This window comes from Streptomyces sp. NPDC058092 (assembly GCF_042884935.1).
Taxonomy (GTDB): domain Bacteria; phylum Actinomycetota; class Actinomycetes; order Streptomycetales; family Streptomycetaceae; genus Streptomyces.
Genome location: NZ_JBHVSY010000011.1, coordinates 115,344 through 229,805 on the forward strand (window position 1 = coordinate 115,344; position 114,462 = coordinate 229,805).

Annotated in this window: 100 protein-coding genes, 2 tRNA genes and 2 pseudogenes (2 of these 104 running past the window's edge); 33 read left to right on the plus strand and 71 right to left on the minus strand. The window is 69.8% G+C overall.

The features are described from left to right. The 3 genes from nadD to ACFVV1_RS19940 form a co-directional block, all read right to left on the minus strand. Nucleotides 1–137 carry the 5' portion of a nicotinate-nucleotide adenylyltransferase gene (gene nadD / locus ACFVV1_RS19930; protein WP_389990670.1) on the minus strand. Its footprint begins 481 nt before the window's first position, so the window shows 137 of its 618 coding nt (coding positions 1–137); it begins with the start codon at nt 135–137; the stop codon falls past the left edge of the window. Between the two features lie 38 nt (nt 138–175). Continuing rightward, the gene (locus ACFVV1_RS19935; protein ID WP_389990672.1) at nt 176–340 is read right to left on the minus strand and encodes a hypothetical protein; all 165 of its coding nucleotides are present in this window, start codon (nt 338–340) and stop codon (nt 176–178) included. Nucleotides 341–424: 84 nt separating this feature from the next. Next, nucleotides 425–577, minus strand: coding sequence for a hypothetical protein (locus ACFVV1_RS19940; RefSeq protein WP_389990674.1), 153 nt, complete (start codon nt 575–577; stop codon nt 425–427). Nucleotides 578–687: 110 nt separating this feature from the next. Here ACFVV1_RS19940 and ACFVV1_RS19945 point away from each other — a divergent pair, with 110 nt between their 5' ends. Continuing rightward, nucleotides 688–1,833, plus strand: coding sequence for a M48 family metallopeptidase (locus ACFVV1_RS19945; RefSeq protein WP_389990676.1), 1,146 nt, complete (start codon nt 688–690; stop codon nt 1,831–1,833). On the opposite strand, the gene ACFVV1_RS19950 is transcribed toward ACFVV1_RS19945, so the two are convergent. From ACFVV1_RS19950 to proB, 5 genes are all read right to left on the minus strand, one after another. Beyond that, nucleotides 1,745–2,887 carry a hypothetical protein gene (locus tag ACFVV1_RS19950; protein WP_389990678.1) on the minus strand — a complete coding sequence of 381 codons (1,143 nt, stop codon included), beginning with the start codon at nt 2,885–2,887 and terminating at the stop codon, nt 1,745–1,747. The genes ACFVV1_RS19945 and ACFVV1_RS19950 overlap by 89 nt on opposite strands. 464 nt (nt 2,888–3,351) lie before the next feature. Beyond that, nucleotides 3,352–3,954 carry a hypothetical protein gene (locus ACFVV1_RS19955; RefSeq protein WP_389990680.1) on the minus strand — a complete coding sequence of 201 codons (603 nt, stop codon included), beginning with the start codon at nt 3,952–3,954 and terminating at the stop codon, nt 3,352–3,354. 67 nt (nt 3,955–4,021) lie between these two features. Further along, on the minus strand, nt 4,022–5,305 hold the full coding sequence (locus tag ACFVV1_RS19960) for a glutamate-5-semialdehyde dehydrogenase (protein ID WP_389990682.1): 1,284 nt from the start codon (nt 5,303–5,305) through the stop codon (nt 4,022–4,024). Nucleotides 5,306–5,494: 189 nt separating this feature from the next. Continuing rightward, nucleotides 5,495–6,010 (minus strand): hypothetical protein, encoded by a 516-nt coding sequence (locus ACFVV1_RS19965; protein ID WP_389990683.1) that lies wholly within the window; start codon nt 6,008–6,010, stop codon nt 5,495–5,497. A gap of 133 nt (nt 6,011–6,143) precedes the next feature. Next, a complete protein-coding gene (gene proB / locus ACFVV1_RS19970; protein ID WP_389990684.1) occupies nt 6,144–7,289 on the minus strand; it encodes a glutamate 5-kinase in 1,146 nt (381 codons plus the stop codon). A gap of 412 nt (nt 7,290–7,701) precedes the next feature. Here proB and ACFVV1_RS19975 point away from each other — a divergent pair, with 412 nt between their 5' ends. Together ACFVV1_RS19975 and ACFVV1_RS19980 are read left to right on the plus strand one after the other, a co-directional pair. Continuing rightward, nucleotides 7,702–9,741: a glycosyltransferase family 2 protein gene (locus ACFVV1_RS19975; RefSeq protein WP_389990686.1), complete on the plus strand. Its 2,040-nt coding sequence runs from the start codon at nt 7,702–7,704 to the stop codon at nt 9,739–9,741. A gap of 88 nt (nt 9,742–9,829) precedes the next feature. After that, on the plus strand, nt 9,830–10,429 hold the full coding sequence (locus ACFVV1_RS19980; protein WP_389990687.1) for a dTDP-4-dehydrorhamnose 3,5-epimerase family protein: 600 nt from the start codon (nt 9,830–9,832) through the stop codon (nt 10,427–10,429). A gap of 115 nt (nt 10,430–10,544) precedes the next feature. On the opposite strand, the gene ACFVV1_RS19985 is transcribed toward ACFVV1_RS19980, so the two are convergent. The 10 genes from ACFVV1_RS19985 to rplU form a co-directional block, all read right to left on the minus strand. After that, the gene (locus ACFVV1_RS19985; protein ID WP_389990689.1) at nt 10,545–11,339 is read right to left on the minus strand and encodes a class I SAM-dependent methyltransferase; all 795 of its coding nucleotides are present in this window, start codon (nt 11,337–11,339) and stop codon (nt 10,545–10,547) included. A gap of 156 nt (nt 11,340–11,495) precedes the next feature. Continuing rightward, nucleotides 11,496–12,380, minus strand: a complete 885-nt coding sequence (gene rfbD, locus ACFVV1_RS19990) for a dTDP-4-dehydrorhamnose reductase (protein ID WP_389990691.1) — start codon at nt 12,378–12,380, stop codon at nt 11,496–11,498. Continuing rightward, nucleotides 12,377–13,363: a dTDP-glucose 4,6-dehydratase gene (gene rfbB / locus ACFVV1_RS19995; protein WP_389990693.1), complete on the minus strand. Its 987-nt coding sequence runs from the start codon at nt 13,361–13,363 to the stop codon at nt 12,377–12,379. The genes rfbD and rfbB overlap by 4 nt, the downstream gene beginning before the upstream one ends. Beyond that, nucleotides 13,360–14,430, minus strand: a complete 1,071-nt coding sequence (locus ACFVV1_RS20000; RefSeq protein WP_389990695.1) for a glucose-1-phosphate thymidylyltransferase — start codon at nt 14,428–14,430, stop codon at nt 13,360–13,362. The genes rfbB and ACFVV1_RS20000 overlap by 4 nt, the downstream gene beginning before the upstream one ends. 148 nt (nt 14,431–14,578) lie before the next feature. Further along, on the minus strand, nt 14,579–15,805 hold the full coding sequence (locus ACFVV1_RS20005; protein WP_389990697.1) for a glycosyltransferase family 2 protein: 1,227 nt from the start codon (nt 15,803–15,805) through the stop codon (nt 14,579–14,581). Between the two features lie 141 nt (nt 15,806–15,946). Then, a complete protein-coding gene (locus tag ACFVV1_RS20010; protein ID WP_389990699.1) occupies nt 15,947–17,971 on the minus strand; it encodes a hypothetical protein in 2,025 nt (674 codons plus the stop codon). A gap of 154 nt (nt 17,972–18,125) precedes the next feature. Then, on the minus strand, nt 18,126–19,625 hold the full coding sequence (locus ACFVV1_RS20015; protein WP_389990701.1) for a D-ribitol-5-phosphate cytidylyltransferase: 1,500 nt from the start codon (nt 19,623–19,625) through the stop codon (nt 18,126–18,128). A gap of 320 nt (nt 19,626–19,945) precedes the next feature. Continuing rightward, nucleotides 19,946–21,382 carry a GTPase ObgE gene (gene obgE, locus ACFVV1_RS20020; RefSeq protein WP_389990703.1) on the minus strand — a complete coding sequence of 479 codons (1,437 nt, stop codon included), beginning with the start codon at nt 21,380–21,382 and terminating at the stop codon, nt 19,946–19,948. A 158-nt stretch (nt 21,383–21,540) separates the two neighbouring features. After that, complete coding sequence (rpmA, locus tag ACFVV1_RS20025; RefSeq protein ID WP_018103204.1) at nt 21,541–21,798, minus strand: 50S ribosomal protein L27; 258 nt, start codon at nt 21,796–21,798, stop codon at nt 21,541–21,543. A gap of 14 nt (nt 21,799–21,812) precedes the next feature. Next, complete coding sequence (rplU, locus tag ACFVV1_RS20030) at nt 21,813–22,133, minus strand: 50S ribosomal protein L21 (protein WP_030921216.1); 321 nt, start codon at nt 22,131–22,133, stop codon at nt 21,813–21,815. Between the two features lie 450 nt (nt 22,134–22,583). Between rplU and ACFVV1_RS20035 the strand changes: the two genes are divergently transcribed. After that, entirely contained in the window at nt 22,584–23,186 is a 603-nt protein-coding gene (locus ACFVV1_RS20035; protein ID WP_389990705.1) for an acyltransferase, read from the plus strand. A 14-nt stretch (nt 23,187–23,200) separates the two neighbouring features. Here the strand turns inward: ACFVV1_RS20035 and ACFVV1_RS20040 are convergent. Both ACFVV1_RS20040 and ACFVV1_RS20045 read right to left on the minus strand, forming a co-directional pair. Beyond that, nucleotides 23,201–23,476: pseudogene (locus ACFVV1_RS20040) on the minus strand (ISAzo13 family transposase); the annotation flags it as partial. A 60-nt stretch (nt 23,477–23,536) separates the two neighbouring features. Continuing rightward, a pseudogene (locus tag ACFVV1_RS20045) lies at nt 23,537–24,375 on the minus strand (N,N-dimethylformamidase beta subunit family domain-containing protein); the annotation flags it as partial. Nucleotides 24,376–24,854: 479 nt separating this feature from the next. Between ACFVV1_RS20045 and ACFVV1_RS20050 the strand changes: the two are divergent. Next, nucleotides 24,855–26,060 (plus strand): acyltransferase family protein, encoded by a 1,206-nt coding sequence (locus ACFVV1_RS20050; RefSeq protein ID WP_389990707.1) that lies wholly within the window; start codon nt 24,855–24,857, stop codon nt 26,058–26,060. Next, nucleotides 26,057–27,154, plus strand: a complete 1,098-nt coding sequence (gene wecB, locus ACFVV1_RS20055; RefSeq protein ID WP_389990709.1) for a non-hydrolyzing UDP-N-acetylglucosamine 2-epimerase — start codon at nt 26,057–26,059, stop codon at nt 27,152–27,154. Before ACFVV1_RS20050 ends, wecB begins: the two co-directional genes overlap by 4 nt. A 111-nt stretch (nt 27,155–27,265) precedes the next feature. On the opposite strand, the gene ACFVV1_RS20060 is transcribed toward wecB, so the two are convergent. From ACFVV1_RS20060 to ACFVV1_RS20160, 21 genes are all read right to left on the minus strand, one after another. Continuing rightward, entirely contained in the window at nt 27,266–28,594 is a 1,329-nt protein-coding gene (locus tag ACFVV1_RS20060) for a glycosyltransferase family 4 protein (protein ID WP_389990711.1), read from the minus strand. Between the two features lie 253 nt (nt 28,595–28,847). Then, nucleotides 28,848–30,131, minus strand: a complete 1,284-nt coding sequence (locus ACFVV1_RS20065; protein ID WP_389990713.1) for a nucleotide sugar dehydrogenase — start codon at nt 30,129–30,131, stop codon at nt 28,848–28,850. 2 nt (nt 30,132–30,133) lie between these two features. Next, nucleotides 30,134–31,786: a glycosyltransferase family 2 protein gene (locus ACFVV1_RS20070; protein ID WP_389990715.1), complete on the minus strand. Its 1,653-nt coding sequence runs from the start codon at nt 31,784–31,786 to the stop codon at nt 30,134–30,136. Beyond that, the gene (locus ACFVV1_RS20075; RefSeq protein WP_389990717.1) at nt 31,783–32,031 is read right to left on the minus strand and encodes a hypothetical protein; all 249 of its coding nucleotides are present in this window, start codon (nt 32,029–32,031) and stop codon (nt 31,783–31,785) included. Before ACFVV1_RS20075 ends, ACFVV1_RS20070 begins: the two co-directional genes overlap by 4 nt. Beyond that, the gene (locus ACFVV1_RS20080; RefSeq protein WP_389990719.1) at nt 32,021–33,040 is read right to left on the minus strand and encodes a Gfo/Idh/MocA family protein; all 1,020 of its coding nucleotides are present in this window, start codon (nt 33,038–33,040) and stop codon (nt 32,021–32,023) included. Before ACFVV1_RS20080 ends, ACFVV1_RS20075 begins: the two co-directional genes overlap by 11 nt. Continuing rightward, the gene (locus tag ACFVV1_RS20085) at nt 33,037–34,155 is read right to left on the minus strand and encodes a DegT/DnrJ/EryC1/StrS family aminotransferase (protein ID WP_389990721.1); all 1,119 of its coding nucleotides are present in this window, start codon (nt 34,153–34,155) and stop codon (nt 33,037–33,039) included. Before ACFVV1_RS20085 ends, ACFVV1_RS20080 begins: the two co-directional genes overlap by 4 nt. A 390-nt stretch (nt 34,156–34,545) precedes the next feature. After that, entirely contained in the window at nt 34,546–38,655 is a 4,110-nt protein-coding gene (locus ACFVV1_RS20090) for a ribonuclease E/G (RefSeq protein WP_389990723.1), read from the minus strand. A gap of 232 nt (nt 38,656–38,887) precedes the next feature. Beyond that, a complete protein-coding gene (locus tag ACFVV1_RS20095; RefSeq protein ID WP_389990725.1) occupies nt 38,888–39,670 on the minus strand; it encodes a TIGR03936 family radical SAM-associated protein in 783 nt (260 codons plus the stop codon). A 122-nt stretch (nt 39,671–39,792) separates the two neighbouring features. Then, nucleotides 39,793–40,983, minus strand: coding sequence for a hypothetical protein (locus ACFVV1_RS20100; RefSeq protein ID WP_389990727.1), 1,191 nt, complete (start codon nt 40,981–40,983; stop codon nt 39,793–39,795). Between the two features lie 89 nt (nt 40,984–41,072). Beyond that, complete coding sequence (locus ACFVV1_RS20105) at nt 41,073–42,998, minus strand: TIGR03960 family B12-binding radical SAM protein (protein WP_389990729.1); 1,926 nt, start codon at nt 42,996–42,998, stop codon at nt 41,073–41,075. Between the two features lie 50 nt (nt 42,999–43,048). Next, complete coding sequence (locus tag ACFVV1_RS20110) at nt 43,049–44,569, minus strand: CHAD domain-containing protein (protein ID WP_389990731.1); 1,521 nt, start codon at nt 44,567–44,569, stop codon at nt 43,049–43,051. 288 nt (nt 44,570–44,857) lie between these two features. Beyond that, nucleotides 44,858–46,048, minus strand: coding sequence for a rod shape-determining protein RodA (rodA, locus tag ACFVV1_RS20115; RefSeq protein ID WP_389990733.1), 1,191 nt, complete (start codon nt 46,046–46,048; stop codon nt 44,858–44,860). Then, nucleotides 46,048–48,222: a penicillin-binding protein 2 gene (mrdA, locus tag ACFVV1_RS20120; protein ID WP_389990735.1), complete on the minus strand. Its 2,175-nt coding sequence runs from the start codon at nt 48,220–48,222 to the stop codon at nt 46,048–46,050. Before mrdA ends, rodA begins: the two co-directional genes overlap by 1 nt. 61 nt (nt 48,223–48,283) lie before the next feature. After that, entirely contained in the window at nt 48,284–48,943 is a 660-nt protein-coding gene (gene mreD / locus ACFVV1_RS20125; RefSeq protein ID WP_389990737.1) for a rod shape-determining protein MreD, read from the minus strand. An 11-nt stretch (nt 48,944–48,954) separates the two neighbouring features. Further along, nucleotides 48,955–50,007: a rod shape-determining protein MreC gene (mreC, locus tag ACFVV1_RS20130; RefSeq protein WP_389990739.1), complete on the minus strand. Its 1,053-nt coding sequence runs from the start codon at nt 50,005–50,007 to the stop codon at nt 48,955–48,957. Nucleotides 50,008–50,130: 123 nt separating this feature from the next. Further along, on the minus strand, nt 50,131–51,150 hold the full coding sequence (locus ACFVV1_RS20135; RefSeq protein ID WP_383756200.1) for a rod shape-determining protein: 1,020 nt from the start codon (nt 51,148–51,150) through the stop codon (nt 50,131–50,133). A 290-nt stretch (nt 51,151–51,440) separates the two neighbouring features. Then, the gene (ndk, locus tag ACFVV1_RS20140) at nt 51,441–51,854 is read right to left on the minus strand and encodes a nucleoside-diphosphate kinase (RefSeq protein WP_389990741.1); all 414 of its coding nucleotides are present in this window, start codon (nt 51,852–51,854) and stop codon (nt 51,441–51,443) included. 96 nt (nt 51,855–51,950) lie between these two features. Continuing rightward, nucleotides 51,951–52,310 carry a DUF4233 domain-containing protein gene (locus ACFVV1_RS20145; RefSeq protein WP_389990743.1) on the minus strand — a complete coding sequence of 120 codons (360 nt, stop codon included), beginning with the start codon at nt 52,308–52,310 and terminating at the stop codon, nt 51,951–51,953. 5 nt (nt 52,311–52,315) lie between these two features. Next, nucleotides 52,316–53,839, minus strand: coding sequence for a bifunctional folylpolyglutamate synthase/dihydrofolate synthase (locus ACFVV1_RS20150; RefSeq protein WP_389990745.1), 1,524 nt, complete (start codon nt 53,837–53,839; stop codon nt 52,316–52,318). A 135-nt stretch (nt 53,840–53,974) separates the two neighbouring features. After that, on the minus strand, nt 53,975–56,596 hold the full coding sequence (locus ACFVV1_RS20155) for a valine--tRNA ligase (RefSeq protein WP_389990747.1): 2,622 nt from the start codon (nt 56,594–56,596) through the stop codon (nt 53,975–53,977). A gap of 131 nt (nt 56,597–56,727) precedes the next feature. Next, nucleotides 56,728–57,903 (minus strand): RNA-guided endonuclease InsQ/TnpB family protein, encoded by a 1,176-nt coding sequence (locus ACFVV1_RS20160; protein ID WP_389990749.1) that lies wholly within the window; start codon nt 57,901–57,903, stop codon nt 56,728–56,730. Nucleotides 57,904–58,377: 474 nt separating this feature from the next. Here ACFVV1_RS20160 and ACFVV1_RS20165 point away from each other — a divergent pair, with 474 nt between their 5' ends. Continuing rightward, nucleotides 58,378–59,388, plus strand: a complete 1,011-nt coding sequence (locus ACFVV1_RS20165; RefSeq protein WP_389990932.1) for a hypothetical protein — start codon at nt 58,378–58,380, stop codon at nt 59,386–59,388. A gap of 76 nt (nt 59,389–59,464) precedes the next feature. On the opposite strand, the gene clpX is transcribed toward ACFVV1_RS20165, so the two are convergent. The 5 genes from clpX to ACFVV1_RS20190 form a co-directional block, all read right to left on the minus strand. Beyond that, complete coding sequence (gene clpX / locus ACFVV1_RS20170) at nt 59,465–60,763, minus strand: ATP-dependent Clp protease ATP-binding subunit ClpX (RefSeq protein WP_389990751.1); 1,299 nt, start codon at nt 60,761–60,763, stop codon at nt 59,465–59,467. 157 nt (nt 60,764–60,920) lie between these two features. Then, a complete protein-coding gene (locus ACFVV1_RS20175; protein WP_383756184.1) occupies nt 60,921–61,601 on the minus strand; it encodes an ATP-dependent Clp protease proteolytic subunit in 681 nt (226 codons plus the stop codon). 80 nt (nt 61,602–61,681) lie between these two features. Next, a complete protein-coding gene (locus ACFVV1_RS20180) occupies nt 61,682–62,287 on the minus strand; it encodes an ATP-dependent Clp protease proteolytic subunit (RefSeq protein ID WP_389990934.1) in 606 nt (201 codons plus the stop codon). A 263-nt stretch (nt 62,288–62,550) separates the two neighbouring features. Further along, entirely contained in the window at nt 62,551–63,966 is a 1,416-nt protein-coding gene (gene tig / locus ACFVV1_RS20185) for a trigger factor (protein WP_389990754.1), read from the minus strand. A 150-nt stretch (nt 63,967–64,116) separates the two neighbouring features. After that, nucleotides 64,117–64,193 (minus strand) — tRNA-Pro (locus ACFVV1_RS20190). 166 nt (nt 64,194–64,359) lie between these two features. Here ACFVV1_RS20190 and ACFVV1_RS20195 point away from each other — a divergent pair. Then, nucleotides 64,360–64,433: transfer RNA gene (locus ACFVV1_RS20195), tRNA-Gly, on the plus strand. A 118-nt stretch (nt 64,434–64,551) separates the two neighbouring features. Here the strand turns inward: ACFVV1_RS20195 and ACFVV1_RS20200 are convergent. Beyond that, the gene (locus tag ACFVV1_RS20200) at nt 64,552–64,746 is read right to left on the minus strand and encodes a hypothetical protein (RefSeq protein ID WP_389990756.1); all 195 of its coding nucleotides are present in this window, start codon (nt 64,744–64,746) and stop codon (nt 64,552–64,554) included. A gap of 480 nt (nt 64,747–65,226) precedes the next feature. Here ACFVV1_RS20200 and ACFVV1_RS20205 point away from each other — a divergent pair, with 480 nt between their 5' ends. Next, nucleotides 65,227–66,381: an acyltransferase family protein gene (locus ACFVV1_RS20205; protein ID WP_389990758.1), complete on the plus strand. Its 1,155-nt coding sequence runs from the start codon at nt 65,227–65,229 to the stop codon at nt 66,379–66,381. Between the two features lie 10 nt (nt 66,382–66,391). On the opposite strand, the gene ACFVV1_RS20210 is transcribed toward ACFVV1_RS20205, so the two are convergent. The 3 genes from ACFVV1_RS20210 to ACFVV1_RS20220 are packed head-to-tail and all read right to left on the minus strand — an operon-like array spanning nt 66,392 to nt 70,278. Next, nucleotides 66,392–66,898, minus strand: coding sequence for an HD domain-containing protein (locus ACFVV1_RS20210; protein ID WP_389990760.1), 507 nt, complete (start codon nt 66,896–66,898; stop codon nt 66,392–66,394). A gap of 9 nt (nt 66,899–66,907) precedes the next feature. Continuing rightward, on the minus strand, nt 66,908–69,388 hold the full coding sequence (locus ACFVV1_RS20215) for an ABC transporter permease (protein ID WP_389990762.1): 2,481 nt from the start codon (nt 69,386–69,388) through the stop codon (nt 66,908–66,910). Further along, the gene (locus ACFVV1_RS20220) at nt 69,388–70,278 is read right to left on the minus strand and encodes an ABC transporter ATP-binding protein (RefSeq protein ID WP_389990764.1); all 891 of its coding nucleotides are present in this window, start codon (nt 70,276–70,278) and stop codon (nt 69,388–69,390) included. The genes ACFVV1_RS20215 and ACFVV1_RS20220 overlap by 1 nt, the downstream gene beginning before the upstream one ends. A 245-nt stretch (nt 70,279–70,523) precedes the next feature. Here ACFVV1_RS20220 and ACFVV1_RS20225 point away from each other — a divergent pair, with 245 nt between their 5' ends. Continuing rightward, nucleotides 70,524–71,720, plus strand: coding sequence for a cation:proton antiporter (locus ACFVV1_RS20225; protein ID WP_389990766.1), 1,197 nt, complete (start codon nt 70,524–70,526; stop codon nt 71,718–71,720). Between the two features lie 133 nt (nt 71,721–71,853). Here the strand turns inward: ACFVV1_RS20225 and ACFVV1_RS20230 are convergent, their stop codons facing one another. Continuing rightward, nucleotides 71,854–72,999, minus strand: a complete 1,146-nt coding sequence (locus ACFVV1_RS20230) for a PP2C family protein-serine/threonine phosphatase (protein ID WP_389990768.1) — start codon at nt 72,997–72,999, stop codon at nt 71,854–71,856. A gap of 104 nt (nt 73,000–73,103) precedes the next feature. On the opposite strand from ACFVV1_RS20230, the gene ACFVV1_RS20235 reads away from it, so the two are divergent. Further along, on the plus strand, nt 73,104–74,336 hold the full coding sequence (locus tag ACFVV1_RS20235; RefSeq protein WP_389990770.1) for a GNAT family N-acetyltransferase: 1,233 nt from the start codon (nt 73,104–73,106) through the stop codon (nt 74,334–74,336). A gap of 95 nt (nt 74,337–74,431) precedes the next feature. On the opposite strand, the gene ACFVV1_RS20240 is transcribed toward ACFVV1_RS20235, so the two are convergent. Further along, a complete protein-coding gene (locus ACFVV1_RS20240; RefSeq protein WP_389990772.1) occupies nt 74,432–75,241 on the minus strand; it encodes an Fpg/Nei family DNA glycosylase in 810 nt (269 codons plus the stop codon). 106 nt (nt 75,242–75,347) lie between these two features. Beyond that, a complete protein-coding gene (locus tag ACFVV1_RS20245; protein ID WP_389990774.1) occupies nt 75,348–75,836 on the minus strand; it encodes a ribose-5-phosphate isomerase in 489 nt (162 codons plus the stop codon). 270 nt (nt 75,837–76,106) lie between these two features. Here ACFVV1_RS20245 and ACFVV1_RS20250 point away from each other — a divergent pair, with 270 nt between their 5' ends. Beyond that, on the plus strand, nt 76,107–77,558 hold the full coding sequence (locus ACFVV1_RS20250; protein ID WP_389990776.1) for an amino acid permease: 1,452 nt from the start codon (nt 76,107–76,109) through the stop codon (nt 77,556–77,558). Nucleotides 77,559–77,659: 101 nt separating this feature from the next. Here the strand turns inward: ACFVV1_RS20250 and ACFVV1_RS20255 are convergent, their stop codons facing one another. After that, nucleotides 77,660–78,256 (minus strand): biotin transporter BioY, encoded by a 597-nt coding sequence (locus ACFVV1_RS20255; RefSeq protein ID WP_266746198.1) that lies wholly within the window; start codon nt 78,254–78,256, stop codon nt 77,660–77,662. A gap of 444 nt (nt 78,257–78,700) precedes the next feature. Between ACFVV1_RS20255 and ACFVV1_RS20260 the strand changes: the two genes are divergently transcribed. Beyond that, complete coding sequence (locus ACFVV1_RS20260; RefSeq protein ID WP_389990779.1) at nt 78,701–80,128, plus strand: amino acid permease; 1,428 nt, start codon at nt 78,701–78,703, stop codon at nt 80,126–80,128. Nucleotides 80,129–80,212: 84 nt separating this feature from the next. Here ACFVV1_RS20260 and ACFVV1_RS20265 read toward each other — a convergent pair whose 3' ends face one another. After that, on the minus strand, nt 80,213–80,830 hold the full coding sequence (locus ACFVV1_RS20265; protein WP_389990781.1) for a histidine phosphatase family protein: 618 nt from the start codon (nt 80,828–80,830) through the stop codon (nt 80,213–80,215). 34 nt (nt 80,831–80,864) lie between these two features. Further along, nucleotides 80,865–82,292: an FGGY-family carbohydrate kinase gene (locus tag ACFVV1_RS20270; RefSeq protein WP_389990937.1), complete on the minus strand. Its 1,428-nt coding sequence runs from the start codon at nt 82,290–82,292 to the stop codon at nt 80,865–80,867. Between the two features lie 157 nt (nt 82,293–82,449). Here ACFVV1_RS20270 and ACFVV1_RS20275 point away from each other — a divergent pair, with 157 nt between their 5' ends. The 8 genes from ACFVV1_RS20275 to ACFVV1_RS20310 are packed head-to-tail and all read left to right on the plus strand — an operon-like array spanning nt 82,450 to nt 91,334. Beyond that, nucleotides 82,450–83,877: an ABC transporter substrate-binding protein gene (locus ACFVV1_RS20275; protein WP_389990783.1), complete on the plus strand. Its 1,428-nt coding sequence runs from the start codon at nt 82,450–82,452 to the stop codon at nt 83,875–83,877. A gap of 3 nt (nt 83,878–83,880) precedes the next feature. Beyond that, nucleotides 83,881–84,852 (plus strand): carbohydrate ABC transporter permease, encoded by a 972-nt coding sequence (locus tag ACFVV1_RS20280; protein ID WP_389990785.1) that lies wholly within the window; start codon nt 83,881–83,883, stop codon nt 84,850–84,852. Between the two features lie 50 nt (nt 84,853–84,902). Continuing rightward, nucleotides 84,903–85,760: a carbohydrate ABC transporter permease gene (locus ACFVV1_RS20285; protein WP_389990787.1), complete on the plus strand. Its 858-nt coding sequence runs from the start codon at nt 84,903–84,905 to the stop codon at nt 85,758–85,760. 2 nt (nt 85,761–85,762) lie between these two features. Continuing rightward, on the plus strand, nt 85,763–86,944 hold the full coding sequence (locus tag ACFVV1_RS20290; RefSeq protein WP_389990789.1) for an ABC transporter ATP-binding protein: 1,182 nt from the start codon (nt 85,763–85,765) through the stop codon (nt 86,942–86,944). Continuing rightward, nucleotides 86,941–87,777, plus strand: coding sequence for a DeoR/GlpR family DNA-binding transcription regulator (locus ACFVV1_RS20295; protein ID WP_389990791.1), 837 nt, complete (start codon nt 86,941–86,943; stop codon nt 87,775–87,777). The genes ACFVV1_RS20290 and ACFVV1_RS20295 overlap by 4 nt, the downstream gene beginning before the upstream one ends. 19 nt (nt 87,778–87,796) lie before the next feature. Continuing rightward, nucleotides 87,797–88,873, plus strand: a complete 1,077-nt coding sequence (locus ACFVV1_RS20300) for an ABC transporter ATP-binding protein (protein ID WP_389990793.1) — start codon at nt 87,797–87,799, stop codon at nt 88,871–88,873. Then, nucleotides 88,870–89,916: an NAD(P)-dependent oxidoreductase gene (locus ACFVV1_RS20305; RefSeq protein ID WP_389990795.1), complete on the plus strand. Its 1,047-nt coding sequence runs from the start codon at nt 88,870–88,872 to the stop codon at nt 89,914–89,916. Before ACFVV1_RS20300 ends, ACFVV1_RS20305 begins: the two co-directional genes overlap by 4 nt. A gap of 14 nt (nt 89,917–89,930) precedes the next feature. Beyond that, nucleotides 89,931–91,334 carry an FGGY family carbohydrate kinase gene (locus tag ACFVV1_RS20310; RefSeq protein ID WP_389990797.1) on the plus strand — a complete coding sequence of 468 codons (1,404 nt, stop codon included), beginning with the start codon at nt 89,931–89,933 and terminating at the stop codon, nt 91,332–91,334. A 50-nt stretch (nt 91,335–91,384) separates the two neighbouring features. On the opposite strand, the gene ACFVV1_RS20315 is transcribed toward ACFVV1_RS20310, so the two are convergent. Together ACFVV1_RS20315 and ACFVV1_RS20320 are read right to left on the minus strand one after the other, a co-directional pair. Further along, the gene (locus ACFVV1_RS20315) at nt 91,385–92,089 is read right to left on the minus strand and encodes an anti-sigma factor family protein (RefSeq protein ID WP_389990799.1); all 705 of its coding nucleotides are present in this window, start codon (nt 92,087–92,089) and stop codon (nt 91,385–91,387) included. Continuing rightward, nucleotides 92,082–92,663 carry an RNA polymerase sigma factor gene (locus ACFVV1_RS20320; RefSeq protein WP_389990801.1) on the minus strand — a complete coding sequence of 194 codons (582 nt, stop codon included), beginning with the start codon at nt 92,661–92,663 and terminating at the stop codon, nt 92,082–92,084. Before ACFVV1_RS20320 ends, ACFVV1_RS20315 begins: the two co-directional genes overlap by 8 nt. 433 nt (nt 92,664–93,096) lie before the next feature. Between ACFVV1_RS20320 and ACFVV1_RS20325 the strand changes: the two genes are divergently transcribed. The 3 genes from ACFVV1_RS20325 (at nt 93,097) to ACFVV1_RS20335 (ending at nt 96,610) form a co-directional block, all read left to right on the plus strand. Beyond that, nucleotides 93,097–94,959, plus strand: coding sequence for an ABC transporter ATP-binding protein (locus ACFVV1_RS20325; protein WP_389990803.1), 1,863 nt, complete (start codon nt 93,097–93,099; stop codon nt 94,957–94,959). After that, on the plus strand, nt 94,956–95,870 hold the full coding sequence (locus ACFVV1_RS20330) for a serine/threonine-protein kinase (protein WP_389990805.1): 915 nt from the start codon (nt 94,956–94,958) through the stop codon (nt 95,868–95,870). The genes ACFVV1_RS20325 and ACFVV1_RS20330 overlap by 4 nt, the downstream gene beginning before the upstream one ends. Nucleotides 95,871–95,968: 98 nt before the next feature. After that, a complete protein-coding gene (locus ACFVV1_RS20335; RefSeq protein WP_389990807.1) occupies nt 95,969–96,610 on the plus strand; it encodes a superoxide dismutase in 642 nt (213 codons plus the stop codon). A 294-nt stretch (nt 96,611–96,904) separates the two neighbouring features. Here the strand turns inward: ACFVV1_RS20335 and ACFVV1_RS20340 are convergent, their stop codons facing one another. After that, nucleotides 96,905–97,162, minus strand: a complete 258-nt coding sequence (locus ACFVV1_RS20340; RefSeq protein ID WP_389990809.1) for a hypothetical protein — start codon at nt 97,160–97,162, stop codon at nt 96,905–96,907. 100 nt (nt 97,163–97,262) lie between these two features. Between ACFVV1_RS20340 and ACFVV1_RS20345 the strand changes: the two genes are divergently transcribed. Continuing rightward, nucleotides 97,263–97,535 carry a hypothetical protein gene (locus ACFVV1_RS20345; protein WP_389990811.1) on the plus strand — a complete coding sequence of 91 codons (273 nt, stop codon included), beginning with the start codon at nt 97,263–97,265 and terminating at the stop codon, nt 97,533–97,535. Between the two features lie 633 nt (nt 97,536–98,168). Here ACFVV1_RS20345 and ACFVV1_RS20350 read toward each other — a convergent pair. Then, nucleotides 98,169–98,297, minus strand: a complete 129-nt coding sequence (locus ACFVV1_RS20350; RefSeq protein ID WP_389990812.1) for a hypothetical protein — start codon at nt 98,295–98,297, stop codon at nt 98,169–98,171. 190 nt (nt 98,298–98,487) lie between these two features. After that, entirely contained in the window at nt 98,488–99,156 is a 669-nt protein-coding gene (locus ACFVV1_RS20355; RefSeq protein WP_389990814.1) for an O-methyltransferase, read from the minus strand. An 82-nt stretch (nt 99,157–99,238) separates the two neighbouring features. Here ACFVV1_RS20355 and ACFVV1_RS20360 point away from each other — a divergent pair, with 82 nt between their 5' ends. Next, nucleotides 99,239–99,889 carry a CatB-related O-acetyltransferase gene (locus ACFVV1_RS20360; protein WP_389990816.1) on the plus strand — a complete coding sequence of 217 codons (651 nt, stop codon included), beginning with the start codon at nt 99,239–99,241 and terminating at the stop codon, nt 99,887–99,889. After that, nucleotides 99,886–100,725 (plus strand): MOSC domain-containing protein, encoded by an 840-nt coding sequence (locus tag ACFVV1_RS20365; RefSeq protein ID WP_389990818.1) that lies wholly within the window; start codon nt 99,886–99,888, stop codon nt 100,723–100,725. Before ACFVV1_RS20360 ends, ACFVV1_RS20365 begins: the two co-directional genes overlap by 4 nt. Here the strand turns inward: ACFVV1_RS20365 and ACFVV1_RS20370 are convergent. Together ACFVV1_RS20370 and ACFVV1_RS20375 are read right to left on the minus strand one after the other, a co-directional pair. Next, nucleotides 100,715–100,921 (minus strand): DUF397 domain-containing protein, encoded by a 207-nt coding sequence (locus ACFVV1_RS20370; RefSeq protein WP_389990820.1) that lies wholly within the window; start codon nt 100,919–100,921, stop codon nt 100,715–100,717. The genes ACFVV1_RS20365 and ACFVV1_RS20370 overlap by 11 nt on opposite strands. Beyond that, a complete protein-coding gene (locus ACFVV1_RS20375; protein ID WP_389990822.1) occupies nt 100,921–101,772 on the minus strand; it encodes a helix-turn-helix domain-containing protein in 852 nt (283 codons plus the stop codon). The genes ACFVV1_RS20370 and ACFVV1_RS20375 overlap by 1 nt, the downstream gene beginning before the upstream one ends. Nucleotides 101,773–102,007: 235 nt before the next feature. Between ACFVV1_RS20375 and ACFVV1_RS20380 the strand changes: the two genes are divergently transcribed. Together ACFVV1_RS20380 and ACFVV1_RS20385 are read left to right on the plus strand one after the other, a co-directional pair. Further along, a complete protein-coding gene (locus ACFVV1_RS20380) occupies nt 102,008–102,412 on the plus strand; it encodes an ATP-binding protein (protein WP_389990824.1) in 405 nt (134 codons plus the stop codon). Continuing rightward, a complete protein-coding gene (locus tag ACFVV1_RS20385) occupies nt 102,409–102,753 on the plus strand; it encodes a hypothetical protein (RefSeq protein WP_389990826.1) in 345 nt (114 codons plus the stop codon). Before ACFVV1_RS20380 ends, ACFVV1_RS20385 begins: the two co-directional genes overlap by 4 nt. 88 nt (nt 102,754–102,841) lie before the next feature. Here ACFVV1_RS20385 and ACFVV1_RS20390 read toward each other — a convergent pair whose 3' ends face one another. Continuing rightward, on the minus strand, nt 102,842–103,819 hold the full coding sequence (locus ACFVV1_RS20390; RefSeq protein ID WP_389990828.1) for an ArsR/SmtB family transcription factor: 978 nt from the start codon (nt 103,817–103,819) through the stop codon (nt 102,842–102,844). A gap of 61 nt (nt 103,820–103,880) precedes the next feature. Between ACFVV1_RS20390 and ACFVV1_RS20395 the strand changes: the two genes are divergently transcribed. After that, complete coding sequence (locus ACFVV1_RS20395) at nt 103,881–105,095, plus strand: MFS transporter (protein WP_389990830.1); 1,215 nt, start codon at nt 103,881–103,883, stop codon at nt 105,093–105,095. Between the two features lie 74 nt (nt 105,096–105,169). Further along, entirely contained in the window at nt 105,170–106,096 is a 927-nt protein-coding gene (locus ACFVV1_RS20400; protein WP_389990832.1) for an NADP-dependent oxidoreductase, read from the plus strand. Between the two features lie 49 nt (nt 106,097–106,145). Here ACFVV1_RS20400 and ACFVV1_RS20405 read toward each other — a convergent pair whose 3' ends face one another. The 6 genes from ACFVV1_RS20405 to ACFVV1_RS20430 all read right to left on the minus strand — a co-directional run bounded on the left by ACFVV1_RS20405 (nt 106,146) and on the right by ACFVV1_RS20430 (nt 111,265). Then, a complete protein-coding gene (locus ACFVV1_RS20405) occupies nt 106,146–106,631 on the minus strand; it encodes a GNAT family N-acetyltransferase (protein ID WP_389990834.1) in 486 nt (161 codons plus the stop codon). Continuing rightward, nucleotides 106,619–107,308, minus strand: a complete 690-nt coding sequence (locus tag ACFVV1_RS20410) for a hypothetical protein (protein ID WP_389990836.1) — start codon at nt 107,306–107,308, stop codon at nt 106,619–106,621. The genes ACFVV1_RS20405 and ACFVV1_RS20410 overlap by 13 nt, the downstream gene beginning before the upstream one ends. A gap of 84 nt (nt 107,309–107,392) precedes the next feature. After that, nucleotides 107,393–108,877, minus strand: a complete 1,485-nt coding sequence (locus tag ACFVV1_RS20415; RefSeq protein ID WP_389990838.1) for a hypothetical protein — start codon at nt 108,875–108,877, stop codon at nt 107,393–107,395. Beyond that, the gene (locus ACFVV1_RS20420) at nt 108,874–109,749 is read right to left on the minus strand and encodes an ATP-binding cassette domain-containing protein (protein WP_389990940.1); all 876 of its coding nucleotides are present in this window, start codon (nt 109,747–109,749) and stop codon (nt 108,874–108,876) included. Before ACFVV1_RS20420 ends, ACFVV1_RS20415 begins: the two co-directional genes overlap by 4 nt. Further along, on the minus strand, nt 109,749–110,591 hold the full coding sequence (locus tag ACFVV1_RS20425; protein WP_389990840.1) for a zf-HC2 domain-containing protein: 843 nt from the start codon (nt 110,589–110,591) through the stop codon (nt 109,749–109,751). Before ACFVV1_RS20425 ends, ACFVV1_RS20420 begins: the two co-directional genes overlap by 1 nt. Continuing rightward, nucleotides 110,588–111,265: an RNA polymerase sigma factor gene (locus ACFVV1_RS20430; RefSeq protein ID WP_389990842.1), complete on the minus strand. Its 678-nt coding sequence runs from the start codon at nt 111,263–111,265 to the stop codon at nt 110,588–110,590. Before ACFVV1_RS20430 ends, ACFVV1_RS20425 begins: the two co-directional genes overlap by 4 nt. Nucleotides 111,266–111,348: 83 nt before the next feature. Between ACFVV1_RS20430 and ACFVV1_RS20435 the strand changes: the two genes are divergently transcribed. Continuing rightward, nucleotides 111,349–111,882, plus strand: coding sequence for a DUF4240 domain-containing protein (locus ACFVV1_RS20435; RefSeq protein ID WP_389990844.1), 534 nt, complete (start codon nt 111,349–111,351; stop codon nt 111,880–111,882). A gap of 181 nt (nt 111,883–112,063) precedes the next feature. Here ACFVV1_RS20435 and ACFVV1_RS20440 read toward each other — a convergent pair whose 3' ends face one another. Continuing rightward, on the minus strand, nt 112,064–112,714 hold the full coding sequence (locus ACFVV1_RS20440; protein WP_389990846.1) for a DsbA family protein: 651 nt from the start codon (nt 112,712–112,714) through the stop codon (nt 112,064–112,066). Nucleotides 112,715–112,846: 132 nt separating this feature from the next. On the opposite strand from ACFVV1_RS20440, the gene pepN reads away from it, so the two are divergent. Further along, nucleotides 112,847–114,462 carry the 5' portion of an aminopeptidase N gene (pepN, locus tag ACFVV1_RS20445; RefSeq protein ID WP_389990848.1) on the plus strand. 994 nt of this gene lie beyond the right edge of the window, so 1,616 of the gene's 2,610 nt are visible here — the first part of the coding sequence; the start codon lies at nt 112,847–112,849; its stop codon lies off the right edge, out of view.

Below are 114,462 nucleotides of genomic sequence, written 5' to 3' on the forward strand. Positions count from 1 at the left end.
ATCACCTCGTCGAGGTGGAACTGGGCGGCCACTTCACTGGCCGCCACCAGGTGTCCATGATGAATCGGGTCAAATGTCCCGCCCATCACGCCGATTCGGCGCTTTCTGTGGCCGGTAGGCACTTCCTGCTCTCCCATGCGTGCAGAGCCTACTGGCACAGCTGTACGCCTCCGCCTCAGCGGTCGCGGTTGAAACGAGTGGTGATCCACAGCAGGAGCAGCAGCACGACGAACGCACCGCCTCCGGTGAGATACGGGGTGAGGCTTTCGTGGTTGCCACCGTGTTCGCCGCCCTCGGCGGCAAGGGTGACCAGCTGGTGCGCGGTGCTCGTGAGGCTCATCTTCGGCAGGACCTATCGATCGGAAGTCGGAAGGAAGACGTCGCGCACATCGTATGCGGGTGCCCCGGGCACGCTCACGCCGACTCAGTCGTTGTTGTTGTCGTTGCGGTATCCGCGGAGCAGGAACCAGGCGAGCAGGCCGGCTCCGACGAGCGAGGCGAGCAGCACGATGCGGAGCGTGTTGCCGGGCCCCTGATCCTCGGATGCGGCGGCGAGCAGAGCAACGGTTTGCGGCATGTCGGGCGTCTCCTCAGTTATCCACAGCCCCCCGCACACCGTAGCCCCAGCACCTACGCTGGGATTTGTCAGGGGGCGAGCGACGTCTCGTACGAACAGGGGGCCCATTCATGACCGAAAGTAGCCACGAGAGCCGCGAGAACGTGCCGAGCAGACAGCGCAGGCGCTTCGCAGGGATCTCGTCCCGGGCCTACGAACACCCGGCGGACCGCTCGGCTCTGGTAGCCCTGCGCAAGCTGAGCGGTTTCGACACCGTCTTCAAGACACTGAGCGGTCTGCTGCCCGAGCGGAGCCTGCGACTGCTCTTCCTCTCCGACTCCGTCCGGGTGAGCGACGCGCAGTTCGTCCATCTCAACGAGATGCTGCGGGACGCCTGTTACATCCTTGACCTGGAGAAGGTCCCGCCGATGTACGTCAATCAGGATCCGCAGCCCAATGCCATGTGCATCGGTCTCGACGAGCCGATCATCGTGGTGACGACGGGGCTGGTGGAGCTGCTCGACGAGGAGGAGATGCGGGCCGTCATCGGCCACGAGGTGGGACACGCCCTCTCCGGCCACGCCGTGTACCGCACGATCCTGCTGTTCCTCACCAATATCGCACTGAAGGTCGCCTGGATCCCGCTCGGCAATGTCGCGATCATGGCGATCGTTACGGCGCTGCGAGAGTGGTTCCGCAAGTCGGAGCTGTCGGCCGACCGGGCGGGGCTGCTCGTCGGCCAGGATCTGCAGGCTTCGATGCGCGGTCTGATGAAGATCGCGGGCGGCAATCATCTGCACGAGATGAATGTGGACGCCTTCCTCGCCCAGGCCGACGAGTACGAGAAGGGCGGCGATCTGCGCGACTCGGTGCTCAAGATCCTCAATCTGCTGCCCCGTTCGCACCCCTTCACCACGGTGCGCGCGGCCGAGCTCAAGAAGTGGTCCGAGACCCGCGACTACCAGCGGATCATGGACGGCCACTACCCGCGGCGCGACGAGGACAAGGACACCTCGGTGACGGATTCGTTCCGGGAGTCCGCGACGCATTACGCGGACGCGGTGCGCAGCAGCAAGGACCCGCTGATGAAGCTGGTCGGCGACATAGCGGGCGGTGCCGGAGACCTGGGCGGCAAGCTCCGTGACAAGTTCACCGGCCAGGGCGGGGGCGCGGCCGGCAAGGACGGCGCTACGGACGGCTCGGCGGGCTCTGCGAGGCCGGAGGAGCCGGGGGACCCTGATGGGCCGGGGACTGCGCCGGGGCCTGCGGGGAGCTGACCTCCAGCGTTCCGCACAGTGCCGCCGTGGGACGGCCCGTGGAGTACGGGTCGCTGCCCGCAGGGCCGTGGGAGACGGCGCGCTGCCCGGCGAGCAGCGGCCGCAGCGTACCGGTGGTGTCCGTCGGGCACGCCTGCGGTCCGGCCTGGACATAGCTGGTGCGAACCTCCAGCCGGTGCAGCCGCAGGTCTTCGCGGTCGAAGCGGAAGACCAACTCGCGCCGTACGGTGAAGAGCGAGGCACCGTCCGCCCGTTGGGGCCCCGAGGCGGCCGGGCGGAGCGTGTAGGTGAAGGTGTGGTCCGACCCCACTTCCAGGGTGTCGGACCCCGCCTCGGTGTAGCTCAGAGTGCCCCGGACCCGGATGTCCGGACCGGCCAGCGCCACCTTCGCCGGGTCGAACCGCACCAGCCAGCCGGTCGGGGCATGCTGTCCGTCGTCGTCCGGCCGGTTCATACTGCGGGCGAACTGGGCCGTCTGGTCGGGGTCGAGCAGCTGTTCCACCGGCCGCACCGCATGGCCGGTGAGGACGGCGGGGTCGAGCGAGGACGCCACCAGGTAGTCCTTGACCGTGGTCAGGGCCGCCGCCACCTGGCTGTCCGAGAAGTTGTCCGTCGCCCGGATCGCCGGCAGGTTGATGCCTGCGGCACCTTTTGCGAACTGCGCTGCGGCACTCTTCGCAAGGAGATCTGCGGGTGTTCCGCCAGGCACGGCGGACCGGGGGGCCAGGGGTACGACGGTCGATCTGAGGGTCTCGGCCCTTCTGCCGACGGGCGCCTGGTAGGGATGGCGGAAGCCCATGTACACGGCCGTCGCGAAGGCCAGGGCGATCAGGAGGACCAGGGCGATGGCCGCTCTGGAGCCGGCTCGGAGGCTCCGGGACGGGAGGCTGCGTACGGCGCGGGCGTGGTCCCCCATGCGTTCCTTGGCGGAGAATTCCTTCAGCCGTGCAGCACGTACGAACGACTCGTCGAAAACGAGTGACCGGTACTCGTCCTCACCGCCGCCCGGTGCGTTCTCGGGCGGATTTTCTGGTGGTTCTCCACGGTCTGCCATGACTTCTCCCGACTCCACGTCACCGACCGGGGCCGAAACGCTTCGCTCTGCTTCGGCCGAGTGGCTTCGGACAGGTCCTGCCCGTCATGTGTTCGCGTGACGTCGCATGACTGCGCATGTACGGACGAGTGAGAAGCCCCCTCGTAGAGAGGGGTCACACCTTCAGGGTAGGTCGATTACGACCGAGGTAAACGCCGAGCGCTGGAGAACCACCGGGGAGTTGCCCGTGAGCCCGGAGAACCGCCCTCAGGACGGGCGCGGGACGTCCCCAGGGCCTGCGCGGGACGAGCTGAGGACCCGCGTGGGACGCTCCCAGGACGTACGCGGAAGCTCCCGGGACATGCGCGGGACGCCCTCGGAACGGGGCGGGGACGCCCTCGGAACCGGGCGGGGGACGCGGGGACAGCAGGCGGCGCACGCGGGGCGGGACACGGCGTACGCGGGGCGCTGTCGGTCCGGTGGCTTCAGCCGGTGTGGGGGACCGCAGAGACCGTGGGGCGGAGGTAACCGGCCGAGGCCGGAGGGATGGCGCTGGGGGCGGGTCCCGGGGCGCTGTCCACGCCCGTGGTGGCGGGCGGTGGGGCAGGATCCTGGCGGTTGGCCGAGCTGTTGCGGTAGACGGCGCTGAAGGCCAGCGCGACCATTCCGATGCCCATCAGCACGGCCAGCAGCCAGGCCACCGGCCGGTGCCAGCGTGCCGCACCCCGGTAGGGGCGCAGGGCGCCGCCGTGGCGCCCGTAGGGGCCGGTGCCGTACGCGTCGTCATCAGGGTCCAGCGGGTCGTCGTAGGCGCTCGCGCGGCCGTATGCGCCGCCCGGCCCGTATCCCTCGTCAGAGAGATCGTCGTCCGGCGGGCCGCCGCCCGCCCGCGCCCGGGACGCCTCGGCCTCGGCGCGCGCCTGCGCAGCGGCCAGCAGCCGCTCGACCGCGGTGGGTTCATGGATCTCGGCGGCCCGTACGAAGTCCTCGTCGAACACCACGGAGGCGAAGTCCTCGTCCGCGCCCCCGCGGTCGTCGTCGGGCTCCCAGCCGTCCGGGAACGGCCTGCCCCCCACGTCGTCCGACACCACTCCAGACTAGACCCGCCGGGTCGTTCTGGGCAGGGAGCCGGCAACATTCACCGGACGTGGACGGTCACCGCACGTGGCCGTCGCCCGTGACGATGTACTTCGTCGAGGTGAGCTCCGGCAGCCCCATCGGACCCCTGGCGTGCAGCTTCTGGGTGGAGATGCCGATCTCGGCTCCGAAGCCGAACTGGCCGCCGTCGGTGAAACGCGTGGACGCGTTCACGGCCACCGTCGTGGAGTCCACCAACTGGGTGAAGCGGCGGGCCGCGGCCTGGGAGGTGGTCACGATCGCCTCGGTGTGGCCGGAGGACCAGAGCCGGATGTGCGCGACGGCCGCGTCCAGCGACTCCACGACGGCCGCGGCGATGTCGTACGAGAGGTACTCGGTCTCCCAGTCCTCCGGCGTCGCCGCCACCACGGTGGCCTTGGACCCTTCGGCGTATTCGAGGACCCGCTCGTCACCGTGCACGGTCACCCCGGCGTCGGCCAGCGCCTCCAGGGCGCGCGGCAGGAAGTCCGCGGCGACGTCCTTGTGGACCAGGAGCGTCTCTGCGGCGTTGCAGACGCTGGGACGCTGCGCCTTGGAGTTGATCAGGATGTCGACGGCCATGTCGAGGTCGGTCTGCGCGTCCACATACACATGGCAGTTGCCGGTGCCGGTCTCGATGACCGGAACGGTGGACTCCTCGACCACCGTGCGGATCAGCGAGGCGCCGCCGCGCGGAATGAGGACGTCGACGAGGCCGCGGGCCCGCATCAGTTCCCGCACCGAGTCGCGGTTCTCGCCCGGCACCAACTGCACCGCGTCGGCCGGAAGACCGGAGCCTCCGACGGCGTCCCGGAGCACCCGCACCAGCGCGACATTCGAGGCGTACGCGGAGGACGAGCCACGCAGCAGGACTGCGTTGCCCGACTTCAGGCAGAGGGCCGCGGCGTCGACCGTCACATTGGGCCGGGCCTCGTAGATGATCCCGACGACGCCGAGCGGCACCCGGACCTGCCGGAGATCGATGCCGTTGGGCAGGGTCGAGCCGCGGACGACCTCGCCGACCGGGTCGGGCAGCGCCGCCACGTCCCGCACGTCGGCGGCGATGGCGCGGATCCGCTCCGGGGTGAGGGTGAGCCGGTCGACGATCGACTCGCTGGTCCCGGCCTCGCGGGCACGGGCGACGTCCTCGGCGTTGGCCGCGACGATCTCGCTCGTCCGCACCTCCAGCGCGTCCGCGATCGCCAGCAGCGCATCGTCCTTCGCCGCGCGCGGCAGCGGCGCGAGGTCGGCGGCGGCGGAGCGTGCCCGGTAGGCGGCCTGGGCGACCGGGGACATGTTGTCGTACGGCGAGAACGTGGTCATGCCCGCAGAGTAGTGCGCACACTGCGGGCATCCCTCACGTATCCCGTGATGCGAGACAACTGCCCCGAGGCCGTTTCCGAGATGCGGGACAGCCGCCCCGGAACCGCCCCCGGGACTGCTCCGCGGCACGGGACGACCACCCTCAAGACAACCACCCCGGAGACGACCGCCCCGGAGACGTCGCCGTGCTCAGTAGGGGTGGACGCCGACCGGGGCGGCCGGGGGCGGTCCGTATCCCTCGGCGACGCGCTGGTGGTACGTCTCGCGGTCGATGACCTCCAGGCCGACGATCTCCCAGGGCGGAAGCCTGGCGGTGGACCGGTGCTCTCCCCAGAGCCGCAGTGCGACGGCCGCCGCGTCGTGCAGATCGCGGGCCTCTTCCCAGTAGCGGATCTCCGCGTGGTCGTTGGCGTACCGGCTGGTCAGCAGGAAGGGATGGTCGTGCGCGAGCTGTTCGAGCCCGCGTCTGACCTCCGTCAGCGGGATCGCGGCGCCCGAGACACTGAGCGTGATGTGCCAGAGTCTCGACGGAGTGCGTTCCTCCTCCGCCCCGGCCGGCTCGGACCGCGTGGTCCGGTCGTCCGCACGGTCCGGGGACCGTCTCTCGTCGGACCGTCTCTCGTCGAAACCGACACCTGCTCCGACACTGGTCAGGGCCCGGCCACCCGTTCCTCGGGGCGGCGCCCCCGGGCGCGCTCGTCTCACCGGCGGCCTCCTGTGAATGCGTTTGCTGTGCTGTACCCCGCTGTGCCCCCCGTGACAAAGTTGACCAGTCCGCGGCCGAGGATGGGGCGGTTTTCACGAAGGTCCCCGCCCTGAGGCTGGACTTTCAGCCGTTTCAGGGTGTCTGTCGGGGGTGCAGGACGACGAGATCGTCCCTGTGTACGACCTCGCGCTCATATGCCGGACCGAGTTCGCGCGCCAGGTCGCGGGTGGAGCGGCCGAGCAGCTGCGGGATCTCCTTGGCGTCGAAGTTGACGAGTCCGCGGGCCACGGGGCGGCCTTCGAGGTCGCGCAGTTCCACCGGGTCGCCCGCGGTGAACTCGCCCTCGACCGCGGCGATTCCGGCGGGCAGCAGCGAGCTGTGCCGTTCGACGACCGCCTCTACGGCCCCGTTGTCGAGGGTCAGCGAGCCCTGCGGAGTGGAAGCGTGGGCGAGCCAGAGCAGCCGGTCCGCCGACCGTCGTCCGGTGCGGTGGAAGTACGTACCGGTGTCTCGTCCGGCCAGGGCGTCGGCGGCCCGGCTCGCCGAGGTGAGGACGACGGGGACTCCGGCGGCCGTGGCGATCCGGGCGGCCTCGACCTTGGTGACCATGCCGCCGGTGCCGACACCCGCCTTCCCCGCGCTGCCGATGGTGACACCCGCGAGGTCCTCGGGCCCGGCCACTTCGGCGACCCGTGAGCTGCCCGGGGTGCTCGGGTCGCCGTCGTACAGCCCGTCCACGTCCGAGAGGAGGACCAGGAGATCGGCACGGACGAGATGGGCGACGAGCGCGGCGAGCCGGTCGTTGTCGCCGAACCGGATCTCGTCGGTGGCGACGGTGTCGTTCTCGTTGACGATCGGGAGCGCGCCCATGTCCAGGAGCTGGTCGAGGGTGCGGTAGGCGTTGCGGTAGTGGGCGCGGCGGCTGGTGTCGTTGCTGGTGAGCAGCACCTGGCCGACGCGCACGCCGTACCGGGCGAAGGAGGCGGTGTAACGGGCGACGAGCAGCCCCTGGCCGACGCTGGCCGCGGCCTGCTGCCTGGCCAGGTCCTTGGGCCGGCGGAGCAGCCCGAGCGGGGCGAGCCCGGCCGCGATGGCGCCGCTGGAGACGAGCACGATCTCGCGCTCCCCACCGCTCCTCACCCTGGCGAGCACGTCGACGAGCGCGTCGACGCGATCCGCGTCGAGGCCGCCGGCCGCGGTGGTGAGAGATGAGGAACCGACCTTGACCACGATCCTGCGGGCCTCTGCGACGCCCTGCCTTGCCCCTGACACGTACATCCCCAATGATTCGGCCTCCGCCCGGTCCCCGCAATCTACGCGAGCGGCGGGACGGGCGCCTGTGCGTTCCGCCCCGTGGACGCGAGCCTCCGGGCCCGAGCCGCCGGGCCCGAGCCACCGGAGCCGCTCCTTCCGACTCCGCGCCTCGGGATCAAGGCACTCGGCTCTTTGCGCGACCACCCGTTGTGCGACCACCCGCATCTATCGAGGCAACCCTGCGGATCTCCCGACGGCATCCGCTCACTGTCGGCAGAATCACTGTGCCCGCACCGGAGGAACCATCGAGGCGTCTCGGTCATCTAACAGCCGATAGGGTGCACGGCGGGCGGCTTCCTATGCCCCCTTTTCAGCAGCGCAGGCCCCACACCCGCCGCCGGCCAGAAGGACCTCTACCAGACATGGGACAGCAGAGATGCCAGTCAAAGTAAGTGTCGTCATTCCTGTATACAACCCAGGCAAGTACATCGACCCCTGCATCGACTCGCTGCTGCGACAGACCCTCCCTGCAGGGGAGTTCGAAGTTCTCTTCGTCAACGATGGCTCGACTGACGACACTCGCGAACGGCTCGAAGAGCTGGCCGTGGAACACTCGCATTTCCGTGTCATCACCATCCCGAATTCCGGCTGGCCCGGAAAGCCCCGCAACATCGGTGTGGACGAGGCGAAGGGCGAGTACGTCCAGTTCGTCGACCAGGACGACCATCTCGCCTCCGACGCCCTGCGCCGGCTGTACGAGATGGGGCACCGCAACGGCTCCGACATCGTCATCGGCAAGGTGGCCAGCAACTTCCGCGGTGTCCCGCACGGCGTGTTCAAGAAGAACCGCGAGAAGTGCAACCTGCGCGACGCGCCCCTGTACGACAGCCTCACCCCGCACAAGATGTTCCGTACGGAGTTCCTCCGCGAGAACGGCATCGCCTACCCCGAGGGCAAGCGCCGCCTCGAGGACCAGCTCTACATGATGCAGGCGTACTTCCCCGCCGAGGTCGTCTCGATCCTCGGCACCTACACCTGCTACTTCTACTCCCGGCGCGACGACGGCAAGAACGCGGGATCCACCAGGATCGTCCCCGCCCAGTACTACGGGAACCTCCGCGAAGTCCTGGACGTCGTGATGGACAACACCGAGCCGGGCGAGTTCCGGGATCTGCTGCTCCGCCGCTTCTACCGCGTCGAGATGCTGAGCCGGCTCAGCGAGCCCGCGGTGGTGAAGTACCAGCCCGAGTTCTTCCAGGAGATGTGCGACGCGATCAGGCCGCTGGCCATCGACTTCATGGGCGACGGGGTGCACGACGGCCTCGGCCCGCTGCTGCGGATCCGCTCCACGCTCCTGCGCAGGGATGACCGGGAGGGTCTGCTCCGGATCGCCCGGTTCGCCGGGTCCGTCAAGGCGTCGGCCCGTCTGGAGGAGTTCGCCTGGCAGCCGGACGGCCGCGTCGCTCTCACCGTGTCCGCCCGGCTGGTCCAGGGCGACGACGAGGAGCCGGTGAAGCTGCTGCGCCGGGACGGCCGGTACTTCCTGCACCCGGACACCGGTGGCGGGCTGCTGGCGGCGGACGAACTCCTGGACGTCACCGACGACATCGACGGGTTCTCCGCCGAACTGTCGCTGCGCAATCGCGAGACGGCCGTCGAGTGGCCCTGTCCCGCGAAGTTCACCGCACAGACCGATGACCTCGGCGACGGAGCCTGCGAGATCGTCCTGCGCGGCAGCGGTCATGTGTCCTCGGAGGCGGTCAAGGGCCGCAGCCGGGTCTCCCGCGGCTTCTGGGACGTCTGGGTGCCGCTGCGCGGCCTGGGCCTGGTCCGCAAGGCGAGGCTGGGCGCCGACCGCGCCCCCGAGGTGGACACCGCCTGCCTGCCCGCGTCACTCGGCTCGCCGGCCCGTGGCGTCATCCCGTACTTCACCGAACCGCACGGCAACCTCACGCTCGATGTGGCCCGCCGCAGCAAGAAGCTCGCCACCTACCTGGACGGCCGTCCCGTGTTGCGGACGGCGGGCCGTCGGCCGGAACTCCGGCTGGACCTGTTCACGTCCACCACCACCGTCGCATCCGACGCCCAGCTGGACCTGAGCCCGGCCGAGGGAACCGGCTCGGCCGGGCACACGGTGCGTACCGTGCTGTACCCGGTGGCGGGCCGGGCCCATCTCAAGGTGCCGAGCCGCGCCCCCGGCGTCACAGCGGGCGCCTGGAAGCTCTCCGTCCGGCTGGACGGCGAGAAGGGCCCCGCGCTGAGCCTCTGCGACGTCACCGTCGGCAGGCGTGGCCGGATCCAGCTGGATCCGACGCTGCCGGAGGCCGCGGGCACGATCACGGCCGGCATGGTCGCGCAACGCCGTAAGGCGACTCTGCGCCGGGCGCTGCGCACCGTCGGCGGGCCCATCGTGCGCAGGCTCCCCGCGCAGGGCCGTAAGCGGGCGCGCCGCCTCGCCGGCCGGCTCACCGGCTGATCCACACCCGCAAGATCCACCGTCTCCACCGACGAGACGGCCCACCAACAACACCAGCACCAAACACACCGAACAAGGACGTGATCGCATGCGGCAGCTCTCCATCGCGGGCGCCTGGGTGCATGAGCCCAAGGTCTTCCCGGACAGCCGCGGCAGCTTCCACGAGTGGTTCAAGGCGTCCGAGCTCAGCGACGCCGTCGGACACACGCTGCAGCTCGCGCAGGCCAACTTCTCCATCTCCAGCCGGGGAACCCTGCGCGGTGTCCATTTCGCCGATGTGCCGCCGAGCCAGGCCAAGTACGTCAAGTGCGTACGCGGCGCGGTGCTCGACGTCATCGTGGACATCCGGGTGGGCTCCCCCACGTACAAGCGGTGGGAGGCCGTCCGGCTCGACGACGTGGACCATCACGCCGTCTATCTCGCCGAGGGTCTGGGCCACGCCTTCATGGCCCTGACGGACGACGCGTCGGTCGTCTACCTGTGCTCCGAGGGCTACGCGCCCGGCCGCGAGCACGGCATCGACCCGCTCGACCCCGGGCTGGGCATCGAGTGGCCGGAGGGGATCACCCCGCTGCTGTCCGACAAGGACGCCGCGGCCCCCTCGCTGGCCGAGGCCGAGGAGCAGGGCCTGCTGCCGTCGTACGAGGCCTGCCAGGCGTACTACGCCGAGCTGCGCGCCCGCGGCTGAGCCCGGGCGGGAACGCCGAAGCCCCCGTGGTCCGTTACGGACCACGGGGGCTTCTTGCTGGTCCGGGACGGTCGGGCTCGTCCCGGACCGTCGATCGAGCCCGGCCGCGGAAAAGTCAGCCCGTCACGGCCTCGACGCGCCGCCGCAGGGGCGCGAACGCCGAGCGCGGACGGCGCAGGTTGCGGGCGCGGGCAAGGGCCGGCCAGAAGTCGGCGCCGAGCAGTGCCTCCGGCTGGACGGCGTGCTTCCGCACCAGCACCTCGTCGGGCACATCCTGCGGATCGGGTACGACGTACTCCTCGATGATCTCGTCGTACGCGTTCTTCAGGATGTTGCTCTCCGGGTTGGCTCCGAACACGGCGACCACACCGGTCGGTTCCGTGTCCACCTCGACGACCACCAGGTCGGGACGGTAGCGGCGCAGCACCTGCACCACCTTGTACACGTCACCGGTCCAGAACTTGGTGTGCCGGTCGCGGGCCGCTTCGTCGACATCGCGCGGCAGCATGTCGTCCAGCACGATCACGCTCGACCAGCGGGCGTGCTTCTCGACGTTCATGAAGTCGCGCAGGGCGTACTCGAAGAGGTGCATGCCGTCGATGAAGGCGAGCTCCAGCTTCGGGTCCCCGCCGATCACGTTGAGCGGATCACGGCGGGCCAGGGCGCGGAACGGGTTGCGGCCGTTGCGCAGGTGCAGCAGCGGGTCCTTGCGGGCGAAGAAGGCGTCGCTCGTCGCCCTGACCAGGTGGACGTCGCAGCTGATGTCCGTCACGACGCGGAAGGCGGGGTCGACGGCGACGGACGGCACTCGTGAGAGGGCCAGGCTCCTGCCGTCGTTGACCCCGATCTCCAGATAGTTCCGAGGACGGTAGACGCGGTGCAAATGACGCAGAAAGTCATGGCGGTTCACGTGGAGCAGCCCTTCGGAGGAAACCAACTGGTCTGGTCCCCGGCGAAGTTACCTCATGACCGCACTGTGATGTAAGCGTTCTCCGCCAGGTAAACCTTTGTTGTTCGGAACTTTTGAATTCGACGAGATTTGGCCATCGATACGATCATTTGGTGATCACGGCCGCTCTGCTGCGAGAAGTGCCGGAAATGCCTCGTCCAGCGCCGCCCGCCAGTCCTGGATCGGTTCGATCCCGGCCGCCGCCCAGCGATCGTGCCCGAGCACGCTGAAGGCGGGCCGGGGAGCCGGCCGTACGAAGGCCTCGCTGGTCGTGGGGCGGACGCGTGCCGGGTCGGTGCCGAGCAGCCGGAAGATCTCCCGGGTGAGGCCGAACCAGGTCGTCTCGCCGCCGCTGGTGCCGTGGTAGACGCCCGCGGGGGCGGTGCCCGCGAGGGCGGCCTGTCCGAGCCGGACGAGGCGGTCCGCCAGATCGACGGTCCAGGTGGGCTGTCCGCGCTGGTCGTCCACCACGTCGAGGGTGTCCTTGACGCCCTCCAGCTTGATCATCGTACGGACGAAGTTTCCGCCGCCCGCGCCGTACAGCCAGGCGGTGCGGACCACGTAGCCCGTGTCCGGCAGGGCGTCCAGCACGGCCCGCTCGCCGGCCAGTTTGGTGCGGCCGTAGGCGCCGCGCGGTCCGGTGGGGCCGTCCTCGGCGTAGGGCTTCTCGCCGTCCCCGGCGAAGACGTAGTCGGTGGAGACCTGGAGGAGGACGGCACCGTGTTCGCGGCAGGCCGCGGCGAGGACCCCGGGGCCCGTGCCGTTGACCCGCAGCGCGGCCTCCTCCTGGGACTCGGCGTCGTCGACGGCGGTCCAGGCGGCGCAGTTCACCACGACGGCGGGGCGGTGCTCGTCGAAGCCGGCGCGCACCGAATCGGGGTCCGCGATGTCCATGGCCGCGCGGTCCGCGGCGACCACGGTGACGTCCTCACCGGCGAGCCGGGCCAGGACGTCCCGGCCCAGCATCCCGGCGGCTCCGGTGACCAGCCAGACGGCGCTCACAGGGCGGCCCGGTCCTTCAGCGGCTCCCACCAGGCGCGGTTGTCGCGGTACCACTGCACGGTCTCGGCGAGGCCGGTGCGGAAGTCCTTGCGGGGCTCGTAGCCGAGCTCCTCGCGGATCTTGGTGCAGTCGACGGAGTAGCGGCGGTCGTGGCCCTTGCGGTCCTCGACGTAGGTGACGCTGGTGTCCCAGTCGGCTCCGCAGGCGTCCAGCAGCAGGCCGGTGAGCTCCTTGTTGGAGAGCTCGGTGCCGCCGCCGATGTTGTAGACCTCGCCGGCCCGGCCCTTCGTACGGACGAGTTCGATGCCCTGGACGTGGTCGTCGATGTGGAGCCAGTCGCGGACGTTGGCGCCGTCGCCGTACAGCGGGACGGTCTTGCCGTCCAGCAGGTTGGTGACGAAGAGCGGGATGACCTTCTCGGGGAAGTGGTGGTGCCCGTAGTTGTTGGAGCAGCGGGTCACCCGCACGTCGAGGCCGTGGGTGCGGTGGTACGAGAGCGCGATCAGGTCGCTGGACGCCTTGGCCGCGGAGTACGGCGAGTTGGGCGCGAGCGGGTCGGTCTCGGGCCAGGAGCCCTCGTCGACGGAGCCGTAGACCTCGTCGGTGGAGATGTGCACGAAGGTCTTGATGCCGGCCAGGTGCGCGGCGTGGATCAGGGTGTGGGTGCCCACGACGTTCGTACGGACGAATTCGGCGCCGCCGTCGATGGAGCGGTCCACATGGGACTCGGCAGCAAAGTGCACCACTTGGTCGTGCTCGGCCAACAGCTGGGCGACCAGCTCGGTGTCGCAGATGTCGCCCTGCACGAACGCGAAGCCGGGGTGGTCGCGCACCTCGTCGAGGTTGGCCGGGTTCCCCGCGTAGGTGAGCTTGTCGAGCACGGTGACGGCGATGTCACCGGGGCCCTCGGGGCCGAGCACCGTGCGGACGTAGTGCGAGCCGATGAAGCCGGCGCCGCCGGTCACCAGAATGTTCGTGGTCATGAAGAGATCTGCACCTTGCTGTGGTCGCCGAGCACGAGTCGGTGGGCGGACGGGGAACGGGGTGCGGGGGTCACTTCGACGTCACGGCCGATGAGCGACGCCTCCACGCGGCGGACACCGGCGACGGAGGCTCCCCTCAGGACGATGGAGTACTCGATCTCGCTGTCCTCGATCCGGCAGTCCTCCGAGACCGAGGTGAACGGGCCGACGTACGCGCCGCTGATCACCGAACGGGCGCCGATGATCACGGGTCCGACGATGCGGCTGCCGCTGACCTTGGCGCCCGCCTCGATCCGCACCCGGCCGATGATCTCGCTCTCCTCGTCGACGTCGGCCTCCTCGTGGGACGGCTCGATGGTCTCCAGGACGGTCCGGTTGACCTCCAGCATGTCGGTGACATTGCCGGTGTCCTTCCAGTACCCGCGGATCGTGGTGGAGCGCACGTCGCGCTTCTGGTCGATCAGCCACTGGATGGCGTGGGTGATCTCCAGCTCGCCGCGCCAGGAGGGCTCGATCGAGCGGACGGCCTCGTGGATGGCCGGGGTGAAGAGATAGACACCGACGAGCGCCAGATCGCTCTTGGGCTCCTTCGGCTTCTCCTCCAGCGCGGCCACCCGGCCGTCGGCGTCGAGCTCCGCGACACCGAAGGAGGTGGGGTTGGGCACCTGGGTCAGCAGGATCTGCGCATCGGGCCTGTCCGTGCGGAACTCCTCCACCAGACCGGTGATCCCACCGACGATGAAGTTGTCGCCGAGGTACATGACGAAGTCGTCGTCCCCCAGGAAGTCACGGGCGATCAGTACCGCGTGGGCGAGGCCGAGCGGCTCGTCCTGCGGGATGTAGGTGACCTCGATGCCGAGCCCGGAGCCGTCGCCGACGGCCTCGCGGATCTCCGGGGCGGTGTCGCCCACGATGATGCCGACCTCGGTGATCCCCGCTTCCGCGATGGCTTCCAGCCCGTAGAACAGCACGGGCTTGTTCGCCACGGGCACCAGTTGCTTGGCCGAAGTGTGTGTGATGGGACGCAGGCGGGTGCCGGCCCCTCCGGATAGTACGAGAGCCTTCACGTGACCAGTCCTCATGGGGGGGAGATGTCGGTCTTGTCGCAGCTGCGACTGTTGCCGATTTTACTGAGAATTGCTGTGCGATTCGCCGCGCGTCAACTCTGTGACCGAGAGGGGGACACACGTCGGGAGCCGGGCCGGACGGGCCCGCTCAGCCTGTGATGAGCCGTGCCCTCCAGCGCCGTACGTCCCGCCGTATGCGCCGGGCGGCGCGCCGCGACAGTGACGCCCTGCGGGCCGCCGCCGCGGGTTGCTCGATGCGCTTGCCGTCGTGCCAGTCGGGCACGGTGACCTCGAAATCGGAGTCCGAGAGGCCGCTCGACCGGTCCCGGAAGTGCGGGTACGCGAGGAAGAGCTGGTCGCCCTTGCGCGAACTGACCACATCCGGAACGGACTTCTTCCGTAAATACGTCAGCACGTCCACCAGCACGTCGGACCGGCCCCGCGCGACAGCAGCGAGCCGCAGCCTCTCGGCGACCTTGATCAGGCGTGCCACGCCGTCGTTCCAGTACACGTCCATGAGCGGCGCCGCGAGCTCCATCTTGTGGCGCCGGACCTCTTCCGCGTCACGGAGGAAGACGGGCCCGAACTGCTGGAGCATCCCGACCGTGAAGGGCCGGACCATCAGGAAGTCCCGCTTCGGCCCGGCCGGTTCGAGCCGGTGAATGAGCGCCATCATGGCCCGCATGGAATCGAAGCGCCATTCATAGGTGCCGCTCTTGGTCACATGCTTTCCGTCGTCGCGGCCGACCAGGTGATAGCAGGCGTAATTGGATATGACGGAGACTCCGGCGCCCCGCAGGTACGCCTCCATGGTGAAGAGCGCGTCCTCACCGGTCTTGAGTCCCTCGTCGAATCTCAGACCGATGCGCTCCAGCAGGTCACGTCGGAAGAGTTTCTGCGCACTCAGCGTGTAAATGACCTTGGAATTGTATACATTGACCCGTTCCTTGGTGGCTGTCCACATCGACATGGGCGCCCCGCGATTGACCCCGACCACCTTGCCGAGCACCACATCGGTGTGCGCCCGGTCGGCCATCGCGACCATCCGCTCCAGGGCCTCGTCACCGAAATAGTCGTCCGCGTCGAGGAAGAAGACATAGCGACCCCGGGCCAGACCGAGACCCACATTGCGCGGTCCGCTGGGGCCACCGGAATTCGCCTGCCTGATCACCCGGGTCGGGACCGCGGACCGGGCCGCGAACTCCTCCAGGTACTCGCCGGTTCCATCGGTCGAACCGTCGTCGACTGCCACGATCTCGATCCGGTCGGCACCGATGGTCTGCGCCTCCACCGATTCAAGACAACGGATCAGATAGGGCATTGCCTCGTATGCACCGATGATCACGGTTACGTCAGGAATTGGCTTCTCGTTCATATCAACAGAAGACAGTCGACCTCGAGCGTTGGTTGCCCGACACCACGCGCCTGAAGTGTGACCCTTATCACAAAGGCCCGGCGCAACCCTTTTAGGGCTATGCCGGGCCTGATGGATTGTGTTAACGAACCAGCCGAATTCTCAGCCGCCCACGCGTTCGGCGAGGCTTCGCGCCAGGCCCGCGTTCCGGGCCTCCGACTTGACCGCGAGAGCCTTCACCGCCGTGTCGAACTGCACGATCGAGGTGGGCTCGTCCGGTCCGAGGAGGTACTCCTTCAGCTCGCGCCGGCCGGCCGCCAAGGTGTCCGCCGCGCGGTCCACCACCGCCGCGAGCAGGGCGTCCAGCTCGGTCGCTGCATTGGACAGGATGACCGCGGCACGGACCGCGGTGTTCTGCCGGCGGAATTCGTCCTCGCCCAGCGCCGCCGAATCGGTGACCGCGTACGGCTTGCCGCTCGCGATGAAGTCCGACACCACGCTGGAAATGTCCGAGACCATGGCGTCCGACTCGTTGAAGCAGTCGTACAGCCGCATCCGGGCGCCCGTGACGACCTTGTGCTCCCACCAGCCGAGCGCCCGCCACGAGGCTGCGTTCCACTCGTCCTTGAGCCGCGCGGTCTCGGCCTCGCGCGCCGGGTCGGCCAGCGAGTCGCGGGACATCTCGGCCTCGTCCCCTGCGACGTGGCCACCGCTCGACAGTGCCGTGAGCCGCGCCTCGATACGGGCCAGTTCGGCTCGTGCCTCGGCCTGCACCGCCTGGAGCGCCGTCGATTCCTTCGCCCAGCGGGGGTCGGTGGCGCGCTCGACGGCGGCCTTCTCGATCAACGCGGTGATCCGCTGGTGCACGGCCTTGGCCTGGACGCTGCGGGTTCCCGTGAAGGGGTGCGGCTTGTAGAGCAGCCGGACCGGCTCCTCCGCGTTCAGCAGCCGCTTGACGATGTTCTCGCCGGCCAGCAGGAGCGAGGTGTTGCCGGGGTTGTCGTCCCAGCCTTCCCAGGTGGGGGCGTACAGCACGGTCGGGATCGGGTTCTTCGGCGCACCGGACCACTGCTGGATGGCAGCCAACTGCGGGCGGCCCACCTCGACGATGTCCTCGTCGCGCACGCCGACGTCGGCCAGCGCGTAACGGTCCCGGCCGGCCCGGCCCGCGGTCCACACCTCGTCGTAGGCCTTGCTGTACGGGTTGACGCTGGCGAGCTTGTCGCTGTCGCCGTGACCGATGAAGACATGCTTCATCGTCGGCACCCGGAGCAGGTGGATGTTCTTGCCGACGTTGGCCGCGTACAGCGCGACCCGTACCGACGAGAGGTTCATATTCATCAGGTGCACGCCGCCGGGCACGCAGAGCACCGGCACCGACGTCGTGTTCAGCTGAGGCAGTATCGCGCGCTCACGCAACAGGATCAGCGGGCGGCCGTCGAGCTGCGCCATGGTCTCCAGCCACATGTTGACCTGGTAGGCCGAATCCTTGGAGCCGGAGAAGTAGAGAACCACGTTCGGCTTGTACTCGCCCAGCCAGGTGTCCACGGCGCTCAGCACCTTGGACTCGGGCCCCACCAGTCGGCTCGGACGGATGTACGGGAGGAGCGCCGCCACGTAGCAGAGCGCGAGCACCAGCGTGATGGCCAGGCCCGCGTAGGCGAAGCCGGTCACCTCGGTCTCGATCGCGACCAGCACACCCACCATCGCGAAGATGTCCAGATGGAGCATCTTCTCCGCGGGGCGGTTCACCAGCAGCGACGGCGGGGCGTCCGGGATCCGCACCTGCTCCAGGTCGATGTTGCGCGTGACCACCGGGAGCTTGCGCCGGAGCTTGATGAGGGTGACCGCCGCGCTCTGCGGTGCCTGGAGACCGTAGAAAGCCAGCAGGCAGGCGACCGTCACGTAGAACAGCGTCTGCTCTCCGTACCCCATGCGGGAGAGCAGCAGGATCAGCAGCAGCTGGCGGACCAGGAAGCGGATCGAGAGCCCTGCGCGGACCGCGGCGAGCCGGTTGACCAGATAGCTGCCGCAGTGATGCAGATACTGGTCGGCCAGATAGGTCACCGCGGCGGCGCCGGCGAAGAACCAGAGATTGGGGATTATCGCCGCGAGCATGACGCACGGGAACCCCAGGGCCATGAGGAGAGCGGCGGCCAGCTCCGAACCACTGCCCACACGAGCCATGCGAATGGCTTTCGAAATCACGAAGTACCGCTCCCGAGGATGCCGACTGATTACCTTGCGAGGGAAATGTGAAGCCGGAACTTCACGAATTCGGACCCCTGCAGTTCGCTCGCGGGCGTCTACAGGGGTCCGAATAGTCGATTGTCAAGCAGTATTACACATCTGCCTGTCGGTCCAGGACAGCGGCCAGGGCCTGTTCGAACCCCGACGCCTCGGAAGCACCACGGGTCGGGTCCTGCTGGCGTACGTCGATGACATGGCCGGTCATCTCGGAGAGCAGGACGTCGAGGGAGGTCCTGGCGACCGCCTCGGAGGACAGCAGCGTACCCGCGGGCTCGTCCCCGAACGCTTTGGTGCGCATCGGCGTGGCGGTGCGCTCCGGGTTCACGCAGTTCACCCGCACGCCGTCGCCCGCCCACTCGTCCGAGAGCGCCTGGGTGAGATTGACCATGGCGGCCTTGGTCGACGAGTAGAGGCTGTACTCCGCGCGGCCCCGGGTGTAGCTGCTGGAGGTGTAGAGCAGCAGCTGGCCCTTGGTCTCGGCGAGGTACTTGTACGAGGCACGGGCGATCTGCACGGGCGCCAGGTAGTTGACGTTCAGCGCTTCCTGGATGGTCGTGTTGTCCGTCTCGGCCAGCTTGCCGATGCGGAGCACGCCCGCGGTGTTGATCACGTAGTCGACGCGGCCGGTGTCCGCGTACGCCTTGGAGAGCGCTTCGTCGACGTGCTCCGGGTTCTCCACGTGCGTACCGGTGGTGGAGCGGCCCAGGGCGTAGACGGTGGCGCCGTAGGACTCGGCGAGGGTCGCGATGTCCGCGCCGATGCCGTACGAGCCGCCGAAGACGACGAGGGTCTTGCCGGTGAGCAGTTCGCGGTAGGCGGCGTCGCCGGTCGGCTGCGGGACGGCCGTGGAGGCCAGCTGGAAGAGCTTGTCCGCGATGAAGACGTCGACGGGCTGAGTGACCTTCATGTTGTACTCGTCGCCCGCGACGACGTAGATCGGCACGTCGGGGAGGTACTTCAGGACGACCGAGCAGTCGTCGGTGGCCTGGAAGTTCGGGTCGCCCGCGGCGACCTCGTACGCCCGGCGGATCGTGGAGAGCTTGAAGGCCTGCGGCGTCTGGCCGCGGCGCAGCCGCGAGCGGTCGGGCACATCGGTGATGAACTCGCCGTCGCCGCCGTGGGTGCGGGTCACGATGATCGTGTCCGCGGACGGGATGGCGACGTCGACCGCCTGGTAGCGGTCCAGGGCGTCGACGCAGTCCTTGATGACGCGCTGCGACAGCAGCGGGCGCACGGCGTCGTGGAACAGGACGTTGCGGTCCTCGCCCTCGGCCAGGCCCTCACCGAGGGCCGCGATGGCGCGCTCGGTGGTCTCGTTACGGGTGGAGCCGCCCTCGATCACCCTGGTGACCTTGGTGAGTCCGGCCTTGGCGACGATCTTCTCCACGTCGGGCACGTAACCCGGAGCCATCAGCACGATGATGTCGTCGATGGAGTCGGCCTGCTGGAAGATCGACAGCGTGTGCTCGATGACAGCCTTACCTGCGATCTTCAGCAGCTGCTTGGGGATCGACAGTCCCACGCGCTGGCCGGTACCGCCGGCCAGCACGACTGCTGTGGTTCGGGCTTTGGCTATGTGCTGAGCAGACACAGACGACCTACCTTGCGGGGGCTGGGAGATACAGCGATGGTTGCACTCTCCGTTACCGTCTCGCAAGGTGGACGTCGGCCGCAGCATGCCGTATGGACACCTCGCGTTGCCCTGCGATCAGGGCGAATACCGGAATTGACACCTCCCGGACGGGTGACCGACGCCACACGGTTGAGCGGCATGAATCACCCTTGAGCGGGTTCTGCTCCGCCGATCGAGTGACGCCGGGAGCAGGCCGGGCCGCCGGACGGGACGACGGAACAGACCCGTCCGGCGGTATCGCCTTGACTGAAAGTGCAGTTGCGGCTGCGGCGCACGTCCTAGAACGGGTTGAAGTCGTCGAACTCGCGCTGTGCGTCGTCGCGTTCCGACTCGCGGTCGCGGCGGCGCATCGCCGCCGGGCGCGGCGCTTCGAGACGATGGTCCTCGCCACGTCGGCCGAGCATCTCCGCGCCCGCCGCCATGGTCGGCTCCCAGTCGAAGACGACCGCGTTGTCCTCGGCGCCGATGGCCACGCCGTCGCCCGCCCGGGCACCGGCCTTCATCAGCGCGTCCTCGACCCCGAGACGGTTGAGACGGTCGGCGAGATAGCCGACTGCCTCGTCGTTGCTGAAGTCGGTCTGGCGGACCCAGCGCTCCGGCTTCTCGCCGCGCACCCGGTAGATGCCGTCCTCCTCCAGCGTGACGGTGAAGCCCGCGTCGTCCACGGCCTTCGGGCGGATGACGATACGGGTCGCCTCCTCCACCGGCTTGGCGGCGCGCGCCTCGGCGATGACACCCGCGAGCGCGAAGGAGAGTTCCTTCAGGCCGGTGCGGGCGACGGCGGACGCCTCGAAGACGCGGTAGCCGCGCGCCTCCAGATCCGGGCGGATCATGTCGGCGAGGTCCTGGCCGTCCGGGATGTCGATCTTGTTGAGAACGACGATGCGGGGCCGGTCCTCCAGCCCGCCGTACTGCTTCAGCTCCTCCTCGATCATGTCGAGGTCGGAGACCGGGTCGCGGTCGGACTCCAGCGTCGCGGTGTCCAGTACGTGCACGAGCACCGAGCAGCGCTCCACGTGCCGCAGGAACTCCAGGCCGAGGCCCCGGCCCTGGCTGGCGCCCGGGATGAGGCCCGGGACGTCGGCGATGGTGTAGACGGTGCTGCCCGCGGTGACCACGCCGAGGTTCGGGACGAGGGTCGTGAACGGGTAGTCGGCGATCTTCGGCTTGGCCGCCGACAGTACGGAGATGAGCGAGGACTTTCCGGCGCTCGGGTAGCCCACCAGCGCGACGTCGGCGACGGTCTTGAGCTCCAGGACGATGTCGCGGGCCCCACCGGGCTCGCCGAGCAGCGCGAAGCCGGGGGCCTTACGGCGGGCAGAGGCCAGTGCAGCGTTGCCGAGGCCGCCGCGGCCGCCCTGTCCGGCGACGAACGTGGTGCCCTGGCCGACCATGTCGGCCAGCACGTTGCCGTTCCGGTCGAGCACGACCGTACCGTCGGGCACCGGCAGGACCAGGTCCTGCCCGTCCTTGCCGGAGCGGTGGTCGCCCGCGCCGGGCTGCCCGTTGGTGGCCTTGCGGTGGGGGCTGTGGTGGTAGTCGAGGAGCGTGGTGACGGCCTGGTCGACGACCAGGGTCACATCGCCGCCTCGGCCGCCGTTGCCGCCGTCCGGACCGCCGAGCGGTTTGAACTTCTCACGGTGTACGGAGGCGCAGCCGTGGCCCCCGTTACCCGCGGCGACATGCAGCTCGACGCGGTCCACGAAGGTGGTCATGGTTGGAACCTCCAGTTACATACGTGCAGAAATGTCTCACTCGTGCCGTCCCGCATAGGAGAAAGCCGTCTCTCATGGGAGAAACACGCGAAAGGCGGACCCGCTTCCCGTACGGGAAGTGAGGTCCGCCTCCGCAGAAACCGCTCGAGCGCCGTAAATCAGCCGGCGATCGGAACGATGTTCACGACCTTGCGGCCACGGTGCGTGCCGAACTCGACCGCACCGGCGGCGAGTGCGAACAGCGTGTCGTCGCCACCACGGCCGACGCCCGTGCCCGGGTGGAAGTGGGTGCCACGCTGGCGGACCAGGATCTCACCGGCGTTGACGGCCTGACCGCCGAAGCGCTTCACGCCGAGCCGCTGAGCATTGGAATCGCGCCCGTTCCGGGTGGACGATGCGCCCTTCTTGTGTGCCATGTCTCCTCAGTCCCTTACTTCGCAGCCGCGGGGATACCGGTGACCTTGATCGCCGTGTACTGCTGACGGTGACCCTGGCGACGGCGGTAGCCGGTCTTGTTCTTGTAGCGAAGGATGTCGATCTTCGCGCCCTTGTGGTGGTCCACGACCTCGGCCTGGACCTTGATCCCGGCCAGCACCCACGGGTCGCTGGTCACGGCGTCGCCGTCGACCACGAGCAGGGTCGAGAGCTCGACCGTGTCGCCAACCTGGGCAGTGGAAATCTTGTCAACCTCAACGATGTCACCGACAGCAACCTTGTGCTGGCGGCCACCGCTGCGCACGATGGCGTACACGCGGATCTCTACTCTCGCTCGGAACGGATCCCCTGATGCCAGCCGCTCACGCACGCCGAAGCCTGCAGCAATCCGGAATGGGCGAGCGGCCTCTCCCGGTGGACCGGGAGGGATGTGCTCAGAGGGAGGCATACGTATGCCGACGGTCAAGGCTACGGGGCCCGGAGGTAAGGGTCAAACCGGGTCTGCCGCTTCGCTCCTCCGGATCGACGCACCAGACCCGCTCCCACCCGCGTGTGCGAGCGTCCCGGCGGAAGCCGCCCGGATCGGTTCACCCCGTGGTCCAGGAGGACGGTCGGCCGGGTGGTTGATGCGTATTCCTGCCACCTCGGGGATTCCCGCCCTCCGGCGGGCCGCTCGTCGTCGGGGTCCGCCCGGCCGCCTGCCGCTCGGCAGCGGTCACGACGTAGGCTCACCGGTCGACGAGGCACTCGGAAAGGCAGACGTTCAGTGAATTACAGGGTTCAGCCCACCGCCCAGGTCGACGAATCCGCCCGGATCGGCGCGGGAAGCAGCGTCTGGGAGCTCGCCCAGATCCGCGAGGGGGCCCGCCTGGGCGAAGGCTGCGTCGTCGGCCGCGGCGCCTACGTAGGCACCGGGGTGCAGATCGGCAACAACGTCAAGCTCCAGAACTACGCCCTCGTGTACGAGCCCGCCGAACTCGCGGACGGCGTATTCGTCGGGCCGGCGGCGGTCTTCACCAACGACCACAACCCGCGCTCCGTCGACCCCGACGGCAAGCAGAAGCGCGGTGGCGACTGGGAGGCCGTCGGCGTCAAGGTCGCCGAGGGCGCCTCGATCGGCGCCCGATCCGTGTGCGTCGCCCCGGTCCGCATCGGCCGCTGGGCGATGGTCGCCGCCGGCGCCGTGGTCACCCGCGACGTACCTGACTTCGCCCTGGTGGTCGGTGTCCCCGCCCGCCAGGTCGGCTGGGTCGGCCGAGCCGGCGTGAAGCTCGTGGAACGCGAGGGCGAGCCAGGTCTCTGGGAGTGCCCGGAGACGGGGGCCGTGTACGAGGAGAAGGCCGGGGTGCTGACCGAGCACGCCGCGTAAGGGCTTGCAGATCATTAACACGTCGTCTTGATCTTGTCGTGGGGCTCGGCGGTTTGGGCGAGAACCCTGGCCTGGAGGGCCGCGAGGACGTCGGGTGGTGTCATCGCGGGTGGGATGACGATGCCGTGTGAGTCGAGCAGTTTCCTGTTCTTCAGGAGAGTGCGGTGCATCGCGGTCCGGCTGCTGCCGAGCAGTACGGCGAGAGGTTCTGCGGCCAGGGCGACCCGCAGATGGAGCACGGTAGCCAGGACCCGGTCGGTGCAGGCGAGCCGGGGCGGTCGGCCGCGCCGGGCAGCAAGAAAAGCTAGATGCGTGCCGACCGTCACAGCTTTCTCGGCACAGTCACGCATTTCCTGGGACCAGTACTCGTCATGCCCCGAGAAAATTACGGCTGTGTACTTCGAGGGATCCAAGCGCCCCTCGTGGAGATCAATGCTGCTGGCGTAAGTGATGTCGTATCCCAGGCTTCCGCCCAGCTGGCGGCACTGGTGTCCATATCGAACCAGCGCGCCATGCCGGATTCCGCGGAGGGCCGGCCGAAGGAGACCCGGAACGCGCGTTCTTCATTGCCGCCCAGCACCCCCTCGGCCGCGTACCCCTCGTAGAGGTTCTTCCCCGTACGCCCGTCGAGCGGCCAGATGTTGTAGGCCTGGTACGTGGCGAAGGGAACGATCAGAAGAATGTCGGACCCGCGCTCCGGGTCGCGTACGACGAAGGGCGTGTAGCTGCGGAATCCATCACGGGACGTGAAAACGGCCAGGAAGATCCCCGACACCCACGCGTCCGGGACATCCAGAGTCCAGGACACCGGCCAGGCGCAGGCGATGAGCCCGGTCTCCGGGTCCGGCCTCGGCGTGCTGTGCGGTTCCACCGGGACTTCGTCGCTGGTCACCAGCAGGCGTGCCCCGACTCCCCCGTAGTGCCCCGCACGGTAGACGGCGACCGTACAGGTCTGCACACGGTGCGATGCCAGATGGAAGTCGACGGACTCGCCCGGGGACACGGACGTCTTCGACGCATAGCCCTGGATCTGCGCGCCCTCGTCGTTCACGCCCGATGTGCCGCCATGACCCACGACCCACGCGTCCGAACCGGCAGCGCGGTTCTCGTCAACCACAGGGTTGTCGCCCGTTCTGGGGGCAGGCCGGGCGATCGGCGCGGACTCCGCCTCACCACGCAGCGGGGCCATAGCGCTGGGCCTCGTGCCTCACGCTTCACAGACGCGGCGCGTCACGATGAACCCTGGATGCTCTGCTCCCTGCCCCGCCCACGTCGCCTCATCGTAAAGGCCTCTCGCACACATCGTGCAGGCATTGTGTATCCGTGTTCAACCACACTTTGCCGTACGCGAGTTGGCGCGTCCGCCGAGTGCGGGAACCGTGGCCCACCCCTCCCGCGCGGCCTCCCGCGACGGAGACCATATGCTCGGCGGGCAGATTCGCCCCCAGGAAGGCGCAGCACGTGAACCACAGGGCCCAGCCCACCGCCCAGGCCGACAGGATCGCCGGGACAGGTGACGGTGGCAGTGTCCGGGAGCTCGCTCGGAGCCGCGAAGGGACGGGCAGGGACGGTGTCCCATCGAGCGCGCGCTAAGCCCGTAAACGCCCGAACGCCGGTGCCGTACAGGTCTTCTTCCCACCCACAGTCCTCCAACAGATGGTGACGCGCGTGTCGATACATCCGCCCTCGGGAGCCACCGGGCGTGACCGGTTGGCCTCGCTCACGGGGCTGCGTTTCTGGGCAGCTCTGATGGTGGTCCTCTACCACCTCTCGCGGCAGGCGGGAGAGCTCCCCTGGATCAGCGACGTCACCTGGTACGGGCGCAGCGGTGTCACGTTCTTCTTCGTCTTGTCAGGTTTTGTGCTCGCCTGGACATATGACGGCAAGGTCGTGCCCGCGAACGTATTTCTCTGGCGGAGGTTCGCCAGAATCTGGCCACTTCTAGCCGTTTCCACTCTTTGCTCTGTCGCGGTATGGCGTGCGCTGGGGACTGAGTTCTCGCTCCGGGGTGTGGTCGCCACGCTGGGGCTCGTCAATTCCTGGGTGCCCGAACGCCCGTACCTCGTGGGAGGCAACCCTGCCGCCTGGTCGCTCAGTGACGAAGCATGGTTCTACTTGCTCTTCCCGGTGCTGCTGACGCTCCCCCTGATGAGAACGGCCCGGGGTCGCACGTGGATCGCCGTGGTTGTGTGTGCCGCCTCGATCGCCGTCTGGGGGGCCGGAGCCCTGATCACGGATTCCCCCCTCCGCCTCTGGGCTCTCGACTACTTCCCGCCGACGCGGACTCTGCAGTTCGTCCTGGGCGTGGCCGCGGGTCTGGCCGTCAAACGGGGATGGCGGCCACCGCTCGGACTGCCCATCGCCGTCGCGCTGGTCGCCGCCTGGCATGTGGCGCTCGTCCCCTGGTCCCGAGCTGTCCCCGACAGCCTCTGGTACAGCCCGTACAGCGCCTCCCAACTGCTGTCGGCCCCGCTCTTCGCACTGTTGGTAGCGACCGCGGCGACGGCCGACCTCGAAGGGCGCCGGACCGGCCTCGGCGGCCCCTGGATGATCCGGCTCGGACAGTGGTCATTTGCCTGGTACCTGTTCCACGAGACCGTGATCAGGAGTCTGCTGGGCGGGCTCGGCCGGCCGACAACACAGCTCGGAACGGTGGGGATCTGGCTACTCACCCTGGTGCTGAGTCTGGCGCTGGCAGCGGTTGCTTACCATTGCGTGGAACATCCGCTCGAACGCCTGCTTCGCCGTAACGGCCCTGGCGGTGCCGCTCGCAAGTCCTCCGCCCGCCAGGCGAAGACACAGCGCCCAGGGGGCTCCGACTCAAGCACGGCAAGCTCTCCGTACCACATGACCGAGAAGAAGAGTGTCCAATGAAAGTCATCAGCATCGTCGGTGCCCGCCCTCAACTGGTGAAGCTCGCGGCTGTGGCAGCAGCGTTCGCCCAGACCGACCACCAACACGTCATCGTCCACACCGGACAGCACTACGACGCGGATCTTTCCGATGTCTTCTTCTCCGGTCTCGGCATCCCCGACCCCGACGTGCACCTGGGCGTCGGTTCCGGTAGCCACGGTGTACAGACCGGATCCGTGCTCTCCGCCCTCGACCCGGTACTCGAGGCCGAGCAGCCCGACTGGGTCCTGGTGTACGGCGACACCAACTCCACAATTGCCGGGGCGCTTTCGGCGGTCAAGCAGCATCTGCCTGTCGCCCACCTCGAAGCCGGTCTGCGGTCCTTCAACCGCCGAATGCCCGAGGAGCACAACCGGGTACTCACCGACCATTGTGCCGACCTTCTGCTCGCCCCCACCGAGGAGGCCATGCGTCATCTGGCCAACGAGGGTCTCGAACAGCGGGCTGCGCTGGCCGGCGATGTGATGGTCGACATCTGTCTGCGGATCCGTGATGCCGTGCTGGCCGGCGAGCACCCGGCTCCCGCGCTGCCCGAGGGCATCGACCCCACGAAGCCGTTTCTGCTGGCCACCTTGCACCGCCCCGACAACACAGACGATCCCGACCGGTTGTCCGCCATCATCGGGGCACTTGCCGCACTGCCGCTGCCGGTGGCACTGCTGGCCCATCCCCGGCTGACCGCGCGGGCCGATCACCACGGCATCGACCTGGCTCAGGGCTCGGTCCGTGTGGGCCGTCCTCTTCCGTACGCCGGACTCGTCGCCGCCGTGCTGGCGTCCTCCGGGGTGGTGACCGACTCCGGAGGGCTCCAAAAGGAGGCGTTCCTGCTGGACCGTGCCTGCACCACCATCCGCCCCGAGACGGAATGGATCGAGACTCTCGTGGACGGCTGGAATCACCTGGTTCCCGACCCGCACGAGATGGCGCCGGCCGAATGGGCTGCCCTGGCCACCCGCCCGGCCCCCGAGGCTCCGCACGGGGCGCCGTACGGCGACGGCACTGCCGCGCGGCGTGTCGTCGAACTGATGGAGCAGGCGACCCGCGCCAAGAGCTGACCACGTCCGCACACGGAGAAGGGCTCACCGGCATGTTCTGCGGGTGAGCCCTTCGTCGTCATCGGGGCGGCGTCACCGTCCAGGCGCCTTCGCCGGGCCGGAATCCTGCGCTCAGACGAGATCCTTCAGCAGTCGCTCGTACAGAACGACATACTTCTCCGCCTGGGCTTCCCAGCTCCACTCGTCGAGCATGCCGGGACGTTCATAGGCCGCGGTGTAACGGTCCCGGTCGTTCAAGACCATCCCCACTGCCCTGGCCAGGTCCTTGCTGTCCTCCGAGCGGAAGACCTCGCCGTTGCCGACCCGGGTGACTTCGTCCGACATGGCCTTGACATCACTGACCACCACGGGCAGCCGGGCCTGCATGAACTCGAAAAACTTCGTGCTGAGAGCGACCTCGTGGTTGACCGGTCCCTTGCGCAGCGGGTGAATACCCACATCCGCGGTCGACAGGAACTGCACCAGGGCGTCGTAGGGCACGTACGGCATGAGGTGGATCCGGTCGAAGACTCCCAGGTCCTCGGCGAGCGCCCGCAGGGAGTTCACGTAATCGCCGTCAAGGTTATTGATCATGAAGGCGGCATGGATGTCCGGGGCGTACTGCAACGACTCCACGATGGTGTGCAGACAACGCTGCGGCGCGGCTCCGCCGCAGTACACCGCCAACGGGGTGTCCGGGCCCAAGCCGCACGCCTCACGCACGTCCCGCGCCCCCTCGGGCGTGCTCCAGCCCGTCCCGTTGTCCTCGCCCGGCACCAGCTTCGGCGGGGCGTTGAGCGTGACGATCGGCCGCTCGACAAGACCGTGCGCGGTTTCCAGCATCTCTGCCAGCGCGGGGGAAACGGTCACGATCGCGTCAACATAACCGATGTGTTCGCGCTCGTAAGCGACCTGCGAGGCCAGCCACTTCTTCGACCGGTTGGCCTGCGCGAGGCCGGGCACGAACTCGTGTGCGTCGTAGATTACGCGCACATTTCGACCCGCTCTGCGGGCCCGTACCGCGGCTCGGGCCGCCACACCGATCATGCGGAAGTCATGCGCGTGGATCAGATCGGGCTGGAGTTCCTCGATCTTGTCCCGGTAGCTCAGCTCGTAACGGAGCGGCAGCGGGTCAAGGCGCCGCCAGGCCCGGTCCCCCATGGTGGTGCTCCAGAATCGACGCTCCACCTCTTCCCAGGTGCCGTCCTTGTCTCCCCAGTTTTTGGCGCGCGCCTTCGTCTGCCGTGTCCGGGCCTTGATCGTGGTGCGCTGGAGTTTGCCCACCGTTCGCTGTGCGAGCAGCGGCAGCTGTGTGGTCCGCGGCTCTTTGGAGATACCGGTGCGGGCGCCCGCGCCCGCACCGTTCATCTCCAACTCGGCCCAGATGACCTTGATGCTGCGGGACTTGAGGAGCGCCTCGTCCTGGCTCTGGTAGGACAGCGGATACCGGAGCTTGGTCATCCGTCTCCGGAGAGTCTTCCGGGGAGGCAGTCGCCTCAGCGTCAGGCGGTGGATCTGGGCCTCACCGATTTGGTAGGTATCCGGGCCGGACGAAGGGGCTCGGCCGATGAGGTGGACCTCCCACCCTGCTTCGGCCATGGCCCGGGCGCTCTTCTGAACTCGTGAGTCACCGTCGATGGTGTTGTCGACAAGCATCACGACTCGTCCGGGGCGGCTTTCTCGCATGTTTTCCATTCCCTCTACGAATCGGTGTTCAGCCACCGATGACCACGCGGCGTACGCCCGCCCAGTTGGCCGGGTCCGTCGTACGGCGGCCGTCGACCAGGACGCGGACGTCCGGGAGGTCGGCGGCGGCCAGCTCGCGGTACTCGGCGTGGTCGGCCTGGAGGATCGCGGCGGTGACGGTCTGGCCCTCGTGCGGGACGAGACCGTGCGCGGCCAGCTCCTCGGCCGTGTACATCGGGTCCGAGACGAACGGCACCGCGCCGCGCGCCTTCAGGGCCTCGACGGTCGGGAAGACGCCGGAGAAGGCCGTCTCCTTCACGCCGCCGCGGTAGGCCGCGCCCAGCACCAGCACGCCCACCCCGTCCAGGTCGCCGTAGGCGGCGGCGAGCAGGTCGACCGCGTACTCGGGCATGGCCGCGTTGGCCTCGCGCGCCGAACGCACCACGGTCGCCGAGGGGTCGTTCCAGAGGTACATCCGCGGGTAGATCGGGATGCAGTGGCCGCCGACGGCGATGCCCGGCTGGTGGATGTGGCTGTACGGCTGGGAGTTGCAGGCCTCGATGACCTTGAGGACGTCGATGTTCTGCTGGTCGGCGAAGCGGGCGAACTGGTTCGCCAGACCGATGTTGACGTCCCGGTAGGTCGTCTCGGCGAGCTTGGCCAGCTCGGATGCCTCCGAAGTGCCCAGGTCCCAGACGCCGTTGGGGCGCGGCAGATCCGTACGCTCGTCGAAGTCCAGGACCGACTCGTAGAACGACACACCGTGCGCTGCCGAGGCCTCGTCGATCCCGCCGACCAGCTTCGGGTAGCGGCGCAGGTCCGCGAAGACCCGGCCGGTGAGCACCCGCTCCGGCGAGAACACCAGGTGGAAGTCCTCGCCGGCCTTGAGGCCTGAGCCCTCTTCGAGCATCGGCGCCCAGCGGGTACGCGTGGTCCCGACCGGCAGCGTGGTCTCGTAGCTGACGAGGGTGCCCGGCTTGAGACCGGCAGCGATCGCCCTGGTCGCGGAGTCCATCCAGCCGAAGTCGGGCGTGCCCTCGGCGTCCACGAAGAGGGGGACGACGACCACGACGGCCTCGGACCTGGCGACGGCGGACGCGGTGTCCGTCGTCGCGGTCAGCAGCCCCGCCTCGACGGTCTCCTTGAGCTTGACGTCGAGGTCGTGCTCGCCGGGGAAGGGTTCGACGCCGGCGTTGACCAGCTCGACGACCTTCTCGTTGACGTCGGCGCCGATCACCCGGTGGCCCTTGGCGGCGAACTGCACGGCGAGCGGCAGACCGATCTTGCCCAGGGCGACTACACAGATGTTCATGGTTACTTCCTCTTGGAGCGCTTGGCGCCGGTCAACAGGGATCGCAGCCGCGATCCCAGCGGTTTCTTGGGCGGATGGAGCGGGCCGGTTCCGATCACCATGCGGCCCTTGGTGTTGAGGCGCGCCGCGGCCCGGTACGGGTCCGTCTCGCTGTGCCATCTACGGGCCAACGGCATGGGCCGGCCGTCGCCCCGTACCGGGATCTCGTACGTTCCGCCGGCCACGTCCACGAAGACCCGCACGCCTCGCTTGGCCGTACGGGGTTCGAGCGGGATCCGGGCCCGCAGCACGGTGGCGTTGCCGTCGTCCGTGAGTTCCCGGGTGAACTCCCCCTGCGCCGGGGGCAGATCGTGCCCGTCCGGCAGGCGGCGGGCGCGCGCCTTGTCGGCGCTCTTGGGCATGGCGCCCTCGACGAGACGGACGACCGCGGAGCCGGTGTCGCCGACGACACCTATCCGTATCGCCAGCGCCAGCGCCATCTCCTCGCCGGTCTGCACCCAGTCCGCCTCGACCAGCTCGGTCTTGTTGGCGAGCCGTCCGGGGACGATCTCCCCGACCAGTTCGAAGCAGCGGTCGGGGAGTTCGAGCCCCGTGTCACGGAAGCCGGGGTAGCGGGCGAAGGCCCGGCCGTCCTCCAGGTGGAAGGAGGGCGCACCCTGCTCGGCCTCTTCGCTGATGGCACGGCAGAGTTCGTCGACGGCGCCGCGCTGCGCGAGCCGGAGCCTCGCCCGCAGCTTGACCGGGAGCGAATCGCTGAGCGGGTCCGTCAGATAGGAGTCGGCGAGCCGGGTGATACCGGCGCAGATCTCACGCTTCGTCTCGCCGTCGAGGTCCACGAAGTCGCCCTGGATGAGCTTGGAGAGCTCCCAGGTGAAATGGCGCTTGAAGACGGCGTCCCGGTTCGGCCCGGCCTCGATCAGCCCGGCCGCATGGTCCATGATCACGGCCGTGCAGCGCAGCCGTGCCAGATGGTTGGCACGGTAGGTGATGTTGCTGGCGTCCCCGCGCTTCACCGCGTAGTAGCAGGTGTAGTCGGCCACCACGGATATCTTGCGCGCGTGGACGCACGCCTCGATGGTGAAGGGCTGGTCGCTGCCGACCGGCACGTCCTCGGGGAAGCGCAGTTGATGCTTCTCCACGAGGTCGCGGCGGAAGAGCTTGGTGTTGGCCAGCGCGAACGGCAGTTCGGGCCCGTAGAGACTGACATCGGGGTCATTGGCCTTGTAGAGCGACTGCCGCACGTACCGCCCGTTGGTGCCGACCATCTTGCCTATGACGACGTCGGAGCCATGAGTGTCGGCGCAGGTCACCATCCGCTCCAACGCCTCTTCGCCGAGGTAGTCGTCGGAGCCGATGAAGTAGACGTACCTGCCGGTGGCGAGCTCCAGTGCCCGGTTGCTCGGCATCGCCGGGCCACCGGAGTTGGCCTGGTGGACGACCTTGACCGTGTCCGGGTAGCGCTCGGCGAAGCGGTCGAGCTCGGCGGCGCTGTCGTCCGTCGAACCGTCGTCGACCGCGACGACCTCCAGCCGGTCCAGCCCGATGGTCTGCCCCACGAGGGAGTTCAGGCACTCCGTCAGATAGGGCATGGTGTTGTACACGGCCACGACGACCGTGACGTCAGGAACAGCGAGGGCATCGGGTATACCGGTCACACGGTCACCTCGGTGGGTCTCTCGACGGATGCACGCGTACGTCCGGGAAGCGGCCTCGTGTCCACACTGTCGAGCGCCGTCACCCGGGTTTCCCGGGTCCACTGGTCGAGCAGTCCGGGCTTGTCGTGGACATCCCGGTACTTCGCCTGATCCACCAGGGCCGTCCTGACCGCGCGGACGTGGTCCGCGCCTGCGGTCCGGCTGCGGCTGTCGGGCCGCAACCCCGTTCTGCTCTCAGGTTCCATGTGTGGCCGGCTCCTCCACGGAGGTCGTGACAGTGCGCCCTGTCTTCGCCGATTCCAGGACCGCTGCGGCCACTTCCACGGTGCGCAGCCCCTCGCGCAGCGTGCAGATGTCCTTCTCGCCGCCGCGCACCGCGTCCCGGAAGAGCTCGTGCTCGACCAGCAGCGGCTCGCGCTTGGGAATGGCGTACCGGATCATGTCGCCTTCGGAGACACCGCGGAAGGCCTGGAGCGCCTCCCACTCGGTGGCCACCGCGGCGTTCGAGTGGAAGGTGAGGTCGGCGGTGAGGGTGTCGGCGATGAAGGTGCCACGCTCACCGGTGACGGAGGTGAAACGTTCCTTTAGCGGGCTCAGCCAGTTGACCAGGTGGTTCACCATGGTTCCGTCGGAGAGCTGCCCCACGGCGGAGACCATGTCCTCGTGCGGACGGCCGGACTTCGACACGGTGTGGGCGGAGATCGATGTGTAGGTCTGACCCGTCACCCAGCCGGTCAGATCGATGTCGTGGGTGGCGAGGTCCTTGACCACGCCGACATCGGCGATGCGGTGCGGAAACGGGCCCTGCCGGCGGGTGACCACCTGGAACACCTCTCCCAGCTCCCCCGCCTCCAGCCGGGAGCGCAGCGACCGCAGCGCCGGGTTGCACCGCTCGATGTGACCGACACCCGCCACCAGGCCGCGCGACTCGAAGGCATCGACCAGCCGCCGGGCGCCTTCCACGGTGTCGGCGACGGGCTTTTCGACCAGCGCGCAGACACCGGCGTCGGCAAGCTGAAGGCCGACTTCCTCGTGCAGCGCGGTGGGGCAGGCCACGACCGCGTAATCGACACCGAGGCCGATCAATTCATCGACCGTGGACAGCACAGGGGCGCCCTGCGCCCAGCCGTTCTTGTCCCCCATCGGGTCGACGACGCCGACCAGTTGCACGCCTTCCAGGCCGGCCAGCACGCGGGCGTGGTGGCGCCCCATCGAGCCGAGGCCTATCAGTCCGGCTCTCAGTCCTGCGGTCACTGTATTTCTCCCAGCGAGTTCACGGCGCCGACGATGCGGTCCAGGTCGTCCGGCGTCAGCGAAGGATGCACGGGCAGCGAGACGACCTCGGCGGCGGCCCGCTCGGTCTCCGGCAGGTCCCAGATCCGGCCCGCCTTCTGGTCGGGCTCCCAGTACGGCTTCAGCCGGTGGATCGGAGTCGGGTAGTACACGGCGTTGCCGATGCCCGCCTCGCTCAGCCTGGCCATGGCGGCGTCACGGTCACCCTGCACCCGAATGGTGTACTGGTGGTAAACGTGGCGTGCACCCTTGGCGACGGGCGGGACGGTGACGCCTGGCGCGGTGATGTGCTCGTCGAGGTACGCGGCATTGGCGCGGCGTTGCTCGGTCCAGCCACCGACCTTGGTCAGCTGTACGCGGCCGACGGCGGCGGACACGTCCGTCATGCGCATGTTGGCGCCGACGATCTCGTTGGCGTACCGCTGCTCCATGCCCTGGTTGCGCAGTAGCCGGAGGGTACGCGCGACCTCGGCGTCGGCGGTGGTGACCATGCCGCCCTCAAGGGAGTGCATGTTCTTGGTGGGGTAGAAGCTGAACGTTCCACCGGAGCCGAAGGCGCCGACCGGAGTGCCGTTCAATGCCGCGGTGTGCGCCTGGCAGGCGTCCTCGACCACAGCGACTTTGTGCTTGTCGGCGATGGGCATGAGCTTGTCCATCGCTGCCGGGTGACCGTACAGGTGCACCGGCATGATCGCAGCGGTGCGCGGCGTGACGGCCGCCTCGACCGCGGCCGGGTCCAGGCCGAAGCTGCCCGGCTCGATGTCCGCGAAGACGACGTCGGCACCGGTCAGGCGGACGGCGTTGGCGGAGGCCGCGAAGGAGAAGGAGGGCACGATGACCTCGTCGCCGGGGCCGATCCCGAGGGCGAGCAGCAGCAGATGCAGGGCCGAGGTGCCGGAGTTGACCGCGACGCAGTGGCGTCCGTCGACCAGCTCCGAGAAGCCCTCCTCGAAGGCCGCGACCTCCGGGCCCTGCACCACACGACCGCTGCGCAGTACGCGTACCACGGCCTCGATCTCGTCGTCACCGATCACGGGTCGGGCAGCAGGGATCGCTTCCCTGTTGTCGCTCGACATGGACATCCTCCTTGAACACCGCAAGAGCTGTGACCGACGACGGCTCCAAGGGCATGCGAATGCCGGCATGAGGCTCCGCCGCCCCGGCGCATGGCCGATTCTGTACCAATATATTGCGCGCAAATCACCCTTTTCCCCGGGGGCAGTGCACCGAGGCGTAAAGGATGGTCTGTCCTGCCTGAAGCGGGCCGACACGCTGATGAGCATTCTCGAGAAATGACGTATCCAGAGCGTCAGCCGCGTCACATTATCAGGCTTTTCACAGCGGGTTTCCTTGAGGTTACGGCTGACGAGACATGGCCCACATGCTCCGCGCCTGCGTCCCGCACGCGAAAGAGGTGCGGCTCCCAGGAGGGAACCGCACCTCTCTCACCGCTCTGTGACTGTTTGTCAGCTCTCCGTGCCGGCCGAGACGGACGTCTGCGGCGACTGCTCCGCGGCGACCGTCTTCTTCGCCGCCGCCTTCTTGGCCGTCGTCTTCTTCGCGGCGGTCTTCTTGGCAGCCGTCTTCTTGGTGGCTGCCTTCTTGGCGGTGGCCTTCTTGGCCGTCTTGCGGGCCGTCTTCTTGGCCGGGGCCTCCGCTTCGGCGGTCTCGGCCGGCTCGGTGTCGGGCTTCGGCTCCGGGGAGCCGGTCACCACGACGACCTCTGCCGCGTCCGCGCCTGCGGGCGAGCCCGCGGGGGCGGTGACCTTGCGGGTCACCCGGCGGCGGGCACGCGGCGGAGCGGCCGCGGGGACCGCCTCTTCGGGTGCTGCCTCGGGCTGCGGAGCCTCGATGACGACCGGGGCCTCAATGACGACCGGGGCTTCGACGACGACCGGGGCCTCGGCGACCGGGGCCTCGGCAGCAACCGGGGTCTCGACGGCCGGGGCTTCCTCGGCGGCCGGAGCCGGGGTGCCGGCCGGGGCGGTCGCCTTCCGGGTCGCCCGGCGGCGCGTACGGCCCCGGGGGGCCTCGGCGACCGGTTCCGGCTCCACCACCGGCTCGGGCTCCGCGGCCACGACCGGCTCCGGCTCGACGACCGGCTCCGGGGCAGGGGCCGCTGCGGCCTTCGGGGCGCCGGCCGGAGCCGTGGCCTTACGGGTCGCGCGGCGCCGGCCGCGGCCACGCAAGGCTGCTGCCTCGGCCTCGGCCGCGCTGCTGTACAGCTCCTCGTCCGGGACGAACTCCGGCTCGGGCAGCGCCACCGGGGCGGCCACCTCGGCGGCCACCTCGGCCTCGGTCTCGACCTCGGTGACGTGCTCGTGCTCGGGTTCCTGGCCCACGCCGACCCGGCCGCGCTTCTTGGCACGCTTACCGCCGCCACCGACCGACGTCGGCTGCTCCATGTGCACGATCACGCCGCGCCCGTTGCAGTGGACGCAGGTCTCGGAGAAGGACTCCAGCAGACCCTGGCCCACCCGCTTACGGGTCATCTGGACCAGGCCCAGCGACGTGACCTCGGCGACCTGGTGCTTCGTACGGTCACGGCCCAGGCACTCCAGCAGACGCCGCAGCACCAGGTCCCGGTTGGACTCCAGCACCATGTCGATGAAGTCGACGACGACGATGCCACCGAGGTCGCGCAGCCGCAGCTGACGCACGATCTCCTCGGCCGCCTCCAGGTTGTTCTTGGTGACGGTCTCTTCGAGGTTGCCGCCCTGGCCGGTGAACTTGCCGGTGTTGACGTCGACGACGACCATCGCCTCGGTCTTGTCGATCACCAGCGAGCCGCCGCTCGGCAGATAGACCTTCCGGTCCAGCGCCTTCATGAGCTGCTCGTCGATCCGGTACGTCGCGAAGATGTCGACCTCGGAGGTCCAGCGCGACAGGCGGTCCGTCAGGTCGGGCGCCACCTGCGAGACGTAGCCGTGGATGGTCTCCCACGCGTCGTCGCCGCTGACGATGACCTTGGAGAAGTCCTCGTTGAAGATGTCGCGGACGACCCGGACGGTCATGTCCGGCTCGCCGTAGAGCAGCGTCGGCGCGTTGGAACTGCCGGTGCTCTTCGCCTTCTTCTGGATGTCCTCCCACTGCTGCTGCAGCCGCTCGACATCGCGGCTCAGCTCGTCCTCGCTGGCACCCTCCGCCGCGGTGCGGACGATGACGCCCGCGTCCTCGGGGACGATCTTCTTGAGGATGGTCTTCAGCCGGGCCCGCTCGGTGTCGGGCAGCTTGCGGCTGATGCCGGTCATCGAGCCCTCGGGCACATAGACCAGGTAGCGGCCGGGCAGCGAGACCTGGCTGGTCAGTCGGGCACCCTTGTGACCGATCGGGTCCTTGGTCACCTGGACGAGGACGGACTGGCCGGACTTGAGCGCGGTCTCGATACGGCGCGGCCCGTGGGCCATGCCGAGCGCCTCGAAGTTCACCTCACCGGCGTACAGGACCGCGTTGCGGCCCTTGCCGATGTCGACGAAGGCGGCCTCCATGGACGGCAGTACGTTCTGCACCTTGCCCAGGTAGACGTTGCCGACGTAGCTGTTGGCCTCCTCCTTGTTGACGTAGTGCTCGACGAGCACGTTGTCCTCGAGGACACCGATCTGGGTGCGCTCGCCGTTCTGGCGGACGACCATGACCCGCTCGACGGCCTCGCGGCGCGCCAGGAACTCGGCCTCGGTGATGATCGGAACGCGACGGCGGCCCTGCTCACGGCCCTCGCGGCGGCGCTGCTTCTTCGCCTCCATACGGGTCGAGCCCTTGATGGACTGGACCTCGTCGAAGCCGGTGCCGGGCTCCCGCTCTTCCTTCTTACGGGGCTCGCGGACCTTGACGACCGTACGCTCCGGGTCGTCGATGCCGTTGTCGGCTTCGGACGGGACGTCCCCGCTGCGACGACGGCGACGACGACGGCGACGGCTGCTGCTGGATCCGGCGGCGGACGCCTCGTGCTCCTCGTCCTCCTCCTCTTCGGACTCCTGAGCGCGCTCCTGGTCCCCCTCGGCGTGCTCGGCGGCGGCCTCGTCGCCGAACTGCTCCGCGGTCTCGTCACCCTCGTTGCTCTCGCCACGACGGCGGCGACGGCCTCCGCGACGGCGACGGCGTGAGGGCCGCTCCCCGTACTCGTCCGTCTCCTCGCCCTCGCCCTCGTGCCCGGCTTCGCTCTCGCCCTCCGGCTCGTGCTCCTCCTCGACGTACTCCTCCACCTCGGCGGCGGGAGCGGCGGCCTGCTCGGGCTCGGCGGCCTCACCGCGACGGCGGCGACGGCGGCGCGAACCGGCCTGCGGCGCGGCCTCGGCGGCCGGTGCCTCGATGGTGGCGGTCGGCTCCTCGACCGTCTCCGGCTCTTCCTCGACCTCTTCGTGACGCGAAGCGGCAGCGGCGGCAGCCGCGGTCTCCGGCGTCTGGAACATCGGCTCGGCGAAGACCGGCGCCTGGAACACGGCCACGGCGGGGCGCGTCGCACGACGGCTCTTGCGTACGGGCTCCTCCTCCGTGGCGGTGAACTCGGGCCGGCCCGCGGCTGCGGTGGCGCGGCGCCGGGTGCGGCCGCGCGGTGCGGCCTCCTCGGCGGGCTCGGCGGCCGGCTCCTCGGGGGCGGCGGCCTCGGGGGCGGCGGCCTCGGGGGCGGCGGCCTCGGGGGCGGCGGCCTCGGGGGCGGCGGCCTCGGGGGCGGCGGCCTCGGGCAGGCTCTCGCCGGTGTCCTCGGTGGCCTGCGGCGCACCGGCCGGAGCGGTCGCCTTGCGGACCGCACGACGACGCGTACGCGGGGCCTCGACGGCCTCTTCCTCCGCTTCTGCGGGCGCGGCGGGCTCGGCCACAGCCTCGGCGGGCTGCGGTGCACCGGCCGGAGCCGATGCCCTGCGCCGGGTACGGCCGCGCGGCGCGGCGGCCACGGGCTCGGCGGCTGCCTCGGCCGGCTCGGGCTCGGCACCCACCACGGCCGTCGCTTCCTCGACGATCTCGACGGCCTCGGCGGCCTGCGGCGCACCCGCCGGAGCGGTCGCCTTACGGACCGCACGACGACGCGTACGCGCCGGCGGCGCCTCCACGGCCTCAACCTCGGCTTCGGCTTCGACGGCGGGCTCGGCCTCGGGCTCGGTAACGGCCTCGGCGGCCTGCGGCGCACCCGCCGGAGCGGTCGCCTTGCGAACGGCACGACGACGCGTACGCGCCGGCGGCGCCTCCACGACCTCGGCCTCGACCTCTGCCTCGGCTTCGACGACGGGCCCGGTGGTCTCGGCGCTCGCGGCGGGTTCCACGATCTCGACGGCCTCGGCGGCCTGCGGCGCACCCGCCGGAGCGGTCGCCTTGCGGACCGCGCGACGACGCGTACGGGCCGGCGGCGCGGCTTCTGCGGCTTCTGCCGCCGGGGCACTCTCGGCTTCGGTGGTGGTGCTGTCGGACACTGCGGCGTCAACGGCCGGTATGGCCGGAGCGGCGGTGCCGGGTGCGTCCGCCACCGGCGGGCCGGCGGGGCGGGACGCGGCGCGGCGCCTGCGGCGCGGCGGCAGCTTGTCGCCGGGTGCGTTGTTCTCTTCGACGTTCCCGGTCGTGCCGGGTTCGTTGGACTGGGGCATGCGGGCGGTTCTCCCGTCAGGCTCCCGGGCGCCGCGTCTGGTTCCGGTCCAACACGGTCCGCGTGATGTACGCGGGACCGGCGTCCGGGGCGCGGGCGCCGCACGGGAGCTCAATGTCTGGCTCGCCGGTTCCGTACGCGAGGTGCGTACGGCCTGGCGAAAGTCTTATGGGTCATCGCGCGGCCCGGCCCAGGTGGCTCCCGAGCCGGAGAGCTGCGCTGCAACGACCGCCTTACGCGGAACCTGCACCTTCCGGCGCCGTCGCGACGGCGGTCCCGGTGGCCGTGGATGGAACGGCCGGGGCTGCCTCGCGGTCGGGCGCGAGCGGGTCGGTCACCGTGCCGGACTCCTCGTCGAAGAGCCCCTGCGCCAGCCTGGTCACCGCTGCGGGGACCGGCGGCGCCAGGTCGGCCACAACGCGGAGACCGGACAGGACGTCGTCAGGTCGCACGGCAGGTGTCACGTGCCGAACAACCAGCCGCAGTATCGCACAGGGCCTGTCCTCGGGCCTATCAGGCTGTGGATCAAGGGCCTCCAGGCCGACCACGGCGGCGCGGGCGTCGAAGGTCCGCATGCCGTTCTTCGCCCGGCGCTGGACCTCGACAATCTCCGCCTCGTTGAAGGCGGCCACGGCCTTCGCGGCCTCCTCGACGGGGACTCCGTCGAGACGCAGTTCCCAGATGGAGGCGGTCAGCCGGTCGGCGAGACCCGAGGTGCGGGCCTCCACGGCGTCGGTGACGTCGAGACCGTCCGGCAGCGAGGCGTTGAGCAGCTCGCGAAGGACTGCGGGATCCCGGGCCTCGGTGAGGGCGATCTCCAGGAACTCGGCCTCACTGCCCGTGCCGGTGGGTGCGGCATTGGCGTACGAGACCTTCGGGTGCGGGGTGAAGCCCGCCGAGTAGGCCATGGGCACCTCGGAGCGGCGCAGTGCCCGCTCGAAGGCACGCTGGAAGTCGCGGTGGCTGGTGAACCGGAGGCGGCCGCGCTTGGTGTAGCGCAGTCGGATGCGCTGCACTGCCGGTGCGGGCGGCGGGCCTTCGGGCTGTCGCTTGCCCAGTGGTTCTTCTCCTCGGTGCGGGACGGACGCGGTGGCACGCCGCCCTCGAAATGCGGGTGGCCCGGGGTGTCCGGTCCGGCTCACCCCCGCTCGGCGTTTTTCTCTCCGAGCAGGGAGATCTCTGGTTCGGGCGCCGCGCTGGGCACAGTCGTTGTACTACCCAGAGTACGCGCAAGGGGGCTCCCCGGTTCCCGGGGCTCGGGCGCCCCCGGCCCGCCGACCAGTGCCCGCCAGGCGTCACGGCGTGCCCGCGCCACGGTCTCGCGTGCCGCGCGCAGCGCCGACCGGGCCGCGCGTCCGGTCTCGACGGCGGCCCGCTTGGTGGGGGCCCAGACGGCGTCACGTACGAAATGCCCCACCGGCGTGCACACCGCGCGGTAGACCCAGGTCACCGGCGCCCCGACCAGATGCCACGCCAGCCAGGCGATGGCCCGGCCGACAGCCCGCGAGATGTAACCCGCGATGCGCCAGGCGACACCGAACGCGGCGGCGATCTCCCGGCCGACCGGGGTGAGGACCCGCCGGTACAGCAGGCCGAGCGGCGCGACGAGCAGCGTCAGGACCAGCCACTCCACCGCTGCCCACAGCCCGCTCCCGGCGGCCGCGATCCCGCGCGCCAGCAGGTCGAGCAGCCAGGTGATGCCGTGGCCGAGCGGGGTGAGCAGTTCGCGGTACGTCCAGGCCAGCGCCCGTACGACCAGGTACTCCACCAGCCATGAGGCGGCGAGCGCGAGGGGCACCAGGACGTACCGCCACAGGGCGGCCACCGGCCGGACGAACAAGGCGGTGAGCACCCAGCCGACCGCGGCGGCGATCCCCCGCCCGGCAGGGGCGAGCAACGCGCGGTACACCCGGCCCAGCCCGTGCCCGATCGGGGTGAGCACCGCCTCGTACAGCCACACCACCGGCACCACGAGCCCGTAGCGCCCCGCCGGCACCAGCACGTACCGCCAGAGCGCGACCCACGGCCACACGAAGACCGCCGCGGCCAGCCACCGCAGCGCGTGGCCCAGCGGGGTGAGCACCCATGCGTACAACCAGACCGCAGGGGCCACCACCAGCGTCGCGAACAGCCAGGACAGGGCCCGGCCCAGGGGGCGCAACAGGATGCGGTCGGCGGCACGGGCGGCGACCACCAGGACGTCCCAGACCATGCGTACGGGCAGGACGATCACCAGCACCACGATCCGTACCGGAATCCTGATGAGGGTGGTCAGACAGCCCTCACCGGCTTCGTAGCGCGCGGGAGCCTGGTGCTTGCCGTAGTCCATGCCGTACATGACGCGAAGGCCCGCTCCGGGGTTTCCCGGACCGGGCCTTCGTCACCGAGCTGTCACCCGGACGGACGTACCCGAGGCGGCTACCTCACGACCGACAGCGGCAGCAGCTTCTTGCCGGTCGGGCCGATCTGGATGCTGGTGTCCATCTGCGGGCAGACGCCGCAGTCGAAGCACGGGGTCCAGCGGCAGTCCTCGACCTCGGTCTCGTCGAGCGAGTCCTGCCAGTCCTCCCAGAGCCACTCCTTGTCGAGACCGGAGTCCAGGTGGTCCCAGGGCAGGACCTCCTCGTAGGTCCGCTCCCGGGTCGTGTACCAGTCGACGTCCACGCCGTACTCGGGCAGCGTCTTCCGGGCGGCGGTCATCCAGCGGTCGTAGCTGAAGTGCTCGCGCCAGCCGTCGAAACGGCCGCCGGACTCGTAGACCGCGCGGATGACGGAGCCGACGCGGCGGTCGCCGCGCGAGAGCAGGCCCTCGACGATGCCGGGCTTGCCGTCGTGGTAGCGGAAGCCGATGGAGCGGCCGTACTTCTTGTCGCCGCGGATCTTGTCGCGGAGCTTGGCCAGCCGGGCGTCCGTCTCCTCGGCGCCGAGCTGCGGGGCCCACTGGAACGGCGTGTGCGGCTTGGGCACGAAGCCGCCGATGGAGACGGTGCAGCGGATGTCGCTCTGGCCGGAGACCTCGCGGCCCTTGGCGATCACGTTGACCGCCATGTCACCGATCTGGAGGACGTCCTCGTCCGTCTCGGTGGGCAGACCGCACATGAAGTACAGCTTCACCTGGCGCCAGCCGTTGCCGTACGCGGTGGCGACGGTACGGATGAGGTCCTCTTCCGAGACCATCTTGTTGATGACCTTGCGCATCCGCTCGGAGCCGCCCTCGGGGGCGAAGGTGAGTCCGGAGCGGCGGCCGTTGCGGGTCAGCTCGTTGGCCAGGTCCACGTTGAACGCGTCGACGCGGGTGGAGGGCAGCGAGAGGCCGATCTTGTCCTCGGTGTACCGGTCGGCGAGGCCCTTGGCGATGTCGCCGATCTCGGAGTGGTCCGCGGAGGAGAGCGAGAGCAGTCCGACCTCTTCGAAGCCGGTCGCCTTGAGGCCCTTCTCGACCATCTCGCCGATGCCGGTGATGCTTCGCTCCCGCACGGGGCGCGTGATCATGCCGGCCTGGCAGAAACGGCAGCCGCGGGTGCAGCCGCGGAAGATCTCGACGGACATCCGCTCGTGGACGGTCTCGGCGAGGGGCACGAGGGGCTGCTTCGGGTACGGCCACTCGTCGAGGTCCATCACGGTGTGCTTGGACACCCGCCACGGCACGCCCGACCTGTTGGGTACGACACGGCCGATGCGCCCGTCCGGGAGGTACTCGACGTCGTAGAAGCCCGGGACGTAGACGCCGCCGGTCCTCGCGAGCCGGAACAGCACCTCTTCGCGGCCGCCGGGGCGGCCCTCGGCCTTCCAGGCGCGGATGATCTCGGTGATCTCCAGGACGGCCTGCTCGCCGTCGCCGATGACCGCGCAGTCGATGAACTCCGCGATGGGCTCGGGGTTGAACGCGGCGTGGCCGCCCGCCAGCACGATCGGGTCGTCGACGGTGCGGTCCGCGGCGTTCAGCGGGATGCCCGCGAGGTCCAGGGCGGTGAGCATGTTGGTGTAGCCGAGCTCGGTGGAGAAGCTCAGCCCGAAGACGTCGAAGGCGCGGACGGGGCGGTGGCTGTCCACGGTGAACTGCGGGACCTTGTGCTCGCGCATCAGCTCTTCGAGGTCCGGCCACACGCTGTAGGTGCGCTCGGCGAGGACGCCCTGGCGCTCGTTGAGCACCTCGTAGAGAATCATGACGCCCTGGTTGGGGAGTCCGACCTCGTACGCGTCCGGGTACATCAGCGCCCAGCGGACATCGCATTCGTCCCACGGCTTGACGGTGGAGTTCAGCTCACCGCCGACGTACTGGATGGGCTTCTGCACATGCGGGAGCAGAGCTTCGAGCTGTGGGAAGACCGAATCGACAGACATCGCGAACTTTCGAGAGCCGGCAAGGGTGACCATCAAGCCTACCCCGGCACTCAGCGTTCCAGCGCCGACCGCACCCGTGGCCGCGACGCCCGCTCCCACACCCCGGGCAGCTCCCGTTCCCCGGCGGCGGCGGTCGCCTCCTCCCGCCCGTACAGCAGTCCCCAGGTGAATCCCGGCTCCCCCGCCGCGTGTGCCTGGACGGCCAGGGTACGCAGGGCGTCGCGCGCCACGACGCTGTCCTGGTGGTCGCCGAGGAGGGTCTGGAGGGCCTTCATCCGCCGGGCGAACCGCTTGGCCGGCTTCCCGAGCGCGGGCCCGGCCGCCTCCGCCGCGTAGCGGGCGCGCTTGGCCGCCTTGCGGGCGTCGTGCATGGCGAGATCCCGGTCCTCGCCGGGCGGGAGCTCCAGGGCGTGGCCGACGCGGGTCGCGAGGCGCTCGTACTCCTTCAGTACGGCACGGGGCAGTGCCCGCTCGGGGGCGCTGGATGCGGCGGGCAGCAGGGGCGGGGCGGCGAGCAGGGCGTCGAGGCTGTCCAGGAGTGCCAGGTACCGCGTTCCGTCGAGTACGCCGACGGTCCGGCGCCGGGAGCCGCCCCGGCGGGCCACCGACCAGATCCCGAGCCTGCTCCGGACGGGGCCGAGGATCAGGGTGCGGGACAGGCCGTCGAGACGGGCGCACAGCCGGGCGTCGAGGACCTCCTGGTCGCGGTCGATACCGAGCTCGGCGGCCAGCCACTTCAGCTCGTCGCCGACCGGGTCGGTGACGCCGCGGTCGAGGATCTTCCCGTAGGTCCGCAGCGCGCTGCGGAGCCTGCGGGTGGCGACCCGCATCTGGTGCACGGAGTCGGGGAGGTCACGGCGTACGGCGGGGTCGAGGGCGACGATCGCCTCGGTCTGGTGGCGGATGTACGTGAGGACGTGGTCGCCCGCGGTGGGGTGCGCCCGCTTCCGGCCGGGGGTCTTCTTCGGCTTCGGGGCGGTCTCGGCGAGCGCCCGTGCCAGCTTCGATGTCGCCGGCGACGGGGTGATGCCTGCCTTGCGGAGACGTTTCTCCACAGCGTCCAGCAGCATGGGGTCGGCGTCGTCCGCCAACTCCACCTCGATCTCGGTCCACGCAGCCGTACCCCCGTCCGATGTCACGCGCTCCGCCCGTACGGAGTCGACGGACAGCTCGGCGAGCAGCTCGCCCTGGTCATCGACGAGGTGGCGGACATCGCGCTTGGAGACGAGGCGGACGACGGGTACGACGCCGGTGCCGCGCGTACGGGAGCGGACAAGACCGGAGAGCGTGCGTGGCAGGGTGTCGGCGAGGGGCTCGCGGATCTCGTCGCGGATTCCGGCGGAGACCGGGAACTTCAGGTGCCAGCCTTCGTCACCGCCGCCCGTACGCCGCCGCAGTGTGATCCCGTCGGCGACGAGGCGCAATTCTGCGGTGTCGTAGTAGACGGCGTCCAGCTCCGCGACGCCCCGGGCGACGACATCCGCGATCCCGGACACGCCGGTCAGGTCCGGCACCTCGGCCCCGCTGGCGGCCTCGTACTTCCGCTCGATCTCTCGCTTGGTCTGAACCATCGGACCTCCATTCGAGTGAACGGTCGGCTTCGCCCGCTGGAGCGGCGCTGATGTGTCCTACGTTGTGATCCTGCCCTCGGGCAGCGGTCAGGGCTTGGCCGTCATGAGGTTCGACCGAGCCGAGTGAGAAGCCGCCCGCCCGCCGGGTGGAGGAGTCACGAACCGAATCCAGACGCGATCGATCTGACGCGATCGATTATTCAGCGATTCCGTTCCCCGCGACAGCCCTCTGCCGGGGCCAGGCCCACGCCGGGCCCCGGCAGAGGGCTGTCGCGCACGAAGACACCCCTACGCCGATATCGGCCGCTGCACCCTGATCGACTGGAGCAGCCCGACGGCCACCCAGACGGCGAACATCGAGGACCCTCCGTACGACACGAACGGCAGCGGCAGCCCGGCGACCGGCATGATGCCGAGCGTCATCCCGATGTTCTCGAAGGCCTGGAAGGCGAACCAGGCGATGATTCCGGCGGCGACGATCGTGCCGTACAGCTCGGTCGTCTCGCGGGCGATCCGGCAGGCGCGCCACAGGACGATGCCGAGCAGGACGAGGATCAGCCCGGCGCCGAGGAAGCCGAGCTCCTCGCCCGCGACGGTGAAGACGAAGTCGGTCTGCTGCTCGGGGACGAACTGGCCGGTGGTCTGGGTGCCCTGGAAGAGGCCCGTTCCGGTCAGGCCGCCGGAGCCGATCGCGATGCGGGCCTGGTTGGTGTTGTAGCCGACGCCCGCCGGGTCGAGCGCGGGGTTGGCGAAGGCGGCGAAGCGGGCGATCTGGTACTCGTCGAGCAGGCCGAGCTGCCAGATCGCGATCGCGCCGGCCACGCCCGCGCCGAGCAGGCCGAAGATCCAGCGGTTCGACGCGCCGGAGGCGAGGAGCACGCCGAGCACGATGACGACCATGACCATCACGGAGCCGAGGTCCGGCATCCCCATGACGACCGCCATCGGCACGGCCGCCAGGCCCAGCGCCTTGGCGACGGTCCGGTGGTCGGGGTGGAGCTGGTCGCCCGCGTCGACGCGCTCGGCGAGCAGCATCGCCATGATCAGGATGATGGTGATCTTGGTGAACTCGGACGGCTGGAGCGAGAAGCCGCCGCCGATGATGATCCAGGCGTGGGCGCCGTTGACGGTCGCGCCGAGCGGGGTGAGGACCGCCAGTACGAGGATCACCGAGAGGCCGTAGAGGATCGGGACGGCGCCGCGCAGGGTGCGGTGGCCGAGCCAGATCGTGCCGATCATCAGGGCGAAGCCGATGCCGGTGTTGAGGGCGTGCCGGAAGAGGAAGTAGTACGGGTCGCCGTGGGTGAGCGAGTCGCGGCCCCGGGTCGCCGAGTAGACCAGCAGCGAGCCGATGAAGGAGAGCGCGATCGCGGACCCGAGCAGCGGCCAGTCGAGTTTGCGTACGACGGAGTCGCGGGCGATGAGTTTGCCCCAGGCGGAGCGCTCGGGGGCGTAGCGCGAGACGGAAAAGCCGGCCATCAGTCGCGCCTCCCCAGGACCGCGGCGAGGGTCTGTTCCTCCGGGGTCTTCTGCGAGTCGGGGTTGTACGGCTTGATCTCCGGGGCGTCGATCGTGCCGTCCCGCTGGATCTTCGGCAGGGACTTCTGCGGGGTGGGCAGCAGCGCCTTCTTCAGATCCTGCTTGCCGGAGTCGTCGAGGCCGTAGAGGGCGTCGTAGATGTTGCGCACGGCGGGCCCGGACGCACCGGAACCCGTACCGCCCTGAGAGATCGTCATGACGATCGAGTAGTCCTTGGTGTACGTGGCGAACCAGGAGGTCGTCTGCTTTCCGTAGACCTCGGCCGTACCCGTCTTGGCGTGCATCGGGATCTTGTCCTGCGGCCAGCCGCCGAATCGCCAGGCGGCGGTACCGCGGGTCGCGACGCCCGCCAGCGCCCCCTCCATCTGCTTCAGGGTCTGGGCGCTGGCCGGCAGCTTGCCGTGCGAATGGGGCTCGATCACGCGGACGTGCTTGCTGTCGGGGCTGACGATCGCCTTGCCGACGGTCGGGTCGTAGAGCGTGCCGCCATTGCTGATCGCGGCGTAGATGGTCGCCATCTGGATCGGGGTGACGAGGGTATCGCCCTGGCCGATGGAGTAGTTGATCGCGTCATAGGCGTGCAGCTTCATGCCCTCGAGGCAGTTCTCGTGGGCGAGCACGGTGCCGAAGTCCTTCTTCTTGGGCCATTTCTTGCCCTGCTCGCACCAGGCGTCCTTGTTGGCCTTCCAGAAGTCCTTCTTCCACTGGCGGTCGGGGACACGGCCGGTGACCTCGCTGGGGAGGTCGATACCGGTCTCCTTGCCGAGGCCGAACTGGTGGGCGGTCTTGAAGAACCAGTCCTTGGCGTTCTTCTTGGACTTCAGCCCGCCGTCCTTCTGCCACTGCTGGTGGCCGAGTGCGTAGAAGACGGTGTCGCAGGAGACCTCGAGCGCCTGGCCCAGGGTGATCGAGCCGTGGCCCTGCGATTCGAAGTTCTTGTAGACCTGGCCGTCGGCGCTGTAGGAGCTGGGGCAGGGGTAGTGGCCGTCGAACGCGTAGCCCGCCTGGACGGAGGCCGCGGTCGAGACGACCTTGAAGATCGAGCCCGGTGCGGCCTGGCCCTGGATGGCGCGGTTGAGCAGCGGATAGTTGGACTTCTTGCTGGTCATCCGGGCGTAGTCCTTGGCGGAGATGCCGCCGACCCAGGCGTTGGGGTCGTAGTTCGGCAGGGAGGCCATCGCGACGACCCGGCCGGTCTTGGCCTCCATGACGACGACGGCGCCGGAGTCGGCCTTGTAGTTCTCGCCGGTGTTCTTGTCGAACGACTGACGGGCCGTCTTCATGGCCTCGTTGAGCTCGTACTCGGCGACGGCCTGGACCCGGGCGTCGATGGAGGTGACGACGCTGGAGCCGGGCTCCGCCTTGTCGTTCTTCGCCTCGCCGATGACCCGGCCGAGGTTGTCGACCTCGTAGCGGGTGACACCGGCCTTGCCGCGCAGTTCCTTGTCGTAGGTGCGCTCCAGGCCGGAGCGGCCGACCTGGTCGGAGCGGAGGTACGGCGAGTCGGTGTCCTGGGCCTTGGTGATCTCCTCGTCGGTGACGGGCGAGAGATAGCCGAGGACCTGGGCGGTGTTGGCCTTGCCGGGTGCGGCGTAGCGGCGTACGGCGGTGGGTTCGGCGGTGATGCCGGGGAAGTCCTCGGCGCGTTCGCGGATCTGGAGGGCCTGCTGGGTGGTGGCCTCGTCGGTGACCGGGATCGGCTGGTACGGCGAACCGTTCCAGCAGGGCTGCGGGGTCTTCGCGTCGCAGAGCCGGATCTTGTCGAGGACTTCCTTGGGCTGCATGCCGAGGACATCGGCGAGCCGGGTCAGGACGCTCTTGCCGTCGTCCGCCATCTTCATCAGTTCGGTGCGGCTGGCGGAGACGACCAGACGGGTCTCGTTGTCGGCGAGGGGCACGCCGCGCGCGTCGAGGATGGAGCCGCGGACGGCGGGCTGGACGACCTGCTGGACGTGGTTGTTCTTCGCCTCGTCGCTGTACTCCTTGCCGTTGCGGATCTGGAGGTACCAGAGACGCCCGCCGAGGGTGAGCAGCAGGGAGAAGACGAGGACCTGGATGACGACGAGACGGATCTGGACCCGCTGGGTCCGGCCGGTCTCGGGGATGTTGCTCACGGGGCGCCCCCGGTGGTGGTCGGGCCGGAGGTACGGGGGGTGTCCCCGCTGTGGTGCGGCCTCACAGTCGCTTGACTCCCTTGATCCGTCCGGCGCGTGCCGCGCGGTTGCGGGCGACCTTGACGCGCAGTCCGCCGCGCTGGCCGCCGATCCGCAGTCCGGTGCCGGAGGCCAGCCAGCCCGCGGCGACATCGCCGCCGGACGCGTCGGCGAGCGGATCGTTCACCGTGCGTCTGGCGATCGCCATGATCAGCGGCACGACGAACGGCGCGAGGAGCAGGTCGTAGACAGCGGCCGTGAACAGCAGGCTGCCCAGGCCCACATGACGGGCCGCCGTGTCCCCGACGAGCGCGCCGACGAGCGCGTACAGCAGGGTCGAGCCGATCGCCGCGGCGACGACCCCGACCATCGGGACGGCCGCCGACTTGAGCTGCCCGTTCTCCGGCTTGGCCAGTCCGGCGAGATACCCGATGACACAGAGGACCAGCGCGTAGCGCCCGGCGGCGTGGTCGGCGGGCGGTGCCAGGTCGGCGAGGAGTCCCGCGCCGAAGCCGATGAGGGCGCCGCTGACGTGCCCGTAGACGAAGGCGAGAGCGAGGACGACGAGGAGGAGCAGGTCGGGCACGGCGCCGGGGAGCTGGAGCCGGGCGAGGACGGAGATCTGGACGACGAGGGCGACGACGACCAGGAAGACGGAGAGCAGAGTCCGGTTCAAGCGCATGGGGATCAGCTCTACCTCTGCTCGTTTGCCGCGGTGCCGGTGTTCGGTGTGGCGTTCGAACTGCTGCTGGGGACCGGGGATCCGCTCGGGTCCGGGCTCTCGTGGATGTTCCCGACGACGTTTCCTTCGGTGTCGACGATGTCGCCGTTGGGCGAGATCGTCACGGTGACGGTCGGGGTGGGCTTGGGCTTGGCGGATTTGGCGGGCGCCTTGGGCAGGACCATGTCGCGGGGGTCCTCCCGCGGGGCCTGCACGACGATGCCGACGATGTCGAGCTTGGTGAACCCGACGTACGGACGGACGTAGACGGTACGGGTCAGGCCGCCGCCGGACGGGTCGACGCGAACGACCTCGCCCACCGGGACACCCGGCACGAACGGCTTGTCCTTGCTGGAACCGAAGGTGACCAGGCGGTCGCCCTTCTTCACCTTGGCCTTGCCGTTGAGGAACTGGACGGACAGCGGTCGGGAGCCCTGGCCGGTGGCGAAGCCCAGTTCGTCGGTCTTCTCCATACGGGTACCGACGGTGAAGTCGGGGTCGTTGGCCAGGAGCACCGTGGCGGTGTCCGGGCCGACGGTGGTGACCCGGCCGACGAGTCCGTCGCCGTTGATGACGGTCATGTCGCGCTTGATGCCGTCGTGGGAGCCGGCGTCGATGGTGACCGTCCAGGAGAAGCCCTGGGCCGCTCCTATGGCGACGACCTCGGCGGCCTTGATGCCGTACTGTCCGGCGGCCGACTTCTTCAGCATCCGGTCCAGTTCGCGGACCCGGTTGCGGTTCTGGTCGTCGCTGCCGAGCTTCGTCTTCAGCGCGGCGTTCTGCTGCTCCAGTTCAGCGATCCGGTTGTGCCGGGTGCCGGAGTCGCGTACCGCTCCTATGGCGTTGCCCACCGGGTCGACGGCCGCCGCCACGCCGTTCTCGACCGGTCCGAAGACCGTGGCGGCGGCCTGCCGGGCACCGTCCACCGGTGACTCCTCGCCGCCCCGGATGTCCACCGTGATCAATGCGAATGCGATGGCGATCAGCAGCACCAGGAGCAGCCGGCTCTCTCGTGTGTCCCTCACGTGCGGCGGCCGTGCCTTCCTCGTCGGAATGTTCGTGCCTGTATATCAACGATCGGCCGTACGGAGCGGCAGCGGTCCGCGCAGCAGACCACTGTGTTGTCCGTCCGCGGACCGGCCCGCCGTCTACCGGCGGGGCTGGGCGTCCAGCACCTGCTGGAGTGCCTCGAACTCCTCGACGCACTTGCCGGATCCGAGCGCCACCGAGTCCAGCGGGTCCTCGGCGATGTGGATCGGCATGCCGGTCTCGCGGCGCAGCCGCTCGTCCAGCCCGCGCAGCAGCGCGCCGCCGCCGGTGAGGACGATGCCGCGGTCCATGACGTCGCCGGAGAGCTCCGGCGGGCACTTGTCGAGCGTGGTCTTCACGGCGTCGACGATCGCGTTGACCGGCTCCTCGATGGCCTTGCGGACCTCGTCGGCCGAGATGACCACGGTCTTGGGCAGCCCGGAGACCAGGTCACGGCCGCGGATCTCGGTGTGCTCGTCCTTGTCCAGGTCGTACGCCGAGCCGATCGTGATCTTGATCTGTTCGGCGGAGCGCTCACCGAGAAGGAGCGAGTACTCCTTCTTGATGTGCTGGATGATCGCGTTGTCCAGTTCGTCACCGGCGACCCGGATCGACTGGGCAGTGACGATTCCGCCGAGCGAGATGACCGCGACCTCGGTGGTGCCGCCGCCAATGTCGACGACCATGTTGCCGGTGGCCTCGTGGACCGGCAGCCCGGAGCCGATGGCCGCCGCCATCGGCTCCTCGATGATGTGCACCTGGCGCGCGCCGGCCTGCGTCGACGCCTCGATGACGGCGCGTCGCTCGACGCCGGTGATGCCGGAGGGCACGCAGACGACGACGCGCGGGCGGGCCAGGTAGCGGCGCTTGTGGATCTTCAGGATGAAGTAGCGGAGCATCCGCTCGGTGATCTCGAAGTCGGCGATCACGCCGTCCTTCAGGGGCCGTACGGCAACGATGTTGCCCGGTGTACGCCCGATCATCTTCTTGGCCTCGGAGCCGACCGCCAGGATGCCGCCGGTGTTGGTGTTGATGGCCACGACGGACGGCTCGTTCAGAACGATGCCGCGCCCCCTGACGTACACCAGCGTGTTGGCAGTCCCGAGGTCGATAGCCATGTCACGGCCGATGAACGACATTGAGTTCCCCTTGTTCCCCATGAGGATGCGTCGGGCCTTCCGAGAAAGCGATGTTGGCTTGTTCTGGTCGGCGAGATGAGCGCTGCGGGCGTGGAAGATTCCATCGTAGTGCCGTATGCACGGACACCGCGCGAGGGTCCTTCGCCTTTGTAGGCGGAACGGGTGGCCGTTCCACTCATGGTGACGTTACGTCGGGGTGATGCGTTCCCGCGATCCGGGACCCTATGCCGAAGGGCGACCGAATTAATTCGGTCGCCCCAGGTCATGAGCGCTGTTCGGCTGATCCGGAGTCAGGAGAGTCCCGGAAAGAAAAGCTTCAGTTCTCGCTCTGCGGACTCCTCGGAGTCCGAGGCGTGGATGAGGTTCTCGCGGGTGATCGTGCCGAAGTCACCACGGATGGAGCCGGGCGCGGCGGCGATCGGGTCGGTAGGACCGGCCAGCGTACGGATGCCCTCGATGACCCGCTCGCCCTCGGCGACCAGCACCACGACCGGGCCGGACTGCATGAACTCGACGAGCGGCTCGTAGAACGGGCGGCCGACGTGCTCGGCGTAGTGCTGCTCCAGCGTGGCGCGGTCGAGGGTGCGCAGCTCCAGCGCGGTGATCCGCCAGTCGGCCTTGCGCTCGATCCGCCCGACGATCTCGCCGACCAGTCCGCGCCGGACCGCGTCGGGCTTGAGCAGGACGAGGGTGCGCTGGGTCATGGTGTGCGGCTCCTTGCAGGCATGCGGGTGCGGTGAAGCGAGGCTACAGGGGTACGGGAACGGGCCTGCGGCCGGGTTTGGCCGCGGGGCACGGGATCAGCCACCGGCCGGGGCCTCGGCGGCCTCCTCCGCGGCCGCCCAGCGGGCCTTCGCCTCGTCGATCCTGCGGCCGTAGTGCACCGAGGCCCACCACAGGGCGCCGAAGATCAGGCCGAGGATGAACATCATCGGGACGACGAAGCCGCTCAGCACCAGGGCGATCTGCAGCGCCCAGCCGAGCTGTATCCCGCCGGGGCGGGTGATGATCCCGCAGAGCAGTACGGAGAGCAGCATGCCGATGCCGCACACCGTCCAGACCGTGGTGTTCGAGAGGTCGTCGGACTTCATCGCGACGAGTCCGGCGAAGCCGATCACGAAGAACTCGCCGATCAGTGTCGATGCACAGAGCGTACGCACGTCGGTCAGTGCCTTCCCAGGAGCAGTCGGGCCTCGCCGACCGTGATCACGGAACCGGTCACCAGGACGCCGGCGCCCGCATACTCGTCCTCTTCCTCGGCGAGGGTGATCGCCGCCTCCAGCGCGTCGTCGAGGCGGGGCTCGACCTGGACGCGGTCGCTGCCGAAGACCTCGACCGCGACGGCGGCCAGCTCGTCGGCGTCCATCGCGCGGCCGCTGGAGTTCTGGGTGATGACGACCTCGGCGAAGATCGGCTCGAAGGCTTCGAGGAGCCCCCTGACGTCCTTGTCGCCACTCGCGCCGACCACACCGATCAGCCGGGAGAAGCCGAACGCCTCGGAGAGCCCGTCGGCGCAGGCACGGGCGCCCGCCGGGTTGTGGGCCGCGTCCAGGACGACGGTCGGGCTGGAGCGGACGACTTCGAGACGGCCCGGCGAGATCACCGAGGCGAAGGCCTGGCGGACCGTGTCGATGTCGAGTGCGCCGGACTGCTCGGCGCCGATCCCGAAGAACGCCTCCACGGCGCTGAGCGCCACCGCCGCGTTGTGCGCCTGGTGGGCGCCGTACAGCGGGAGGAAGACCTCCGTGTACTCGCCGCCGAGGCCGCGCAGCGTCAGCAGCTGGCCGCCGACGGCGATCTCGCGGGAGACGACGCCGAACTCCATGCCTTCGCGGGCGACCGTGGCGTCGACCTCGACGGCCTTCTTCAGCATGACCTGCGCGGCGTCGACGGGCTGCTGCGCCAGGATGACCGTGGCGTCCTGCTTGATGATCCCGGCCTTCTCACCGGCGATCTCGGCGGGCGTGGCGCCGAGCCGGTCGGTGTGGTCCAGCGAGATGGGGGTGACGACGGCGACCGAGGCGTCGATGACGTTCGTCGCGTCCCAGCTGCCGCCCATGCCGACCTCCACGACGGCGACGTCGACCGGCGCGTCGGCGAACGCCGCGTACGCCATGCCCGTCAGCACCTCGAAGAAGGAGAGCCGGTACGGCTGCTGGGCGTCGACCATTTCCACGTACGGCTTGATGTCCTGGTACGCCTCGATGAACCGCTCGGGGTCCATCGGCGAGCCGTCCAGGCTGATCCGCTCGGTGATCGACTGGACGTGCGGCGAGGTGTAGCGGCCGGTACGCAGGTCGAAGGCGCCGAGCAGGGACTCGATCATGCGGGCCGTGCTCGTCTTGCCGTTGGTCCCGGTGATGTGGATCGAGGGGTAGGCGCGCTGCGGCTCGCCGAGCACGTCCATCAGCGCGGCGATGCGCGTGATGGACGGCTCCAGCTTCGTCTCACCCCAGCGCCCGGCGAGCTCCTGCTCCACGGCGCGCAGCGCCTTGTCCACCTCGGGGTCGGCGGGGCGGGCGGGGACGTCCTGGCCCTGCGGCGGCCCCGAGCGGGTGCGCAGCGTACGGCTCCCGGCCTCGATCACCGCCAGGTCGGGGTCGCGCTGGGTCGCTTCGTCGACGATCCCCGCGAAGGTCTCGTCGGGATCGGAGGCGTTGTGCCGGTCGGAAGGGCGGGGCTCACTCACGAGGCCAGTCTACGGATGGGCACGGACATCGTGCGCAGCGGCCGGTGACGCCGGAGTCCGGCCGGGCGCGGGACGGGCGAAGCCCCCGTATCTCCCGGCAGCGGGAGTACGGGGGCTTCGCCGTCAGCGGGTGATTCAGCCCTGCGGCAGGTTCGCCAGCTGGTTGGTGATCCGCTCGATGTCCGCCTCGGCCTTGGCGAGCCGGCCGCGGATCTTGTCGACCACGTTGTCCGGGGCCTTGCCGAGGAACGCCTCGTTGGAGAGCTTGGCGCCCGCCTGGGCCTTCTCCTTCTCGGCGGCGCCCAGGTCCTTCGTCAGGCGCTTACGCTCGGCCGCGACGTCGATCGTGCCGGACAGGTCGAGAGCGACCGTGGCCCCGGCGACCGGCAGCGACGCGGTGGCGTGGAAGCCGTCGCCGGCCGGCTGCAGGCGCAGCACCTGGCGGATGGCCGCCTCGTGCGGGGCGAGCGCGGTGCCGGTCAGGCCGAGCTCGGCCGGGACCTTCTGGCCGGGCTGCAGGCCCTGGTCGGAGCGGAACCGGCGGACCTCGGTGACGACCTGCTGGACGAGCGCGATCTCCTGCTCGGCGGCGTCGTCGCGGAAGCCGCTGTCGGCCGGCCAGTCGGCGATGACGACGGACTCCTTGCCGGTGAGCGTGGTCCAGAGCGTCTCGGTGACGAACGGGACGACCGGGTGCAGCAGACGCAGCATCACATCGAGGACCTCGCCGAGGACCCGGCCGGAGACCTTGGCGCCCTCGCCGCCCGCGAAGAAGGTCGTCTTCGACAGCTCGACGTACCAGTCGAAGACCTCGTCCCACGCGAAGTGGTAGAGGGTGTCGGAGAGCTTCGCGAACTGGAAGTCGTCGTAGAACGCGTCGACTTCGGCGACCGTCTTGTTCAGCCGCGACAGGATCCACCGGTCGGTCGCCGACAGCTGCTCGACGGACGGCAGCTCGCCCTCCACGGTCGCGCCGTTCATCAGCGCGAAGCGGGTGGCGTTCCAGATCTTGTTGGCGAAGTTGCGGGAGGCCTTGACCCAGTCCTCGCCGATCGGCACGTCCGCGCCCGGGTTGGCACCCGTGGCGAGCGTGAACCTCACGGCGTCCGAGCCGTACGCGTCCATCCAGTCGATCGGGTCCACCGCGTTCGGGTTGGACTTCGACATCTTCTTGCCGAACTCGTCCCGGACCAGACCGGTAAGCGCGACGGTCTTGAAGGGGACCTCACCGTCCATCGCGTACAGACCGAACATCATCATCCGGACGACCCAGAAGAAGATGATGTCGTGCCCGGTGACCAGGACGTCGGTCGAGTAGAACTTCTCGAGGTCCGGAGTCTCCTCCGGCCAGCCGAGCGTCGAGAACGGCCAGAGACCGGACGAGAACCAGGTGTCGAGGACGTCCTCGTCCTGGACCCAGCCCTCGCCGGTGGGCGCGTCGTCGTCGGGGCCGACGCAGACCATTTCGCCGTTCGGCCCGTACCAGACGGGAATCCGGTGGCCCCACCACAACTGCCGTGAGATGCACCAGTCGTTGAGGTTGTCGACCCAGTCGAAGTACCGCTTCTCCATGTCCTTCGGGTGGAGCGCGACCCGGCCGTCGCGGACCGCGTCGCCCGCAGCCTTGGCGAGCGTCTCGACCTTGACCCACCACTGGAGGGAAAGGCGGGGCTCGACGGTCGTCTTGCAGCGCGAGCAGTGCCCGACGGAGTGGACGTACGGGCGCTTCTCGGCGACGACGCGGCCCTGCTCGCGCATGGCGGCAACGATCGCGGAGCGCGCCTCGAAGCGGTCGAGTCCCTGGAAGGGGCCGTGCACGGTGATGACACCGCGCTCGTCCATGATCGTCATGAACTCGAGGTCGTGGCGCCGGCCGATCGCGAAGTCGTTCGGGTCGTGAGCGGGCGTCACCTTGACGGCACCCGTGCCGAACTCGGGGTCGACGTGGGTGTCGGCGACGACCGGGATCGTCCGGCCGGTCAGCGGCAGCTTGATCCGCTTGCCGACGAGGTGCGCGTACCGCTCGTCGTCGGGGTGAACTGCGACGGCCGTGTCACCGAGCATGGTCTCGACCCGGGTGGTGGCCACGACGACGGTCTCGTCGCCCTCGCCGTACTTCAGCGAGACGAGCTCGCCGTCGTCGTCCTGGTAGTCGACCTCGATGTCGGAGATCGCGGTCAGACAGCGCGGGCACCAGTTGATGATGCGCTCGGCGCGGTAGATCAACTCGTCGTCGTAGAGCTTCTTGAAGATCGTCTGGACGGCCTTGGAGAGCCCCTCGTCCATGGTGAACCGCTCACGCGACCAGTCAAGCCCTGCGCCGAGGCGCTTCAGCTGGCCCAGGATCCGGCCGCCGTACTCGTCCTTCCACTGCCAGACTCGCTCGGTGAACGCCTCGCGGCCGAGATCCTGCCGCGACTTGCCTTCCTCGGCGAGCTGCTGTTCGACCTTGTTCTGGGTGGCGATGCCCGCGTGGTCCATGCCCGGCAGCCACAGTGTCTCGAAGCCCTGCATGCGCTTGCGCCGCGTGAGGGCGTCCATGAGCGTGACCTGGAAGGCATGGCCCAGGTGGAGCGCGCCGGTGACGTTCGGCGGCGGAATGACGATGGTGTACGGAGGCTTGTCGCTCTTCGCGTCGGCGGTGAAGTAACCCCGTTCTACCCAGCGCTCATACAGCTTCCCCTCTACCTCGGCCGGTGCGTACTGGGTCGGCAGTTCGGGGTTGCTGGCTGGCTGCTGCGCTGCGTTCTCGGTCACGCCCGACAGTTTAGACCGAACGGAAATTGGGGCCGTCACAGTCGTGCAGTCAACTTGACCCGGTCCCGCAAGGACCGGGCTTGGAGGTAGAGCCCGGCTGGCTGCTGGGTCGTCTCCTCCGTCCGGGCCACCTATGGGGTGGCTGGGACGCGTGACTCACGCCCCGCTGTCCACACGGCTTCGCCCTTGCGGTCGATGTTGTGGGACGCGTTGTCGTCCGCGTGCAGGATGAGGCCGCAGGCGCGGCACGCGAACGTTGCTTGATCGACCCGGTTCTTCCGGTCGGTGTACCCGCACTCGGAGCATTGCTGGCTGGTGTACGCCGGATAGACGTACACCAGCGGCACCCCTGCCCGGCGTGCCTTGTACTCGATGAAGGAGCCGAGCTGGCGGAAGCCCCATGTGTGCAGTTGTGTCCGCTGGTCCTTGCGGAGCCGTACCCGGTCGCGGATGCCCGTGAGGTCTTCCAGGGCGATACCGCGACCGGTGCGTTCAGCGGTGGTGACGATCTTCTTCGAGATGATGTGGTTGATGTTCGCGGCGTGCCGCGCTTCCTTGCGGGCGCGCTGCTTCAGTCGGCGTTTGGCGGACTTGGTGCCCTTGGCCTGGAGCTTGCGGCGCAGTTTGGTCTGCCGCTTGCGGTGCCGGTTCAGGCCGCGCCCGGCGGCTCGGTAGCCGGTGGATGTGGTGGCGATGTTGACGATGCCGAGGTCCACGCCGATGAACCCGGACGGGTTCTCGTTGACAGGGGCCTCCGGGACCTCGCACACCGCGACCAGGTAGAACACGCCGTCGCGCTCGACCAGGTCCGACTCGCCTCTGCGGTACTCGCGGAGCATCTTGAGTGCTTCGGCGGAGCAGGCGAAGCGCACGGTTTTGAGCCGCCCCGCCATCGACCAGATGCTGACGGTCTGCGCGTCGTACTGCCAGGACAGGCACCGGTCGTCAAACGGGTGCGCGGCCTCGGGACGGAAGGTGATCGGCTTGGACTCTGCCTTGGTCCGGCGTTTCGATCCGGGTCTGCCCAGATTCCCTGCCCGGATGTTGGCCCACAGCGTGGTGTAGGCGTCACGGACCCTCTTGATCGTGTGCTGAGCCGCCTGCGCCCCGAGACCGGCCGCCTTCAGTTCGGCGTAGGTGTGCTTCCGCAGTTCGTACTCACGCGGCACACCATGCTCGAACGCCACAGCCGAGACCCAGTTCGCCCGGTCGTTCACCGCGTGCAGCGTCGCACCGATAGCCGATGCCTGCACGGCATCCGGCAGCAGCTTCACCTGCACGACAACTTTCACGCAGGTCACGCTCATGCAGTTCGCCTATGTCACCGCAATGGGAACCGGACTCGAACATTCGCGTGGGTCGCGCGGTCGTCCGCCCCCTGTATCCCCCTTTTGGTTTCGCCCCTGAGCACTCGTGGGCTCACTTCAAGGGGGTCTCCGCCCGCAGACTCGGCCAGTAGTACCTCGACAGCATCCGCACATGCCTGTGGGGCACGCGCTTCTGGTTACCCTCGCACTTCACGGCTTCCTGTGGCGGCCGACGTTGCCCGTCATCAAGGAGTGCGTCGAACAGCAGAATCGTCCGACGTACCTGAGCCCGGAGCAACCTGGAGAAGAGATTCCTCCGGGGCCGAAGCCGCGGGGCCCCACGCTGGATCACGCTGAAACCGGTTTGTTCGGTAACGGTGTGCCTCCCGGTGCCCCACGCCCGGGGGCCTTCCGTCAGGATGTTCGGAACGCATAAGCATTCCGATGAGCACTTCCGAACAGGGGACACCGCAGATGAGCTACAACCAGCCGGGCCCGTACGGCGGACAGCCGCCGCAGGGCCAGCCCGGTCCGTACGGTGGCCAGCCGCCGCAGGGCCAGCCCGGCCCGTACGGCCAGCAGCCGGGCCCGTACGGCCAGCAGCCGCCGCAGGGCCAGCCCGGTTACGGGCACCCGCAGCAGGCCCCTCAGGGTGTCCCGCCCCAGCAGCAGCCCCAGCCGGGCTACGGCTACCCCCAGGCCCAGCAGCCCGGCCCGTACGGTCAGCAGCCCCCCACTCCCCCGTACGGCGGCCAGCAGGCCTACGGCACGCCTCCCGAGGCCCCGAAGAAGAAGACCGGCCTGATCATCGGCGGCGCCGTCGTGGCGTTGGCGGTCATCGCGGGTGGGGTGTACTTCCTGACGTCGGGCGGGGGTGCGAGCAACAGCGATGTCGCGGACTCCACCAAGGGTTACAAGCTGACGCCTGCGGCTTCGGTGGACGACTACAAGAAGGCGTCGACGGGATCGGCTGCTTCGGCGCCGTTGACCGGCACCGAGAAGGCGAAGGCCGAGGAGATGGGAATCAAGAACCCCCAGCAGACAGCGGCCAGCTACAAGTCCGGTTCGGAGGACAACCCGCTCGCGGTGAAGGGCCTCACGCTCTCCGGCATCTGGGGTGATGTCACCGACCCCGCGAAGGTCATCGACAGCTCTTTCGTGAATGCCGAGAACAACATGAAGAAGGGCGACGAGGACATGGAGTACTCACTCGTCGGCAGCTCCAAGGCCGTCACTCCACCTGGGTTCAAGGGCGCGCTGATGAAGTGCCAGGACCTGAAGATGGTCAACAAGAAGGGCGATGGCACCGCGAAGAACGGCCCGAAGGAGATCGTGGCACCCATTTGCGTGTGGGCCGACTACAGCACGGTCGGCGTGGTCACCGGAGTCGACGTCGCGCTCTCCATGTCCGGCAGGGGCATGCCCCAGGAGGACGTGGCCGCCCTGGCCGCCAAGCTCTACAACACGTCCCGCACCAAGATCTGATCGCGTCACGACGTCGGAAGGGGCGCCCCGCCAGTCCAACTGGCCGGGCGCCCCTTCCGTTTGCGTTCACATGCCGCTACGCGGACTTCTCGTGCCGCCCGCCGTCGCCCTTGCCGATCGTGCGCGGTTCGCGCGGGACCAGCGTCGGGTTCACGTTGTTGCGGACGACGTCCGCCGTGATGACGACGCGGGCGACGTCCTTGCGGGACGGCACCTCGTACATCACGGACTGGAGGACCTCTTCCATGATGGCCCGCAGGCCACGCGCCCCGGTGCCGCGCAGGATCGCCTGGTCGGCGATGGCCTCCAGGGCCGGGCGGTCGAAGTCCAGCTCGACACCGTCGAGTTCGAACAGTCGTTGATACTGCTTCACCAGCGCGTTGCGCGGCTCGACGAGGATCTGCAGCAGTGCCTCGCGGTCCAGGTTGTGGACCGAGGTGAGGACGGGCAGCCGGCCGATGAACTCCGGGATCATCCCGAACTTCACCAGGTCCTCCGGCATGACCTCCTGGAACTGGTCGCTCGCCTCGATCTCGCGCTTGGAACGGATCGTCGCGCCGAAGCCGATGCCCTTGGCACCCGCCCGCGACTCGATGATCCTCTCCAGCCCGGAGAAGGCACCGCCCACGATGAACAGCACGTTCGTCGTGTCGATCTGGATGAACTCCTGGTGCGGGTGCTTCCGGCCGCCCTGCGGCGGTACGGAGGCGGTGGTGCCCTCCAGGATCTTCAACAGGGCCTGCTGGACGCCCTCGCCGGAGACATCGCGGGTGATCGACGGGTTCTCGCTCTTGCGGGCGACCTTGTCGATCTCGTCGATGTAGATGATCCCGGTCTCGGCCTTCTTGACGTCGTAGTCCGCGGCCTGGATCAGCTTCAGCAGGATGTTCTCGACGTCCTCGCCGACATAGCCGGCCTCCGTCAGCGCCGTCGCATCGGCGATGGCGAACGGGACGTTGAGCATACGGGCCAGGGTCTGCGCGAGAAGCGTCTTGCCGGAGCCCGTGGGGCCCAGCAGCAGGATGTTGGACTTGGCCAGTTCGATGCCGTCGTCCCGGCCCTGGGCGCCGCTGTTCTCGCCCGCCTGGACCCGCTTGTAGTGGTTGTACACAGCGACCGAGAGGGCCTTCTTCGCGGGCTCCTGCCCGACGACGTACCCCTCGAGGAACTCGTAGATCTCGCGCGGCTTGGGAAGTTCCTCCCACCGCACCTCGGAGGTCTCCGCGAGCTCCTCCTCGATGATCTCGTTGCAGAGATCGATGCACTCGTCGCAGATGTACACACCGGGTCCCGCGATGAGCTTCTTCACCTGCTTCTGGCTCTTTCCGCAGAACGAGCACTTGAGCAGATCGCCGCCATCACCGATGCGTGCCACGAGGTGCTTCCCCTTCGCCTGGGAGCAGCTTGGTTCAGCGGCTCCTGGTGCCTCTATCCGACGGTACCTTGCCTAGCCCCCCGTTCGGGCCCCCCTTGGCACGGTTCACACGGCCGAGACCGGGCGAACCCATCGCGCCAAGGGGCGAAGGCCGATGTCAGGCGGCCGTGGCCGCGCTCTTGCGGGTCGACACGATCTGGTCGACGAGACCGTAGGCGAGGGCTTCCTCGGCGGTCAGGATCTTGTCGCGCTCGATGTCGTCGCGGATCTTCTCCAGCGGCGTGGTGGAGTGCTTGGCCAGCATCTCCTCCAGCTGGGTGCGCATCCGCAGGATCTCGTTGGCCGCGATCTCCAGGTCGGAGAGCTGCTCCCGGCCGGTCTGCGAGGACGGCTGGTGGATCAGTACACGGGCGTTGGGCAGCGCCATCCGCTTGCCGGGCGTACCCGCGGCGAGCAGCACGGCCGCGGCGGAGGCCGCCTGGCCCATGCAGACCGTCTGGATGTCCGGCTTCACGAACTGCATCGTGTCGTAGATCGCCGTGAGCGCGGTGAACGAGCCGCCGGGGCTGTTGATGTAGATCGAGATGTCCCGGTCCGGGTCCATCGACTCCAGGCACAGCAGCTGCGCCATGACGTCGTTGGCGGAGGCGTCGTCGATCTGCACGCCGAGGAAGATCACGCGCTCCTCGAAGAGCTTCGCGTACGGGTCGTACTCACGCACGCCCTGCGAGGTGCGCTCCACGAAGCGCGGCACGATGTATCGGTTGTCCACCTGCGGGCCGGTGTAGAGGCCGCTCGCGGAGGCGCCGGGGAAGTTGTTCATGTGGGTGTTCACCATCCTGGTGGCGTTCTGTGGCTGGGTGTCTCGGCGTACGAGAGGTGCGCGGGGCGGTGGAGCCGATCCGGTGGGTGACCGGATCAGGCGCCGGTGCCGCCGCCGCCCGGAACGCCCGATGCGGCCGTGATGATCTCGTCGATGAGGCCGTACGCCTTGGCCTCCTCCGCGGTGTACCAGCGGTCGCGGTCGCCGTCGCGGATGATCGTCTCGACCGTCTGGCCGGAGTGGCGGGCGGTGATCTCGGCCATCCGCTGCTTGGTGCGCAGCAGGTACTGGGCCTGGATCTTGATGTCCGAGGCCGTACCGCCGATGCCGGCCGAGCCCTGGTGCATGAGGATGTCGGTGTTCGGGAGCGCGAAGCGCTTGCCCGGGGTGCCGCCGGTGAGCAGGAACTGACCCATCGAGGCCGCCATGCCCATGCCGATGGTGACCACGTCGTTCGGGATGTACTGCATGGTGTCGTAGACCGCCATGCCGGCCGTCACCGAGCCGCCGGGGCTGTTGATGTAGAGGTAGATGTCCTTGTCCGGATCAGCGGCAAGGAGAAGCATCTGCGCCGTGATCTTGTTGGCGATCTCATCGTCGACCTGCTGACCGAGGAAGATGATGCGCTCACCGAGCAGTCGGCTGTAGACCTGGTCACCGAGGCCTCCACCGAGGGGCGGCTCTCCGGCGGCGTAGGGCATCAGATTCGTCACGTATCCACCTGCTCGTCTCTGACGGCTCCGGCCGTCTCAGCGTCTTCGTACCGGTGGGCGGGGGCTCCCCTGCCCTTCCTACTCATGGACCCTAACGCGCAGGTAGGACAACGCCATCCCGCTTCCGCAACTGTTCGCTGGGAGCGCAAGGTCCGCAGTCCGCACAAGGGTTGTGGGGCACCGTACGCCATACGCCGACGGGCTCCGGACGCACAGCGTCCGGAGCCCGTCGTACGGGTTCAGCGCGAGGCTCAGGCCTCGGTCTTCTCCTCGGCGGCCTTGGCGGCCTCTTCGGCGGCGTCGGCAACGGCCTCGGCGGAGCCGTCGGCGGCCTCGACCGTCTCGATGGCCTCCTCGTCGTCCTCCAGCTCGACGGGCTCACCGTTGGTGTCGACGACCTTGGCGGCCTCGACGACCACGGCCAGCGCCTTGCCGCGGGCGACCTCGCCGACGAGCATCGGCACCTGGCCGCCCTCGACGACGGCCTGGGCGAACTGGTCCGGGCTCATGCCGGAGGAAGCGGCACGCCGCATGAGGTGCTCGGTGAGCTCCTCCTGGTTGACGTTCAGCTTCTCCTTGTTGACGATCTCGTCCAGGAGGAACTGGGTCTTGATGCCCTTGACCGCCTGCTCGGAGGTCTCGGCCTCGAACTCCTCGGCCGTCTTGCCCTGGATCTCCAGGTACTTGTCGAGGGTCAGACCCATCTGGCCGAGCTGGTGGTGCTCCAGGTTGTGCTTGCGGGTCTGGACCTCGTCCGCGAGCAGCTTCTCCGGGATCGGGACCTCGGCCAGCTTCAGCAGCTCGTCCAGGACGCGCTCCTGGGCCTGGGTGGCCTGCTCGTACTGCTTGGTGTCCTCAAGGCGCTTGCGGCTGTCCGCCTTCAGCTCGTCGAGGGTGTCGAACTCGCTCGCCATCTGGGCGAACTCGTCGTCCAGCTCGGGGAGCTCACGGGCGGCGACGGCGGTGACCTTGACGGTGACCTCGGCCTCCTTGCCCTCGGCCGAGCCGCCCTTCAGCTCGGAGGTGAAGGTGGCCTCGCCACCCGCCTCCAGGCCGGTGACCGCGGCGTCGATGCCGTCGAGGAGCTCGCCGGAACCGATGGTGTACGAGACACCCTCGGCCACGCCGTCCTCCAGCACCTCGCCGTCGACCTCGGCCTGCAGGTCGATCGTCACGACGTCGCCCTCGGCGGCGGCGCGCTCGACCGGGTTGGTGGAGGCGAAGCGCTCGCGGAGCTGCTCCACGGCCTTCTCGACGTCCTCGTCGCTGACCTCGAGGGCGTCCACGGTGACCTCGATGCCGGAGTAGTCCGGAATCTCGATCTCGGGGCGTACGTCAACCTCGGCAGTGAAGGCCAGCATTTCGCCGTCCTTCAGCTCGGTGATGTCGACCTCGGGCTGGCCGAGGACGTTGAGCTCACCCTCGTTGACAGCCTCGGTGTAGAACTTCGGGAGCGCTTCGTTGACGGCCTCCTCCAGCACCGCACCGCGGCCGAACCGCTGGTCGATGACCCGGGCGGGGATCTTGCCCTTGCGGAAGCCCTTCACCGTGACCTGCTGGTTGATCTTCTTGTACGCCGCGTCGAGGCTGTCCTTGAGCTCCTCGAAGGGCACCTCGACAGTGAGCCGAACCCGGGTCGGGTTCAGGGTCTCCACGGCGCTCTTCACGGTTCGGTCTCCTTGTGGCTGACTTCTTGGGGTTCTGCTCCGCCGCACGGTTGGCGACTTCGCGGACCGAGCCCGGCAGATCAGACACACGGGCACGCAATTTGCATAGTAACGGCAAGGAGACGGACTCCCACAATGCGATCTTGCCGATGGTCGGGGTGGCCGGATTCGAACCGACGACCTTCCGCTCCCAAAGCGGACGCGCTACCAAGCTGCGCCACACCCCGTCGGTGCGACACGTAGGGTACATGCAGACAGGCAGTACATCCGCCGCTTCGCGCAGGCCGCACCGAACGCGACACCGGGTGACCGCAATCGGGTGTGCGCACAGCGCCCGCGACCCGCTACGATGCTTCTCGTGCCGCCGGTCCCCGGACCTGCGGTGCAGTGCTTGCGGGCGTAGCTCAATGGTAGAGCCCTAGTCTTCCAAACTAGCTACGCGGGTTCGATTCCCGTCGCCCGCTCCATGCTTGGGCCCGGTCCGACGAATTGCTCGTCGGACCGGGCCTTTTGCGTTCCACTCGCGCCTCCTGTCCTGCCGCGCGCCGGAGCGCATGGCAGGGGAGGAACCGGACCGGGACCGGATCAGAACGTGATCTGGTTGATGCTCTCCGCTATGGAGTTCATGAACTTGTTGATCGACGGCGCCATGCCGGTCGATGCCAGGAAGAAGCCGAAGAGCACCGCGACGATCGCGGGTCCTGCCTTGATGGAGCCGCCTCGGATCAGGACCACCAGGATGATCGCCAACAGAAGCACCACAGACAGTGAAATGGCCACGACTGATCACACCCTTGGTCGGTCCGCCTTGCCGGCCCGGAGATGTGCGGCCGAGCACTTCTCCGTTCCGTCCATCGTGCCACCAACTCCCCCGTGCCGGCTGCCAGGTGACGGACCGAAGTGACGGGATCGCGCCATCCTTGCGCCCCGCGTGCGCCTGGGGCGCACGGCCGCACGGGAGGGGCGTCACCGGTCCCGCCCTTGCTCCGCGCACCTGTGAGTGATCTGTGAATAAAACAATCACAACGGCGTGCGACTGTGACGGTTTCCATACCCACACACTTCATTCACATGCAATTCCAAGGCCTCTGTGCGATGAAATTAATACCCCCCCAATCGCCTGCCGATATGCCCCAATTAATGGGGATGAATCTAGGCGTAACGGTCAGTTCATGGCGAATTCGCTTTTGATTGAACGCGAACACGCGATATCCGTGCGCGGTTTTACGCATGGCAATCGAGGCGTCTAGGGTGCTTTAGATGTTCCACGCTCCGAACGTATTTCAGAGGGCCCCGCTCCCATCGGCGACCCGGGAGTCGGAGCCCAGACGCCGAGGGACGACGACCGCCACCGCGGCGCCCCCCGCACCGGTGGCGAACAAGCCTCCGGCGGGTGCGCCGGCGAAGAAGCGTGACGCCTACTTCGACAACGTCAAATATCTGGCCATCGTGCTCGTCGCGGTGGCGCACGCGTGGGAACCGGTGATGGACGGCAGCCGGACCGCCCGTGCGCTGTACATGGTGGCGTACACCTTTCACATGCCGGCGTTCGTCATCATCTCCGGCTATTTCTCCCGCTCGTTCGATCTGTCCGCCGCCAAGGTGAAACGCCTGGTCACCGGCGTCGCCGTGCCCTATGTGGTGTTCGAGACGGCGTATTCGCTGTTCAAGCGGTACGCGGACGGCTCGCCGGATCAGCCGATCAGCGTGCTCGACCCCTGGTATCTCACCTGGTTCCTGGCCGCGCTGTTCATCTGGCGGATCACCACACCGCTGTGGCAGGCCCTGCGCCATCCGCTGCCGGTGGCACTCGTCATCGCCGTACTCGCCTCGTTCTCCCCGACGATCGGCAACGATCTCGATCTCCAGCGGGTTCTGCAGTTCCTGCCGTTCTTCGTGCTGGGACTCCAGCTGAAGCCCGAGCATTTCCAGCTGATCCGCCGGCGTGAGGTGCGGATGCTCGCGCTGCCGCTGTTCGCCGGGGCCCTGGTCTTCGCGTACTGGGCGGCGCCGCGGATGCAGCTGGGCTGGTTCTACCGCAGCAACAGCGCGCAGGAGATGGGCGCCCCGTGGTGGTCCGGTGCCGTGATGACGATGGCGATGTTCGGCTGCGCGCTGCTGCTCGCCATCGGGTTCCTGTCCTGGGTGCCGCGCCGCCACATGTGGTTCACCGTGCTCGGCGCCGGGACGATCTGCGGCTATCTGCTGCACGGATTCCTGATCAAGGGCGCCGGATACGCCGGGGTGTTCGACGTCTACGACTGGCTCTCGGCGCCCGCCGGTCTGGTCCTCGTCTCACTGGTCGCGGCCGGTGCGGTGACACTGATGTGTACGCCACCGGTACGGAGAGTGCTGCGCGTGGTGACCGAGCCGGAGATGAACTGGGCGTTCCGGCGGGACGCGGCCGGACGCTGACCCGGGTGGTTCAGTCCGTCGCCGTGTTGGCTTGAACCGATTGCTCGGCGGGCGATTCACCTGGGGTGAGCCCGAGCAACCTCCGTACCTGCGCATACTTCTCGGCCAGTCGGGTACGGGTCGCCGGTTCGAGTACGGCGAGGCGGGCCGGATCGGCGTTGTGTGCCAGGTCGGACTCCTTGATCAGCAGGGCGCCCGGGGTGTCGAGGATGCGCCGGGTGTACGAACCGAGGTCCTCGCCGTCACGTCTGGTGACGGCGAGGACCATGTCCTTGACCTGCTGGGGCAGTGCGGCGTCGGCCAGCCACCGTGCGGACAGCGCGTCGTCCTCGACGGCGTCGTGCAGCCAGGCCGCGGCGATCTGTTCGTCGCTGCCGCCCCTGGTCCGTACGCCTTCGGCGACGGCGGCGAGGTGCTCGGTGTACGGGCGTCCCGCCTTGTCCCGCTGGTCGGCGTGGGCCTCGCGGGCGATCGCCTCTACTTCGGCCAGGGTCAGCTGTGCGTGTGGAGTGGGCATGGCCCGACTCTACGGACGGGCGGTCGTCCGGCGCAGGGCCGCGCGGGCCGGGACCGTCGCGGCGGCGAGGCCGAGCCCGATGGTGGCGGCGACGAAAGAGCCGTACAACGCCGGTGGGATGTACGGCGATTCGCCTGTCAGTCCCTTCGCCATCGGGACGATTGTGGCCAGTGCGATGGCGGTGCCGAGCGCGGCCCCGGTCACCGTGACGAGAAGTGCCTCCCAGCGGATCATGTCCATGACCTGGCGGCGGGTGGAGCCGATGAGGCGGAGCATGGTCAGTTCCCGGCGGCGGTCGAGGACGGTCATCACCAGGGTGTTGACGGCGGCGACAGCGGCGAATCCGCCGAGGACCGCGGCCATGACGGTGTTGGCCCAGGCGTTGATCTCGCGGTCCTGGTCCTGCGCGGCGGCGTAGCCGGAGCGGTCGGTGACGGTGCCGAGCGCGGTGAGCTTCTGTGCGGCGGCGGGGGTGGCCCGTACCAGCACGTCGGAGGCGTACGGGGACGTGACATGGGTCTTCAGGTCGGTGGCGGGCAGGGTGACGAGGCTGGTGCCCAGGCCGCGGCCGTAGACGGCGACGATCCTCGGTGACGCCTCGGTGCCGTCCGGGAGGCGCAGGGCCAGCCGGTCGCCGGTGGTGCGCTTCGTGGAGCCGGCGAGGGTGGTGTCGATGGCGACGGTACCGGGCCGCAGGCCGGTGAGCGATCCGCTCCGCACGTCGAGGTCCTGGACCCTGACGAGGTCGCCGCCGGAGCCGACGACCCCCTGGGCGGAGGTGTTCTGGAGTATCCGGTCGCCGCCCGATCCGGTGGGCACCAGGACGGAGCCGCGGAGCAGGCCGACCGCGGTGGAGACGCCGGGGGTGGCCGCCGCCCGTGCGGTGGCGTCGGAGGCGAGGCCCGCCGGGGCGGAGACGATGTGGTCGGCGGTGATGGCGTCGCGCTGCTGGTGTGCGATCACCCGTTCCTCGCTGGTGTGCATGAAGACGAGCGTGGAGGAGAAGGCCATGGCGAGCACGATCGGGGTGATCGCGGAGGCCAGCCGGCGGGAGTTCGTACGGGAGTTGGCGGCGGCCAGCGAACCGGACGCGCCTGCCGCGCGCAGCGGGAGGCCGATGACGGCGGCACAGATCCGGGCGATCAGCGGGCCGAGGAGGCCGACCGCGATCATGAAGAACATGACGACGCCGAGTGCGGCGTTCGCCGCGTCCTCGCCGCTCGTGGAGGCGGCGACGCCCGCGAAAGCTACGCCGCCGACGAGGGCGGCGATGCCTAGCGGGGTGCGGATCCAGCCGAACGGGGGGCCTTCCACCGCGGACTGCGCGAGAGCCAGCCCCGGCTTGATCTTCGACGGCCTGCGGGCGGCGAAGTATCCGGCGCCCAGCGCGGTGAGCATCGTGGTGGCCGTGGCGACGGTCAGCGGCAGCCAGGACACGTGCAGATCGATCGGCCCGGGGATGGCTCCCTTGTCCTGGAGCTGCCCGAACCACCAGCGGGCCAGGGCGATTCCGGGCAGACAGCCGAGCGCTCCGGCGAGCGGGGCGATGAGCAGGGACTCGGTGGCGATGGTGCGGCGCAGCTGGCGCGGGGTGGCGCCGATGGCGCGCAGCAGGGCGAATTCGCGGCTGCGCTGGCCGACGGAGAGGGCTACCGTACCGGCGGCGGTGAAGACGGCGACCATGGTGGCGACGCCGCCGAAGGAGCCGCCGAGGCCGGCGAGGAGTTCCTGGGCGCCCGCGAGGCCCGCGTCCTCGACGCCGCCCCGGCCGTCACCGGTGTGGACCTGGGTGTGGGCGGTGTGGCCGACGGCCTTGCGCACCTGGTCGGCGAGGGCGTCGGTGGCGGTGCCCGGGGTGGCGAGCACGGCGATGGCGTCGACCCGGCCGGGGTGACCGGAGAGCTGTACGGCCTGCCGGTCGGCGAACCAGACGGTGGCGTCGGCGGCGGTGGTGCCCGCGACGCGGAACTCCCGTACGCCGACGGGTGTGTCGAGGGTGATGTTCTCGCCGGTGCGGTGCCCGGCGCCCGCGGGGACGACGACTTCGCCGGCCCGGGGCGCCTCTCCGGTGAGCAGTCGCGTGCCGGTGAGGGCGGTGGAGCCCCAGCCGTGCGCGGTGAGGGGGGTGGAGTCCTGCCGTACGGGGTAGCTGACGTCCCCGATCGCGGCTGCGGCGCCGGGGGCCGAGGCGGCCTTGTCCACCAGGGATTCGGGGAGCCGCGCGGTGTCCGGTACGGGGGTGGCGGCGTCGTACGCGCCCTCGCCGCTGCCGACCGTCATGTGGACCCGCTGGTCGGCGGCGACGACCACGGGTGCCTTCGCGTAGCGCTCCGCGGGTACGGAGGCGCGCAGGCCGGTCTCCAGCAGGATGCCGCAGGCGGAGACGATCGCCGCGGCCAGCAGGAGCGCGACGAAGGTCCCGGCGAACGACGCGGGTTTGAAGCGGACGGCCGCGCGGGCGAGGCCGTTCGGGACATGCGGCGTGAACATCAGGCTGCTGCTCCTGCATGGGCGGAGGCGTGGGCGGAGGCGTGGGCGGAGGCGTGGGCGGGCGCGTAGGCGGTGGCGCGGGTGGTCAGTGCGGTCATCCGGGCCGCGATCTGTGCGGCCCCGGCGCGCGGCAGGCTGTCCGCGATCGCGCCGTCGGCGAGGAAGAGCACCCGGTCCGCGTAGGCGGCGGCCGCCGGGTCGTGGGTGACCATGACGACGGTGGCACCGAGGGTGTCCACCGCGTGCCGGAGCAGGGTGAGGATCTCGGCGGCGGTGGTGGTGTCGAGGGCGCCGGTCGGTTCGTCGGCGAAGACCACATCGGGCCGGGTGACCAGGGCGCGGGCGACAGCGACGCGCTGCTGCTGGCCGCCGGAGAGCTGGCCGGGGCGGCGGTCGCCCTTGTCGCCGAGGCCGACCCGGGTGAGCATCTCGGCGGCTTCGCGGCGGCCGCGGGCGGAGCCGGTGCGCTGTCCGGCCAGGCGCATGGGCAGGACGACGTTCTGCTCGACCGTGAGGGACGGGAGCAGGTTGAAGGCCTGGAAGACGAAGCCGAGGCGGGTGCGGCGCAGCTCGGTGAGCCGGTTCTCGCTCATCCCGGTGATCTCGGTGCCGCCGAGGCGTACGGAGCCCTCGGTGGGACGGTCGAGTCCGGCCGCGCACTGCAGGAAGGTCGACTTGCCGGAGCCCGAGGGGCCCATGACGGCGGTGAAACTGGCGCGCGGCAGGGCGAGGTCGATGCCTCGCAGGGCGTGGACGGCGGAGCCGCCGCGACCGTACTGCCGACGAACGCCGCGCAGCTCGACGGCGAGGTCCGGGGAACCGGAGCCCGGTCGGACGTCCGCCGTGTACTGCCTGTCCTGCGCGCCCTGCCTGCTGCGTCGCAGCCCCATGATGTCCGCCTTCCGTTGCTCGCCGGACGGTTCTCCGACCGGTCTCTCGAACGTACGGATCACGGACGGGTCCGGACCATGGCGGCTGCTGGCGGATCTCGGGTGGGGCAAACCCCAGGGTGCTGCCGGGGGTGGCCATAGTTGCAACGTTAATCGTTCGGTAAACTAATTACTGACGATTCCTTGACGCTCTCTTGACCGACTGAAGGATCAGGCTCATCGGACACGCAGACACGCTCATCGCCATGGGCGGCGCCTTCCTCGCCGCCGCCGTTCTCGCCCGCGTCGGCAGCCGCATCGGACTGCCGACCATCCCCCTGTTCATCCTGGCCGGAATCCTGCTCGGCCCGCACACGCCCGGCATCGTGCTCGTCGCCGACCCGCACGACCTGGAGATGCTCTCCGCACTCGGCCTGGTGCTGCTGCTCTTCTACCTCGGCCTCGAATTCCATCTCGACGACCTCAAGGCCGGCGGCCGCAAGATGCTCGTCGCGGGCTCCGTCTATCTGGCGCTGAACGTCGGCGCCGGGCTCGCCTTCGGCTTCGTGCTGGGCTGGGGCACCTCGGAGGCCCTCGTCCTGGCCGGGGTCATCGGCATCTCGTCGTCGGCCATCGTGACCAAGATCCTGGTCGACACGAAGCGTCTGGCCAGCCCGGAGACCAAGACGATCCTCGGCATCATCGTCGTCGACGACGTCTTCCTCGCCCTCTACCTCGCCGCCCTGCAACCGATCCTGTCGCGCTCGGACAGCCTCTTCGCCGCGGTGCTCGACGGGGGCAAGGCGTTCGGCTTCCTGCTGCTGCTGGCGCTCACCGCCCGGTTCGGCACGAAGCTCATCAGCAAGCTGATCCACACCTCGGACGACGAGCTGCTCGTCATCTCCTTCCTCGGCGCCGCCGTGTTCGTGGCGGGGGTCTCCGAGTGGTTCGGGGTCGCGGACGCGATCGGCGCCTTCATGGTGGGCCTGATGCTCGGCAGCACGACGTCGGGCGGGCGCATCCTCAAGCTGGTCCATCCGCTGCGCGACGCCTTCGGGGCGATCTTCTTCTTCGCCTTCGGGCTCTCCATCAACCCCGGCGATCTGCCGGCCGTGATGTGGCCGGTGCTGGCCGCCGTCGCGCTGACCGCGGTGATGAACATCCTCTCCGGCATGGTCTCCGCACGGGTCTACGGCTTCGGCCCGCAGGCCGCGGCGAACATCTCCACCACCCTGACGGCCCGCGGCGAATTCGCGCTGATCCTCGCCACGATGGCCGCCGGCGCGGGGCTGGACGAGCGGCTCCCGCCGTTCATCGCCGGCTACGTACTCGTCCTCGCGGTCCTCTCCCCGCTGGCGGCCGGGCGGTCGCACTGGCTGGCCCGCGTCCTGCCGGGCGGGCGGGGCCGGGACGGGGACAGTGACAACGGCAGCAGCGCCGGGAAACTCGCGGTGCCGGCCTGAGCCGGCGACCGGCATGTCCGGGCCCGGGGTCCGCCGCGGCCGCGCCCCGTCCCCCGACATGCCGACGGCCTCGTTCCGGTGATGAACCGACTCCCGTTGACGTACGCCCGGTTCAACCCGGTTTGTGCACGGTTCAGGATGTGCGCGACAACAGCAGCAGCGCCCGGTCGTCGTTGACGTCCTTGGCGCACGCCTCGATCAGATGCCAGGCCGCGCCCTCGAAACCGGTGGCGACATAGCGGTCGGCCTCACCGGTGAGCCGGTCGATGCCCTCCGCGATATCGCGGTCGGACGCCTCCACCAGACCGTCCGTGAACAGCATCAGTACGTCGCCGGGGGCCAGCGAGCCCTTCACCGCGTCGAACTGTGCCGCGTCGTACACCCCGAGCAGGGGCCCCTCCGCGGCCTTCTCCTCCCACTGACCACTGCCCGAGTGGAGCTGCAGGGCCGGCGGGTGACCCGCCGAGAAGAGTTCGTAGTCGCCCGAATCGAGGTCCAGGACCAGATGGATCGAGGTGGCGAAGCCCTCGTCCCAGTCCTGGCGCAGCAGATAGCCGTTGGCCGCCGGGAGGAAGCCGTGCGGGGGCAGCGAGCCGAGGAGGCCGCCGAAGGCGCCGGACAGCAGCAGGGCGCGGGAGCCCGCGTCCATGCCCTTGCCGGAGACATCGGTGAGTACGGCCTCCAGGGTCCGCCCGCCGTTGGTACGGGCGGCGACGACGAAGTCACCGGAGAAGGACTGGCCGCCCGCCGGGCGCAGCGCCATCTCCCGGTGCCAGCCCTGCGGCAGCCGGGGCAGGGCGCTCTGCACCCTGATGCGTTCGCGCAGGTCGAAGAGCATGGTGCCGCCGCGCCGCCACGGCACGCCGACCCTGGCCCGGAACTGGGCGAGGATCAGCCCGAAGAAGCCGCAGGCCGCGACCACCAGGACGATGCCGGGCGTCACCCGGGCCGGGCCGTCCTGGTACGAGCCGAGTCCGAGCGACTCCACGATCAGGGCGGTGGCGGCGGTCGCGTACAGCCCCAGCAGGCTCGCGGGCCGCAGCAGCAGACCGCCGGCGACGATCGGCAGGACGAGCCCGGCCGGGGAGAACCACACCGGGTTGAGCAGCGTGGCGCAGGTGATGGCCGGAATGGTGAGCAGCAGTCCGGCCAGCGCGATCCAGTCCGATCCGTCGCCGCGGAAGTAGTCGACGCCGGACTTGCGCAGCGCGATGCGCGCCCGGTGCGCCGATTTCCGCAATCGGGCCGGGTACGAGTCTGCTCCTGCGCGTCGGGCCATTGCGGGGACCTTATCCACCCGATGGCCTCCGGTGCAGGGGGACCCCGTGACAATGCGTTCGAAATCGGGTCGACCGGCCGTCGAGCCCCTGATAGGGATGACCCATGACTACAGAGCTTCGCGTATTGCGTCCGTCCGAATGGAACGAATGGTTCGAGTGTCTGGAGCTGGCGTTCGGCGGTGTCGCGGAGCCACCCGAGCAGCGCGAGCTGGACGAGCAACTGACCGAGCACGAGCGGTCGATCGGGATCTGGGACGGCACCGATGTCGTTGCCACGGCCGGGGCGTTCAGCTTCCGGATCGCCGTGCCGGGCGGGGCGCTGGTGCCTGCCGCCGGGGTCACGATGGTGAGCGTCGCGTCCACCCACCGCAGGCGCGGGCTGCTGACCTCGATGATGCGCCGGCAGCTCGACGACGTCCGGGCGCTGGGCGAGCCGATCGCCGTCCTGACGGCGTCGGAGCCGGTGATCTACGGCCGGTTCGGATACGGCGCGGCCTCGCGGCAGATGTCCGCGACGATCGACACGGACCGGGTGCGGCTGACGGTGCCGGAGGGCACGGACGAGGTACGGCTGCGTCACGCGAAGCCGGACGAGGCGATGGCCGCGTGCGAGGGCGTGTACGAGCAGCTGGTGGCCGGCCGTCCCGGCACACCGGCCCACGGGCCCGGCTGGGAGCGGAAGCCGATGGTCGACCCGGTGAGTTCCCGGCAGGGTGGTTCGGCGCAGCAGTGCGTGCTGGCGGAGCGGGACGGGGAGACCGTCGGCTATGTGACGTATCACATCAAGCCGGAGTGGGAGCCGTCCGGCCCCAAGGGCACGGTCACGGTGAACGATCTCGCCGCGCTGGACCCGGCGGCGTACGCGGCGTTGTGGCGGTTCGTCTTCGAGATCGACCTGACGTCGACGGTCGAAGCGCGGAACCGGCCGGTCGACGATGCGGTTCTGCACCTGGTGTCGGACGTGCGGCGGTGCAACATCCGGGTCCGGGACTCGCTCCATGTGCGGCTGGTGGAGCTGGGGGCGGCGCTGGAGGCGCGAATGTATCGGGCACCTGTGGATGTGGTGTTCGAGGTCGAGGACGCGTTCTGCCCCTGGAACGCGGGGCGTTGGCGGCTCACGGGTGACGCGAAGGGGGTCGCGTCGTGCCGGCGGACCGATGATGCGGCCGATCTCGCACTTTCGGTACGGGAATTGGGCTCGGCGTATCTGGGCGGCGAGTCGCTGAGCGCGTTGGCCCTGGCCGGGCGGGTGCGGGAGCTGCGGGCGGGCGCGCTGGCGGAGGCGTCGCTGGCGTTCTCGTCGGACACGGCGCCGTGGTTGCCTCGAGGGTTCTAGGAGCGCGGTGGCCGTCCGGGGCGCGGAACTCCGCCCCGGGCCCCCCCGTCTGGCCCTTCTGCCCTCGAACGCCGGACGGGCCGGGATCTGCCGCGCTAGGCGCGCTGGCAGCCCGGGCACCAGAAGAGGTTGCGGGCGGCGAGGTCGGCGGTGCGGATCTCGCCGCCGCAGATGTGGCAGGCCTGCCGGGCCCTGCGGTACACGTACACCTCGCCGCCGTGGTCGTCGACCCGCGGCGGGCGCCCCATCGCCTCCGGCGTGTGCTCGGGGCGGACCGTGTCGATCCGGTTGTTCCGTACGCCCTCGCGCATCAGCGCCACCAGGTCGGCCCAGACCGCGTCCCACTCCGCGCGCGTGAGGTCCTTGCCGAGCCGGTACGGGTCGATGCCGTGCCGGAACAGCACCTCCGCGCGGTAGACGTTGCCGACCCCCGCGATGACCTTCTGGTCCATCAGCAGGGCCGCGACGGTGATACGGCTGCGGGAGATCCGCCGCCACGCCCGCTCGCCGTCCTCGTCGGTCCGCAGCGGGTCCGGGCCGAGGCGGTCGTGTATCGCGAGCTTCTCGGGGTCGGTGATCAGCGCGCACGTGGTGGGGCCGCGCAGATCCGCGTGGTGGTCCCCGTTCACCAGGCGCAGCCGGACGGTGTCGGTCGGCGGCGGGGCCGGGGTCGTACCGAAGCCCAGCTTGCCGAAGAGGCCCAGGTGGATGTGGACCCAGCCGACGTCCTCGAAACCGAGGAAGAGGTGCTTGCCGTGGGCGTCGACCCCGGTGAACGTCCGGCCGTCGAGCAGCGCGGCACTGTCGGAGAACTTGCCCTGCGGGCTGCTCACCCGCACCGGCCGCCCGGCGAACCTGTCCCGATGGTCCGCCGCGAGGCGGTGGATCGTGTGTCCCTCGGGCACGACGGCGGCTCTCCTCGGTGACGGTGCCGCGGTGACGCGACGATGTGACGGCGGGGGGAAATGACTGTGCCGCCGGGAGCACCGGCGGCACAGGGGCGGAAGTCGGTCAGCCCTGCTGCGGGTGGTGGGCCGGGATCGGGGGGAGCTCGCCGGTCGCCTCGTACGCGGTCAGCATCTCGATCCGGCGGGTGTGCCGCTCCTCGCCCGAGTACGGCGTGGCGAGGAAGATCTCGACGAACTTGGTGGACTCGTCCACCGAGTGCATCCGGCCACCGATGGCGACCACGTTGGCGTCGTTGTGCTCGCGGCCCAGCGCGGCGGTCTGCTCGCTCCAGGCGAGCGCGGCACGCACGCCCTTGACCTTGTTGGCGGCGATCTGCTCGCCGTTGCCGGAGCCGCCGATCACGATGCCGAGGCTGTCCGGGTCCGCGGCCGTCTTCTCGGCGGCACGCAGGCAGAACGGCGGGTAGTCGTCCTGGGCGTCGTAGATGTGGGGGCCGCAGTCGACGGCCTCGTGGCCCTGGGCCGTGAGCCACTCGACGAGGTGGTTCTTGAGTTCATAGCCGGCATGGTCCGAGCCGAGGTACACGCGCATGTTCCGAGTGTGGCACGAGCGTCGCCGGGTAGCCGTCATCGGGGTCGGGACCCTCCGGCCCGGTCCGCCCCGGCCCGGCGGCGACTGCGTGTGGGCTCGATGTGCAGGCTCTGTGTGCGCAACGTCACTGAGGCAACGATCCGGCCAAGGATTCGGAAGAAGGGGTTCCGCTTATTCGGTCCGGCGGGCTTCAATGCATCACTCGCTGCCGCACCCCACTTCGGCAGCCGGGCACGCACCGCGTGTTCCGAGAACGTAAGGATTCGATCCATGACGTCGCAGACGACTCTGGCCGGACCGGGCCAACAGCCCGGCAAGCCGGACCGGTCGGGCGGGCCGGACGCACCGGGCTCCTCCGACGGTCTCCAGGCGGGCCTCAAGAACCGCCACCTCTCGATGATCGCCATCGGCGGTGTGATCGGCGCGGGCCTCTTCGTGGGCTCCGGCGCAGGCATCGCCGCCGCGGGACCGGCCATCCTCCTGTCGTACGCGCTGGTCGGCCTGATGGTCGTCTTCGTGATGCGGATGCTCGGCGAGATGGCCGCCGCCCGCCCCAGCTCGGGCTCCTTCTCCGCCTACGCCGACCAGGCGCTGGGCCGCTGGGCCGGTTTCTCGATCGGCTGGCTGTACTGGTTCTTCTGGGTCGTGGTGCTCGCCGTCGAGGCCACGGCGGGTGCCAAGATCCTGGAGGGCTGGGTGCCGGGCGTCCCGCAGTGGGCGTGGGCGCTGATCGTGATGGTGGTGCTCACCGCGACGAACCTGGTCTCGGTCGGGTCGTACGGCGAGTTCGAGTTCTGGTTCGCCGGGATCAAGGTCGTGGCCATCGCGGCGTTCGTGGTCGTCGGACTGCTCGCCGTCTTCGGGCTGCTGCCCGGCTCGGACAATCCCGGCGCGGGACTCGCGCATCTCACCGACACCGGCGGGTTCTTCCCCAAGGGACCCGGCGCCGTCCTCACCGGCGTGCTGATGGTCGTCTTCTCCTTCATGGGCAGCGAGATCGTCACGCTGGCGGCCGGCGAGTCCGAGAACCCGCAGCGCGCCGTCCAGAAGGCCACCAACAGCGTGATCTGGCGAATCGCCGTCTTCTACCTGGGCTCGATCTTCGTCGTACTCACCCTGCTGCCGTGGAACGACAAGTCGATCGTGCAGGAGGGCGGCAGCTACGTCGCCGCCCTCAACTCCATCGGCATTCCGCACGCCGGCCAGGTGATGAACGTCATCGTCCTCACCGCCGTGCTGTCCTGCCTCAACTCCGGCCTCTACACCGCCTCGCGGATGGCCTTCTCGCTCGGCGGCCGCGGGGACGCGCCGAAGGCGTTCGCCCGGGTGAACAAGCGGGGCGTGCCGCAGGTGGCCATCCTGTCGTCCGTCGTGTTCGGCTTCGTCGCCGTGTTCTTCAACTACCGGTGGCCCGACACCGTCTTCCAGTTCCTGCTGAACTCCTCCGGTGCGATCGCCCTGTTCGTCTGGCTGGTCATCTGCTTCACGCAGCTGCGGATGCGGGGCATGATCCTGCGCGAGCAGCCGGAGAAGCTGGTCGTACGGATGTGGCTCTTCCCGTATCTGACCTGGGCGACCATCGCGATGATCTCGTTCGTCCTGGTCTACATGCTGACCGACGACGACGGACGTCAGCAGGTGCTGCTCTCGCTGCTCGTCGCGGCGCTGGTGGTGGCGATCTCGCTGGTGCGTGAGGTGCGGCAGCGCAAGGTCCGCGCCTGAGGCCATCGGCCACCACTCGACACGAACGCGGAAGAGGCTCGCCGGTCGGTGTCACGACCCGGCGAGCCTCTTCGGTGGGAATTGCGGCAGGAGCTACGGCATCAGCCGCGACGGCCGATGAGCTTCCAGGACGCGGGCAGCGCGCCCATCGCCAGCGCCGCCTTCAGCGCGTCACCGAGCAGGAACGGCACCAGGCCGGCCGCGATCGCGGCGCTCGCCGACATGCCGGTGGACAGCGCCAGGTACGGGACGCCGACCGCGTAGATGACCGCGGAGCCCAGCACCATCGTGCCCGCGGTGCGCAGCACGGAGCGGTCGCCGCCGCGGCGGGCGAGGCCGCCGACCACGGTGGCGGCGAGCAGCATGCCGAGGACGTAGCCGAACGAGGCGCCGCCCGCGCCGGAGCTGCCGCCCGCGAACCACGGCATGCCCGCCATGCCGATGAGCGCGTACACGGCGAGGGAGAGGAAGCCGCGGCGGGCGCCGAGCGCGGTGCCGACGAGGAGCGCGGCGAAGGTCTGGCCGGTGACCGGGACCGGGGAGCCGGGCACCGGGACGGCGATCTGGGCGGCGATGCCGGTGAGCGCGGCGCCACCGAGGACCAGGGCCGTGTCGACGGCGTAACGGTGCCTGGCGGCGGGCAGCAGGTCGGCGAGGACCGCTCCGGTACGGGCAGGGGCGGCGGCAGCAGTGCTCATCGGGACTCCGCGGGGTGAGGGCAGGTGAGGGCAGGTGGGACAGACTGAGGCCGACGTTAGCCCAGGGGTTAACGCTCGATCACCATCAGTGGCCCACAAAGCGGCAACCGGAGCATTGGTGGGGTTCGCACAAAGGGGCTTGCGCAATCACGTGACGGCGTGATGCTCGTCACTGAGGTGGGGGCGGATCGACTCATATTCTGCCGGGAGGGCCCGCCGGGAGAGACTGTAGGTTTTCGCCAAATCCACCCGGCGACCGGCCGGCGATCACCCCGGCCCCGTCCCGTACTCGGGTCTGCACCTTGCGTGAGCATCGCGCCCGTATAGCGGACAGCGATTCCGTGTGGACGGGGCGCATGACCAGACTGTGCGCGCACGTACGCCCACGTACCCCCACGTACCCCCACGTACTCCCGTGTCTCACCTACCGAACAGAGCTTGTCCATGTCTCGGATTTCCGCGTCTCCCCCCACCGGTTCACCGGCCGCCGTCTCCGATGCCGGGGCCGATTCCGCGCTCACCCACGGACTCAAGCAGCGCCATCTGTCGATGATCGCCCTCGGCGGCGTCATCGGCGCCGGGCTCTTCGTCGGCTCGGGTGCGGGTATCGCCGCCGCCGGTCCGTCGATCGTCATCGCGTACGCCGTCTCCGGGCTGCTGGTCATGCTCGTGATGCGGATGCTCGGCGAGATGTCGGCCGCGAACCCGGCCTCCGGTTCCTTCTCCGTCCACGCGGAGCGGGCGATCGGGCCGTGGGCGGGCTTCACCGTGGGCTGGGCGTTCTGGGTGCTGCTCTGTGTCGCCGTCGGCCTGGAGGGCATCGGTGCCGCGAAGATCGTCACCGGCTGGCTGCCGGGTACGCCGGAGTGGGCCTGGGTCGCGCTGTTCATGGTGGTCTTCCTGGGCACGAACCTGGCCTCGGTGAAGAAGTTCGGCGAGTTCGAGTTCTGGTTCGCCACCCTCAAGGTCGTGGCGATCACGCTCTTCCTGGTCCTGGGGGTGCTGGCGGTCCTCGGCGTGCTCCCCGGCACGGACGCGCCCGGCGCCGCCAACCTCAAGGGCGAGGGCGGATTCATGCCGAACGGTGCCGAGGGCCTGGTGATCGGGCTGCTCGCCTCCGTCTTCGCGTACGGCGGTCTGGAGACCGTGACCATCGCGGCGGCCGAGTCCGAGAACCCGGTGCGGGGGGTCGCCACGGCCGTGCGGACGGCGATGTGGCGGATCGCGCTCTTCTACGTCGGCTCGATGGCCGTCATCGTCACGCTGGTCCCGTGGGACGACCCGAAGGTCGTGGAGGTCGGCCCGTTCTACGCGGCCCTGAACCACCTCGGCATCAGCGGCGCCGCCGAGATCATGAACGTGGTCATCCTGGTCGCCCTGCTCTCCGCGATGAACGCCAACATCTACGGCGCCTCGCGCATGGCCTGTTCGCTGGTCGCCCGCGGCCAGGGCCCGAAGCGGCTCGGCCGGATCTCCTCGGGCGTGCCGCGCGCCGCCGTGCTGGTCTCGTCCGTGTTCGGCTTCCTGTGCGTGCTGCTCAGCTACTGGCGCCCCGACGACGTGTTCCCGTGGCTGCTCAACATGATCGGCGCGGTGATCCTGGTCGTCTGGATCTTCATCGCCCTCTCCCAGCTGGTCCTGCGCGACCGGCTGGAGCGCGAGGCCCCGGAGAAGCTCGTCGTACGGATGTGGCTCTTCCCGGTCCTGACGGTGCTGGCGCTCCTGGCGATGCTCGGCATCTTCATCCTGATGCTGCTCCAGCCCGGCACCCGTGACCAGTTGGTGGCGACCGGCGCCCTGACCGTCGTCCTGGCGGCCGTCGGTGTCCTGCGGCAGCGGCGGGCCGTGGCAGTCAAGGGCTTCCGGGGCTGAGGTCCGGCACGCGGGGCCGTCGAGGACGTCCTGCGCGCAGGGCACGTTGAGGACGTCCTGCACGCAGGGCACGTCGAGGACGCCCTACGCGCAGGGCACGTTGAGGGAGAGCAGCGCGCCGCCCTCCTCTCCGATCCGTACCTCGCTCACCGCCCCGTTCCGCAGCCGCGGGAAGACCCTGCGGTAGGCGCCCAGCGGAATCGACAGCAGCTCGCACAGCACGAGCCGCAGCAGGGTGTTGTGCGCGACGACGAGCACCCGCTGCCCCGGGTGCCCGTCCGCGATCCGGCGCAGCGCCATCGCCCCCCGGGCCGCCGCCGCCCGGGGGTCCTCGGCCCCGGGGAAGGGGTGGGCCACCGGGTCGGCGCGGTATTCCCGGGCCCGCTCCGGGTGCTCGGCCGCGAACTCCGCCAGGGTCCGCCCCTCCACCTCGCCGAAGTCGCATTCGCGCAGGTCGTGTTCGCGGCGGGGGACGAGGCCGAGCGCCCGGCACGCGGGCTCCGCCGTCTCGACGGCACGCGTGAGTGTCGACGTCCAGATCGCGTCGACCGGGTGCCGGGCCGCCCATTCGCCCAGCTGCCGTGCCTGGCGCCGGCCCTCGTCGGTGAGGGCGATGTCGCTGACCCCGGCGTAGCGGTTCTCCGCGTGCCAGACGGTCTGACCGTGGCGGACGAGCAGCAGGGTGGCCGGGCTCCTGGTCATGGCTTCTCCGTTCGGTTCGGGTGGTCGCGGATGGTCACGACCGCTCCGCCCGGGTGCGGGCGTGGGCGGCGACCGGGCCGGGCAGCCAGCCGCGTCGCTCCAGTTCGTCCACCAGGGTGAGGTACGGCTCGGTGTACCACGCCGTGCGCACCGGGTGCGGGTGCAGTACGTGGCGCAGCCGCACCATCGCACCCGCTGTCCTGATCAGGCTGGTCCCGGCCCCCGCCCCGTACGCGGCGAGGACCGCCATGCCGAGGGCGGGTTCGCTGTACTGCGGGATGCACACGGACCGGCCCAGGATGTCGGCGCGCAGCCTGCTCCAGTAGCCGCTGCGGGCCGCGCCGCCGGTGAACGTGAGCCGGTCGTACTGCTGGGCGCCGAGCAGGTCGAGGTAGTCGAAGCAGAGCCGTTCGACCAGGCCCACGCCGGTGAGCAGGGCCAGCCAGTGCTCGGCGTCGGAGGCGGGCTCGCCGAGCAGGAACCCGGTGGCCTCCGGCGCGACGAAGGGGAACCGCTCCCCCGTCGCCACCAGTGGATACGCCACCACCCGCGCCGGTTCGTGATCGCGGGCCAGCGCGTCCATGCGGATCGGGTCCACGGCCGGGAAGGCGGCGGTCAGCACCCCGCCGCCGACGCCCGAGGCCCCGCCCGGCAGCCAGCTCCCGTCCGGCGCGCGGTGGTTGTAGACCACCCCGGCCCGGTCCTGCACCGGCGACGAGGTGACCCCCTTCAGCACCAGCGTCGTACCCAGCACCGAGTTCCAGGAGCCGACGGTGAGCGAACCGGAGGCGATCTGCGCCGCGCACCCGTCCGTCATCCCGGCCACGATGGCAGTGCCCGCCGGAATCCCGGTCTCCTCGGCCGCCGCCCGCCCCACCTCGCCGATGCGCGTCCCCGGCCGCACCACGTCCGGGAACAGCCCGTCGGGCAGGCCCAGCTTCCCGAACCTCCGCCGCGGCCACTCGTCCCACTCCAGGTCGTAGCCGGTCTTCAGGGCGTGGCTGGAATCGGTGGGCAGCGGCGTCCCGGCGAGCCGCGCCAGCACCAGATCGGCCTGGTGCATCACCCGTACGGCGCCGCCCGTCCCTCCCCCGTACTCCCTCAGCAGCCACATCACCTTGGGCAGGGCCCAGCTCGGCGCGGTCCCCGCCCTGGCCGCCTCCGCGACGGCCCGCCCGTCGTCGTACATCACCCCCGGCGTCAGCGGCCGGCCCGCCCGGTCGCCGAGCAGAACCGTGCCGGAGGTGGAGCAGACGGCGAGCGCACGCGGTGCGGGGCAGTCGCGCAGCGCCTGCCGGCTGGCCGCGCACAGCGCCGTCCACCAGTCGAGGGGCAGCTGCTCATGCCGTACGCCGTCGCGTCTGCCCGTGAGCGGGGCCGAGCCGCTGCCGAGGATCTCACCGCTGTCTCCTGCCACCACCGCCCGGACGCTCTGCGTGCCGAGATCGATGCCCATCCACATATCGGTCCTCTCTGTGAACTTCTCACTCTGCACCGAGAATTTCCGTTGCGCGAGGGATTGACGGCCAACTTGCGTTGTTCCAAGCTCTGTTAACCAGTCGAATCAACGTGTGAACGGGCACCCCCACCCATCTCCGGCCGGACCGTGGAGGTCACGGATGGACATGCACGCGCACGACCGGCGACGGTTCCTCGCCCTCGGTGCGGCGGCGGCCGCGTCCGCCGCCCCGCTGCTCACCGCCTGCGGCGCGGGCTTCGGCGGCGACAAGGCCAGGAACGACGGCTCCGCGGCCGACGACGTCACCGGCTCCTTCGACTGGAAGCGGGCCAAGGGAAAAACGGTCAAGGCGCTGCTCAACAAGCACCCGTACACCGACGCGCTGATCGCCGACCTGAAAGCGTTCACCGAGAAGACCGGCATCAAGGTCGAGTACGACGTCTTCCCCGAGGACAACTACTTCGACAAGCTCACCGTCGACCTCTCCAGCGGACGCGCCTCCTACGACGTGTTCATGCTCGGCGCGTACATGGTGTGGCAGTACGGTCCGCCGGGCTGGCTGGAGGATCTCGGCCCATGGATGCGCAACTCCTCGGCGACCGGGGCCGAATGGGACCGGGCGGACTTCTTCCCCAATCTCCTCTCGGCGGACCAGTGGTCGCTGAAGGCGGGCGCCCCGCTCGGGCAGGGCGGACAGTACGCGCTGCCGTGGGGCTGGGAGACCAATGTCGTCGCGTACAACACCGAGGTGTTCAAGAAGCTCGGCCTGAAGCCCGCCGAGACCTTCGACGAGCTGCGCGAGGTCGCCGGGGCCATCACCCGCAGGGCGCCGGGAGCGGGCTTCGACGGGATGTACGGGGTCGCGGTGCGCGGCTCGCGCAGCTGGGCGACGATCCATCCGGGCTTCATGACGATGTTCGCGCGCAACGGCCTGAAGGACTTCACCGTCGAGGGCGGGAAGGTGAAGCCCGCGATGAACTCCCCGGAAGCGATCGCGTTCACCCGGGACTGGGCGGAGATGGTCAAGAAGGGCGGCCCGCCGTCCTGGACCTCGTACACCTGGTACCAGTGCTCCAGCGACCTCGGCGCGAAGAAGGCGGGGATGCTCTTCGACGCCGACACCGCCGCCTACTTCCAGGCGGTGAAGGGGGCCTCCCCGGCGTCCGGGAAGATCGCCTTCCACCCCGGCCCCAAGGGCCCCGACGGCTCGCTCGCCACGAACATGTGGATCTGGTCGCTCGGCATGAACGCCAGGAGCCGCAACAAGTCGGCGGCCTGGCTGTTCCTCCAGTGGGCGACCGGCAAGGAGCACCTGCGCAAGGGCGCGATCGAGTACAACCACATCGACCCGGTACGCAAATCGGTCAGCCAGGACCCCGCGTACAAGGACAAGATGCGGGCCATCCCCGGTTTCATCGAGACGTTCGAGACGGTCGTCGGCCAGACGAAGATCCAGTTCACCCCGCAGGAGCAGTTCTTCGACGCGACGACCAGCTGGGCCGCCGCGCTCCAGGAGATCTACGGCGGTAAGAACGCCTCGTCCGTACTGAACTCACTGGCCGGCGATCTGGCGTCGAAGGTCGGCTGACCGATGTCCGCACGCGTGGCGCCCGTGCCGGAGACCGATCACGGGGCGACCTCCGGCACGGGGACCGGGAAGCGGGTGGCGCGGCCGGTGCCCGCGTGGCGCCGCTCGCTGCGGCCGTACCTGCTGATCGTGCCCGCGCTGCTGCTGACCGGCGGCATCCTCTACCCGTTCGGACTGGGCCTCTACTACACGGTGTTCGACTTCGCGGCGAGCAGACCGCGGCCGGACATGGTCGGGATCGAGAACTACCGGCGGATCTTCACCCAGCCCGCGTTCTGGGACTCGGCGCGGGTGACGGTGGCGTACGCGGTCGGCGCGGCGGCCGTCGAGACGGTGCTCGGGGTGGCCGTGGCGCTGCTGCTGCACCGGGCGAGCTTCGTCGGGCGGATGCTGGAGAAGATCCTGATCCTGCCGCTGATGATCGCGCCGGTGATCGCCGCGATCATGTGGAAGCTGATGCTCCAGCCGTCGGTCGGCGTCATCAACCATCTCCTGAAACCGTTCGGCCTCGGCGGTGTGCAGTGGACGGACACGCCGACGGGCGCCCTGCTCTCGTCGATCACGGTGGACGTGTGGGTCTACACCCCGTTCGTCGCGATCCTCGCGCTGGCCGGTCTGCGCTCGCTGCCCGCCTCGCCGTTCGAGGCGGCGGCGGTCGACGGGGCGGGCTGGTGGTTCACCTTCCGGCGCCTCACGCTGCCGATGCTGTGGCCGTACGTCCTGGTCGCCGTGATCTTCCGGTTCATGGACTCGCTGAAGGTCTTCGACATCATCTACGCGCTGACCGAGGGCGGCCCCGGCGACTCGACGATGGTGCTCCAGATCCGGGCCTATCTGGAGGCGATCCGCTTCCAGCGCTACTCGTTCGGGATCAGTTACATGGTGGTGCTGTGGGCCGTGGTGTATCTGGTCACGATGGTGCTGGTGCGCTATCTGGGCCGGATCCAGAACCGGGCGGCGGAGGTTCCGGGGTGAGCGGGGGTTCCGGGGTGAGCGGGGGTTCCGGGGTGAGCGGGGGTTCCGGGGTGAGCGGGGGTTCCGGGGCGGCCCGGTTGAAGCGCAGGGTTCTCGCCGTCGCCGCCGATCTGGCGCTGATCGTCTACTTCCTCTTCGCGCTGTTCCCGGTCGCCTGGATGGTGCTCCTGTCGCTGAAGCCCACGAACGAGCTGTTCAGTACGTACTTCTCGTTCACCCCGACCTTCGACTCCTACCGCACGGTCCTCGGCGCCGGGGGCGACCAGGGCGTGCCGTTCCTGCGGTTCTTCGTGAACAGCCTGGTCGTGTCGCTGGGCGCGGTCGCGCTGTCGCTGGTGATCGGGCTGCCCGCCGCGTACGCCGCCGCGCGGTGGCGGTTCCGCGGCTCGGAGAACCTGATGTTCACCCTGCTCTCGTTCCGCTTCGCGCCCGAACTCACCGTGATCATCCCGCTGTTCGTGCTCTACCAGCAGCTCGGGCTCTTCGACACCTACGTCGGCATGGTGTGGGTGCTGCAACTGGTGACACTCCCACTGATCGTCTGGATCATGCGGTCGTACTTCTCCGACCTCTCCCCCGAGCTGGAGCAGGCGGCTCTGCTGGACGGCTACACCCGAAAACAGGCGTTCTTCAAGGTCGCGCTGCCGCTGGTGAAGCCGGGGATCGCGGCCGTCTCGCTGCTGGCGTTCATCTTCGCGTGGAACAACTTCGTCTTCCCGCTGATCCTCACCTCGTCCAACGCGCAGACGGTGACGGTCGGCGCGTTGTCCTTCCTCGGCGGCGACCGGCCCAAGTACAACCTGACGGCCGCCGCGGCGCTGGTCTCGGTGGTCCCGCCGCTGCTGCTGGCGCTCACCATCCAGCGGTATCTGGTGCGCGGACTGTCGTTCGGGGCGGTGAAGTCGTGACCGTGACCGGCCCGGCGGCCATTGCCCTGCGCGGCGTGCACAAGCGGTACGGGAAGAACACCGCGCTCGACGGCCTGGACCTGGAGGTGGCCGAGGGCGAGTTCTTCTGTCTGCTCGGCCCGTCCGGCGCCGGGAAGACGACCACGCTCAAGACCATCGCGGGCCTGGAAACGCCGAACGCCGGGGCGGTCGAGCTGGGCGGGGCGGACATGGCGGGCGTGGAGCCGTACGACCGGGGCGTGGCGATGTGCTTCGAGTCGTACGCCCTCTATCCGCACCGCACCGCGTACGACAATCTCGCCTCCCCGCTCCGCTCGCCGCGCCACCGCCTCCCCGCGCACGAGGCGCGCGAGCGGATCGGGGAGGTCGCCGAACTCCTCGGGATCGGAGCCCTGTTGGACCGCCCGGTGGGGCGGCTCTCCAACGGTCAGCGGCAGCGGGTGGCGCTCGGCCGGGTGCTGGTGCGGCCGGCCCGCGCGTTCCTGCTCGACGAGCCGCTCTCGCACCTGGACGCGAAGCTGCGGCAGGCGATGCGCGCGGAACTGCGGGCGATCGGCTCGGTCCGGCGTACGACCACGCTGTACGTCACCCACGACTCGGTGGAGGCGTTGGCGCTCGGGGACCGGATCGGGGTGATCAGGGACGGCCGCATGGTGCAGACCGGCACCCGCGAGGAGCTGTGGCACCGCCCGTACGACACCTTCGTCGCCCGGTCCTTCGGCAGACCCCGGATCAATCTGCTGCCGGGGGCGGTGACGGCCGAGGGCCACTTCCGGTCACCCGGCGGGGCGTTCGAGCTACCGCTGACGGTGCCCGCGCCGCCGGGGACAACGGTCCAACTGGGCGTAAGGCCACGGGACATCGGACTCCGGGGCGGCGTCACCCCGCCTGGGCCGGAGCCGACCGCGACCGGCACCGGCCCAGGCGCCGGCTCGAAGCCGGCCGGCACGAGCAGACGCCCTGCCCTGGAGTTGACCGGCACCGTCCACGTCACCGAGCTGCTGGGCCGGGCCACCGAAGTCACCGTCCGGATCGGGGGGCAGCAGCTCTCCCTCGTCGTCCCGCGCGCCGACGCGGCCGGCCTGAGCCCCGACCGTCCGGTGCGGCTCTCCGTACCGCCTGAGAGTCTGCTGCTGTTCGAGGCCGACCGGCCGGCACGTCCAGGACGAAGGATCAGCACGTGAGCAATGTTCCGCAGCGGGGCCCCGCCCCCCGCCAGGCATCCATAGCCGAGTACGTCCTCGCGCAGGGCGAGGTGAGCGCCGCCGAGCTGGCGGAGCGTTTCGACGTCAGCCTGATGACCATCCACCGCGATCTGGACGAGCTGGAACGGCAGGGCATCGTCCGCAAATTCCGTGGCGGCGTCACCGCCCAGCCGTCCGGCGTCTTCGAGTCGAACGTCTCCTACCGGCTGAAGGCGATGCGCGCCGAGAAGGCCGCCGTCGCGGAACGTGCCCTGAAGCTCATAGAACCGGGCATGGCGGTGATGCTCGACGATTCGACGTCCACGCTGGAGATCGCGCGCAGGCTGCGCTCCATCACCCCGCTGACCGTCGTCACCAACTTCCTGGAGGCGATCAATCTGCTGTCGCAGGAGCGCGGCATCCATCTGATGGGCCTCGGCGGCGACTTCGACCCACTGCACTCCTCCTTCCTCGGCGTCTCGTGCGTGGAGGCGGTGCAGTCGCTCCAGGTCGACATCTGCTTCACCTCCACCTCCGCCGTGTCCGGCGGCTACGCCTACCACCAGGAGCAGCACATCGTCTCCGTGAAGCGGGCGATGCTCGATTCGGCGAGCCGCAACGTGCTGCTGCTCGACCACTCCAAGCTGGGCCGGGTCGCCCTGCACCGGCTCGCCCCGCTCTCCCGTTTCGATCTGCTGCTGGTCGACGACGGGGCGTCGGACCGGGCACTGCGCGAACTCGACGAGTACAAGGTGCCCTACGAGGTCTGCGGCACCGGCCGGGAAGCGGGAACGGGAAGCGAAGCGGGAACGGGAAGCGGGGACGACGGATGAACGGGGGCGGCGATGACGGATGACTGAACTGGCCCTGCGCGCACTGCGCAAGACCTACACCGGACGCGGCCGGGCCGCCGTCGAAGCCGTCCGCTCCCTCGACATCGAGCTGCGCTCCGGCGAGCTGCTGGGGCTGCTCGGCCCGTCCGGCTGCGGCAAGTCCACCACCCTGCGGATGATCGCCGGGCTGGAGACGGTCACCGGCGGCGACATCCTGATCGGCGGCTCGTCCGTGGTGGGGCTCCCGGCCCAGCGGCGCAACATCGGCGTGGCGTTCGAGAACTACGCGCTGTATCCGCCGCTGACCGTCGCGGAGAACCTCGGCTTCGGACTCGCCGCCCGGCGCCGGTACGGGCGGGCCGAGATCCGCCGCCGGGTCGCCGACATGGCCGGGCGCATCGGGATCACGGATCTCCTGGACGCCCGCCCCGCCGGGCTCTCCAGCGGCCAGAAGCAGCGCGTCGCCCTGGCCCGCGCCCTGATCCGCACCCCCGACGTACTACTCCTCGACGAACCGCTCTCCCATCTGGACGCCGCCCAACGGGACACCACCAGGCGCGAGTTGAAGCGGATCCAGCGGGACAGCGGCCACACCACGATCCTCGTCACGCACGACCAGGAGGAGGCGCTGTCGCTCGCCGACCGGATCGCGGTGATGCGGGACGGCGAGATCCAGCAGCTGGGCACCCCCGAGGAGATCTACGACGCCCCGGTCAATCTGTTCGTCGCCGACTTCGTCGGGGAACCGGCGGTCAATCTGCTGCCGGGAACGGCGGACGGGGCGGGCGGCGTGCGCCTCTCCGGCACGGTGCGCTTCCCCGTACCGCACCGCCCGGCGGCGGGACGCGCGGTGGTGCTCGGCATCCGCCCGGAGGACCTGCGCCTGGACGACACTGGTGTACGGGCCCGGGTCGCCGCCCATGAACCCCTGCTGGAATCCGGCATCGCCACGCTCTCGCTCGACGGGGTGGCGAAGCCGCTGGTCGTCGTGACCGGTCCGGAGGTACGGCTCGACCGGGACGACACCGTACGCATCACCGCCGATCCCCGGCACATCCATGTCTTCGACGCCCAGACAGGAGACGCTCTGCGATGACCCGCCCCGCGACGGTCCGCCCCGCGACGAGGATTCTGGTCGCCGGTGACCACTTCGTCCGCAACTCCCTGATCGCCGAAGCCCTGCACCACGCCCTCGGCCCTCTCGGCACGGAGCCCCACCTCACCGAAGTCACCCTCCCCTGGCCCCTGGAACCCTTCGGCAAGGTCGCCGAGGTCGACGAGGCCAGCGACGCCGAGGACGCACTGATCGCCGCCCTGGACGGGGTCGAGGTGTGCGTGACGCAGATGGGCCCGTTCACGGAGCGGGTCCTGGCCGCCGCACCCGATCTGCGGCTGGTCGTCGTCTGCCGGGGCGGCCCCGTCAATGTGAACGCCGCCGCGGCGCGGGCCCGGGGAGTGCGGGTGTGCTTCGCGCCCGGACGCAACGCGGCGGCGACCGCGGAGTTCACCGTCGGGCTGATGCTCGCCGTGCTGCGCCGCATCCCCGAGGCCCACCGCTCCCTCGCGGCGGACGGCCGCTGGGACGCCTCCCACTACACGTACGAGAACTGCGGCCTGGAGCTGGAGGACACCTCCGTCGGCCTGATCGGTTACGGGGCGGTCGGCAGCCGGGTGGCCCGGGTGCTCGCCGCGTTCGGTGCCGAGGTCGAGGTGTACGACCCGTATGTGCGCGGCGACGTCCACGGCGTGCGCGCCGCCTCGCTGGAGGCGCTCCTGGACCGATCCCGCGTCCTCACTTTGCACGCCAGGCTCACCCCGGAGACCCGGCATCTCATCGGCGCCCGCGAACTGGCCCTGCTGCCGCGCGGCGCGGTCCTGGTGAACGCGGCCCGGGGCGGGCTGCTGGACACCGACGCGCTGTGCGACGCCCTGGACTCGGGCCGGTTGCGGGCCGCGGCGCTCGACACGTACGAGCAGGAACCGCCCCCGCCCACGTCCCGCCTCTTCCGCACCCCGCATCTGCTGATGACCCCGCACGTGGCGGGCGCCAGCCGGGCCGTCGCGCAGAAGGCGGCCCGGATCGCGGCGGCCGAGGTGGCGCGCTATGTGCGGGGCGAACCGCTCGCCCACGCCCTGTGAGGGGAGCCGGAGCCATGACGCGATACATCGGCATCGATGTCGGCACCTCCATGGTGAAGGCCGCGGCCTTCGACCCGCGGGGCCGCACCCTGGCCGTCGAGTCCCGCCCGGTGGAGCTCACGATCCGCGGCGGTTTCGTGGAGCAGGACATGGACGAGGTGTACGGGGCGGTCCGCGAGGTCCTGGCCGCGCTGGGCCCGGACGAGGTCGCGTTCGCCGGTCTCACCGGTCAGGGCGACGGCGTCTGGCTGGTCGACGGAGAGGGCCGCCCGGTCCGTACGGCGATCTCCTGGATGGACGGCCGGGCCCACGAACTGGTCGACGCCTGGCTGGAGTCCGGCGTCTTCGCGGCCGTGTACCGGCGTACCGGCAGCGCGATGTTCCCGGGCTGTCCGGGCCCGGTGCTGGCCTGGCTCGACCGTCACGACCCGGCCTCGCTCGACGCGGCGACGACCGCCCTGTACTGCAAGGACATGGTGTTCCAGCGGCTGACGGGGGTCCGGGCCACGGACGTCTCCGACGCGTCGATGCCGTTCCTGGACCCGATGACCCGTACGTACTCCTCCGATGTCCTGGCCGCGCTCGGCCTCGGCCACCGCGCCGCACTCCTCGCCCCGGTCAGCGACCCGGTCGCCACCGCCACGCTCCCCTCCGGGGTACGGATCTCCAACGGCCCGTACGACCTGCCGGCCTGCGCCCTCGGCGCGGGCGTCACGCGCCCCGGTGACGGTCTGCTGATCGTCGGCACCTGCCTGGCCGCGCTGGTGGCCACGGAACAGCTCGATCTGAACGGCGAACCGGCGGGTCTGCACATCTCCACCGACCGCCCCGGCCACTGGCTGCGCGCCATGCCCGCGATGGTCGGCACCGCCGCCCTCGACTGGATCCTCACCACCACCGGCGTACGCCACACGGAGGTCGACGCGCTCCTCGCCACCGCCCCGCCCGGCGCGAACGGTGTCCACGTACTCCCCTACTTCGCCCCGTCCGGCGAACGCGCCCCGTTCGTCGAGCCGCGGCTGCGCGCCGAGCTCACCGGTGTGTCCCTGGAGACCACCCCGGCGGATCTGATCCGTGCGGTCTGCGAGGGCATCGGCTTCGCCGCCCGCCACTGCCTGGCGGCCGCGGGCCTCACCGGCACCCTCGCCCTGTGCGGCGGCGGCACCCGCTCCCCCGCCTGGATGCGCCTGTTCGCCGATGTGCTGGGCCGCCCGGTCCGGATCGTGGAGGGCGAGGTCGGCGCGCGGGGCGCGGTGCTCGCGGCGGCGCAGCGGTTCGGCGCGGAACTGGACACGGCTGCCTGGACGGCCCCGACGACGGTCGTCGAACCGGACCCGGAGCGGGCGGTGTTCTATGCGAAGGCGTACGAGGACCATCTGGCCCGGCTCGCCGCGGCCCGTGCACGTGCTCGCGCGTGAGCACTCGTTCCCGGACCCGGGACGCGGACCGCCGGCCGGTCCCCGCCCCCTCAGCCGTGGGGCTGGTTGAAGGTGGCACTTGCGAGCAGGGAGCCGTCCGCGTTGAGCAGGCGGACGCCGGTGACCGGTGACGTGCCTGCGAGGTAGGGCCCACCCCAGGAGCCGTAGCCGTGGTCATTGAGCGTGAAGGAACCGACCTTGACGATGGAGCCGTCGGCCCGCTGCAACTGGCAGCGGACGGTGCCGGAGTGCCCGTCGGCGTCCACCGCCATGTACAACCAGGGCGAGGGCCCGGTGTAGAGGTAAGCCTGCCCGAACGACTGGCCCGCGTGGGCGAGTGGGGCGGTGAGCAGCCGCGGTTGCACCGGGGAGACGATGGGCGCGACCGGGACCGGACGGCCGACGGATGCGCCGAGCACCCAACCGCCGCCGCCGAGGGCGAGGCCCGCTGCCGCTGCCGCCGCAGCGAGGGCGAACCGCCGCCACTGCACTCGCCGGCGCGGCCGTCGCCCGGAGGAGAGCCCGAGCCGGCCGATCACCCTGTCCTCGAAGCCGACCGGCGGTTCGCTGCCCGGGACGAGATCCAGCAGCGCGTCCGACGTGGCCGTCAGCTCGTGGACGTATTCGCGGCAGGCGGGGCAGTGCTCCAGGTGGTCCATCACCCCGGCCCGGTCCTCGGCGGGCAGCACGCCGAGCGCCAGCTCCGCGCCGATCTCCCGGAGCTGCTCGCAGCTGAACCGGCTGGTGTCAGTCATGGTCCACCTGCCTGGCCGCGAGCGACGCCCGGACCCTGCCCATGGCCGTCCTTATCCGGGTCTTGGCTGTACCGAGCGGTATCTCCTCGAAGTCGGCGACCTGCTGAGCCGTCATCCCGTAGATCCCTGCCATCACCAGAGCACGCGCCTGCTCGCGTGGCAGCGTGCCGACCACGCGGCGCAGTTCCACCGCGGTCTCGGTGGAGAGTGCATGCCGCTCCGGTGTGTCCGTGATGGTCTCCATCATGTTCTCCAGGTCCGCGGGGTCGACCGGAGTGGCCTTGCGCGCGCGTACGGCGTCGATCGCGAGGTTGTGTGCGATGGCCGCCAGCCAGGTGGGCACCGATCCCCGGCGCGGGTCGTAGACCTGAGCGTGTCGGCAGGCACGCTCGAAGGTCTGCTGAGCGATGTCCTCGGCAAGCTGGACATCACCCACCACGGCGATGGCCACGCCGAAAACGCGACGCTGGAACCGCCGGACGAAGGCCACGGCGATCTCGGGATCGCCGGTCATGAGCCCGGCCAACAGCGCTTCGTCGGGCACCCGCTCCAGGGGTATGCCAATCCTGCGCATACTCATTACGTAACACGGGCCCGCAGGGATTGCCTGCGCCGGGCAACCCCGGCGCGGTGGAAGGAATGGCACAGAGCCCGGCATCCGTGCGCGGCGAAGAGTGCAGGCGGACCCGGATACGAAAATTTCCCGAAAAGGGCAATCCCTTGAGCGCTCCGGAGCGTATCCCGTCTGGAAGCCTCATCAGGAGGGAAGCTCATGGCGATCTTCAGTCATCTCATCCCCGCGAGAAGCGGTCACGACATGAGGGACACGTCGCGGCGCTTCGACGACAACGAAAGGGACCATCGTGGCCACCGCGGTCACGACCACGACCATGGCCACGATCGTGGTCACGGCGGCCACCGCGATCACCGCTGGTGATCGCGCAGGACGGCCGAGCGGGCCCGGGCTCTTGGTCCGCCCGGCCGGCAATCTTTGAGGAACGCGTCCTATGAGGCGTGTCTCGCTTCATGTGCTGCGGCGGCTGCTGTCGGTGGCCGATGATCCCGACGCAGTCGTCGCCGCCGCGCCGCCCGTAGCACCGCGTGAGGCGTTCCGGCGGTTCTGGCCCTATACACACGGTGGCCGACGCTGGCTCATCCCGGTACTCGTCTTCAGCATGGTCGGACCCGTCATCGACGCGGCCGAGATCTGGCTCTTCAAAGCCGTGGTGGACGACGTCCTCGTCCCGCGCGATCTGCGTCCCTTCCTCTGGATCGCCCTGGCATACACAGGGCTCATCATCTGCTCCGGCGTTCTGGGATTCGCCGACGACGTGACCTCCGCCTGGGTCAGCGAGCATTTCCTGCTGACCCTTCGGTCGGACGTGTTCCGGCACGTCCAGGGCCTCTCACTCGGGTTCTTCGAACGGCGACGGCTGGGGGACGTACTGTCGCGTATCACCGGCGATGTCGACGCGGTCGAGACGTTCCTCCTCTCGGGGGTGGCGGACGGCCTGTACTACGTGATCCGGTTGGGCGTCTTCCTCGGTCTGCTGTTCTACCTGCGGTGGGATCTGACCCTCCTCGCGCTCGTCATCGTGCCGCTCTTCTGGTGGGCGGCCCAACGCTTCTCCCGGCTGATCAAGGCCGCATCGCGCGAGCGGCGGCGGCGCAGCGGCTCCATCAGCGCGATCGCCGAGGAGTCACTCGGCAACATCGCGCTGGTGCAGGCGTACAACCGGCAGGAGTCGGAGGATCGACGGTTCGAACGCGAGAGTGTGGGCAAGTTCCGCGCGGCGATGGCCTCGGCGCGCATCCGCGCCGTCTACGGCCCGGTCGTCGAGGCCATCGAGCTGGCCGGCGGGCTGGCCGTCATGGGCCTGGGCACGTGGAAGCTGGCGCAGGGTCAGCTCACGCTGGGCGGGCTGCTGGTCTTCCTCGCGCTGCTGGGCAATCTCTACAGTCCGATCCGCGACCTGTCCCATCTCGCCAACACGTTCTACGCGGCGTCCGCCTCCGCCGAGCGGATCATCGAGTTGCTCGACCAGCGCCCCCAGGTCGTCGAAGCCGCCCACGCCCGACGGATCGGGCGCGCCCGGGGCGACATCGAGTTCCACGGCGTCTGCTTCCGCTATCCGGGTACGCCCCGGTGGGCGCTCCTTGACGTGTCGTTCCACGTGACACCCGGTACGACGCTGGCGCTGGTCGGCGCGAGCGGTGCCGGCAAATCCACGGTCGGGAAGCTTCAACTGCGCTTCTACGACCCGGACCGGGGCTCAATCCTCCTCGACGGCACCGATCTGAGGGACCTCAAGCTGTCCGAGCTGCGCGAGAACGTCGCGGTGGTCCTCCAGGAGACGCTGGTCTTCCACGGCACGGTACGGGAGAACATCGCCTACGGCCGGCCGGGCGCGACGGAGGCGGACATCGTCGCGGCGGCCCGCGCCGCCGACGCCCATGACTTCATCCAACTGCTGCCCGAGGGCTACGACACGCTGGTGGGCCAGCGTGGCCGAACCCTGTCCGGCGGGCAGGCCCAGCGCCTCGCGATCGCTCGCGCGATGGTCAGGAACGCGCCCGTACTGCTCCTGGACGAACCGACCACCGGCCTGGACGCCCGGTCGGGCCGCCGGATCATGGAACCGCTGCGCCGGCTCATGGCCGGGCGGACCACCATCGTCATCTCCCACAACCTGTTCACCGTCCGCGACGCCACCTCCACCGTGGTGCTGGACCGCGGCCGGGTCGTCGAGTACGGAACGCACGAAGACCTGCTCCTGCGCGGCGGAACCTACGCCCGGCTGCACCGGCTGAACGAAGTGACCGGCCCCGCCCTCGTCAGCTCCCCATCCCCACGGAAGGTTCTCCCATGAGCCGCGCCACAGCCCGGCCGGCCCCGCCTCTCGGCCCCGGAACGAAACCCGCGCCGGGGTACGAGATCCTGGCGCACCTGGCCCGGACCGGCTGGCTCGACCTCTACGACGCGTGGAGCGAGGAGCGGGACTGCCGATGTGTCATGAAGGTCCTGCGCCCCGACTGCCGCCACGAGCAGCGGCTGGGCGACCGGCTGCTGCGAGAGGGCCGTTGGCTCCGGACATTCACGCATCCGCACCTGGTCCGCGCATACGAGACCTTCGAATCGCCCCAGCCGCTCGTCGTGCTGGAGACACTGACGGGCGAAACGCTGTCGCATCTCATCGGCCGGTTGTCCAGGCGGCCGGCCGCCGACGACGTGGCCCTCCTCGGCGTGCAGCTGTGTTCCGCGATCCACTACCTCCATGGTCACGGTCTGCTGCACCTGGACCTCAAGCCGTCCAACGTCGTGGTCGACTGCGGGCACCCCAAGGTGCTCGACCTCAGCGCCGCACGAGCGCCCGGGATCGCCCCGCCGGGCGTCGGCACCTTCTGTTACCTGGCTCCCGAGCAGGCGCGCGGCGGGCCGCTGTCGGCCGCGGCCGATGTGTGGGGCATCGGCATCACGTTGTACGAAGTCGCCACCGGCGACGCGCCGTTCGACAGCGGCGAGACCGTGGACGAGACCGACGACGGCGACGGCACGGGCGGCCAGGACGACTGGTATCCGCAGCTTGAGGAACCGGCTCCGCCGATCAGGTCCCGCCGACGCCTCTCCCGTGATGTCGCCGCGGCCATCGACGGCTGTCTCCGGCCCGACCCGACCGCCAGGCCCACGGTCCCCGAACTCGCCGATGCTCTCGATGCGACGCTGCCGTGGCAGCGGCGCCGCGTCGCCCCGTCATCGGCCGACGGGAGAGACGAGTCCTAGTCCGAAGGGCTGATCACTTTCGGGCCCCTCCTGCTGTTAGCCTGCTCTTGCATATAGGTTGCAATAACAACAGGACAGCAGCTGGAGGGTTCGACCACATGGCCACGTACACGCTCCCGGAACTCCCGTACGACTACGCGGCGCTCGAACCGGTCATCAATCCGCAGATCATCGAGCTCCACCACGACAAGCACCACGCCGCCTATGTGAAGGGCGCGAACGACACCCTTGAGCAGCTGGAGGAGGCGCGCGACAAGGATGCCTGGGGAGCGGTCAACGGGCTCCAGAAGAACCTCGCGTTCCACCTCTCCGGCCACATCCTGCACTCGATCTACTGGCACAACATGACCGGCGACGGCGGCGGCGAGCCCCTCGCGGCGGACGGTGTCGGTGACCTCGCGGACGCGATCACGGAGTCGTTCGGCTCGTTCGCCGGCTTCAAGTCCCAGCTGACGAAGGCCGCCGCCACCACGCAGGGCTCCGGCTGGGGCGTCCTCGCGTACGAGCCGGTCAGCGGAAAGCTGATCGTCGAGCAGGTCTACGACCACCAGGGCAATGTCGGCCAGGGCTCCGTTCCGATCCTGGTCTTCGACGCCTGGGAGCACGCCTTCTACCTCCAGTACAAGAACCAGAAGGTCGACTTCATCGAGGCCATGTGGCGCGTCGTCAACTGGCAGGACGTCGCGAAGCGTTACGCGGCCGCCAAGGAGCGCGCCGACGTGCTGCTGCTCGCGCCCTGACCGGGAGGCACGTGAACGTCCTGCCTCGTGATCGTCTTCTCAACCTTCACCGGGCAGGCGGATGAAGGAGGACCCTCACCTGGACGTGACAGGTGAGGGTCCTTCCGTCATGTTGCGTGCCGGGGGTGCCCTTGTGGGCGCGTCGTCGAGGCGTCACCGACGGTGCGGGTGGAGGCCGCGATGTGTTCGGCGGCCAGGGGGGCGGCGAGGCGGAAGCCGCCCGGTGCAATGCGTCCTGCGCTCTGGCCACCCGCCTGACCCAAAGACCGAACTGGTCAAACCCCGCCGAGCCAATCAGCCGGTTGGCGCCATCTCGGCACTCGCGGACTGGTCAGTCGGCTGCACCGTCTCGGCACTCGCGGACTGGTCAGTCGGCTGCACCGTCTCGGCACTCGCGGACTGATCGGTCGGCTGCACCGTCTCGGCACTCGCGGACTGATCGGTCGGCTGCACCGTCTCGGCACTCGCGGACTGGTCAGTCGGCTGCACCGTCTCGGCACTCGAACTGGTGGTGGGTGCGAGCGCATTGGATTGGTCGGTTGGCAGCGTCACGGCACCGCACGAGAACTGGCCACAGTAATGCTGGCAGGCAAGGGATCCGGGCTCACAACCGGGGCCTAGGGGCAGGCCGGTCACGGACGGGCCGGACGGCGTGGTCGGCGTGGTCAGCGTGGTCGACGGGCCGGACGGCGTGGTCGGCGTGGTCAGCGTGGTCGACGGGCCGGACGGCGTGGTCGGCGTGGTCGGCGTGGTCGACGGGCCGGACGGCGTGGTCGGCGTGGTCGACGTGGTCGACGTGGTCGACGGGCCGGACGGCGTGGTCGGCGTGATCGACGTGGTCGGCGTGGTCAGCGTGGTCGACAACGGCGCAGACGACGTGGTCGACGGGCTGACCGTGGTCGGGCCAGTTTGCTGCGACTTCTGAGGCTCAGGGCCTGTCAACTGATTGCGGTGGCCGCAATCGGACGTACCCGCGCCCGCCTTGTATCCCCGATCGAAGTTGTCCTTGTAAGTCGCCGCCGCTTCTTGCGCCAGCCTTATCGCAGTCGGGTCCTTACTGGACTGTGCCTTTGCCAGGTTCTCGGTAAGAGCAGGCGGGAGGGCAGCCCCATGAGTAGAAGAAAGATTCTCACACCTGGAGCCGCTCGTGTAGCCATCCTCCCAGCCGTAGCCACCACCACCGCCTTGGTTTGGCACAAGCTGAGAAGCGCCTACTGTTACGACACCGGGCTCCGCCAGCGCTGTGCCGACACCACCAAGGAGCGTGCTGACCGCTACCACAGCGGCTGCGGTAAGCCCTCTCGCTCGCCTGATTCCTTGGTGCTGAGCACATGTATGGGGCATATCAACCCCCACTCTCGTTGACATTCAAACTTCTTCCCCCCTTCTTCATTTAGTTTATATGTCATGTGACTTGGATCTCAACCGGGCCGAACGGGCTGCAATTCATCGGTCGACAGGGCACAACATTCACGTTGCTTGAAAGTTGTTGAGTCAACCTCACACCGGGTTTCCAATCCCGCACCCTGCGCAGATAAACAGCTCCTGGCCAGCATCTTTAGCCCAGGACCGTGAAGTTGAGGAGTGCGGCTGTCCGGCCGTCCGGCGCAAGCTCACCACCGCCCTCGACCCGATACCCGACCTGCTGCGTGGTGCCGGAGCGATCGGCCGCGCTGTTCTGGACCACCTCATGCTCGCCCGACGCCTCCGGGTCAGCCCCCGCGCAGTCAAGCGCTTACTCTCTCGTTACACATACATAAGACTCAAAATCGACCGTCGTACCTACAAGGCCACCCTCAGCATCGACATCTTGACGCCGCCGATCAGCCCGTGGCCTCACGACCTTGAGCCAAAGGACCGTTCCGTCCGCCCCTCGACTACCGGCCGTCGGTGACGAGCGCCATCAGCAGCCCGTCGTACCCCTTGGCACCGACGGTCTGCAGAGCGGTCGCGGTCAACGTCGGCTCGGCCGCGACGAGTTCGGTGAACCGGCGTACGCCCTGCACCTTCGGGTCGCCACTGGTGCCGTCGGCCACCTCTCCGTCGCGTACGACGTTGTCGGCGACGATCAGGCTGCCGGGCCGGGTCAGCTTCAGGGACCAGGCCAGGTAGTCGGGGTTGCTCGGCTTGTCGGCATCGATGAACACGACGTCGAACGGCCCGTATCCCTCCGCCGCGAGCTCCGGCAGCGCATCGAGGGCCCGGCCGACCCGGATCTCGACGACCTCCGCCAGGCCGGCGCGCTCGATGTTCCCACGCGCCACCTCGGCGCACTCCGGATCGGATTCGAGCGTCACGAGCCTGCCGCCCTCGGGCAACGCGCGGGCCAGCCAAATGGTGCTGTAGCCACCCAGCGTGCCGATCTCCAGCACGGTGCTCGCCCCCTGGAGCCTGGCCAGCAGATGCAGCAGCTTGCCCTGGTTGGCGGCGACCTGGATCGCCGGGAGTCCAGCCTTGTCACTGGCCTCGACGGCCGCGTCCAGGGCTTCGTCCGAGCCCACCAGCAGGCCGTTGAAGTAGTCGTCGACCTCGGTCCATCGCGCCATCGTCACAGCATGCCCCTTTCAACACCTTGTAAGTTCCCAAAAGGAACTTACCCCATGCGAGGTGAATGCGATGATGGGCCCCATGAGCCTCGTCCCCGCCGACCCCACCGTCCTCCACCCGATGCCCGGCCAGCCCCGGGTCGTCCAGCTCAAGCCGCTGGTGAAGTCCGAACTGATCGAAATCGGCGACTACTCGTACTACGACGACCCCGCCGACGCGACCGCGTTCGAGACCCGCAACGTGCTGTACCACTACGGACCCGAGAAGCTCGTCATCGGGAAGTTCTGCGCGCTGGGGACCGGGACGCGGTTCATCATGAACGGCGCCAACCACCGGATGGACGGCCCGTCCACCTTCCCGTTCCCCACCATGGGCGGCTCCTGGGCCGAGCACTTCGACCTGCTGACCGGGCTGCCGGGCCGGGGTGACACGGTCGTCGGTAACGACGTCTGGTTCGGCTACGACTCCATGGTGATGCCGGGCGTACGGATCGGGCACGGTGCGATCATCGGCGCCGGCGCGGTCGTCGTCGGTGACGTACCCGACTACGGCATCGTCGGCGGCAATCCGGCCCAGCTGATCCGTACCCGGTACGACGACGAGACCATCGCCCGGCTCCTGGCCGTCGCCTGGTGGGACTGGCCCACCGAGCATCTCACCCGACACATCCGCACCATCATGTCCGGCAGCATCGACGACCTCGAAGCGGCTGCCCCGGAGGGGACATCGTGACGATCACCGTTCGAGAACTCACCTACTACCCCGTCAAGGGCTGCGCGGGTACCACGGTCGATTCCGCGCAGGTCCTCGGGACCGGCCTCGAACACGACCGGACATTCATGGTGGTGGACGCGGCGGACGGCGCCTTCCGCAGCCAGCGCACGCACCCGTCGATGGCCGCGATCAGGGTGGAAGTCCTGGACTCCGGGGCGGCGTTGGCCCTGTCCGCCGAGGGCGTCGAGCCACTCCGCCTGAAGGTCGACCGGGACGGCCCGCGCCGCGAGGTCAGCATGTTCGACCGCCCTCTCGGAACGGCGGCCGACCAGGGGGACGAGGTCGCGGAATGGTTCTCCGACGCGCTCGGAGCGAAGTCCCGCCTGGTACGGGTGGCCCCCGGCTTCGACCGGGACGGCTGGGGCGACACCCCCGGCAAGGTCAACTTCGCGGACGCCCACGCGGTGCTGGTCGCCTCGACGGCCTCCCTGGACGGCCTCAACGCCCGTATCGCCGCCCGGGGCGACGCCGAGGCCGTCCCGATGGACCGCTTCCGCGCCAACATCGTCCTGACCGGCAACGACGAGCCTCACTTCGAGGACCGGGTACGCCGGATGACCATCGGCACTGTGGAACTCGCCTACTCGGTACGGGCGATGCGGTGCAACGTTCCGCTCGTCGACCAGCTCACCGGCCGCCGCGCGGGCCCGGAACCGGTCCGGACCCTTGCGACGTACCGGCGCGAGCCGGAGTACAAGAACAAGGTGAGCTTCGGCGCGAAGAACGCGGTGGTCTGCGAGGGCGTGGTGACCGTCGGCGACGTGGTCGAGGTCGCGGACTGGCTCAGCCCGTGAAGACCCCGGCCTTCACCCCGTCGATGAACGCGGCCCACCCCTCGGGGGCGTAGAACTGAAGCCCGCCGTCACGGTTCTTGCTGTCCCGGACAGCCCGGCCGCCGTCGGCGGTGTGGGCCACCTCCACGCAGTCCTGCTGCCCTCCCTGCGAGGCGCTGGACTTCTTGAACTCGGTGACGATCTGCTGGTTCCTCATTACTGCTCTTTCTCGCTCTCAGGGATGCTTGCAATGTGCTCACGCAGGAACGTGAGCGACTGCGCGGGCGTCAGCGCCGCCGATCTGAGAGCTTCGAAGATCTGCGCATGCGTAGCCATCTCTTCAAGATCCTCGATGATGACGGTGCTCGTCGTGCTGTCGAAAGCGACCGCTTCCGGGGCGGGTTCGGGACCGAAGTTGAACATGACGAAGTGCGAGGCCATGTGTGCGGCCTCCCATTCCGTGGCCGGGAGCACCTGAACACTGACGTTCTGCCGCTGAGCCACGTTCAGGATGTGCAGGAGCTGGTCGCGATGCGCTTTCCCGGAGGGCATCGGCGCCGTGAGCGCGGGCTCCCATATGACTGCCGCGAATCGGGCGCCCTGCTCCTCGATCACCTTCCTGCGCGCCTGACGGATGGCCACCATTTCGTCGATCGCCTCGGACGTATGAACCTTCAGGCCCGCACCGAGCAGCGCTCTGAGATAGTCGTCCGTCTGTAGGAGTCCAGGCAGGAACAATGGTTGCCAAGTGCGGATGTACGTCGCGTCGGATTCGAGCGTGATGAAGTCGGCGTACTCCGGCTTGGTGGCCCATTCATAGTTGAGCCACCATCCACGCTTGTTGGAAGCCCGCGCCAACTGCTCCAGCTGCTCGTAAACGGCGCGATCCTCCACGCCGTACAGCTCCAGGAGCAGCCGAACATCACCGGGGCGTGCCGAGACCTGGCCGGCCTCGATCCGACTGATCTTGGCCTTCGACCCCACGATGTGGTCGGCAGCATGGTGCTGGTCGAGCTTCGCCGCCTCGCGATACCTCCTGAGCGCCGCGCCAAGCCGCCTGCTGCGCACAGTAGGACGTCCACCTGCAGGCATGTCCCCTCCTCTTACCGCGTGTGACCAGTTTGCACGTCAACGGACGCTACACGCCAGGCGCTTAAGACCGTGAGCAATATGCAAATTCTCGATTGCGTTCGGTTGCAAAGAAGCCGAGTCTCGCTCTAGCGTGGAGAACGTCACAACGTGTGCCCCACTGGGCGCACTGAGTGAACGTCGATCCCGTCTGCCCACCGACCTTGGGGGACCCATGTCCGGGCGCACGCACATCAAGAGATTCCGGGCCCGCAGGGACTCCGTCCCCGCCGCTCGACGCCATGTCGAGAGCGTCCTGACCGAGTGGAGACTCGGCGAGCTCATCGACGAAACCGCCCTACTCGCCAGCGAGTTGAGCACCAACGTCGTCAACCACGCCAAAGGGACCGGCGACCACTTCGAACTGGGATTACGCCGTCGCAACCGCACGCTCGTCCTGGAGGTGTCCGACTCGTACCAGTGGCGGATGCCCGAGCTCCGTACCCCCACGCTCGACGACCTCTCCGGCCGGGGCCTGGTCATCGTGGACGCGGTCGCCGCGAAGTGGGGCGTACGGCCGCGCGACCCCGGCAAGACCGTCTGGGCCCACCTCGTCATCACTCGGGCGGAGTTGCCGTGAGGCCGCTCCTCAAGACCGCTTGGCGGTGCGAGGTCACCGTGGGCGGGCTACTCGTGCGGGCCGAGCACGCCACGACCCCCACGCAGGCGCTCATCTGGATGCGGGTCTCCGTACGGACCCTGCTCTCCGGGTTCGACGCGGAGGACCGCGCGCGCACCTACCGCTGGCTCGACCACGGCCAGTGGGAGGCCGTCATACGGCTCAGGGCCGGCGAGCCGTACGCCTACGCCGTACGCGCGGGAACGGCCGTGATCGACTGGTCTGCGCGCCCCGTACGGGCCTTGCCCGTGGGCACGGTCACCGCGATTCCGTGTCGAGGGAATCCGCGATATGGGACATGACGGCCCAGATGATCGCCTTGCGGCAACTACTCAGGCCCTTGGTCTCGATGTACAGGGTGTTGTCCCCGCCGACCCGATAGTTCCCCCCTCAGTCGTGGCGCTGGGCCTCCACCAGTGCGTCGCCCACGTCCGTGCGGAAGTACAGCACCGACCGCCCGGCCCTTCGGCGGCCCGCCAGGCCCGCGTCCAGCAGGACCTTGAGGTGGCGGCCGACCGAGCCCAGCCCCTGGCCGGTCAGGGCCACCAGCTGGCTGGTGCTCTTCGGGCCGGCGAGGAGGACGAGGACCGCCGCCCGCGCGGGGCCGAGCAGGCGGCCCAGGCTGTCGGGCACCCGCGCCCGCCCCGCGTCGGCCAGGGCGCCCGAGCACGGGTAGACGACCGCGTACCGCTCGGCGTCGTCGTCCCAGGACACCCAGCAGGTGCGTTGGGTGACCGGGACGAAGAACAGGCGCACGCCGGACAGTTGCTTCGGCGGGTAGTCGTGCGCGCTGATCTGGAGCCGGCTCCCGCCGAGCCACCGCATGCCCGGACGCAGACCGCTCAGGGCGGCCGCCCAGCCGCCCTGGCTCAGCTGTCCGGTGCGCGCGACGATGTCCGCCTCGATGATCCGGCGGCGGCGCGGCCAGTCCGGCAGCACGGTCCGCTGCCAGACCCAGTGCAGGACGTCGGCGGCACGTTGCGCCAGGTCGTCGCGGTCCAGGAGGGCCGGCAGCGGAGCGCCGCCGAGGGACACCATCAGATCCGCTCGGGCGCGCTCGGACGTGGTCGCCCGGACCGGGGCCAGCTCCTCTTCGAAGGACGGCGCACCCTCGCCCATCGGTGTGGGCGTGATGAAGTCCGCGCTCCAGCTGCCGCCGAGCGCCGCCGGTACGAGGCGGGCGGCGACCGGGTCGGCGGCCTGCCGGGCCCGGTAGGCGGGCAGATGGGCGTCGAGCCAAGCCCGTTCGCCGGGGTGCTCGGCCCGTGCCCTCTCCAGGGCGTTCAGGGCGGAGATGGTCTCGGCGAGCGGCGAGACGACGAACCGGCTCCCCGCGAGCGTGTCCGTGTTGATCTGCCACATGCTCATGACGTTTCGCCTCCCCGCGAAACAGTAACGGTCGCCGTGGGCGGCCTCTGAGACTCCCCGCATGCGCACCTACCGGGAACTCTTCCGAGCGCCGCAGTTCGGACCGCTCTTCGCGACCAGTGCCGTACAGGTCGCCGGGTCGACGATGAGCGGGCTGGCCCTCGGCACCCTCGTCTATGCCGCGACCGACTCGCCGCTGCTCGCCGCCCTGTCCATGTTCGGCTCCTCGCTCGCACAGGTGATCGGGGCGACCGTGCTGATGTCGGCGGCGGACCGGCTGCCGCCACGGGCCGCGATGACCGGCATGGCGCTCGCCTTCGGGCTGGCCACCGCCGTCCTCGCCGTCCCCGGGCTTCCGCTGCCGGTCGTCTTCGCGATCATCCTGATCGAAGGTGCGGTCGCCGCGGTGGGCGGCGGTGTGCGGTACGGCCTGCTCAATGAGGTCCTGCCCAAGGACGGCTATCTGCTGGGGCGTTCCGTACTCAACATGTGCGTCGGCCTGATGCAGATCGGCGGGTTCGCGCTCGGCGGCCTGCTGGTGACGACGCTGTCCGCGCGCGGCACGCTGCTGGTCGCCGCCGCCCTGTATCTGATGGGTGCGGCCGTGGCCCGGTTCGGGCTGGCACGCCGTCCGCCGCGCGCCGCCGGGCGGCCGTCGGCCGCCGAGACCTGGCGGACCAATGCCGTGCTGTGGTCCTCGGGCCCCCGTCGCCGGGCCTATCTCGCGCTCTGGGTGCCGAACGGGCTGATCGTCGGCTGCGAGTCGCTGTTCGTCCCGTACGCCCCCGAGCACGCGGGGCTCCTCTTCGCCTTCGCCGCACTGGGGATGCTCGTCGGCGACACGGTGGCGGGCCGGTTCGTCGCGCAGCGTTGGCGGGAGCGACTGGCCACGCCGATGCTGCTGCTTCTGGCCGCCCCGTATCTGTTCTTCGCCGCGCGTCCGGCGCTGCCCGTGGCGTTCGCTCTGGCCGCGCTTGCCTCGGTCGGGTTCTCGGCGAGTCTGCTGCTCCAGGAGCGGCTGATGGCCCTGACCCCGGAGGAGATCACCGGTCAGGCGCTCGGGCTGCACTCGTCCGGCATGCTCACCATGCAGGGCGTCGCGGCCGCGCTCGCGGGTGCCGTCGCCCAGCGGACCTCGCCGGGGACGGCCATGACCGTGATGGCGGCATCCTCCCTCGCGGTAACCCTGGCCCTGGCCGTGGCGGGGCGGCGGGCCCGGGGAGCGGTGTACGGCGCGGCGCGTCTCGGGGCTTCGGACGGTGCCGGTGCTCGATAGTTTGGACTCGTGCCTCGACGGGACTTCAGCGGTCCCGGTCGGTCGCCGTACACCTCACATGGCCGAAGGAGAACATGGTGAAGACGTACCGCGCAGTGCAGTTCACGGAGTACGGCGGACCCGAGGTTCTGCGGGTCGTGGAACGCGAGGTGCCGCGCCCGGGTCCGGGAACGGTGCTGGTCGAGGTCCGGGCCGCAGGGGTGAATCCGCTGGACTGGAAGCTGCGCAGCGGGGCCGTCGCGGCGACGATGCCGGTGGAGTTTCCCGCGGTGCCCGGGGGCGACGTCGCCGGTGTCGTGCGGGACGTCGGCGAAGGCGTGAGCGACTTCGTGGCGGGTGACGAGGTCTTCGGTTCGATCGGTGCGGGCGGCTACGCCGAGTTCGTGGTGGCGCCCGCGGCGCAGCTCGCGCGAAAGCCCGCAAGCGTGTCCTGGGAGATCGCGGCCGGGCTGCCGGTGGCGGTCAACACGGCCTACCAGGCGCTCGACGACCTCGGTGTGAAGGCCGGGGAGACGCTGGTCGTGGACGGTGCCGCCGGCGGTGTCGGGTCCGTGGCCGTGCAGATCGCCAGGCATCTCGGCGCGACCGTGATCGGTACCGCGAGCGCGCGCAACCACGCCTATCTGCGCTCGCTCGGCGCCGAGCCGGTGCTCTACGGGGAGGGGCTCGCCGAGCGGATCCGCGCCATCGCGCCGCACGGCGCGGACGCGGCATTCGACACCGCGGGAAAGGGCTCGTTGCCGGCCCTCGTCGAAGTGACCGGCGGGCCGGAGCGCGTGGTCACCATCGCCGACCACCGGGCGGAGGAACACGGCGTGCGCTTTGTGTTCGCCGGCGCCGGTGCGCTCCGTGAGCGTCTTGAGCGGGCGTCCGCGCTGGCCGAGAACGGCGAACTCACCCTGTCGGTGGCTCGCACGTACACGCTGTCCGAGGCGGCCGACGCCCACCGGGAGAGCGAAGGCGGCCACGTACGCGGCAAGCTCGTCATCGTTCCGGGCTGACGCCGGTGGGCCGGGGCCCGGTACGCCCGTACCGGCCCCCGGCAGGAGGTCAGTGGGGCGTGAACGCGTACTCCAGCAGCGGCAGTTCACGGCCGGGGATCGATCCCGACGGGGTCACTCCGATCCGTACCGCGCCCATCGCGAGGTAGAACGGTTCCGCGTTCGGGTCGGCGTCGATGGTGAGGCGTACGAAGCCGAGGCGGCGGGCCTCTGTCGTGGTGTGCTCGAACAGCAGCCGGCCGATGCCCCGGCCCAGCGCGTCCGGGGCGACGAACATCATGCCGAGGGCGCCCTCGGGCGGGTCGCCGTCCAGGGTGGTGAAGCCCAGGACGCGGCCGTCCTCCTCGGCGACCGCGGTGCGGCGGGGGTCGATGTCGGCCGGGTGCAGGCTGAGTTCGTCGCGACAGGCGGCGAGGAACGCCTCGTCGTAGCCCCAGTGGCCCTTCGATGCCAGGGCCAGCTCGGTCAGCGCCGCGGCCTCGGACCGCTGTGCCGGTCGTACGTTCACGTCCGCCATGTCCGTCATGTCCGCCATGTCCGCCGGACTCCTTTCCCTCGGTGTACGGTTCGCCGCTCGCGCAGCTCCCACCCACTGAAGCACAGCGCGAGGACGAGCAGGATGCCCCAACGGAGAGTGGCGGCGTCCCCGTTCGCAGCGCCAGGTGCGGGGAACAGGGTGGACGGGTCCGGCAGCAGGAGCGCCGTCGCGAGCAGCAGGATCAGTGCCGAGGCCGCCGGCGGGCTGCCCGATCCGGAGGCCGAGTACCGCAGCCCCAGCAGGGCCAGGGTCAGCGTGAGCGCGGCAAGCGCGGCGCCCTCCGTCGCGAGGGCGCCGACCGGGAACGACTCCCGCGCCCCGGCGTCCACACCGAGGCGGGAGAGGCCTGCCGAGGCACCCCAGAACAGACCGAAGGCCATCAGCCCGAGGGTCATCCGCAGGCCCTTGCGCAGTGCCTTTGTCACCGGCAGCACCTCGGTCGTACGAGCGGCGGGGTCGTCCAGGAGGAAGGCGAGCCCGAGGGCGCCGAGCACGGTGGCGATCCGCAACAGCAGCGCTGCCGGGGCCGGTTCGACGTGGGTGGAGAACACGGCGGGGCCTGCCGTGACGGCCAGTCCAGCCGTTCCGGCTGCCAGCAGCGGGCGGGTGCGGGCCGCGCGCAGGTCGGGCCGCAGGAGGGCGCGGAGCACCGCGCCGGAGGAGGCGAGGCTCATGCGGCGCACACCCCCTCGTCGTCCCGGGTCGCGGGCGGGGGTGCGGGGACACCGAGGAGGGCGGCTGCCCGGTCGGTGGTGGTGTCAGGTGCGGTGAGCTCGGCCCAGGACCGCTTCACCCTGGCACCGGTTTCGGTGGCGTTCCGTTTCAACAGCGCGTCCACGAGGTCCTGTTCGCGCCGGTTGAAGCCGAGTCCGGTGGCCGCGTCGAAGCCGTTGAGCGTGATGCCGCCGAAGGACCGCTTGGTCAGGGAGTCGTAGGCGTCCCGGGTATCGGCGGTCGACCGGACGGCGAGCCAGAGCGTGAGCACTCCCCGGGACCGGCAGACCACGCCGTGTTCGGGGCCGGGTGAGGACCCCTGGGTCACCGACCGGTGGGCGAGGCTTCCGGCGAAGGCGAGCATCCGGTCGCCCGCCACGTCGCTGTGCGTGCCCCAGTCGGTGCCGGCCGGCAGGGAGCCCGGCCGCACGGTCGTCGGCCGCCCAGCTCTCCAGGGGCAGCGGGGCGGGCGTGGCCGGAACGATGTGCTGACGTACGACGTACCGCTTCTCCCGCGCTTCCTGCGGCACCCACCGCAGCACCCCTTCGGCGACCCGCGCCCACTGCCGGGAGCGGACCGCGAACTCGGGGAACGCGCAGTAGTCGACGGACCCGCGCGTGCCGCACACCTGCTGCGCGGACGGGGCCTGTTCGGCCGCCGCGCGGGCCCGGGACACCTCGTCCGGCACACCGCGCAGCTGCACGCATCCCGCGACGACCGCGAGGGCCAGCGCGAGGCCGGTCACCGCCCCGAAGCCGGTGGTGACGTGGCGGCCGGAGCGCAGCAGGGCCACCGCCGCCACCAGGGCCAGCAGTGCGGCGAGATAGAGCAGATGCCAGCCTGCCGGACGGTACATGAGGGCGCTGGGCAGCGGTGCCTGGTTCTCGTCCTCCACGGCGACGAGACCCCACCAGCGCCAGTCCGACTGCGCTTGGAGGGCGCCCACCACCGTCGCGACGCCGAGCCCGGCCACCATGAGCGGCCCGGCCGCCACGGACCGCACGAGGCGGGCCGCGAGGACGCCGATCGCGCCGGCCAGCAGGACGACGAGCGGCCCGGTGGCGAGTTCGGCCCCGGAGGGACGGCCGACTGCCGCGTCCTGAGCGGCCGCGTAACCGATACGGGCCCCGGCGACGGCCGCCGACAGGGCGGCGAGCGGCAGCAGGGAGAGCAGCTGGGCGCAGGTGCGCCACCAGGGCGCAAGCACCAGGAGGTCGAACATCGCGTCGGTGCCGTGGCGGTGGGGGCGAAGTGCGGCGAGGTTGGCCGCGAGGAGCGCTCCCGCCGCAATGAGCAGGAGCGGCAATTGGGTGTAGCGGTCCTCGTCCTGCAGCACCGGGTAGCTCTCGTTCCCCGAGTACGCGCTGTAGGCCCACTGCGCCGCGTACAGCGCGAACGCGACGAGTACGGCGGGGTGCCGCAGCAGCCGCACCGCTTCCGTCCGGGCCAGTGAACACGTGGCGGATCGCGCCCCGGATTCCGTACGGCCGCCGGGTCGTGCGAGGGCCTCGGTCGTCGTAGCAGTCATGCCGAGGCCTCCTGTCCCAGCGTTCGGGCCGTGGCGTCGAGGAGCAGCAGATAGCCGTCCTCCAGCGTCGGGGCCACCGTCCGGGCGCCCGACGGCGGGCTGCCGATGCTGCGGAACGTTCCCGTACCGGTGCGCCAGCCGGCGAGTGCGCGCGGGTCGCGTTCGGCGCTGGTCCACACCCGCCCTTCGGCGACGGCGCTCAGCCCCGCCGGTTCGCCGTCGAACTTCACGGCCCCGTGGTCGAGCACGACGACGCGATGGCAGAGCGCGGAGACGTCCTCCGTCTGGTGGGTGGAGAGCAGGACCGTACGCCCCTCACCGACTTCAGCGATCAACTCACGGAATCTCAAGCGTTGTTCGGGGTCGAGTCCGACGGTCGGCTCGTCGAGGACGAGGATTTCGGGCGCGCCCGCGAGCGCGGCGGCCAGTGCCACCCGCTGTCGCATTCCGCCCGAGAGGGCTTTCATTCTCCGGCCTCGGTGCTCGCTCATCCCCACGGCGTCGAGCACCCGGCGGACCTCGTCGTGCCTGCGTGCCCGGTGGGTCATCTCCTTGAGGATCGCGACGTAGTCCACGAACTCGAAGGCGGTGAAGTGCGGATGGAAGCCGGGGTCCTGCGGCAGGAAGCCGATCCGCCGCCGGATCTCGGTCCGCTCCCGGGGGTCGCGGGGGTCGCGGCCGAGCACGCTGATCTCCCCGGTGTCGGGGACGAGTGCGGTGGCCAGGGCGCGCAGCAGGGTGGTCTTGCCGGCGCCGTTGGGCCCGAGCAGGCCGGTGACTCCGGCCCGCAGCGACAGGGTCACCGATTCGAGCGCCACGGAGCGGCGGTACCGCACACCCAACTCCCGCACTTCGACGGTGTTTTCGGTCATCATTGGGCAGTCCTCCACCTGTGGGCGGGTCGGTCGAACGCGGTACGGGAGAGCAGGACGACCGCTGAGGCCGCGGCGAGTACCGCGGCCGAGGCGAGCTGTCCCTGGGCGGTGAAGACGGCGTGCGATTCGCGGGTGACGGCCAGGAGGGCCAGCCAGCCGGCCCCGGCCACTGCCGCCGCTGTGGTGGATTCCATCCGGGCGGCGAGGGCGAGGCTCACCGCGGTGAGCGCGCATCCCGGCAGCAGCCAGCCGAGGGTGGCGAGCGCGGGTCCGGGCAGCACCGTGCTCGCGGCAGCGGTGAGTGCGACGCAGGTGGCGAGCACGACCGCGGTGCGCAGCAGGACGAGCCGGAAGGCCCGCACGGGGGTCACCAGGCCCATGTCGTGCGCGGGATCCCAGCGCCTGCCGTACGAGACGGCCGCACCGGCCACGGGCAGCAGCGGGGCGAGGCCGAGGAAGACCAGAGGGGTGCCGGACGGTTCCGCGAGCCGTGCGGCCAGGGCGGCCAGCAGCAGCGTCAGGGCGGCCCCGCCGACCCAGGACGCGCGCAGCGCCGGGGTCGCGGCCAGCAGCCTGGCCAGGTGGTCCGGCACCCCGGTCCGCAGCAGCAGCCGCTCCCCCGGGCCCGGCACGGGCGCGTCGATCGCCGCGTCGAGCAGCTCCCAGCCACGGTCCACGGCGTCCGGGCCGAGGTGGTCGGCGAGCCTCGCGCGGCAGAGCCGGCAGCTGTCGAGATGCGGTTCGACGGTGCGCAGGGCGGCGGTTGCCGGCTCGCCGCGTACGTAGCTGTGGAGCAGGGGGTCGGGCGGGTGCGGGTCGCCGCTCCGGTACGTCGTCATCGTCGCCTCCTTGCGCGCCCGGGCATCGGGCCCGGTCCTGGTTCTGGTTCCGGTTCGGGTCCTGGTCGCGGGCCCCCGAGTTCCCGCTTCAGCAGCGTGCGGACGCGCATCGCGCGGGTTTTCACCGTGCCGGGCGGCAGTTCCAGCAGGCTCGCCGTCTGGCGTACGGTCAGGCCGTCGACGACCAGGGTCTGCATGATCTGCCGCAACTCGGCGGGCAGCCGGGCCAGCGCGTCGGCCAGGTCACCGTGTCCGGCGCTGTCGAGCACCCGCTCCTCGGCGGACTGCTCGACGCGCGGGCGCACCCGTCGCAACGCCTGCCACAGCCGTGCGCGGGCACCGCCCGCACGGGCCTGGTCCACGAGCCGCCGGGAGGCGACGCGCCACAGCCAGCCCGCCATGTCGTCGATCCGCGGCGGCGGCCGGCCGGGCGAGGAACAGCTGCGCCAGAGGCCCAGGAACGTCTCCTGGACGATGTCGTCGAGCAATGATTCGTCGGCACAGCGATGGCGCAGCCTGGTGGTCAGCCACGGGGCGTAGTGACGGTAGAGCAGCTCGAAGGCGACGCGGTCCCCGTCGGCGACCGCCGCCACGAGGTCCGCCTCGGTATCCGCGTCCAGCGGCTCTCTATTCACACCCCTTCGTCGTCCGGGGCGGGCCGACCGGTTCACCATCGAGATGTGACGCGCGCCACACAGCCCGGGACGGCTGCAGCACGCCCACCCGACTGTCAGACCCCTCCGGCATGCTGCACCGCATGGACACCACGGACTTCTGGAATCTGATCGACGACGCCCGCGCACAGGTCACCAACCCGGCGGATGCGGAGGCCGTCGTCGAGCGGGCCTCCGCGCTGCTCGCCGCCCGGCCCCGGGACGAGATCGTCGCGGCGCAGCAGTTGCTCTGGGACCAGATGGCCGCTTCCTACCGGGCGCCGCTCTGGGCTGCGGCGTACACGATCAACGGGGGCTGTTCCGACGACGGTTTCGACTACTTCCGGGGCTGGCTGATAGCGCAGGGGCGTGAGGTGTTCGAGCGGGTCGTCGCCGATCCGGACACGCTGGCCGAGCTGCCGGTGATCAGGGCCGCTGCGCCCGAGGGCCTGGAGATGGAGTGCGAAAGGACGCTCGGGATCGCCTGGGACGCGCATCGGGCGGCGTCGGGCGAGGACCTGCCCGACAACTCGTTCACGATCGACTACCCCGGCCTGGACCCGGAGTGGGACTTCGACTTCGACGACACGGAGCGGGTGGCGCGGCGGCTGCCGAAGCTGGACGCGCTGTACGCGTGAGGCGGGGTGCGGGCCCCGCGATCCGTCACTCGCGGAGCCCGCGCTCGTTGTACCGGAAGCACTTCCCTGTAAATGCGGGGATGGCCGTGCGGGGATGGCCCGATCGGTCCCTGGGTCCGCGTCCGGTTGATGTACTGCTCCCCGCCACTGCGGGGCTACTCGGCTCCTCGCCCGCGCGGGGTCACTCGAAATTGGGCCCGGCAGTCCGGGTCCGCTTGATCTCGTAGAAGCCGGGGATCGACGCCACCAGCAGGGTGCCGTCCCACAGCTTCGCCGCCTCCTCGCCCTTCGGGGCGGGGGTGACGACCGGGCCGAAGAAGGCGATCTGCTCGCCGTCCGGGCCCGGGACGGCGATGACCGGGGTGCCGACGTCCTGGCCGACCTTGTCGATGCCCTCCTTGTGGGAGGCGCGCAGCTCGGCGTCGTACACGTCCGAGTCCGCGAAGTCCGCCAGCTCGGCCGGCAGGCCGACGTCCCCGAGCGCACCCACGATCGCCTCGCGGGTGGGGCCCTCGCCCTGGTTGTGGAAGCGGGTGCCGAGCGCGGTATAGAGCGGGCCGACGATCTCGTCGCCGTGCTTCTGCTGGGCGGCGATGACGACGCGTACCGGGCCCCAGGCCTTGTTCTCCAGGAGGTCGCGGTACTCCTCCGGCAGCTCGTCGAGCTTGTCCTCGTTGAGAACGGCGAGGCTCATCACGTGCCAGCGGACCTCGACGTCACGGACCTTCTCCACCTCCAGCATCCAGCGGGAGGTCATCCAGGCCCAGGGGCAGAGCGGGTCGAACCAGAAATCGGCAGGGGTCTTGCCGGTCGCCGTGCTGTTGTCAGACATGTGTCTCCTCTTAAGGGCGTTCGCACCTGTGCGCGAGAACGCCTCCGGGCGCACCGGCCATTCCCGCATGCCCGGCCGAGTGGCGGCATGGGAGGATCAAAACTATTCGAACGTGACACAAAGGAGTGCGCCGTGCCCGGTGAGAACCTGTCCCGCGACGAGGCCCGTGAGCGGGCCGAGCTGCTGAGCGTCGACAGCTACGAGGTCGGTCTCGATCTGCGTTCCGCCGTCGGCGGGCCCGACGGCGACGGGTCCTCCTCCGGTCCGCGGACCTTCCGCTCGGTGACGACGATCCGGTTCCGTGCCGCGCGGGCGGGGGCGTCGACCTTCGCGGATCTGGTGGCGCCGAGCGTGAACGCGGTGACGCTGAACGGGCAGCCGCTCGACCCCGCCGTCGTCTTCGACGGGACCCGGGTGGCGCTGGAGGAGCTGCCGGAGGGCGACAACGTCCTGGTGGTCGACGCGCAGTGCGCGTACAGCCGGACCGGCGAGGGCATGCACCGGTTCGTCGACCCGGAGGACGGCGAGGTCTACCTCTACACGCAGTACGAGCCGGCCGACTCGCGGCGGGTCTTCGCGAACTTCGAGCAGCCCGACCTGAAGGCTCCCTTCCGCTTCGAGGTGACGGCGCCCGAGGGCTGGACGGTCTGGAGCAACGGGGCGACGGAGTCGCGGGACGGCGAGGTGTGGCGGTTCGCCGGGACGAAGCCGATCTCGACGTACATCACGGCGATCGTGGCCGGTCCGTACCACTACGTCACCGACTCCTACAGCCGCACGTTCGACGACGGTACGAAGCTGGAGATCCCGCTCGGCGCGCTGTGCCGCAAGGGGCTGGCCCGGCATTTCGACGCGGACGACGTCTTCCTCGTCACCAAGCAGGGCCTGGACTTCTTCCACGACAACTTCGACTACCCGTACCCGTTCGGGAAGTACGACCAGGCGTTCGTGCCCGAGTACAACCTCGGCGCGATGGAGAACCCGGGCTGTGTCACGTTCCGTGAGGAGTACATCTTCCGCGGCAAGGTGACGCAGGCGTCGTACGAGAGCCGGGCCAACGTCATCCTGCACGAGATGGCGCACATGTGGTTCGGCGACCTCGTCACCATGCAGTGGTGGGACGACCTGTGGCTGAAGGAGTCGTTCGCCGACTTCATGGGCGTCTTCGCCATGGTCGAGTCGACCCGCTTCAAGGACGGCTGGATCACCTTCGCCAACAACCGCAAGTCCTGGGCGTACCGCGCCGACCAGTTGCCGTCCACGCACCCGGTCACGGCCGACATCCGTGACCTGGAGGACGCCAAGCTCAACTTCGACGGCATCACCTACGCCAAGGGCGCCTCCGTGCTGAAGCAGCTGGTGGCGTACGTGGGGCGGGACGCGTTCCTGGAGGGCGCCCGGCGCTACTTCAAGAAGCACGCCTACGGCAACACGCAGCTGGGCGATCTGCTGTCGGTCCTGGCCGAGACGTCCGGGCGTGACATGACCGCCTGGTCCCGGTCGTGGTTGCAGACCGCGGGCGTCAACTCGCTGACCCCGGTGGTGACGTACGACTCGGCGGACCGGATCACGGAGCTGACGGTGCTCCAGGAGGCGGCCGAATCCCACCCGGAGCTGCGGCCGCACCGGGTCGCGGTCGGCCTGTACCGGCGGGCCGCCGACGGCGACCTGGTGCGGTACGCGCGCGCCGAGGTGGACGTGGCGGGGCCGCGCACGGTGGTCGGGGAGCTGGCGGGGGCCGAGCGGCC

Coding starts and splice junctions, on each gene's coding strand:
- ACFVV1_RS19935 (WP_389990672.1), bottom strand. CDS start 340: ATGAGCCTCACGAGCACCGCGCACCAGCTGGTCACCCTTGCCGCCGAG.
- ACFVV1_RS19940 (WP_389990674.1), bottom strand. CDS start 577: ATGCCGCAAACCGTTGCTCTGCTCGCCGCCGCATCCGAGGATCAGGGG.
- ACFVV1_RS19945 (WP_389990676.1), top strand. CDS start 688: ATGACCGAAAGTAGCCACGAGAGCCGCGAGAACGTGCCGAGCAGACAG.
- ACFVV1_RS19950 (WP_389990678.1), bottom strand. CDS start 2,887: ATGGCAGACCGTGGAGAACCACCAGAAAATCCGCCCGAGAACGCACCG.
- ACFVV1_RS19960 (WP_389990682.1), bottom strand. CDS start 5,305: ATGACCACGTTCTCGCCGTACGACAACATGTCCCCGGTCGCCCAGGCC.
- proB (WP_389990684.1), bottom strand. CDS start 7,289: ATGTACGTGTCAGGGGCAAGGCAGGGCGTCGCAGAGGCCCGCAGGATC.
- ACFVV1_RS19975 (WP_389990686.1), top strand. CDS start 7,702: ATGCCAGTCAAAGTAAGTGTCGTCATTCCTGTATACAACCCAGGCAAG.
- ACFVV1_RS19980 (WP_389990687.1), top strand. CDS start 9,830: ATGCGGCAGCTCTCCATCGCGGGCGCCTGGGTGCATGAGCCCAAGGTC.
- rfbB (WP_389990693.1), bottom strand. CDS start 13,363: ATGACCACGAACATTCTGGTGACCGGCGGCGCCGGCTTCATCGGCTCG.
- ACFVV1_RS20005 (WP_389990697.1), bottom strand. CDS start 15,805: ATGAACGAGAAGCCAATTCCTGACGTAACCGTGATCATCGGTGCATAC.
- ACFVV1_RS20010 (WP_389990699.1), bottom strand. CDS start 17,971: ATGGCTCGTGTGGGCAGTGGTTCGGAGCTGGCCGCCGCTCTCCTCATG.
- obgE (WP_389990703.1), bottom strand. CDS start 21,382: ATGACCACCTTCGTGGACCGCGTCGAGCTGCATGTCGCCGCGGGTAAC.
- rpmA (WP_018103204.1), bottom strand. CDS start 21,798: ATGGCACACAAGAAGGGCGCATCGTCCACCCGGAACGGGCGCGATTCC.
- wecB (WP_389990709.1), top strand. CDS start 26,057: ATGAAAGTCATCAGCATCGTCGGTGCCCGCCCTCAACTGGTGAAGCTC.
- ACFVV1_RS20060 (WP_389990711.1), bottom strand. CDS start 28,594: ATGACCAAGCTCCGGTATCCGCTGTCCTACCAGAGCCAGGACGAGGCG.
- ACFVV1_RS20065 (WP_389990713.1), bottom strand. CDS start 30,131: ATGAACATCTGTGTAGTCGCCCTGGGCAAGATCGGTCTGCCGCTCGCC.
- ACFVV1_RS20075 (WP_389990717.1), bottom strand. CDS start 32,031: ATGGAACCTGAGAGCAGAACGGGGTTGCGGCCCGACAGCCGCAGCCGG.
- ACFVV1_RS20085 (WP_389990721.1), bottom strand. CDS start 34,155: ATGTCGAGCGACAACAGGGAAGCGATCCCTGCTGCCCGACCCGTGATC.
- ACFVV1_RS20090 (WP_389990723.1), bottom strand. CDS start 38,655: ATGCCCCAGTCCAACGAACCCGGCACGACCGGGAACGTCGAAGAGAAC.
- ACFVV1_RS20100 (WP_389990727.1), bottom strand. CDS start 40,983: ATGGACTACGGCAAGCACCAGGCTCCCGCGCGCTACGAAGCCGGTGAG.
- ACFVV1_RS20105 (WP_389990729.1), bottom strand. CDS start 42,998: ATGTCTGTCGATTCGGTCTTCCCACAGCTCGAAGCTCTGCTCCCGCAT.
- ACFVV1_RS20110 (WP_389990731.1), bottom strand. CDS start 44,569: ATGGTTCAGACCAAGCGAGAGATCGAGCGGAAGTACGAGGCCGCCAGC.
- rodA (WP_389990733.1), bottom strand. CDS start 46,048: ATGGCCGGCTTTTCCGTCTCGCGCTACGCCCCCGAGCGCTCCGCCTGG.
- mreD (WP_389990737.1), bottom strand. CDS start 48,943: ATGCGCTTGAACCGGACTCTGCTCTCCGTCTTCCTGGTCGTCGTCGCC.
- ACFVV1_RS20135 (WP_383756200.1), bottom strand. CDS start 51,150: ATGTCGTTCATCGGCCGTGACATGGCTATCGACCTCGGGACTGCCAAC.
- ndk (WP_389990741.1), bottom strand. CDS start 51,854: ATGACCCAGCGCACCCTCGTCCTGCTCAAGCCCGACGCGGTCCGGCGC.
- ACFVV1_RS20160 (WP_389990749.1), bottom strand. CDS start 57,903: ATGAGCGTGACCTGCGTGAAAGTTGTCGTGCAGGTGAAGCTGCTGCCG.
- ACFVV1_RS20165 (WP_389990932.1), top strand. CDS start 58,378: ATGAGCTACAACCAGCCGGGCCCGTACGGCGGACAGCCGCCGCAGGGC.
- ACFVV1_RS20175 (WP_383756184.1), bottom strand. CDS start 61,601: ATGGTGAACACCCACATGAACAACTTCCCCGGCGCCTCCGCGAGCGGC.
- ACFVV1_RS20180 (WP_389990934.1), bottom strand. CDS start 62,287: ATGCCCTACGCCGCCGGAGAGCCGCCCCTCGGTGGAGGCCTCGGTGAC.
- ACFVV1_RS20205 (WP_389990758.1), top strand. CDS start 65,227: ATGTTCCACGCTCCGAACGTATTTCAGAGGGCCCCGCTCCCATCGGCG.
- ACFVV1_RS20210 (WP_389990760.1), bottom strand. CDS start 66,898: ATGCCCACTCCACACGCACAGCTGACCCTGGCCGAAGTAGAGGCGATC.
- ACFVV1_RS20215 (WP_389990762.1), bottom strand. CDS start 69,388: ATGTTCACGCCGCATGTCCCGAACGGCCTCGCCCGCGCGGCCGTCCGC.
- ACFVV1_RS20220 (WP_389990764.1), bottom strand. CDS start 70,278: ATGGGGCTGCGACGCAGCAGGCAGGGCGCGCAGGACAGGCAGTACACG.
- ACFVV1_RS20225 (WP_389990766.1), top strand. CDS start 70,524: ATGGGCGGCGCCTTCCTCGCCGCCGCCGTTCTCGCCCGCGTCGGCAGC.
- ACFVV1_RS20230 (WP_389990768.1), bottom strand. CDS start 72,999: ATGGCCCGACGCGCAGGAGCAGACTCGTACCCGGCCCGATTGCGGAAA.
- ACFVV1_RS20235 (WP_389990770.1), top strand. CDS start 73,104: ATGACTACAGAGCTTCGCGTATTGCGTCCGTCCGAATGGAACGAATGG.
- ACFVV1_RS20245 (WP_389990774.1), bottom strand. CDS start 75,836: ATGCGCGTGTACCTCGGCTCGGACCATGCCGGCTATGAACTCAAGAAC.
- ACFVV1_RS20250 (WP_389990776.1), top strand. CDS start 76,107: ATGACGTCGCAGACGACTCTGGCCGGACCGGGCCAACAGCCCGGCAAG.
- ACFVV1_RS20255 (WP_266746198.1), bottom strand. CDS start 78,256: ATGAGCACTGCTGCCGCCGCCCCTGCCCGTACCGGAGCGGTCCTCGCC.
- ACFVV1_RS20260 (WP_389990779.1), top strand. CDS start 78,701: ATGTCTCGGATTTCCGCGTCTCCCCCCACCGGTTCACCGGCCGCCGTC.
- ACFVV1_RS20265 (WP_389990781.1), bottom strand. CDS start 80,830: ATGACCAGGAGCCCGGCCACCCTGCTGCTCGTCCGCCACGGTCAGACC.
- ACFVV1_RS20270 (WP_389990937.1), bottom strand. CDS start 82,292: ATGTGGATGGGCATCGATCTCGGCACGCAGAGCGTCCGGGCGGTGGTG.
- ACFVV1_RS20275 (WP_389990783.1), top strand. CDS start 82,450: ATGGACATGCACGCGCACGACCGGCGACGGTTCCTCGCCCTCGGTGCG.
- ACFVV1_RS20280 (WP_389990785.1), top strand. CDS start 83,881: ATGTCCGCACGCGTGGCGCCCGTGCCGGAGACCGATCACGGGGCGACC.
- ACFVV1_RS20300 (WP_389990793.1), top strand. CDS start 87,797: ATGACTGAACTGGCCCTGCGCGCACTGCGCAAGACCTACACCGGACGC.
- ACFVV1_RS20305 (WP_389990795.1), top strand. CDS start 88,870: ATGACCCGCCCCGCGACGGTCCGCCCCGCGACGAGGATTCTGGTCGCC.
- ACFVV1_RS20310 (WP_389990797.1), top strand. CDS start 89,931: ATGACGCGATACATCGGCATCGATGTCGGCACCTCCATGGTGAAGGCC.
- ACFVV1_RS20315 (WP_389990799.1), bottom strand. CDS start 92,089: ATGACTGACACCAGCCGGTTCAGCTGCGAGCAGCTCCGGGAGATCGGC.
- ACFVV1_RS20320 (WP_389990801.1), bottom strand. CDS start 92,663: ATGCGCAGGATTGGCATACCCCTGGAGCGGGTGCCCGACGAAGCGCTG.
- ACFVV1_RS20325 (WP_389990803.1), top strand. CDS start 93,097: ATGAGGCGTGTCTCGCTTCATGTGCTGCGGCGGCTGCTGTCGGTGGCC.
- ACFVV1_RS20330 (WP_389990805.1), top strand. CDS start 94,956: ATGAGCCGCGCCACAGCCCGGCCGGCCCCGCCTCTCGGCCCCGGAACG.
- ACFVV1_RS20335 (WP_389990807.1), top strand. CDS start 95,969: ATGGCCACGTACACGCTCCCGGAACTCCCGTACGACTACGCGGCGCTC.
- ACFVV1_RS20355 (WP_389990814.1), bottom strand. CDS start 99,156: ATGGCGCGATGGACCGAGGTCGACGACTACTTCAACGGCCTGCTGGTG.
- ACFVV1_RS20360 (WP_389990816.1), top strand. CDS start 99,239: ATGAGCCTCGTCCCCGCCGACCCCACCGTCCTCCACCCGATGCCCGGC.
- ACFVV1_RS20370 (WP_389990820.1), bottom strand. CDS start 100,921: ATGAGGAACCAGCAGATCGTCACCGAGTTCAAGAAGTCCAGCGCCTCG.
- ACFVV1_RS20380 (WP_389990824.1), top strand. CDS start 102,008: ATGTCCGGGCGCACGCACATCAAGAGATTCCGGGCCCGCAGGGACTCC.
- ACFVV1_RS20390 (WP_389990828.1), bottom strand. CDS start 103,819: ATGAGCATGTGGCAGATCAACACGGACACGCTCGCGGGGAGCCGGTTC.
- ACFVV1_RS20395 (WP_389990830.1), top strand. CDS start 103,881: ATGCGCACCTACCGGGAACTCTTCCGAGCGCCGCAGTTCGGACCGCTC.
- ACFVV1_RS20400 (WP_389990832.1), top strand. CDS start 105,170: ATGGTGAAGACGTACCGCGCAGTGCAGTTCACGGAGTACGGCGGACCC.
- ACFVV1_RS20405 (WP_389990834.1), bottom strand. CDS start 106,631: ATGGCGGACATGACGGACATGGCGGACGTGAACGTACGACCGGCACAG.
- ACFVV1_RS20410 (WP_389990836.1), bottom strand. CDS start 107,308: ATGAGCCTCGCCTCCTCCGGCGCGGTGCTCCGCGCCCTCCTGCGGCCC.
- ACFVV1_RS20415 (WP_389990838.1), bottom strand. CDS start 108,877: ATGACTGCTACGACGACCGAGGCCCTCGCACGACCCGGCGGCCGTACG.
- ACFVV1_RS20420 (WP_389990940.1), bottom strand. CDS start 109,749: ATGACCGAAAACACCGTCGAAGTGCGGGAGTTGGGTGTGCGGTACCGC.
- ACFVV1_RS20425 (WP_389990840.1), bottom strand. CDS start 110,591: ATGACGACGTACCGGAGCGGCGACCCGCACCCGCCCGACCCCCTGCTC.
- ACFVV1_RS20430 (WP_389990842.1), bottom strand. CDS start 111,265: ATGGTGAACCGGTCGGCCCGCCCCGGACGACGAAGGGGTGTGAATAGA.
- ACFVV1_RS20435 (WP_389990844.1), top strand. CDS start 111,349: ATGGACACCACGGACTTCTGGAATCTGATCGACGACGCCCGCGCACAG.
- ACFVV1_RS20440 (WP_389990846.1), bottom strand. CDS start 112,714: ATGTCTGACAACAGCACGGCGACCGGCAAGACCCCTGCCGATTTCTGG.